The organism is Paenibacillus sp. sgz302115 (assembly GCF_056120445.1).
Genome location: NZ_JBVYOK010000001.1, coordinates 1 through 115,343, shown reverse-complemented (window position 1 = coordinate 115,343; position 115,343 = coordinate 1). Strand labels below are relative to the sequence as shown.

The 115,343-nt window shown below is 52.0% G+C and carries 103 protein-coding genes (1 of these 103 running past the window's edge); 21 read left to right on the top strand and 82 right to left on the bottom strand.

Annotation, left to right across the window (positions count from 1 at the left end):
* From AC0LWN_RS00515 to AC0LWN_RS00475, 9 genes are all read right to left on the bottom strand, one after another.
* Nucleotides 1-670, bottom strand: partial view of a sensor histidine kinase gene (locus tag AC0LWN_RS00515; protein WP_474663538.1) — the 5' portion only. It extends 476 nt beyond the left edge of the window; 670 of the gene's 1,146 nt are visible here — the first part of the coding sequence; the start codon lies at nucleotides 668-670; its stop codon lies beyond the left edge, outside the window.
* Between the two features lie 353 nt (nucleotides 671-1,023).
* Nucleotides 1,024-2,088: a Delta(5) desaturase DesA gene (desA, locus tag AC0LWN_RS00510; RefSeq protein WP_474662711.1), complete on the bottom strand. Its 1,065-nt coding sequence runs from the start codon at nucleotides 2,086-2,088 to the stop codon at nucleotides 1,024-1,026.
* 125 nt (nucleotides 2,089-2,213) lie between these two features.
* Nucleotides 2,214-3,422, bottom strand: a complete 1,209-nt coding sequence (locus AC0LWN_RS00505) for an MFS transporter (protein ID WP_474662710.1) — start codon at nucleotides 3,420-3,422, stop codon at nucleotides 2,214-2,216.
* Nucleotides 3,423-3,643: 221 nt separating this feature from the next.
* Nucleotides 3,644-5,242: a response regulator gene (locus tag AC0LWN_RS00500; RefSeq protein ID WP_474662709.1), complete on the bottom strand. Its 1,599-nt coding sequence runs from the start codon at nucleotides 5,240-5,242 to the stop codon at nucleotides 3,644-3,646.
* Nucleotides 5,243-5,264: 22 nt separating this feature from the next.
* A complete protein-coding gene (locus AC0LWN_RS00495; protein ID WP_474662708.1) occupies nucleotides 5,265-6,632 on the bottom strand; it encodes an ABC transporter substrate-binding protein in 1,368 nt (455 codons plus the stop codon).
* 14 nt (nucleotides 6,633-6,646) lie between these two features.
* Nucleotides 6,647-8,371, bottom strand: a complete 1,725-nt coding sequence (locus AC0LWN_RS00490; RefSeq protein ID WP_474662707.1) for a sensor histidine kinase — start codon at nucleotides 8,369-8,371, stop codon at nucleotides 6,647-6,649.
* A 114-nt stretch (nucleotides 8,372-8,485) separates the two neighbouring features.
* Nucleotides 8,486-9,349 (bottom strand): carbohydrate ABC transporter permease, encoded by an 864-nt coding sequence (locus tag AC0LWN_RS00485; RefSeq protein WP_474662706.1) that lies wholly within the window; start codon nucleotides 9,347-9,349, stop codon nucleotides 8,486-8,488.
* The gene (locus AC0LWN_RS00480) at nucleotides 9,346-10,299 is read right to left on the bottom strand and encodes a carbohydrate ABC transporter permease (protein ID WP_474662705.1); all 954 of its coding nucleotides are present in this window, start codon (nucleotides 10,297-10,299) and stop codon (nucleotides 9,346-9,348) included. The genes AC0LWN_RS00485 and AC0LWN_RS00480 overlap by 4 nt, the downstream gene beginning before the upstream one ends.
* 104 nt (nucleotides 10,300-10,403) lie before the next feature.
* A complete protein-coding gene (locus AC0LWN_RS00475; protein WP_474662704.1) occupies nucleotides 10,404-11,762 on the bottom strand; it encodes an extracellular solute-binding protein in 1,359 nt (452 codons plus the stop codon).
* A 244-nt stretch (nucleotides 11,763-12,006) separates the two neighbouring features.
* Between AC0LWN_RS00475 and AC0LWN_RS00470 the strand changes: the two genes are divergently transcribed.
* Both AC0LWN_RS00470 and AC0LWN_RS00465 read left to right on the top strand, forming a co-directional pair.
* Complete coding sequence (locus AC0LWN_RS00470) at nucleotides 12,007-12,219, top strand: hypothetical protein (RefSeq protein ID WP_458965754.1); 213 nt, start codon at nucleotides 12,007-12,009, stop codon at nucleotides 12,217-12,219.
* 20 nt (nucleotides 12,220-12,239) lie between these two features.
* Nucleotides 12,240-12,644 carry a VOC family protein gene (locus AC0LWN_RS00465; RefSeq protein WP_474662703.1) on the top strand — a complete coding sequence of 135 codons (405 nt, stop codon included), beginning with the start codon at nucleotides 12,240-12,242 and terminating at the stop codon, nucleotides 12,642-12,644.
* Between the two features lie 109 nt (nucleotides 12,645-12,753).
* On the opposite strand, the gene AC0LWN_RS00460 is transcribed toward AC0LWN_RS00465, so the two are convergent.
* A complete protein-coding gene (locus AC0LWN_RS00460; protein ID WP_474662702.1) occupies nucleotides 12,754-12,912 on the bottom strand; it encodes a hypothetical protein in 159 nt (52 codons plus the stop codon).
* 194 nt (nucleotides 12,913-13,106) lie between these two features.
* The gene (locus AC0LWN_RS00455; protein ID WP_474662701.1) at nucleotides 13,107-14,105 is read right to left on the bottom strand and encodes an aldo/keto reductase; all 999 of its coding nucleotides are present in this window, start codon (nucleotides 14,103-14,105) and stop codon (nucleotides 13,107-13,109) included.
* A 195-nt stretch (nucleotides 14,106-14,300) separates the two neighbouring features.
* Between AC0LWN_RS00455 and AC0LWN_RS00450 the strand changes: the two genes are divergently transcribed.
* Nucleotides 14,301-14,972 carry a tetratricopeptide repeat protein gene (locus AC0LWN_RS00450; protein ID WP_474662700.1) on the top strand — a complete coding sequence of 224 codons (672 nt, stop codon included), beginning with the start codon at nucleotides 14,301-14,303 and terminating at the stop codon, nucleotides 14,970-14,972.
* 77 nt (nucleotides 14,973-15,049) lie between these two features.
* Here the strand turns inward: AC0LWN_RS00450 and AC0LWN_RS00445 are convergent, their stop codons facing one another.
* The 7 genes from AC0LWN_RS00445 to rpiA all read right to left on the bottom strand — a co-directional run bounded on the left by AC0LWN_RS00445 (nucleotide 15,050) and on the right by rpiA (nucleotide 22,276).
* Complete coding sequence (locus AC0LWN_RS00445; protein ID WP_474662699.1) at nucleotides 15,050-16,159, bottom strand: DUF4179 domain-containing protein; 1,110 nt, start codon at nucleotides 16,157-16,159, stop codon at nucleotides 15,050-15,052.
* On the bottom strand, nucleotides 16,156-16,689 hold the full coding sequence (locus tag AC0LWN_RS00440) for a sigma-70 family RNA polymerase sigma factor (RefSeq protein WP_474662698.1): 534 nt from the start codon (nucleotides 16,687-16,689) through the stop codon (nucleotides 16,156-16,158). The genes AC0LWN_RS00445 and AC0LWN_RS00440 overlap by 4 nt, the downstream gene beginning before the upstream one ends.
* A 160-nt stretch (nucleotides 16,690-16,849) precedes the next feature.
* Complete coding sequence (locus AC0LWN_RS00435; RefSeq protein WP_474662697.1) at nucleotides 16,850-20,008, bottom strand: MMPL family transporter; 3,159 nt, start codon at nucleotides 20,006-20,008, stop codon at nucleotides 16,850-16,852.
* Nucleotides 20,005-20,457 (bottom strand): MarR family winged helix-turn-helix transcriptional regulator, encoded by a 453-nt coding sequence (locus tag AC0LWN_RS00430; RefSeq protein ID WP_458965760.1) that lies wholly within the window; start codon nucleotides 20,455-20,457, stop codon nucleotides 20,005-20,007. The genes AC0LWN_RS00435 and AC0LWN_RS00430 overlap by 4 nt, the downstream gene beginning before the upstream one ends.
* A gap of 148 nt (nucleotides 20,458-20,605) precedes the next feature.
* Nucleotides 20,606-21,046, bottom strand: coding sequence for a GNAT family N-acetyltransferase (locus AC0LWN_RS00425; protein WP_474662696.1), 441 nt, complete (start codon nucleotides 21,044-21,046; stop codon nucleotides 20,606-20,608).
* A gap of 53 nt (nucleotides 21,047-21,099) precedes the next feature.
* The gene (locus AC0LWN_RS00420) at nucleotides 21,100-21,552 is read right to left on the bottom strand and encodes a VanZ family protein (protein WP_474662695.1); all 453 of its coding nucleotides are present in this window, start codon (nucleotides 21,550-21,552) and stop codon (nucleotides 21,100-21,102) included.
* A gap of 43 nt (nucleotides 21,553-21,595) precedes the next feature.
* Nucleotides 21,596-22,276 carry a ribose-5-phosphate isomerase RpiA gene (rpiA, locus tag AC0LWN_RS00415; protein ID WP_474663537.1) on the bottom strand — a complete coding sequence of 227 codons (681 nt, stop codon included), beginning with the start codon at nucleotides 22,274-22,276 and terminating at the stop codon, nucleotides 21,596-21,598.
* A gap of 85 nt (nucleotides 22,277-22,361) precedes the next feature.
* Between rpiA and AC0LWN_RS00410 the strand changes: the two genes are divergently transcribed.
* Nucleotides 22,362-22,559: a hypothetical protein gene (locus AC0LWN_RS00410; protein ID WP_458965763.1), complete on the top strand. Its 198-nt coding sequence runs from the start codon at nucleotides 22,362-22,364 to the stop codon at nucleotides 22,557-22,559.
* A gap of 6 nt (nucleotides 22,560-22,565) precedes the next feature.
* Here AC0LWN_RS00410 and AC0LWN_RS00405 read toward each other — a convergent pair whose 3' ends face one another.
* Complete coding sequence (locus AC0LWN_RS00405) at nucleotides 22,566-23,042, bottom strand: GNAT family N-acetyltransferase (RefSeq protein WP_474662694.1); 477 nt, start codon at nucleotides 23,040-23,042, stop codon at nucleotides 22,566-22,568.
* 69 nt (nucleotides 23,043-23,111) lie between these two features.
* Nucleotides 23,112-23,579, bottom strand: coding sequence for a hypothetical protein (locus tag AC0LWN_RS00400; RefSeq protein ID WP_474662693.1), 468 nt, complete (start codon nucleotides 23,577-23,579; stop codon nucleotides 23,112-23,114).
* 229 nt (nucleotides 23,580-23,808) lie between these two features.
* Here AC0LWN_RS00400 and fsa point away from each other — a divergent pair, with 229 nt between their 5' ends.
* The 3 genes from fsa to AC0LWN_RS00385 all read left to right on the top strand — a co-directional run bounded on the left by fsa (nucleotide 23,809) and on the right by AC0LWN_RS00385 (nucleotide 26,260).
* On the top strand, nucleotides 23,809-24,456 hold the full coding sequence (fsa, locus tag AC0LWN_RS00395) for a fructose-6-phosphate aldolase (protein ID WP_474662692.1): 648 nt from the start codon (nucleotides 23,809-23,811) through the stop codon (nucleotides 24,454-24,456).
* Nucleotides 24,457-24,583: 127 nt separating this feature from the next.
* Nucleotides 24,584-25,027, top strand: a complete 444-nt coding sequence (locus AC0LWN_RS00390; RefSeq protein ID WP_474662691.1) for a MarR family winged helix-turn-helix transcriptional regulator — start codon at nucleotides 24,584-24,586, stop codon at nucleotides 25,025-25,027.
* A 12-nt stretch (nucleotides 25,028-25,039) separates the two neighbouring features.
* Nucleotides 25,040-26,260 (top strand): MFS transporter, encoded by a 1,221-nt coding sequence (locus AC0LWN_RS00385; RefSeq protein WP_474662690.1) that lies wholly within the window; start codon nucleotides 25,040-25,042, stop codon nucleotides 26,258-26,260.
* Here the strand turns inward: AC0LWN_RS00385 and helD are convergent.
* Both helD and AC0LWN_RS00375 read right to left on the bottom strand, forming a co-directional pair.
* Entirely contained in the window at nucleotides 26,203-28,560 is a 2,358-nt protein-coding gene (helD, locus tag AC0LWN_RS00380; RefSeq protein ID WP_474662689.1) for an RNA polymerase recycling motor HelD, read from the bottom strand. The two genes, AC0LWN_RS00385 and helD, sit on opposite strands and share 58 nt — an antisense overlap.
* Nucleotides 28,561-28,574: 14 nt before the next feature.
* Nucleotides 28,575-29,606, bottom strand: coding sequence for an FUSC family protein (locus tag AC0LWN_RS00375; RefSeq protein WP_474662688.1), 1,032 nt, complete (start codon nucleotides 29,604-29,606; stop codon nucleotides 28,575-28,577).
* 125 nt (nucleotides 29,607-29,731) lie between these two features.
* Between AC0LWN_RS00375 and AC0LWN_RS00370 the strand changes: the two genes are divergently transcribed.
* Nucleotides 29,732-30,223, top strand: coding sequence for a hypothetical protein (locus AC0LWN_RS00370; protein WP_474662687.1), 492 nt, complete (start codon nucleotides 29,732-29,734; stop codon nucleotides 30,221-30,223).
* A 67-nt stretch (nucleotides 30,224-30,290) separates the two neighbouring features.
* Here the strand turns inward: AC0LWN_RS00370 and AC0LWN_RS00365 are convergent, their stop codons facing one another.
* A complete protein-coding gene (locus AC0LWN_RS00365) occupies nucleotides 30,291-30,941 on the bottom strand; it encodes a phosphatase PAP2 family protein (protein ID WP_474662686.1) in 651 nt (216 codons plus the stop codon).
* A 111-nt stretch (nucleotides 30,942-31,052) separates the two neighbouring features.
* Between AC0LWN_RS00365 and hfq the strand changes: the two genes are divergently transcribed.
* Nucleotides 31,053-31,274, top strand: a complete 222-nt coding sequence (gene hfq, locus AC0LWN_RS00360) for an RNA chaperone Hfq (RefSeq protein ID WP_019911399.1) — start codon at nucleotides 31,053-31,055, stop codon at nucleotides 31,272-31,274.
* A 96-nt stretch (nucleotides 31,275-31,370) separates the two neighbouring features.
* On the opposite strand, the gene AC0LWN_RS00355 is transcribed toward hfq, so the two are convergent.
* Nucleotides 31,371-32,486: a lactonase family protein gene (locus AC0LWN_RS00355; RefSeq protein ID WP_474662685.1), complete on the bottom strand. Its 1,116-nt coding sequence runs from the start codon at nucleotides 32,484-32,486 to the stop codon at nucleotides 31,371-31,373.
* A 192-nt stretch (nucleotides 32,487-32,678) separates the two neighbouring features.
* On the opposite strand from AC0LWN_RS00355, the gene AC0LWN_RS00350 reads away from it, so the two are divergent.
* A complete protein-coding gene (locus AC0LWN_RS00350) occupies nucleotides 32,679-33,014 on the top strand; it encodes a LytTR family transcriptional regulator DNA-binding domain-containing protein (RefSeq protein WP_474662684.1) in 336 nt (111 codons plus the stop codon).
* A gap of 269 nt (nucleotides 33,015-33,283) precedes the next feature.
* The gene (locus AC0LWN_RS00345; RefSeq protein ID WP_474662683.1) at nucleotides 33,284-34,498 is read left to right on the top strand and encodes a peptidylprolyl isomerase; all 1,215 of its coding nucleotides are present in this window, start codon (nucleotides 33,284-33,286) and stop codon (nucleotides 34,496-34,498) included.
* A gap of 90 nt (nucleotides 34,499-34,588) precedes the next feature.
* On the opposite strand, the gene AC0LWN_RS00340 is transcribed toward AC0LWN_RS00345, so the two are convergent.
* On the bottom strand, nucleotides 34,589-35,188 hold the full coding sequence (locus tag AC0LWN_RS00340) for a nitroreductase family protein (RefSeq protein WP_474662682.1): 600 nt from the start codon (nucleotides 35,186-35,188) through the stop codon (nucleotides 34,589-34,591).
* 243 nt (nucleotides 35,189-35,431) lie between these two features.
* On the opposite strand from AC0LWN_RS00340, the gene AC0LWN_RS00335 reads away from it, so the two are divergent.
* Nucleotides 35,432-36,844 carry a metallophosphoesterase gene (locus tag AC0LWN_RS00335; RefSeq protein ID WP_474662681.1) on the top strand — a complete coding sequence of 471 codons (1,413 nt, stop codon included), beginning with the start codon at nucleotides 35,432-35,434 and terminating at the stop codon, nucleotides 36,842-36,844.
* Between the two features lie 113 nt (nucleotides 36,845-36,957).
* Here the strand turns inward: AC0LWN_RS00335 and AC0LWN_RS00330 are convergent, their stop codons facing one another.
* From AC0LWN_RS00330 to AC0LWN_RS00305, 6 genes are all read right to left on the bottom strand, one after another.
* Complete coding sequence (locus tag AC0LWN_RS00330; RefSeq protein ID WP_474662680.1) at nucleotides 36,958-38,475, bottom strand: copper amine oxidase N-terminal domain-containing protein; 1,518 nt, start codon at nucleotides 38,473-38,475, stop codon at nucleotides 36,958-36,960.
* A 92-nt stretch (nucleotides 38,476-38,567) separates the two neighbouring features.
* Nucleotides 38,568-39,236, bottom strand: coding sequence for a TraX family protein (locus AC0LWN_RS00325; protein WP_474662679.1), 669 nt, complete (start codon nucleotides 39,234-39,236; stop codon nucleotides 38,568-38,570).
* A 457-nt stretch (nucleotides 39,237-39,693) separates the two neighbouring features.
* Nucleotides 39,694-40,794, bottom strand: a complete 1,101-nt coding sequence (locus AC0LWN_RS00320; protein WP_474662678.1) for a GerAB/ArcD/ProY family transporter — start codon at nucleotides 40,792-40,794, stop codon at nucleotides 39,694-39,696.
* 11 nt (nucleotides 40,795-40,805) lie between these two features.
* Entirely contained in the window at nucleotides 40,806-41,039 is a 234-nt protein-coding gene (locus AC0LWN_RS00315) for a hypothetical protein (protein ID WP_474662677.1), read from the bottom strand.
* 6 nt (nucleotides 41,040-41,045) lie between these two features.
* Nucleotides 41,046-42,260 (bottom strand): Ger(x)C family spore germination protein, encoded by a 1,215-nt coding sequence (locus tag AC0LWN_RS00310; RefSeq protein WP_474662676.1) that lies wholly within the window; start codon nucleotides 42,258-42,260, stop codon nucleotides 41,046-41,048.
* On the bottom strand, nucleotides 42,257-43,864 hold the full coding sequence (locus AC0LWN_RS00305; RefSeq protein ID WP_474662675.1) for a spore germination protein: 1,608 nt from the start codon (nucleotides 43,862-43,864) through the stop codon (nucleotides 42,257-42,259). The genes AC0LWN_RS00310 and AC0LWN_RS00305 overlap by 4 nt, the downstream gene beginning before the upstream one ends.
* Before the next feature lie 144 nt (nucleotides 43,865-44,008).
* On the opposite strand from AC0LWN_RS00305, the gene AC0LWN_RS00300 reads away from it, so the two are divergent.
* On the top strand, nucleotides 44,009-45,115 hold the full coding sequence (locus AC0LWN_RS00300) for a GerAB/ArcD/ProY family transporter (RefSeq protein ID WP_474662674.1): 1,107 nt from the start codon (nucleotides 44,009-44,011) through the stop codon (nucleotides 45,113-45,115).
* 80 nt (nucleotides 45,116-45,195) lie between these two features.
* Here AC0LWN_RS00300 and mmsB read toward each other — a convergent pair whose 3' ends face one another.
* The 19 genes from mmsB to AC0LWN_RS00205 all read right to left on the bottom strand — a co-directional run bounded on the left by mmsB (nucleotide 45,196) and on the right by AC0LWN_RS00205 (nucleotide 70,022).
* Nucleotides 45,196-46,359, bottom strand: a complete 1,164-nt coding sequence (gene mmsB / locus AC0LWN_RS00295; protein ID WP_474662673.1) for a multiple monosaccharide ABC transporter permease — start codon at nucleotides 46,357-46,359, stop codon at nucleotides 45,196-45,198.
* A gap of 5 nt (nucleotides 46,360-46,364) precedes the next feature.
* Nucleotides 46,365-47,894: a multiple monosaccharide ABC transporter ATP-binding protein gene (mmsA, locus tag AC0LWN_RS00290; protein ID WP_474662672.1), complete on the bottom strand. Its 1,530-nt coding sequence runs from the start codon at nucleotides 47,892-47,894 to the stop codon at nucleotides 46,365-46,367.
* A gap of 108 nt (nucleotides 47,895-48,002) precedes the next feature.
* A complete protein-coding gene (gene chvE, locus AC0LWN_RS00285) occupies nucleotides 48,003-49,100 on the bottom strand; it encodes a multiple monosaccharide ABC transporter substrate-binding protein (RefSeq protein WP_474662671.1) in 1,098 nt (365 codons plus the stop codon).
* Nucleotides 49,101-49,326: 226 nt separating this feature from the next.
* Nucleotides 49,327-50,544, bottom strand: coding sequence for a response regulator transcription factor (locus AC0LWN_RS00280; protein WP_474662670.1), 1,218 nt, complete (start codon nucleotides 50,542-50,544; stop codon nucleotides 49,327-49,329).
* 25 nt (nucleotides 50,545-50,569) lie between these two features.
* Complete coding sequence (locus AC0LWN_RS00275; protein WP_474662669.1) at nucleotides 50,570-52,432, bottom strand: cache domain-containing sensor histidine kinase; 1,863 nt, start codon at nucleotides 52,430-52,432, stop codon at nucleotides 50,570-50,572.
* Nucleotides 52,433-52,456: 24 nt separating this feature from the next.
* Entirely contained in the window at nucleotides 52,457-53,470 is a 1,014-nt protein-coding gene (locus tag AC0LWN_RS00270) for a substrate-binding domain-containing protein (RefSeq protein WP_474662668.1), read from the bottom strand.
* Between the two features lie 263 nt (nucleotides 53,471-53,733).
* Nucleotides 53,734-55,539, bottom strand: a complete 1,806-nt coding sequence (locus tag AC0LWN_RS00265) for an LTA synthase family protein (RefSeq protein WP_474662667.1) — start codon at nucleotides 55,537-55,539, stop codon at nucleotides 53,734-53,736.
* Nucleotides 55,540-55,681: 142 nt separating this feature from the next.
* Nucleotides 55,682-56,671 (bottom strand): aldose 1-epimerase, encoded by a 990-nt coding sequence (locus tag AC0LWN_RS00260; protein ID WP_474662666.1) that lies wholly within the window; start codon nucleotides 56,669-56,671, stop codon nucleotides 55,682-55,684.
* A gap of 83 nt (nucleotides 56,672-56,754) precedes the next feature.
* Nucleotides 56,755-57,477: an MgtC/SapB family protein gene (locus tag AC0LWN_RS00255; RefSeq protein WP_474662665.1), complete on the bottom strand. Its 723-nt coding sequence runs from the start codon at nucleotides 57,475-57,477 to the stop codon at nucleotides 56,755-56,757.
* Between the two features lie 389 nt (nucleotides 57,478-57,866).
* Entirely contained in the window at nucleotides 57,867-58,901 is a 1,035-nt protein-coding gene (locus tag AC0LWN_RS00250) for a glycoside hydrolase family 88/105 protein (RefSeq protein WP_474662664.1), read from the bottom strand.
* 256 nt (nucleotides 58,902-59,157) lie between these two features.
* The gene (locus AC0LWN_RS00245) at nucleotides 59,158-60,270 is read right to left on the bottom strand and encodes a rhamnogalacturonan acetylesterase (protein WP_474662663.1); all 1,113 of its coding nucleotides are present in this window, start codon (nucleotides 60,268-60,270) and stop codon (nucleotides 59,158-59,160) included.
* 60 nt (nucleotides 60,271-60,330) lie between these two features.
* Nucleotides 60,331-61,170 (bottom strand): carbohydrate ABC transporter permease, encoded by an 840-nt coding sequence (locus tag AC0LWN_RS00240; RefSeq protein ID WP_474662662.1) that lies wholly within the window; start codon nucleotides 61,168-61,170, stop codon nucleotides 60,331-60,333.
* Between the two features lie 3 nt (nucleotides 61,171-61,173).
* On the bottom strand, nucleotides 61,174-62,058 hold the full coding sequence (locus tag AC0LWN_RS00235) for a carbohydrate ABC transporter permease (protein WP_474663536.1): 885 nt from the start codon (nucleotides 62,056-62,058) through the stop codon (nucleotides 61,174-61,176).
* 118 nt (nucleotides 62,059-62,176) lie between these two features.
* Complete coding sequence (locus AC0LWN_RS00230; RefSeq protein WP_458965798.1) at nucleotides 62,177-63,505, bottom strand: ABC transporter substrate-binding protein; 1,329 nt, start codon at nucleotides 63,503-63,505, stop codon at nucleotides 62,177-62,179.
* 138 nt (nucleotides 63,506-63,643) lie between these two features.
* Nucleotides 63,644-65,221, bottom strand: a complete 1,578-nt coding sequence (locus AC0LWN_RS00225) for a response regulator transcription factor (protein WP_474662661.1) — start codon at nucleotides 65,219-65,221, stop codon at nucleotides 63,644-63,646.
* Nucleotides 65,214-66,989 (bottom strand): sensor histidine kinase, encoded by a 1,776-nt coding sequence (locus AC0LWN_RS00220; RefSeq protein WP_474663535.1) that lies wholly within the window; start codon nucleotides 66,987-66,989, stop codon nucleotides 65,214-65,216. The genes AC0LWN_RS00225 and AC0LWN_RS00220 overlap by 8 nt, the downstream gene beginning before the upstream one ends.
* 185 nt (nucleotides 66,990-67,174) lie before the next feature.
* The gene (locus tag AC0LWN_RS00215; RefSeq protein WP_474662660.1) at nucleotides 67,175-67,969 is read right to left on the bottom strand and encodes an ABC transporter ATP-binding protein; all 795 of its coding nucleotides are present in this window, start codon (nucleotides 67,967-67,969) and stop codon (nucleotides 67,175-67,177) included.
* Nucleotides 67,956-68,885 (bottom strand): ABC transporter permease, encoded by a 930-nt coding sequence (locus AC0LWN_RS00210; protein ID WP_474662659.1) that lies wholly within the window; start codon nucleotides 68,883-68,885, stop codon nucleotides 67,956-67,958. Before AC0LWN_RS00210 ends, AC0LWN_RS00215 begins: the two co-directional genes overlap by 14 nt.
* 72 nt (nucleotides 68,886-68,957) lie before the next feature.
* The gene (locus AC0LWN_RS00205) at nucleotides 68,958-70,022 is read right to left on the bottom strand and encodes an ABC transporter substrate-binding protein (RefSeq protein ID WP_474662658.1); all 1,065 of its coding nucleotides are present in this window, start codon (nucleotides 70,020-70,022) and stop codon (nucleotides 68,958-68,960) included.
* 313 nt (nucleotides 70,023-70,335) lie between these two features.
* On the opposite strand from AC0LWN_RS00205, the gene AC0LWN_RS00200 reads away from it, so the two are divergent.
* From AC0LWN_RS00200 to AC0LWN_RS00180, 5 genes are all read left to right on the top strand, one after another.
* Entirely contained in the window at nucleotides 70,336-71,262 is a 927-nt protein-coding gene (locus AC0LWN_RS00200; protein WP_474662657.1) for a C40 family peptidase, read from the top strand.
* Between the two features lie 316 nt (nucleotides 71,263-71,578).
* Nucleotides 71,579-71,929 (top strand): hypothetical protein, encoded by a 351-nt coding sequence (locus AC0LWN_RS00195; protein ID WP_474662656.1) that lies wholly within the window; start codon nucleotides 71,579-71,581, stop codon nucleotides 71,927-71,929.
* Nucleotides 71,930-71,998: 69 nt separating this feature from the next.
* On the top strand, nucleotides 71,999-72,493 hold the full coding sequence (locus AC0LWN_RS00190) for a cation:proton antiporter regulatory subunit (protein ID WP_474662655.1): 495 nt from the start codon (nucleotides 71,999-72,001) through the stop codon (nucleotides 72,491-72,493).
* Between the two features lie 3 nt (nucleotides 72,494-72,496).
* Nucleotides 72,497-73,744 carry a cation:proton antiporter gene (locus AC0LWN_RS00185; RefSeq protein WP_474662654.1) on the top strand — a complete coding sequence of 416 codons (1,248 nt, stop codon included), beginning with the start codon at nucleotides 72,497-72,499 and terminating at the stop codon, nucleotides 73,742-73,744.
* 33 nt (nucleotides 73,745-73,777) lie between these two features.
* Nucleotides 73,778-74,638 (top strand): YitT family protein, encoded by an 861-nt coding sequence (locus AC0LWN_RS00180; RefSeq protein ID WP_474662653.1) that lies wholly within the window; start codon nucleotides 73,778-73,780, stop codon nucleotides 74,636-74,638.
* 83 nt (nucleotides 74,639-74,721) lie between these two features.
* On the opposite strand, the gene AC0LWN_RS00175 is transcribed toward AC0LWN_RS00180, so the two are convergent.
* From AC0LWN_RS00175 to AC0LWN_RS00160, 4 genes are all read right to left on the bottom strand, one after another.
* Entirely contained in the window at nucleotides 74,722-75,009 is a 288-nt protein-coding gene (locus tag AC0LWN_RS00175) for a stage VI sporulation protein F (protein WP_458965804.1), read from the bottom strand.
* 66 nt (nucleotides 75,010-75,075) lie between these two features.
* Nucleotides 75,076-77,127, bottom strand: a complete 2,052-nt coding sequence (gene recG / locus AC0LWN_RS00170) for an ATP-dependent DNA helicase RecG (protein WP_474662652.1) — start codon at nucleotides 77,125-77,127, stop codon at nucleotides 75,076-75,078.
* A 13-nt stretch (nucleotides 77,128-77,140) separates the two neighbouring features.
* Complete coding sequence (locus AC0LWN_RS00165) at nucleotides 77,141-78,001, bottom strand: DegV family protein (RefSeq protein ID WP_474662651.1); 861 nt, start codon at nucleotides 77,999-78,001, stop codon at nucleotides 77,141-77,143.
* 24 nt (nucleotides 78,002-78,025) lie between these two features.
* Nucleotides 78,026-79,804, bottom strand: coding sequence for a DAK2 domain-containing protein (locus AC0LWN_RS00160; RefSeq protein ID WP_474662650.1), 1,779 nt, complete (start codon nucleotides 79,802-79,804; stop codon nucleotides 78,026-78,028).
* 192 nt (nucleotides 79,805-79,996) lie between these two features.
* Here AC0LWN_RS00160 and rpmB point away from each other — a divergent pair, with 192 nt between their 5' ends.
* Nucleotides 79,997-80,185, top strand: coding sequence for a 50S ribosomal protein L28 (gene rpmB / locus AC0LWN_RS00155; protein ID WP_458965808.1), 189 nt, complete (start codon nucleotides 79,997-79,999; stop codon nucleotides 80,183-80,185).
* 100 nt (nucleotides 80,186-80,285) lie between these two features.
* On the opposite strand, the gene spoVM is transcribed toward rpmB, so the two are convergent.
* The 16 genes from spoVM to AC0LWN_RS00075 form a co-directional block, all read right to left on the bottom strand.
* Complete coding sequence (gene spoVM / locus AC0LWN_RS00150) at nucleotides 80,286-80,366, bottom strand: stage V sporulation protein SpoVM (RefSeq protein WP_019424875.1); 81 nt, start codon at nucleotides 80,364-80,366, stop codon at nucleotides 80,286-80,288.
* Nucleotides 80,367-80,546: 180 nt separating this feature from the next.
* Nucleotides 80,547-81,215 carry a ribulose-phosphate 3-epimerase gene (gene rpe / locus AC0LWN_RS00145; protein ID WP_474662649.1) on the bottom strand — a complete coding sequence of 223 codons (669 nt, stop codon included), beginning with the start codon at nucleotides 81,213-81,215 and terminating at the stop codon, nucleotides 80,547-80,549.
* A 4-nt stretch (nucleotides 81,216-81,219) separates the two neighbouring features.
* Nucleotides 81,220-82,125 carry a ribosome small subunit-dependent GTPase A gene (rsgA, locus tag AC0LWN_RS00140; protein ID WP_458965810.1) on the bottom strand — a complete coding sequence of 302 codons (906 nt, stop codon included), beginning with the start codon at nucleotides 82,123-82,125 and terminating at the stop codon, nucleotides 81,220-81,222.
* 121 nt (nucleotides 82,126-82,246) lie between these two features.
* Complete coding sequence (gene pknB, locus AC0LWN_RS00135; RefSeq protein WP_474662648.1) at nucleotides 82,247-84,424, bottom strand: Stk1 family PASTA domain-containing Ser/Thr kinase; 2,178 nt, start codon at nucleotides 84,422-84,424, stop codon at nucleotides 82,247-82,249.
* Nucleotides 84,421-85,197: a Stp1/IreP family PP2C-type Ser/Thr phosphatase gene (locus AC0LWN_RS00130; RefSeq protein ID WP_474662647.1), complete on the bottom strand. Its 777-nt coding sequence runs from the start codon at nucleotides 85,195-85,197 to the stop codon at nucleotides 84,421-84,423. The genes pknB and AC0LWN_RS00130 overlap by 4 nt, the downstream gene beginning before the upstream one ends.
* A gap of 6 nt (nucleotides 85,198-85,203) precedes the next feature.
* On the bottom strand, nucleotides 85,204-86,244 hold the full coding sequence (gene rlmN, locus AC0LWN_RS00125) for a dual-specificity RNA methyltransferase RlmN (protein WP_474662646.1): 1,041 nt from the start codon (nucleotides 86,242-86,244) through the stop codon (nucleotides 85,204-85,206).
* Nucleotides 86,245-86,440: 196 nt separating this feature from the next.
* The gene (rsmB, locus tag AC0LWN_RS00120; protein ID WP_474662645.1) at nucleotides 86,441-87,916 is read right to left on the bottom strand and encodes a 16S rRNA (cytosine(967)-C(5))-methyltransferase RsmB; all 1,476 of its coding nucleotides are present in this window, start codon (nucleotides 87,914-87,916) and stop codon (nucleotides 86,441-86,443) included.
* Nucleotides 87,913-88,851 (bottom strand): methionyl-tRNA formyltransferase, encoded by a 939-nt coding sequence (gene fmt / locus AC0LWN_RS00115; RefSeq protein WP_474662644.1) that lies wholly within the window; start codon nucleotides 88,849-88,851, stop codon nucleotides 87,913-87,915. The genes rsmB and fmt overlap by 4 nt, the downstream gene beginning before the upstream one ends.
* 5 nt (nucleotides 88,852-88,856) lie before the next feature.
* Complete coding sequence (gene def, locus AC0LWN_RS00110; protein WP_474662643.1) at nucleotides 88,857-89,342, bottom strand: peptide deformylase; 486 nt, start codon at nucleotides 89,340-89,342, stop codon at nucleotides 88,857-88,859.
* 108 nt (nucleotides 89,343-89,450) lie between these two features.
* Nucleotides 89,451-91,982: a primosomal protein N' gene (priA, locus tag AC0LWN_RS00105; protein WP_474662642.1), complete on the bottom strand. Its 2,532-nt coding sequence runs from the start codon at nucleotides 91,980-91,982 to the stop codon at nucleotides 89,451-89,453.
* On the bottom strand, nucleotides 91,982-93,217 hold the full coding sequence (gene coaBC / locus AC0LWN_RS00100; protein ID WP_474662641.1) for a bifunctional phosphopantothenoylcysteine decarboxylase/phosphopantothenate--cysteine ligase CoaBC: 1,236 nt from the start codon (nucleotides 93,215-93,217) through the stop codon (nucleotides 91,982-91,984). The genes priA and coaBC overlap by 1 nt, the downstream gene beginning before the upstream one ends.
* Nucleotides 93,218-93,439: 222 nt before the next feature.
* Entirely contained in the window at nucleotides 93,440-93,640 is a 201-nt protein-coding gene (gene rpoZ, locus AC0LWN_RS00095; protein WP_019911455.1) for a DNA-directed RNA polymerase subunit omega, read from the bottom strand.
* A gap of 55 nt (nucleotides 93,641-93,695) precedes the next feature.
* Nucleotides 93,696-94,265 (bottom strand): guanylate kinase, encoded by a 570-nt coding sequence (gene gmk, locus AC0LWN_RS00090; RefSeq protein ID WP_458965819.1) that lies wholly within the window; start codon nucleotides 94,263-94,265, stop codon nucleotides 93,696-93,698.
* A gap of 18 nt (nucleotides 94,266-94,283) precedes the next feature.
* Nucleotides 94,284-94,544, bottom strand: a complete 261-nt coding sequence (remA, locus tag AC0LWN_RS00085; RefSeq protein ID WP_006209218.1) for an extracellular matrix/biofilm regulator RemA — start codon at nucleotides 94,542-94,544, stop codon at nucleotides 94,284-94,286.
* A gap of 50 nt (nucleotides 94,545-94,594) precedes the next feature.
* On the bottom strand, nucleotides 94,595-95,485 hold the full coding sequence (locus AC0LWN_RS00080) for a YicC/YloC family endoribonuclease (protein ID WP_474662640.1): 891 nt from the start codon (nucleotides 95,483-95,485) through the stop codon (nucleotides 94,595-94,597).
* 38 nt (nucleotides 95,486-95,523) lie between these two features.
* Entirely contained in the window at nucleotides 95,524-97,398 is a 1,875-nt protein-coding gene (locus AC0LWN_RS00075; RefSeq protein ID WP_474662639.1) for a bifunctional homocysteine S-methyltransferase/methylenetetrahydrofolate reductase, read from the bottom strand.
* A 169-nt stretch (nucleotides 97,399-97,567) separates the two neighbouring features.
* Here AC0LWN_RS00075 and AC0LWN_RS00070 point away from each other — a divergent pair, with 169 nt between their 5' ends.
* Nucleotides 97,568-97,825, top strand: coding sequence for a hypothetical protein (locus AC0LWN_RS00070; RefSeq protein ID WP_474662638.1), 258 nt, complete (start codon nucleotides 97,568-97,570; stop codon nucleotides 97,823-97,825).
* Here AC0LWN_RS00070 and AC0LWN_RS00065 read toward each other — a convergent pair.
* The 5 genes from AC0LWN_RS00065 to AC0LWN_RS00045 all read right to left on the bottom strand — a co-directional run bounded on the left by AC0LWN_RS00065 (nucleotide 97,798) and on the right by AC0LWN_RS00045 (nucleotide 105,675).
* A complete protein-coding gene (locus AC0LWN_RS00065; RefSeq protein ID WP_474662637.1) occupies nucleotides 97,798-98,898 on the bottom strand; it encodes a GerAB/ArcD/ProY family transporter in 1,101 nt (366 codons plus the stop codon). The two genes, AC0LWN_RS00070 and AC0LWN_RS00065, sit on opposite strands and share 28 nt — an antisense overlap.
* Before the next feature lie 22 nt (nucleotides 98,899-98,920).
* Nucleotides 98,921-100,126: a Ger(x)C family spore germination protein gene (locus AC0LWN_RS00060; RefSeq protein ID WP_474662636.1), complete on the bottom strand. Its 1,206-nt coding sequence runs from the start codon at nucleotides 100,124-100,126 to the stop codon at nucleotides 98,921-98,923.
* The gene (locus AC0LWN_RS00055; protein WP_474662635.1) at nucleotides 100,116-101,786 is read right to left on the bottom strand and encodes a spore germination protein; all 1,671 of its coding nucleotides are present in this window, start codon (nucleotides 101,784-101,786) and stop codon (nucleotides 100,116-100,118) included. The genes AC0LWN_RS00060 and AC0LWN_RS00055 overlap by 11 nt, the downstream gene beginning before the upstream one ends.
* A gap of 157 nt (nucleotides 101,787-101,943) precedes the next feature.
* Entirely contained in the window at nucleotides 101,944-102,780 is an 837-nt protein-coding gene (gene dapF / locus AC0LWN_RS00050) for a diaminopimelate epimerase (protein WP_474662634.1), read from the bottom strand.
* A 72-nt stretch (nucleotides 102,781-102,852) separates the two neighbouring features.
* The gene (locus AC0LWN_RS00045) at nucleotides 102,853-105,675 is read right to left on the bottom strand and encodes a calcium-translocating P-type ATPase, SERCA-type (RefSeq protein WP_474662633.1); all 2,823 of its coding nucleotides are present in this window, start codon (nucleotides 105,673-105,675) and stop codon (nucleotides 102,853-102,855) included.
* Between the two features lie 192 nt (nucleotides 105,676-105,867).
* Here AC0LWN_RS00045 and AC0LWN_RS00040 point away from each other — a divergent pair, with 192 nt between their 5' ends.
* Nucleotides 105,868-107,784, top strand: coding sequence for an Rqc2 family fibronectin-binding protein (locus AC0LWN_RS00040; protein ID WP_474662632.1), 1,917 nt, complete (start codon nucleotides 105,868-105,870; stop codon nucleotides 107,782-107,784).
* A gap of 222 nt (nucleotides 107,785-108,006) precedes the next feature.
* On the opposite strand, the gene AC0LWN_RS00035 is transcribed toward AC0LWN_RS00040, so the two are convergent.
* The 7 genes from AC0LWN_RS00035 to AC0LWN_RS00005 form a co-directional block, all read right to left on the bottom strand.
* Complete coding sequence (locus AC0LWN_RS00035; protein ID WP_474662631.1) at nucleotides 108,007-108,912, bottom strand: PHP domain-containing protein; 906 nt, start codon at nucleotides 108,910-108,912, stop codon at nucleotides 108,007-108,009.
* Between the two features lie 24 nt (nucleotides 108,913-108,936).
* Nucleotides 108,937-109,506 carry a GNAT family N-acetyltransferase gene (locus tag AC0LWN_RS00030; protein WP_474662630.1) on the bottom strand — a complete coding sequence of 190 codons (570 nt, stop codon included), beginning with the start codon at nucleotides 109,504-109,506 and terminating at the stop codon, nucleotides 108,937-108,939.
* Nucleotides 109,507-109,594: 88 nt separating this feature from the next.
* Nucleotides 109,595-110,494 carry a LysR family transcriptional regulator gene (locus AC0LWN_RS00025; RefSeq protein ID WP_474662629.1) on the bottom strand — a complete coding sequence of 300 codons (900 nt, stop codon included), beginning with the start codon at nucleotides 110,492-110,494 and terminating at the stop codon, nucleotides 109,595-109,597.
* A gap of 78 nt (nucleotides 110,495-110,572) precedes the next feature.
* Nucleotides 110,573-111,016, bottom strand: a complete 444-nt coding sequence (locus AC0LWN_RS00020) for a hypothetical protein (protein WP_474662628.1) — start codon at nucleotides 111,014-111,016, stop codon at nucleotides 110,573-110,575.
* 69 nt (nucleotides 111,017-111,085) lie between these two features.
* On the bottom strand, nucleotides 111,086-112,051 hold the full coding sequence (locus AC0LWN_RS00015) for a GGDEF domain-containing protein (RefSeq protein ID WP_474662627.1): 966 nt from the start codon (nucleotides 112,049-112,051) through the stop codon (nucleotides 111,086-111,088).
* Nucleotides 112,032-112,940 (bottom strand): EAL domain-containing protein, encoded by a 909-nt coding sequence (locus tag AC0LWN_RS00010; RefSeq protein ID WP_474662626.1) that lies wholly within the window; start codon nucleotides 112,938-112,940, stop codon nucleotides 112,032-112,034. Before AC0LWN_RS00010 ends, AC0LWN_RS00015 begins: the two co-directional genes overlap by 20 nt.
* A 160-nt stretch (nucleotides 112,941-113,100) precedes the next feature.
* A complete protein-coding gene (locus tag AC0LWN_RS00005; RefSeq protein WP_474662625.1) occupies nucleotides 113,101-115,089 on the bottom strand; it encodes a Na+/H+ antiporter in 1,989 nt (662 codons plus the stop codon).
* Between the last annotated feature and the right edge of the window lie 254 nt (nucleotides 115,090-115,343).

The window sequence follows — 115,343 nt, the reverse complement described above, 5'->3', positions numbered from 1 at the left end:
CGTTGATTTCAATAACCGCCTGCGCCGGGTTTTTATGGATTAATTTGCCGGCGAGATCGCTTTTGAGTCCGATCAGGGACAGCTTCTGCCCCAGCGTATCGTGAAGATCACGGGCAATCCGGTGGCGTTCCTCCATTTTGACCAGCTCGGAAATCCGTTTATTGGCATCCTCAAGCTGGCCCTGCAGCTTATCCTGGTTGTTGCGGTTATACGTCGTCGCAGGTAGCAGCACCACAGCGATCATACTGACCAGAACGAACGGAAGCTGCGCGATAAATACGGGATTGCCAGTGATCAGCTCATAGTTGATCGCCACAATCGTCGTCAGCAAATGAATGGAATAGAAGGTGAAGAACCCGGCCCGCTTCTGGATATTCCCGATAAAAAAAGCCAGGAACAGCGCAAAATACATATATCCGAACAGCAGAGTCATCGTAATCGAGACGAGAATCTGCACACTGGTCCAGAAATAGACCACCCACCCCTTTGACTTGAACGATAGCACATAACAGGTGAAAAATATCGCTACCATGAACACGCCATATATCCACTGGTTCTGGTCAACAGAGGAGAAGCGGAAGATGAAATAGAACGGCAGAATGTAAAAAACGACCCATACATAAGGGCTGAGGCCAGTGCTTTTATGGAAAATGTGATGCCACTTCTGCATGTCAGCCATCCTTTTTGCCTGCAAGTTTGTACCCCCATTCTAGCATAAACCCGATGGCAACAGGCAATATGCGGCAAAAAAGAGAAAGAGCAGCACCGGCTTTCGCTATTTCCGGTCTTTTCTTCCTCTATCTGCATAAATTGAACTTGAAAAATAACCAAAAAGGGCAAAGTGACGGAGGGGAAGTTTGGATACTTACGGAGCGAACTCGTCCGCCTTTGTCTGCGGATTTCCACCGCGAAGAGCGGTAGAAATCCGCAGACAACAGCGGCCGGAAGTCCAAACATTCCCTGCAGTCACGACCAAAACCCGAAATGGAAATATCTCAAGTTCAGTTTATATGTTTACTCCATCTATTCGCTCTGCAATCCCGGCTTGATCCTCTTCAATCCGTCGGACTGCTGCTTGCTCTGCCGTTTTCTGGCTCTGAGCTCCTTGAAGCTGACAAACGTTTTGTTCTCCTCATCCCACAGACGGAAACGCAGCGCCTTCAGGCTTGAAGCAATCGTAATGGTTGTGGCATGCTGCAGCGGCGGCGAGGCGTTGTGCGCCCGCTCCAGATTGTAGTTCGGCACCTTCGGGCTTAAATGATGCACATGATGGAAGCCGATGTTGCCGGTAATCCACTGCAGCAGCTTCGGCAGCTTGTAGTAAGAGCTTCCTTCCACAGCGGCGGAGACATAACTCCATTCCGCATCATGCTCAAAGTAGGTATCCTCGAATTGATGCTGCACGTAGAACAGCCAGATTCCGAGAAAGCCGGAAAGGAACACAATGGGGAGCTGCACCAGCAGAAAAGCCTGCCAGCCGATGGCCCAAATCAAAAGCCCGTAAAGTGCCGCAATCAAAACATTGGTTAGATATGTGTTCATCCGTTCCTTGCGTTTTGCACCTCTGGCATTAAAGCGGTATATAATCACAAATACAGCAATCGGACCAACCACAAACAGGGTTAGCGGATGGCGGTAGATCCGGTAGTACAAGCGTTTCCAGGGATTCGCAGCCGCATATTCATCGGTGGTCATGATCCAGATATCGCCGATTCCCCTTTTGTCGAGGTTGCTGCTCCCGGCATGGTGAATAGAATGACTGTGTTTCCACTGGCGGTAAGGTACAAGCGTTAATACGCCTGTAATCGTCCCGAGGATATCATTGGCTTTGCGGCTTTTGAAGAATGATCCATGACAGCAATCATGGAAAATAATAAAGGTGCGGATCACAAACCCCGCCGCAGGAACTGCCAACAGGAGAGTCAGCCCATAGTGTACGGAAAGGCTGAAATATGCGGCTGCCCACAAAAACGCCAGCGGCAATAGGGTATTCACGAGTTGTCTGATGCTCGAACCCCGGTCTGTTTGCTCGTAGGGGGCCATACTTTTTTTCAATCTGGATAGCTGTGATGTCTGGCTGGTAGTCATCTTGCCCGTTTCCTCCTCGGATGCATCCATTAAAGATACATTCATCTAGCATCATTATAGAGAAGCAAACGTCACCCCAGTAAGACATAAACATCAAGGATTCAGCATGACATTTGTCACATTGATTAGGAGGACATCGGCCGTATAGACCTCTTCTCCTTCTTTCGGATCATCGGCAGCAGAACCAGCATAGCGATCAGGAACAACACTCCGCTTCCGGCAAATACCGTGAACAGCGAGGAGGCTTCCTTCAAATACCCTGCAATAGACATGCCGATGACCATAAAGCCCATAAACAATGGTCCCATGATACCGCCAACCCGCCCCATATAAGCACTCTCCGTATTTTGCATAAGCAGCGTATTGATACCAATGTGTATGCAGGGATAAAAGAATCCGCTCAGCGTCTGCAGCACAATGGTCAGCGCAACATGGTGTGACCAACCTACACCTATGGTTCCCAAGGCACTGGCGAGCAAGCCAGCAGCCAGCATAATTTGCGGCTTCACCTTGCGTCCGGCCGCCATGATCAGCGCACCTCCGACCAGCATGGAAGCTCCATTCGCCATCATTACCCATTGCAGGAACCCGCTGTCCTTGCCCAGATTCTCGATGATGACAAACACGCCAAGCGGTTGAATCAATCCGGCCGCCAGCCCTGCGAAGGCAAACGCTGCTCCAAGATTCTTCAGCACACTGCTGGAGCGCACATACCGCAGTCCGGCTGCCACTTCTGCAATAATTCCGCTTCGCACCACTTCGCCGTTCTCGATTGCGTCCTTAGGCAGCCGACTGAGAATCAGCGCCGAGCCGGTAAACATTGCCGCCATAATAACCAGAGAGACCTCAATCCCGTAATGCTGATAAATATAAGCGCCCGCCACCGGACCAATCACCATAAAGAATGCTGTCAGCGACTGGAACATCGCCATCACGCGCTGAAGCTGATCTTCCGGCACATGCTGTTTGAAGAGCTTCATCGCCGAAGGCTGCGAGAACTGTGACAGAACAGCAGATGCAAACGTAGCCAGCAGTAGAACTCTCCATGACCCCCCCGCTACCACAAGCAGGACAACCAGGACGGACACCGCCGAGAGCCCATCGCTTAAAATCATCGTTCTTTTCGGCCTCCATCGGTCGGCAAAGGTCCCCCCGATAATCGCAAACAGAAAGATCGGGGCATATTCAACCACCGAAATCAGGGATACATAAAACGGGTCATTATTTGTTATTTCTGTTACATACAGCAGAATGGCAAAATTGCGTACCCAAACACCAAGCTGCAGCAATACTCTGGACAAAACAATCGTCCTCACATACCGGTTCCTTAACACTTCAATACCCCTCCATAAAAATAAACAAATTATCAATATGTTTATTAATATATAGACATTTATTTATTTTGTCTACATTTAATTAAACAAGCATCTAATTTGTTTACTTTTTACGCTCCGATCCGGATGCAAAAAATCCTTTATGCCAAGCGCCGGAAACTTAACTGGGCGCTTCACATAAAGGATAGGTTGTGCTTACTCGTACTTATTGGCAGCAAAGGCTAGTTCGCTTGCTGGGCATGCTCTTCACGGTATTCAGTCGGCGTTTTTCCGGTTGCTTTTTTGAACACCTGGGTAAAGTAGCGCGGGTCCTGATAGCCGACCAGTGGCGCTACCTGATAGACCTTTACATTGCTGCTGCTCAGAATATATTTGGCCTTCTCCATCCGGCAGTGGGTCACGAACTCCAGAAAGGTATAGCCGGAGATTTGCTTGAACAGTGTACAGAAATGGCTGATGCTCAGATCGGCCACCTCCGCGACCTCTTCGATGCTGAGATCCTTGTGGTAGTTGGCCTCGATATACCGTTTGGACTTCTCAACCACACTCCGGCCATCCTCACGGGAGGTTGTCTTGCTGCTCTCCAGCATCCACTCGCGGAATTCGATCTTCAGCGCGGCTATCATGGAGGAGAGCGTACCCAGCCCGTGCAGTCTGCTGAGCAGACCTTCCAGTGACCAGTCCGAGTGCATATTCAAGTGCTCGAATTGTCTGTATAGCACAACGATCATTTCAATAATCAGCCGTTCGGCCAGCTCCTGCGGAAGACTCTGGACTTCAATAAAAGCGGCCATTTCATCGAACAGACCGAGCATCCGCTCCAGATTCAAGGTACGGATACTCTCGATCAGCGCAAGCTCCAGCTCCTTGGGGTACTTCACCTCCCGGCTGCCGGTCACCGTTGTCTCCTCATCAATGAACACTCCCGCCTGACCGGAGTAGAAGCGCTGATACAGGGCCTTGCTGGCGAGCGGGTACACCGTGCTCAATTGGTTAATCCCCCGCGTGCTGCGGCTGATTCCGACCGAACAGTTCAGCTTGGAATATCTTTTGATGCCGGCAATCAGCTGCTCGCCAAGCTCTCTTTTACCGCCGCCAAGACTCCCGGGAAAAAGCAGAATCCACTCTCCATTATAGAAAGGGAATACGGAGAGCACCCCATTCTCAAGCGACCATTCTTCCAGGATATTGCGTACCGCGAACAGCCAGAGCCGTTTCTCCTCCGCACTCCACTGTGCCGTCAGTTCCGAGTAGTCGTCCAGACGGACTACCGCCATGAAATATTCGCCCTCCAGCTCGCTGTTCTCCAGCCATTTCAAGTGCTGCAGCGGCCGCGGATTGCCTTGGGTAAACTCGGCGAGCATCCGCTCCCGGGCCAGCATGGATAAGGTCTGCACTGAAAGCAGCATCTGTTCATTCTCTTTCTGGCGATCGAGCTTCGCTTTGGCCCGGGTCAGCATTTCCGTCAGTTCATCATGATCAATCGGCTTCAGCAGATAATCAAAAGCACCCTGCCGCAGCGCCTCCCGGGCATATTCAAATTCCCCATAACCGCTGATAAAAATAAAAATCAGGCGGCTACTCCGGGGCAGCACCTCCTTCATCAGCGCAATGCCGTCAATAACCGGCATGCGGATGTCGCTGATGATAATCTGCGGCGAAGTCTCTTCAATCAAACGCTGCGCCATTTCCCCGTTTCTCGCCTCACCAACAATCGTCAGGCCCAGTTCCTCCCACGGAATAGCTACCTTCAAACTGCGCAGTATAATCGGCTCATCATCCACCAGCAATACTTTGTATTTCTCATGTTGTGCACACATCAGGGCAACCCCCCCCCCAGACTTATTGAATGGTCGAGCTCTGAATCAAGTTCCAGTACTGCTTCGATGCGGATTGCAGCTGCTTCAGCGCCTGATCCGCCTGCAAACCTCCATCAATCATCTCTTCAATGACACTCAGGAATGTTTTCTTGACTTCCGGCGACATCAGATTGTCATACGGCACGAAGCTCATCTGGTTGTCTTCCATGATCCCCATGACCTGGGCAAATACCGGTCCTGTCTTCTTCGGATCAAAGGTAATCCGCATGGATGGAATTCTTAAGCCTTCATAGACAATCCGCGTCTGTATTTCCTTGGTATAAAATCCCTTGAGCAGCGCAAGCGCCGCTTCCCGCTTAGCTCCGCTCAGACTTGAAGAGAGCCCGATCCCAATCGTATACCCTCCCGCCATTGAGGGCTCTTCTCCGCTCTTTAGGGCGGGGAACGGGATTACGCCCACCTGATTCTGAAAGTCAACAGGAGCTGTGTCTCCTGAGAACAGATTAATGTCCCAGTTCCCGTTCAGATACATGGCGGCTTTTCCGCTAGTGAACAGCATGACTGCATTCTCCGTTGACAGATCATTCGATGAAGGACTGAATGCCCCTTCGGATATCCACTTATTAAGATGCTTAAAGGCCTCCGTATACGCGCTGTTCTGAAAGCTGGCTCCATCCTTTCCGGTAACCAGCTTCTGGATCAGATCGGGCCCGGCATAGCGGTCCATTAAATAATGGGCGAATATTCCGGCAGGCCAGCGGTCCTCATTGCCAAGTGCAAAAGGAATGTAGCCCGCCTGCTTCAATTGCAGAATCGCCTGATCCAGCTCTTTGACCGTTTCAGGAACTTTAATGCCCAGCTTGTTGAAGATGACTTTGTTAAAATACAGCGGCTCTGCATTCCCTTCGATGGGCAGCCCGTAAATATGATTGTTAAACGTCCATAGATGAAGGTCCTTGAACTGATTCTTCAGGCCGTTCTCCTCAGTGAACTCCGTCAAATCCATGAGCCGGTTGGAACGCACATAAGGCTCGATCTCCGCACCCCCGAAGAGCACAAACATATCCGGCGGCGTTCCGGTAACCATTTCGCTTTTGAGCTTTTGCTCACGGTGGATGGTCTGGTCCAGGCCTTCAAAATTCACTTTTACATTGGGATGCGCGTTCTGGTACTCCTTCACAACCTCCTCGAAGATCGCCAGCAGCGGCCGGTCATGCTCCTTGATCCAGAAATGGCGGAAGGTCAGCGTTATTTTCTCCTCCGTGTTGTTCTCAATCGGTTCTCTGCCCCCTTGCAGAATATAAAACACCGCGCCTGACATCAGCATAATGTAGAGGAATATCCAGCCCCATTTGCTTAGCCACCTCATGGCCCTTTGCTTCTTTTTCATCCTGCGTCCTCCTGTCATGGCTGAATTTTCGGTATACGGATGCAGATTGTCGAACCGAAGCCCGGGGATGAACAGACTATAATGCCATAGGGATTGCCGAACCGGATTTTCAGGCGCTCATGCACATTCTTCAGGCCTACGCCGCTGTCGCTGTATTTCTTGGGATTGCTCGGTTCCTTGTCCCACAGACTGGTCAGGGTTACAAGATCAAAGCCCGGCCCGTTATCCTTGACGATAATGATGATATCCTTCCCGGTTTCCTCGGCTTCGATGGTAATCACACCATGCTCTTCCATCTGTTCAATGGCGTGGTATAAAGCGTTCTCTACAATCGGCTGCACGATCAGCTTCTGCGTCCTTAGATTCTTTAGCGTATCGGGAAGCTTCAGCGCATAGGAGAACTTGTCTTCAAAACGGAACTTCTGTATATCGAGATAATGGCGAACATGCTCAAACTCCATTTGCAGCGGAATCAGCTCCTGATTCTGGCTGATGCTGATGCGCAGCAGCCTGCCGAGCGAGACAACCATTTTGCTGATATCCTTATTGCCGGCCAGCACTGCCATAGAGTTGATCGACTCCAGAGAGTTATATATAAAATGCGGATTAATCTGCGCCATGAGCGCCTGCATTTCCGCTTCCTTCTTGCGGCCCTGCTCCGTCTGCACCTGCCCGATCAGCTCGCTGATCTGTGAACTCATCCGGTTGAAGCCGTCAATCAGCGAATCGCTTTCATCATCAGCATGCAGCGGCATCGAAATCGGCGTGAAAATCCCCTGTTTAACCCGCTTCATCCCATTCACCGCGCTGTTAATGCTGCGCACAAGCCTTCGCACGAAATAATGGTCGAAGAAAAAGGCGGACACCAGGGAAATAGTACCCAGGATAAGCGCGATGTTGCGGATCGACACCGACTCCGAGGAAATCAGATTCATCGGTGTAATGGCCGCCAAATACCAGTCCGAATTATGTGAAGGCAGGAAAGTAATCAGAGATTTCTCCCCTTGATAGTAGTCAATGTAATAGTCCTTCTCCTGGGTATAATTTTCTTGTAAAAAAGGAAAATCCGTGCGCTGCCCGATGTGTTCACCCGATTTGTCAAAGACGATATTTCCCTGCTTATTGACAAGCAGTATATCCCCCTTCTTCAGCGTATTGGCTTCCCAGAAAATTTGGTCAAGCAAATCCGGCTTTACGTACACTACCAGATACCCGATATCCTCCAGCGAATAATAGTCCTTAATGATTCTGGCCTGCACCAGCACCGGGTTGCCGGAGGATTCGGAGCCGTTCTCCCCGGGACCGGACCAGACAGGACGCCCTTCGGCGCTCTCCATTGCCCCATACCAGACCTGCTTGCGCATATCCGCAAAGGACATGGGAGCATTGTATTGATACAGCAGACGGTCCTTGCCGTAAAGACTGAACGAGGTAATCATCGGATGATTGATCAGCAGGTTGTTGATCTCCTGCTTGCGGTCATAGGTCAGCACAAAATCCGGCTGCTTCAGAGACTGCTGAATCGCCGGCTGCGTGATGGCCGAATTGGTTATCGATGAAATTTCACTAAGCGCAAACTTCAGCTTGCGGTCTGTTTCGAGAAGTGAGATCCAATAGAAATTACTGGATTTCTTCTCCATCGCATTGGAAAAATTAACATATGTAACGCTGCCCATCACAATGACGGGGATGAACACGAGAAGAATAATAGCGAACAAAATTTTGCGGCGGAGCTTCATACAACCGTCCCTTCCTCCTGCTGTCCTATGTCCTTATTATTCTTCACGGCAATCCCAATTTCCTTTTACAACCATTCAAATTGCAACCATTTAAAGTAATAACTTACGGTAAAATCAGCTCTTAACCGCACCGGAGGTGAGTCCGGCAATAACCCAGCGGCTGAAGAGCAGGAATACAATGAGCAGCGGCAGAGTCGCCGTAAAGGTAGCGGACATGATCATTCCATAATCCAGACCGTCACGGTTGGAGAACAATTGCTGGAGCGCAATCTGAATCGTAAAATGCTCCTTGTTCTTCAGAACGACAAGCGGCCAGAAGAAATCATTCCATACGGTCATGAAATTCAGAATGCCGAGCGTAGCCATCGCCGGGGTAATGACCGGAATCGCAATGTTCCAGAAGATACGGAAGTGTCCCCCGCCGTCGATCCGGCCCGCTTCAATAAGCTCCGTGTGCACCGCTGTGGAGATGTATTGGCGCATCCAGAAGATCCCGAAGGCATTCACCATCGCCGGCACAATCAGCGCCTGGAAGCTATCAATCCAGTGCAGCTTCGCCATAATGACATAGGTCGGCAGTACACCAAGCTGCTGCGGAACGAACAGAGTGGCAATAACGAAATAGAACAGCACATTTTTGAGCGGAAAGTCATATTTGGCAAACGCATACCCAGCCAGCGTGCAGAAGAACACAACCGAGACCGTCACCATTGACGCAACAAACAAGGAGTTGCCCAGTGCCTGGAAGAAATCCGCCTTATCCAGCACACGCTTGAAGTTATTAACGAACTGGTCTCCTATGGTCAGCAGCGGCGGCACATGAAAGACAGCACCCTTATCATTGGTACCTACAACAAACATCCAATAGAACGGGAACACGGACACCAGCGCTCCGATAATCATTAGAACATAGAACCAGAATTTGCCGAAAAGGCCGAGATCGTCCGGTTTCTTTTTCGTCATTCGCAGTGTGCTCACGCTTTTCTCCCTCCTGTATCTCCGCCCATACGGCTTGAGGCCAGCATATTAAGCAAGGAGAAAATAATCGTAACGAGGAACAGCAGAACCGCCGTAGCTGCCGCCGTACCAAAGAATCCATTACGGAACGCTTCGCTGTACAGGTAAGTAACCATCGTAATCCCTTCCTGCCGTGTCGAGCCGGTTCCGGATTGGCCCAGGAATACATATGGCTCGGTGAAGAGCTGCAGGGCACCAATCGTTGAGAGCAGGGTAACAAAAATAATAAAAGGACGCAGCAGCGGCATTGTAATAAAAGTAAACTGCTGTCTTCTGTTCGCTCCGTCGATGCGGGCCGCTTCATACAGATCCGTCGGTATGCTCTGCAGGCCGGAAAGGAAGATAATCGCGTTATAGCCCGTCCAGCGCCACATAACCATCGTGGAAATGGCGATTTTGACACCCCACCAGCCGGAGTTGAAGGCCATACTATCCAGGCCGAGGCCGTTCAGCATCCAGTTGATCATACCGTTGTTGCCGAACAGTGTGCTGAACACGAGGGTAACAGCAACGATAGAGGTGATGTTCGGCATGAAATAGAGAATGCGGAACGTTTTCTTGAACTTGGTCATGCCCGAATGCAGTAGCACCGCGAGCAGCAAGGCCAGAATAAGCTGCGGCACGGTTCCCATGAGGCCCATAATGAGCGTGTTGGAGAAGGAGATCCAGAAGGTTGGATCACTCGTCACCAGATCATAGTTCTTCAAGCCGACGTATTTCATGGGACCCAGCGCATCCCATTTGAAGAAGGATAAATAGATTGTGAAGAAAATCGGGTACAGTCCGAATATCGAGAACAGAATAAAGAACGGAGAAATAAAGGTATAAGCGGTAATGCGGCTCCGTCTTTGTTCAGTTAAAAAGGGGCGTTTGCTCTCGGCATGCGGACTCACGAGTACGGGTTCAGCCATGTCACACCTCCAAGGAAAATTACATTTTTAAATCCGGACTCATAGAGGATACTCCCCTCCATGAATCCGGACGATCATGAAAACCAAAACCTTAATTGAAAGTCTTAGCCGCGTTCTGCCAAAGTCTTCGCCTGTTTAACGGCTTCATCCCACTCTTTGGCCGGATCAGCTTTCTTCTCCAGCACGTTTTTCAGTGCATTTTTGAAGAAAGTATCGGTCTGGTCATGCAGAGGACCGTAGTATACAGGTTTTACGCGGTTTGCCGATTTACCGAATTCAACTGCAGTCTGCTGACCGCCGAAGAAATCATCCTTGAAGTCCTTAAATGCCGGATCTTCATACAGTGCAGGAATGGAAGGCATCAGACCTTTGGTCTTGAACGATTCAAGCTGGTTATCTTTGTTAACCATCCATTGGATGAAGTCATAAGCTTCCTTAGGATGCTTGCCTTCCTTCGGCAGGGTGATGAACGAACCGCCCCAGTTGCCGGCGCCTTCAGGAAGCTGGGCAATTTTCCACTTGCCGGAGGAATCCGGCGCATTGCTCTTAATGTTACCGGCCATCCAGGCAGGTCCCATAACAACAGCGAACAGACCGTCGCTCATGCCTTGACCCCACTCAGGAGACCACAGCATAACATTGCTGATCCAGCCTTCTTGAATTCCTTTTACCGTGAAATCATAAGCTTTCTTGACTTGAGGATTCTTGTCGCCGATAAATGAGCCGTCCGCTTTGCTGAAATAAATTTCATCAGCGGATTGGTCACGCAAGGCGTTATAAGTCAGATCTGTCAGATCGACAAATGGCTTGCCGATTTTGTCCTTGTAAGCTTTGGCTACAGCGGCGAATTTATCCCAGGTATCAATGGCTTTGCCGAAGCCGTCCGGGTCATCCGGCAGTCCGGCAGCTTTGGCCAAATCTGTGCGGTAGTATACAACTGTAGGACCAATATCGGTCGGCAAGCCCAATTGGAAGCTGCCATCCTTCGAAGAAGCCTGCTTCCACTTCCAGTCCAGATAGTTGGCCTGAATATCCTTGGCGCCGTAGTCATTCAGGTTATAGAATTTGTCCTGAGCGCCAATAAACCGTTCCATGAAACCGATTTCAAGTTGGAAAATATCAGGTGCGCCCGAACCTGCCGATAAAGCTGTCGTGAGGTTGTTGTGGTGCGCTGTCTGGTCACCGGTGTTCTGAATCTTAATTGTAATGTTCGGGTGCTGTTTGGTGTACTCCTTCGCCAGATCTTCGTAGTTGACGTTACCGAGCGTCCAGAAGGAGAGCTCAATCTTCTCAGCAGGATCTGCAGCCTTCTCAGTTGCAGCAGCTTCCGTACTTTTTGCGGTGTTACCCGAATTATCTTTTGCTGCGTTGTTCCCGGCGTTGTTGTTGCCTCCGCATCCTGCCAGCGAACCGACGAGCAGAACGGCAGCAAGCGTCACCGCTAGGTTCTTTGCTTTTTTCATTCCTCTGTACCCCTCTCAATAGTTTCTCTTACAAAACTTAGTGTACAGTAGGCAATCTATTTTTTTGAGGAGGCAAACTTCCGATTTATGGTGGAAATACTTACGAAAGGGGATTTTTACAGTTTGACCAGCATATGCTGAGGATTCTCCTCCAGACTCCCCGGCATCTGGATTTCTCTGCTGCACACAGGTATACTATTTTTATTTACAGACTACATTTAATATGCAAAAGGAGATTACATCCATGCCTATCAACCGCCCATTGCTGACCGATAGCGATCTGCAGGAGGCCGTAGACCGCAAGCTGCCGGTACGGGTCTTCCAGGATGATCATCTGGTGAATTCAGGGGCCACCGTTGTCCGCTTCACGGATTCGGAGGTTGTTATCCAGTCACGGGTTAGTGATTTGACCTACTACTCACGCCAGAGCTGCCAGTTCTATGAAGTCAGACCCTAACGAAACGGAGTGAATACTGCTTGGCGAACCCATTCGTAAAGACCATTGCCACACTTGAAATTCCAGTCACCCTGATTGAGCAAGCCACAAAGTGGTATGTGAAGTTTCTGGGCGTCCAGATTCAGCATGAGTCCGACCACGATGCAATGCTTCAGCTCCCGGGCGCTCCCGGTGCTCCGCAACTGTATCTGGTTGCTGCCGGCGATCAGGCTGAGCGGCTGTTCTTCCAGAACAGCAATACCGGCACAATCCACGGAATCATTGATTTCTATGTGCCGGAGCTGGAGAGCTTTCATCATTATCTTATTGAAAACGGGGTAACTGTAACCGACATTCATTATTTTAACGGCAGTGACGGGTTCGGCGGCTTCGGCTTCAGCGATCCCGACGGCAATCATTTCGGAGCAACCAATCTGGACAATTAAGGAGAAATAGCTCCTTATATCCGCACCAAAAAGCCGGACAATGGACCACAAGGTCGAATTGTCCGGCTTCTATCTTTTTATACCATTATAAGCTTCATAGGCTGCTTCGCTATTTCTTCATTTCGCTAAATGCCTTCAGCTTCTCATTCAGCACATCCTGAAAGCTCAGCGTCTTGTCACCGGATATTTGCGGCTTAGCATCGGCCACGGGCTGAGGTCTGAAATAATGATGATTGAAAGCCATAAGATTATGTACCGTCATATTCATATCAATTCAACCTCCTTCGTAGTATCCACAAATTTTGCGTATCTGCGCAGCGTCTTATCTCCTATATACCCCGCTTCAGCCCATCCTAAACAGTTTTTTTGCACATCAATGTAAAAAACCTCCGGCCCGCATAACGGGACGGAGGTTGTGAACATACCATTTGTATTTACACTATGATTAGGGCATGACTTCCTCTATTTCAGTGCTGACCAGGAGGCTCCATTCAGATGCTCCAGCTCATCCTGGGTCAGCCGGAAGCTCATTGCCCCAATGTTCTCCCTGGCATGACGGACCTTGGAAGCGCCCGGGATGGCAACCACCGTATCTCCGTTGTAATGAATCAGCCAGTTCAGGGCAATCTGGCCGGGGGTAACCGCATATTTATCGGCGAGCACCGTCAAGCTGTCAATCAAGGGCTTGCTGCGGGCCATGCTGTTATCGTCAAGACCGGATTGCACCCGCCGCACACGGGAAACGGCCCGGATCTGTGCAGGGTCCTTGTGGAAGCGCCCGGTCAGAATTCCTTGCTGGAGCGGGGAATAGGCAATAATTGAAATGCCCAGCTCTTTTGCCGCCGCCATAGTTCCGTTCCGGTCTATTTTGCGGTCCAGCAGATTGTACTTCACCTGATTGGAGACAAGACTCAGATCATATTGCCGCAGCAGCCTGTGCGCCTCCGTCATCTGCTTCGCCGAATAATTGCTGACGCCTACGTAGCGGATTTTACCCGCTTTCACCAGTCCTGCCATCGCCTTCATCTCACTGGCAATCGAAGATAAGGAGAAGGGCTGATGAATCTGATACAGATCAATATCCCGCCCGCCGAGGTGGCGGATGCGCTCATCAATCGTGGAGGTTATGGAGCTTGCAGTGCGCATGAGCGGCCACCACTTGGTGGCAATCAAAGGAGTCGCATGGGGGCTGCCCTCCTTCTTCAGTTGATCCAGCACATGGGCCAGCGCTTCCTCTGATTTTCCCCCTCCGTAAATCTCTGCCGTATCGACCCAGTTCATACCGCCTTCCAGGCTTGCCCGCACAATCTCCAGAATGTCCGATTCGTCCAGGTTGCTCCAGTACCGGCCAACGATGCCTTTCCCCCGGCTGAATTGCCAGCATCCCAGACCAAGCGGTGAAACGGACAATGAGGAATGTCCCAACGGACGCAAGCTTGCTTTTGTCAATTCAGACTCCATAAATCATCCTTCTCTCCAAGATATAGTAATGCACACAGCTTAATTCCTAACCCGCCGGGTGTCAATTCAGCAGGCTTGGGACTTCTGTACAAAAAATAGCAATCAGAAATAAAGGATGATATGGTATAATTACCCTGCCCCGCTGCTCCAACAAAATTAGTGATTTCGGAAACACAATCATAACGGAGGGAAGTCATGTTAAAATTTTTTGGTTTCTTACTGCTATACCGTCTGGTAGGCAACCCTTTTCTTGCGATCATTATCCTGCTCGTTATCTTGTATTTCCTGGACCGCCGATATGTCGGCCTATTCCCGAGCTTCACCAAGCCGTTCCGCCGGAGCCGGCAAATTTCCAAATTGCGGACTACCATTTCACTGAATCCAAACGATGTGTCGGCCAAATTCGATTTGGCAAGACTGCTTACAGAACGCAAGCGTTATACAGAATCCAAGGAGCTTCTTGTGCAAATCGCTGACCGCTATGAGCAATCCGCTGAATACTGGGTGGAGCTTGGCTATGTAAATCTCAAGCTGGGCCAGCTCGCCGAAGGGGAAGCGCAGATGCTGCAAGGTCTGGATATTAACAGCAAAGCCCAATATGGCCAGCCATATCTGCGTCTTGCAGAAACCTTCCGCAACATTGACCATGATAAAGCCCTCCATTATGTAGGCCAGTTTCAGGAGATCCAATCTTCCTCAAGCGAAGCCTACTACTTGGCCGGTTCCATGTATAAGGCACTGGGTAGAACGGAAGAGGCCAAACGCGCTTTTGCCGAATCGACGGCGGTCTACCGCTCGCTGCCCAAATACAAGAAACGCCAGGAACGCGGCTGGGCGCTGCGCAGCTATTTTGCGAAGCTGCGCTAGATCTGCTGCTACATAGCTCTATATGCCAAAGAACCTCCGGTTCTGCACATACACATGTGCACCGGAGGTTCTTTAGCTTACTCCACGGGTATCGTCATTTCAAGCTCAGGGATATACTTCTTACTGCCATCCGCCCAGATATAAGGCTTAACGACAACCGACTTCGGCATAGCTGTAAAAGGCTCATAGCTGCTGCTGCTCGATAAGGTATTCCCTTCTCCGTTGCCGTTACCTCCAATCATCGCTGCTATCTCTCCCTGTTCATTCATCACTTCAAAAAACAGGTCCAGAAATCCGGTTACCTTATATTTATCCGGAATCGCCTCCTGGAGCTCTTTGATATCCTGGCCGGGTGCGCCTTTAACCTCAGTGAGCAGCCGGATCGTCGTCCCGCTAAGCTCCAGGCGCTTAATATGCAGGTTGATATGATCGAAGGTTTTGACTTCCTCAGGCGTGAGCACAATACTTTGGAGCGACTTCTTTTCTACCGGCAGCTCAAAAGTGAAGGATTGGTCAATATCGGCAAGGTACACCACCATCTTGAAGTCAAACGCCTCCGGCACATGCAGCCCGGGTGACTCCAAGGCCGTAACAATTACGGAATCCGGAGCAGCTTCTCCCCCGGGAGACATTCCCCAGGCCGTATTGGCCAATTCCCCATTGATATAAAAATCAATATTATTCGCTGTTTTCCCTAATTGCCGATCCCGGGCATTCCACCTTTCTGCAAACGACTGATTTCCGCCGTCAGCTTCTTTTCTCGTCAACACCAGAGACAAACGGCTGCCATCATACATCAGCTCCGATACACTCAGTGTCAATCCTCCGTATGTCACACTCTGCACTGTATCTGATGTAACGCCTGCAACACTCGCCTGCTTCAGCCCGGAGTCACCTGCAAGCCGGAACACACTCTCCATAAAAGGCAGCTGCTTCAGTGTTTGTGCCATTGCAGGTGAAATAAAGCCCAGGCCGATCGTCAACATCACTGCGGCTGCCACACTGGCGGCAGCAATCAGTACCCGCCGCAGCCAGCTTCGTCTGCGGAACGCGGAACGGGGTAAGGCCGTTATGCCATTCAGGGACTGGTAAGTTGCATCCATACGGAATCTGACCAGCTCCGGCAGCTCTTCATCCTTCTGATCTTTTAATCCCTCCAGCTCTTGCTCCAATTGTTGCAGGTTCATCCGTTCATCTTCCTTTCCACGGGGTCCGTGAGCCACTCATATAATGTTTTTCTGGCCCGGTGCAGTCTGGTTTTCACTGCGCTCTCCGAAATTTCCAGCAGGTCAGCAATATATTGCAGCGGAAAACCTTGATAATAGTGCAAAATCACAATGTTGCGCGTAATTTCCTCCAGCTGGAGCACGGCGGTACGAAGGTCCATACTCTCCGCCACCGATAGCGGATTATTTATTCCTGATGGCAGATCAGCCATCGCCACCGTCTGCACACGTCTGCGCAAAATCATATTGCATTCGTTAATTAAAATACGAAAGAGCCATGTTTTGAAAAACTCCGGCTGCTTCAGGCTGGAGATAGATTTAAACGCCTTTATTGTTGTTTCCTGCATCGCATCCGCACAGTCTTCATCTTTCTTCACAATAGATTTTGCCACTTGATACATCTGCAGCTCGAGCCCCTGAACAAGCTGGATAAATGCTTCATTGTCTCCTCTCTGCGCGCGCCTTACTTGCTTCTCTAGCCCGGTATCCAAAGGCCAGCCTCCTGTCCTGCAGAATTCTGCAATTCTCCCCTTGCCGTCATGACTGCTAATTAGATGTGTTGACTGGAGAGAAGGTTACATCGAATAAAAGACAAAAAGCAAGCCCCTGACCCGGAGCTTGCTTTTCGGTATGCCCTGCTTGCATTTAGATTTACATATCCAGCGTTTTCGGCTTGTCATCAGAGGCTGATCCGCTGAACGGCCACCAGTTGGCCCGGCCGAACATCCGCACCATAACCGGCACGAAGAACGGCAGGAATACCAGAGCGTACAGCGCAAGACCGGACAGCACCACTGTAGCGATCTGCATCATGGACAGCACCCCGGAAGGAAACATGGAGGCAAAGGTTCCGCCTAGAATGACTACGGCTGACAGAATTACCGTACCCATGTTGCGCATGGCGTGCAGGATGGCCTCACGTACATCCCAGGTTTTGTTCTCATTGAAGCGGTCCATCAGGAAGATGCTGTAATCCACCCCGAGCGCGATCAGCATCACGAAGCTGAAGAATGGCGTGGTCCAGGTGATCCCCGAATAATCCAGCATGTGAACAAAGATTGCCTCAGTGATCCCAAGCGCACTAAAATAAGTAATCAAAAGTGAGATGATCAGATACAGCGGCATAATAATCGAACGCAAGAGCAGTACCAGGATGATGAAAATTCCGCCGAGCATCAGGACAACGGTCCGTGTATAATCCTCGTTGGATATTTTCTTCAAATCGCTGAAGGTGCTGCTCACACCGCTGATAGCCGTTTCGGCATTTTCCAGCTTCGTGCCTTTGACGGCGCGGTCTACCGCCGCCTGGACACCCTCGATGCTGTTAATCGCCTTCTCGCTGTAAGGATTCGCAGCGAATACCACATCCAGCGTCATTACCTTCCGGTCACCGGATAGATAATTATCGAATACCCGCTGCAGGTCAGCCGCTTTCATGGCTTGCTCCGGCACCAGGAAGCCGCTCAGCTCATCGTCCTTGGCGTTCTGAATCTGCTTGAGGTAATCCTGTGCGGAATTAAGGCCGCCCGTGATCTGCTTGAGGCCGCTGGCACTGTCGCTGAGTCCATCGGTCAACTGGCCGAGCTGCCCGGTTAGCTGGCCGAAGCCGTCTGCCAGCTTCTGTTGTCCTCCCTGCAGCTCATTCAGTCCTCCGGAAATGGCCGGAATCTTATCAACAATCTGGCCTTGGCCCGCTGCCGCCTGCTTCAGACCGGATTGCAGCTGGGCGATTCCCGCCACCAGCTTATCAAGACCTTGGGCCAGCGCGGTCTGTCCGGCAGCCGCTTTGGCGTAGCCGGCATTCGCCTCGTTTAGCCCTGCTGCAGCTCCCCCCAGCTGTCCGGAGATTTGGCCGAGGCCTCCGGCAAGCTTCGCGGCTCCCGTGCCGCTCTGCGTTACGGTGCCTTTGATCGTCTGGTAGTTCACATCCTGCAGGAGATCAGGATGCGACGCTTCCAGACCGGTAAAGGAAGCATCCAGGCCTTGCAGTGCGGCTGCAACCCCTTGAAGCTGGGTCTGCAATTGCCCCAGCCCTCCGTCCAGAGCTGTCAGCCCTGCGCCGATTTTCTTGTAGCCTGCCAGCAGCGCCGCATTGGCATCGGCCAGCTTCTTGGCGCTGGCTGCTGCCTGGGCCAGACCGGCTTTTATCTCTCCGGCACCGGCGGAGCCGCTATTGATGCCTTTCTCGATACGCGAGAGGCCGTCGCCAAGGGCGTCGATGCCTTTTTTCAGCTCAGCAGTACCTTCCGTCAGCTTCGCGCTGCCCGATACCGCCTCATTCAGCTTCGGCTCATTTCCCTTAAGCTGCTTGCTTGCCTCTTCAAGACCCGTTTGAATCTTGGTCAGCCCTTCATTACTCTTATTCAGCCCGTCAGTGAGCGTAGCCACTTGAGTCGGGATCAGGAAATCATTGATTTGCTCCCCGGTTGGACGCGACATGCTGCGCACTGCTTTGACGCCATCCACCTTTTCCAGCTCACGGCTGATTTTCTCCGCAAGTCCCATATATTCCGAAGTGTCCATGCGGTCATCGTTTTTAATCACGATTTTGCCGGGCATGGATTCACCTGGGCCGAAGCTTTCGGAGATAATATTAAAGCCTTTAACCGAAGCATAGTTCGAGCCGATTTCATCCATGTTGTTAAAAGACAGCTTGCCGCTGTAGGTAAATAGAAACGGTACAACGATCACCGCAACAATCAGCAGCGCCGCCCAAGGTCTTTTCAGGGAAAAGGAGCCTGCCGCCCCCCAAATCCGGCTCTCGCTGTGCTCCAGCTTGCCGCGTGACGGCCAGAACAGCTTTTTACCCAATAACGCCATAAAGAAAGGCACCACGGTAACAAGTGCGAGCAGCATCACAGCTATTCCTACAGCCACTGCCACCGCCGAACGGTAGAGCATGAATTTGGACAGCCCGATCGCCAGGAAGCCGACAAATACGGCAAGCCCGGAGTAGAACACTGTGCCGCCCGCCTTGCGGTAAGTAGCAACAATGGCGCTCTTGGTGTCTTCAGCGGTAGCCAGCTCTTCCTTGAACCGGCTGATCAGCAGAATGCAGTAATCCGTCCCGATCCCGAACATTACGGCCACCATAAAAATTTGCGTAAACGTCGATAAAGGAAAATCATAGCGGTCCACCAGGAACGCCACCACGGATTGTGACACAATATAGCTCAGTCCCACGGTCAATAGCGGCACAAACGGCGCTACGAACGAACGGAACACGATGAACAGAATCAGCAATATAAAGACAACAGTAATGTATTCCGATTTCTTCAGTCCGGCTTCCGAGCTGACAATCGTATCCTCTGTGATCAGCCCTTCACTGGTCAGATAGTGATCAGCGCTCACACCGCTCAGCAGCTCATTCACCTGATCCGGCAGCTTTTTGACAGCTTCATCCCCGCCTTTGACCATCAGCGCAGCCATTAACGTCTTGCCGTCCTTGGCAATCAGCGTGTCCTTCAATTCCTCCTGGGAAAAAGGATCGGTAATCGAGTCGATCTCCAGCGCATCCTTCTGCGCCGCAAGCTTCTCAATCCCCTGCTTAATGCTCGCTGTATCTTCAGCGGTAAGGCCGCCCGGCTTGTTAAATACAAGCGCAACCTGGTGCAGGGTTTCCCCGCCTTTGGCCTTGGCCACTTCCCTCATAATTTCAGCAGCTCTTGTAGAGCTATAGCCGTCCGGAACACTGATTTGCCCCTTCTCACGCACCAGATCGGACATGGCCGGAGCGTTCAAAAATAATACAACCGCTGCGGCGATCCACACGGCAATAATAGCCCATCTTGCTTTAAGTATGGTCTTCAATTCGCTTTACCTCCCGTTTCCTGCATTAGAAATGCCAGCCTCTCAAACATCGCAATGAACTTCTCGATATCCGGCTTATTGAAATGGGCAAAATATGGGGAGATGATCTCATGGACCTGTTTCTCCGCGGTGTGATATCTGCTTCTGCCCTTGTCTGTCAGTGACAGATACACCTGGCGGCGGTCACTTTCATCACGGGTCCGTTCAATCAGCTCGGCTTCTACCAGCCTGTTGATGATCGCGGTAATCGAGCTTTTTCCTACTGCTACAGCTTCCGCCAGAAAAGTTGAAGTACAAGGCTCCTGGCTGTTAATCAGCCGCAGGATCTGAAACTGGTCGTTGGTCAAGCCCTCAGTCATACTCTCCCTGATCTGTGCCTGAATTTGTCGGGTCACTATCATATAAGCGTCCACATAGCGGTCAATCCAAAGCTGTATCTCCTTGTTCAAAGGGTGCACCTCCTTTTGTGAAAAATAGTTCATGTATAGAATAGTTTCACAGTAAAACTATATGGTTTGCCACTGTAAAAGTCAATTAGTTTTCTGAAAAAAAGCCACTCCGCATCTATATGCGAAATGGCTCATATTACATTCCCTTTTATTCTTCGTCCTCGGCCTCCTCGACCTCATACACGCAGCGGAACATTTCGATTCCAGCAGGATTCTCTCCAAGACTGTATACCATGAATCCCAGATTACGGTAAAAGTCCGCGGCTATCTCGTCCTCCGTCTCTGCCAGCAAATACCGCGGATTTCTCGCCGCCAGCAGCTCCAGAATCATACCGCGAGCGTAGCCTTTTCCTCTATTCTCCGGAAGAACGGCAATGTGGCGGATTTCAAGAGACCCGTCCTCGGTTTCTTCAAAACCCACCAGTCCCACCAGCAGCCCCTCTTCTTCCCAGCCGCAGAGCTGCTGTGCCGCCTTGCTGCCATATTCGGCTGAAGCACGCCACAGCGCATCCGGCTCATCAATTACGGCATAGCTCAGAAGCTCCTTCACTTCATCCGTCTCTATATGTTGCTTCAGATCAACAAGCATATTTATCTGTTCTCCTTCACTATAGCTATACAACATTTGATCACGATGCCAGCCTACCTTTTGAAAATTCGGGTATGTGCAATTATCAAAAGTAAACCGTACCCAATCCACACTCCCAGCAAATTAAGCAGCAAATCGTCGATGTCAAAGCTGCCGACGCGCAGCAGCATCTGCATGGTCTCAAGCACCAGAATACCCGGAATCGCAAGAAGCGCCAGCCGGATAAAGGATTGCAGACGCCGTATCAGCAAGGGCAGCAGCAGGCCGTAAGGAGCAAATACTGCTACGTTGCCCAGCAAATTTATCAGCCTCATGGAAAAGGACACTCCATTACCCAGATCAAAGTACAAGCGCACGGTTCTCAGCGGTACAAGGTTATACTGGAACGGTCCCTCTGTATGTACGGTTCGTCCAAACCCGAGAAACATCCAGTAGACTAGTGTGGCGGTGTAGACAATCAGCAGAACCGCCACAAGTCCCTTCCAGATCCCGCGCAGCTGCATCATTCGCTCCTTAGTCCGGGTCCCTGCGCCTCTTCGCTTCGTTGAACTAGAGATTGCTCTCACGCTTTACAATTTCAATGCTGCCGTCTTGTTTCGCGATAATTGCCAGGTCAGCAATACCGATGAACAGCCCATGCTCTACAACGCCAGTGATGCTCTGCAGGGATAGGGCCAGCTCAGGAGCCGAGGCAATCACTCCAAAACGGCAATCCGCGATGTAATTCCCGTTATCCGTCTTATACAGCTCATCCCCGCTGCGCCGCAGTTCTACCTTGCAGCCCAGCTTGGTCAGCTCAGCAACCGTCCATTCCCAGGCAAAGGGAACGACTTCCACCGGCAACGGAAATTTGCCAAGCGTGCCCACAGCTTTGCTCTCGTCGGCAATCACAATCATCCGCGTGCTGTTGCGGGCAACAATTTTTTCACGCAGCAGGGCGCCGCCACCGCCCTTAATGAGCTGCAGCTCCTGGTCAAGCTCATCCGCTCCGTCAATCGTCAGGTCCAGACCGTCAATATCGCCGAAGGCAACCAGCGGAATGCCCAGCTCACGGGCCTGCTCCTCCGATGCCTGTGAGGTTGCGACAGCCGTGATCTTCAGCCCAGCCTTCACCCGCTCGCCCAGCTTGCGGATTGCATAGTACGCCGTTGAGCCGGTGCCCAGACCGACCTTCATGCCATCCTCTACATACTCCACCGCTTTTTCCGCTGCAAGCTGTTTCACATTGATACTCATTTTATTACCCCCATATTATCCGTTATAATGTTCCAAGTAGAAGAGCTAGATGCCAACAAACCGCCAGGAGGAATCCAAGATGAGAACCGAACACCAGATCCAAGCCAAAATCAATGAACTGACGCTCCAGCGCAGATCCTTGGAGTCCCGTCTGGCTCCGCTGGCTGCAGATAATCCGCAGCGGGAACCGCTGAATGCCCAGCTTACCCGGCTCGAGGATATGATCCTGATGCTGGAATGGGTGCTGAACGCGCCCACCGGCAAATATCACGCTTAGTATGCTTCAAATCAACATTTTACCGTAACAAAGGCTATCGGGATCGCCTATGTAAGGACCGAACAATTCAATCGGCCGGTAGCCGTGCTTCTCATAGAGCGCTATCGCTTCCGGCTGTTTGATGCCTGTCTCCAGTCTAATCTCTCCGCAGCCTGCTGCTATAGCCTTCTGTTCCAGGTTCAGCAGCATTTTGTTCGCAATCCCCCGCTTGCGGGTATCCGGGTCCACGTAGAACCGCTTCAATTCCATTACAGCATGGTCTGGAGCAAGAGGGCGCAACCCTCCGCAGCCTACAGGCTTGTCTTCCGAATAAGCGACCACGAAGATCATTTCCCGTACCTTCGGATCGGAGAAATCAACAACATAAATGGTCTCATGCGGATACCGTGATTTCAGCTCGACATCCAGACGTTCGATTAACGCCCGCAAATCCCGGTTCTCGGGATCAACCACCTCAAAATTCACTTCCGCACCGGTTGCCATACTTTCTCCTCCATATCATCCTTTTATTCTCGCAATCATTATAAATAGGGCTGAAACTCCGGCATGCTGTTAATGAAGACTAGCATGTTCGGTTTCCTCCTTCACCGCAGCTTCAAGCCGGGTGATCAGCTCCTTCTCCCCCTTGCGGACCGCATTGTCCGGGAAAGAAGCAGGCATAATCCGCTCACCGCGCGGTATAGCCTGACGAATGCTGCCCAGCATCCAGCTCTGCGCGCCCGAAAGCGCCATCTCACCGCTGCCTGCCGGAACACGGCACAGCGCAATCGTCTTATCGGCTTCTCCTGCGGAGAGCACCCCATCCGTCTCCGAACGCACAGTGAACTGAAACAAGGGAACGGCTTCCGCCCGGTCTTCATTGTCCGCAAAGGACTGATGGTAGACGGAGTACATTAAACTGCTGATGCGCCCGGCAGATTCCTCGGCCTCTTGCCTGGAGAGCAGCTTGCTGTTCTGGTAGGCCATGACTCCGGCAGCAAATAACAGAAACAGAACAGCCCCCGCGAATAAAATCATCATTCCAATCACCTGTCATTTCAGCATTATAGGCAATACCGCTTCTATATTATCACGTAGAGAACACACCGGGGAATGGGCCAAACTAGCAGATCATAACTTTTTCGGCGCATTCTAAAAAGTTATTTTGAAATATTCATATTAACAGTTGAAACTTCAGGCAGCATGATTCATAATGAAGTCGTGCATACTGTTTGTCAATCCATATGAAACCAAGGGAGGATACCACGAAATGAAGTTTTTCTTGGATACCGGAAATATTGAAGAAATCAAACGTATTACCCGCCTCGGATTAGTGGATGGCGTTACGACGAACCCGTCGCTGATTGCCAAAGAAGGCAGACTGTTCAAAGACGTAATCAAAGAAATCGTTGCAATTGTGCCGGGTCCGGTCAGCGCAGAGGTTATTGGCCTGAAAGCCGAAGAAATGCTCAAGGAAGCTTACGAAATCGCCGAATGGGCACCAAATGTCGTGATCAAGCTCCCGATGACCGAAGATGGTCTGGAAGCCTGCTATGAATTAACCAAAAAAGGCATCAAAACCAACGTTACCCTAATCTTCTCCGCTGCTCAAGGCCTGATGGCCGCCAAAGCTGGCGCTACTTATATTAGCCCATTCGTTGGGCGTCTGGATGATATCGGCGTTGACGGCATGAAGCTGATCTCCGATCTGAAGACGATTCTGAGCAACTACGGCCTGAAATCGGAAATTATCGCCGCCAGCATCCGCAATATTGCCCATGTGGAGCAAGCAGCCATTGCCGGCGCACATATCGCCACAATTCCAGGCTCGCTGCTGCCTTCCCTCTGGAAGCACCCGCTGACAGATAACGGCATCGAGCGTTTCCTGAAGGACTGGGAAAAGGTTCCTCAAGCCTAACAAATTCAGCTTTATCTTCGAAGCTTCTCTCTGCATCTGTGGAGGGAAGCTTTTTTGTTTTGTATTGACCAATTTACTTGTCTTAATTATAATTGTCATGACAAGTATTTTTGAAAGGAGAATGCTTATGCCCCGTCCCTCGCCTCAGCAATTCCTTGGGTTTCTGCTGGGCTCGACCCACCGGAGGATTGCCAATAGTTTTGCCCGGGTGCTGAAGCCCTACGACATTACCCCTGAACAATGGTCCACTCTCCTCATAATCTGTGACCGTGAAGGCATCAATCAGAAGGAGCTTGCAGCCGAGGCTGCCAAGGACCAGCCGACAACCGCCCGAATTGTAGAATTGCTGCAGAAAAAAGGCTTTATCCTAAAAACGATGAGTCCCACGGACCGCCGTGCTTTCCAGCTCTATGCCACAGATGAAGGGAAAGCGCTGATTGACAGCACTTTGTCCCTGGAGCAACAGGCCGTTGCAGCAGCCGTTAAAGGGCTGAATCCGGAACAGCTTGAAGAACTCCGCAGTATGCTGGAACTGATCTACCACAACACCGGAAATTCAACACATGAATAGGAGAAGAACCACTTGAATCAATCATCTGAACGACTATGGACCCAATCATTTATCATTCTAACCCTATGCAATCTGCTGCTGTTCACCGGTCTGCAGATGACCCTCTCTACACTCCCCGCTTATGCTGAAGGGGCGCTCCACGCTTCTTCCGTACAGGTTAGTCTTGTCACCAGTCTCTTCGCGCTAAGCGCCATCGCTTCCCGCCTCTTCTCAGCCAAGGCATTAGAGCACGGCGGGCGCAATTTGCTGATCTTCCTTGGACTGGCAGTAATACTAGTTGCCGTAATCGGCTATTACTGGGCCGGAAGCATGCCTGTGTTCCTGCTGCTGCGCATGCTGTTCGGCATCGGCTTTGGCATGGCCAGCACCGCCTTTCCGACGATGGCCTCCGATATTATCCCTATCCGCCGGATGGGTGAGGGCATGGGCTATTTCGGCTTATCCACCAGCGTGGCGATGTCTGTCGGCCCGCTGATCGGACTCAGCCTGCTGCAAGGTCCGGGCTTTATCTCGCTGCTGCTCTCTACTTCTGTGGTACTTGCGCTGATCTTTCCTCTGGGATACCGCTTAAGCACGAAGCTCCCGGCACATCACAAAGAGCCCGCCGCAGCCAAGCTGCCGGAAACTAAGGGCGGAGCCTTCCGCAGACTGCTGATTCCTAGCCTGCTGAATTTCCTGCTCTCCATTTCCTACGGGGGGCTGCTCGGATTTCTTGCTCTCTACGGGGCCGAGGTTCACCTGGAGCATATCGCCTACTTCTTTATGTTCAATGTGATTGCCATTGTTATTGTGCGGCCGTTATCCGGTAAAATTTTCGACCGCTACGGTCCGGCAGCTCTGCTGATTCCCGGCAGCCTGTTCATCATTGGAGGCTTGCTGCTGCTCTCTTTTGCTACTACGACCTTCGCGCTTTTACCGGCGGCATTATGCTACGGTCTTGGCTTCGGCTCGATGCAGCCTGCACTGCAGACCTGGATGATCCAATCCGTAGAGCCCCGCCAGCGCGGAATGGCCAACGGCATGTTCTTCAATTCTCTGGACCTTGGAGTAGCGATTGGCTCCATGATACTGGGTTCAATCGCCCTGTATACCAGCTACGCTGCCATGTACCGTTACTCAGCGCTGGCTCCGCTGCTTCTGCTCCTGATCTACAGTGCGATTCTGCTCGTTAAGCGTTACAGCGGACGCATTCCCGCAGCCACAGACTCGCGGGCTTCCGCAGGCAGGAAGTGATTGGGCTGTCCCAGACTGTAGATGTGGAGCAAATGCATCGCCCGTGTACAAGCGGTATAGAACAGCTTCCGTTCGCTTTCGCGGCCATATCTTTCTTCTGATCCATCGTAAATAATGACGGCATCGAATTCCACGCCTTTGGCCAGGTACGCAGGAAGCACCAAAGTACCCTTTTGAAAATTAGGAGTATCCTTGGTAACCAGTCTCACCGGCAGGCTGTTCTGCAGCTTGGCATGCACACGTGCGCTCTCCTCCGCTGTTTTGCAGATCACTGCCACATAATGATAGCCTTGGGAATGCAAATCAAGCACATCCTGCTCCACCGAAGCCAGCAGCTTTTCCTCAGTGTCTACCACAGTCAGCAGCGGGGACTCTCCCCGCCGGTTGAACGGCACAATCTTCTCTCCTCCGGGAATCATTGCCCGCGTGAACTCTACGATCTCATAGGTGGAGCGGTAGCTGCGGGTCAATGAGACCACTTCCGTATTCTCCGCACCATAGATGCTGACCAGTCCAGCCAGCTCGCCCAATACCTCCCCTTGCGCGTAGATCGCCTGATTCAGGTCGCCGAGCACGGTCATTTTGGCCCGCGGGAACAAGCGGCGCATGAACTCCAGCTGGAACGGGGAATAATCCTGCACTTCATCAACAATGACATGGCGGATCTGTGTATTAGTGCGGAAGCCTTGGCTTAATTCTTTTAGATATAGAAAAGGCGTGGCATCTTCATAGGCCAGCTCATTCATATTTATGGATTCCACGGTTTGTCTGCAAATATCATCCCAAGCCTCGGGAAGCTCCCTGCCGCTGTCCAGACTCTCCATAAGCTCACGGTCTTGAAAAAGCCGGCAGTACAGCGCTTTGACATCCACGAACCGTCCGCGCTTGGTCCAGCCGCGCAGCGGCTTCAGGCGCTGGCTGACGATATATCTGGCCAGCAGGCTTTTTTCGGTATCGAAATCATCAAAGCTCTCATTATGCCCGCCGCCCTTGCGGCGCATCGTCTGGTAGGCGCGCTGATACTCGCTGGAATCCAGCAGCTCGATTTGATCCTCCACCCAAGCGGCATTTCGTTCTTCCATGCTGAATGCAGCGATTTTTTTGAGCAGCCAGCCTGTCATCAGCTCTATCCGGTTCGCCAGTGTGATGTTGGCATCATAGGAATAGAACTGCCGTTCCATCTCTTCTTTGCCAACAACAGCCTGGCCTTGAAACATAAGGGGCTTAAAGAGCATTCCCTCACGCTCCAGCAAATTGACATAGCGGCGGATGACACTCAGGAACTGCACAGAGGATTTATAAGTAATCCCTTCGCGGCGCGTGGCAGCATCAGACCCTTCAGGCGCATTCAGCAGACTTTCGGTCTGGCTAAAGACATCCTCAAGCTGAAACTCCTGGCCCAGCCGGTGCTCCAGATACATCTGGAAGGTGGTCTGCTGCATATTTTCTTCACCAAGCTCGGGCAGAACAGTGGACACATAGCTGTTGAACAGCGGATTCGGCGAGAAGAGCAGCATCTGATCGGCCTGCAGCACCTCACGGTATTTGTAAAGAAGGTATGCCACACGCTGCAGCGCAGCTGAGGTTTTCCCGCTGCCGGCAGCCCCCTGGACCACCAGCATCCGGCTTTTGTCATTGCGGATGATCGCGTTCTGCTCCTTCTGGATGGTCGCCACGATACTCTTCATCCGGTCATCTGCACTGTGGCTGAGCACCTGCTGGAGCAGCTCATCGCCAATGGTTACTCCCGTATCGAACATAACCTCAATATTGCCGTTGTCAATGACAAACTGGCGTTTCAGTTCCATCGTTCCGGTCACGAGACCACCCGGAGTATCATATGAAGCCGGACCCGGCGCCCCATCGTAATACAGGCTGGAGATCGGCGCCCGCCAGTCGTAAATCAGGAAAGTGCCATCGTCCTCCATCAGCGAACCGATGCCCAGATAGATCTTCTCCGCTTCTCCATCAGGGGCCTCCGAGAAATCAATCCGGCCGAAATAAGGCGATAACACCAGCTTTTTATATTTTTTAAGCGCTTTGCTCGACTGCAGATGATGGCGCTCACGTTCGTTCAGGATTTGGGACTGCTGCCGCAGGCTTGTCGAGGTTTCCCCCAGATCATCCGGGCTGCTGAAGTTCACCGTAACCTCTTCCCAGAAATCCTTGCGCATATCCACGACATCGCTGCGGTGAAGACCAAGCTCCTCGGACAGCCGCCGGATATGGGCCGACAACAGCCTTGTGACCCCTGTTACCCGCTCCTGTTCCTCTATCCATTCACTATCATGTTTCTCCACTGCAATTCATCCCCTTAATCTTTTTCATTCGCCGGCAGCCGGTTGATCTGGTCAGCCAGCTTGTCAAGGCGCTCGAGCTGATACCCGTAGTCATAGATCGCTGCCGCTACTACGGACAACCGCAACTGCCCGGATTTCTCAGCGTCATAGCTCTTGATTGCCTCCTCCAGAAAGCTGTCATTATCATTCCCCAGCGGATTAGTCTCACTCGCTCCCGGCTTCAGCTTGTTCTCGAATTTAAGCAGAATCGTCTCATGATATTTAATGAGCTGCTCCAAATGACGGTCGAACAGCTCATCCGTCCGTTCCGTCCGTTCTGCCTGGAAATAATGCCGGTCCACCGCCTCAAGCACCTCGAAGCCCTTCTGCAGGGAAGTGAGCAGATTCTTGTAGACAACCATTTGCCGGGTCTCGCTGAATTTAGCGCTCCCAAGCTGCTTCTGCTCTTCCTCGAACAAGGCGTATTTATCCGCAAGCGACTTGATGGAATCCTCCAGTGTTTTTTTCTCGTCGCGGAAGACACTTTCCTTCATTTCATGCGACACCGCCGTCCGCAGCAGCAGCGACAGGCTGCCAAACACATTCTCAATCTGCTGGATATACTGCTTGCGCGGCTTTGGCGGAAAAACGGTAATATTAATTATAAATGCGGCTACAATGCCCGTCATTGTAAGCAAAAAGCGGGTCAATGCAAACTGCCACTGCCCTGAGGCATCCATCACTGAAATGACGGTTACGAGCGTCAGGCCGATGGTATCGGCCCGTTTCATTTTCATACTGATCATGATCACGAGGATACATACCAAACCTACCGCAATCGGCTTGTTGGACAGCAGCATTTCCCCCAGCAGAGCCAGAATCGCCCCCATCGTGCTGGTAAGAATCTGGTCCAAAAAATATCTCCACGATCTGTAAATGGAAGGCTGCATGGCAAAAATCGCCGCAATGGCCGCACCTGCCGGAGCAGGGAACTTCAGCAGAATGGATAAATAAAGGGCAAGTGTCACGGCCAATCCTGTTTTGAGTACGCGGGCGCCAAAGGCCAAATTATAACCCTCCTCGAAGTATGGTGAGCATAGGCTTCACTGAATTATGTATAGATTGATGTGATTCAGGTCATTTCTATACAGGTACAGACATATTTACCCATTACAGCAGACGAGGTGAATCTATGAGCAACCATATCACAAAAATAATTGTCGCAGCAATTCTGCTCGGCTTGGCGCAAGCTGCGTCTTTTGCAGAGAGTGCTGCCGGCAGATTACCTTCCGCTGCGCCGGATAAGGCGTTTCACGCTAAGTCGGAACACCGCCACCCTTCCGGCAAAGAGAGAGGCTTCCGGGCGGGAGGATATTTCATCCTTAACGAAACGTCCAAATTGCTCGAAATGGACCGTGCAGAGATTGTCCGCAGCCTGAAGTCGGGAAAAACTCTCTACACACTGGCCCGGGAGAAAAAAGGCTGGAGCGAGGAGCAGTACCTTCAGAAGCTTAGCGAAGCAGCAAGTCCTCGGCTTGAGGAAGCCATAAAGAATGGCCGTCTTACCCAAGCTGAAGCCAATAAGCTGAAGGAAGGGCTGCCCGCTCTGCTGAAGCTCAATATTAGCCATGCCGAGAAATTCCATGAATCCAAGACCTCAGAGAAGTCTGCAAAAACTCCTTGATGGATGCAGGCAAGCGTCTTAAAAACATGCGGACACCCTGCGGGCTACTCGCGGGTATCCGCTTTTCTTATGCCAGCTTTAGCTTTCTGGAATTGCGGTAAGCCTCAAAAATAGCGATGCACAACATAAGCCAGGCTCCGCTGGCTGCATATCCCCCAATGACATCGCTCGGGTAGTGCACCCCCAAATAGATGCGGCTCCAGCCGATGCCCCCCGTCATGAGAACTGTGAATACAATAAGCACGCTTCGTTCCCGTCTGTTCCGCATATGCCGCCAGAGCAAATAAGCAAGCACACCATACAGGGAAAAGGCAGCCATCGAATGGCCGCTTGGAAAGCTGTACCCCGCCTGTTCGATCAGCCGGTGAATACTCGGTCTTTCCCGGTGAAACCATCCTTTCATCATTGTGTTCAGCAGCTGTGAGCCTAACCCGACCGCCAGGAACAACACCAGCTCCATACGGTGCTTCAGTACAAAAAAGAGCAGCGCCATCGCCAGCAGGGAAATCCCGACCGCCAGCTTGGAGGAGCCGACCAGGGACAATCCTTTCGCCAGTGAAGTGAGCGCAGGCGATTCCGCCGATTGTACAGCATGAATAATTGAGTTATCGAAGAACGCGATCCTGTCCAGCTTCACAAATACAGCAATCACCATAAAAGCTAGCATAAACCATAAAAAAAAGCGAAAACCTCTGGACCAGTATTGATTTTGCAACATAACTTCCCCCTTGTCTATGTCTAAGCCGTTTGAGCGTATTTTCAGAGTCGGGCTTCCCCGTGGTATAATGTTACATGAAGTCAATTTATAAAAAGATGGAGTGCTGCCATAGTGGAACCTCTAAAATTGCAGGAGCGCTTGTTGAATCAATGTATCTCAACCAAGGTTCCCGTGACGATCTTTACAACCAACGGAGTCAAAATGCAGGGACTTGTAACCTCTTATGATGCCTATACCATCACTTTGGAGGGCCAGGGCGACGGCAAACAGAATGTGCTTTTTAAATCAGCCGTGTCCACGGTTGTGCCGTTTAAACCCGTTTCACTCAAATGAATATGTCCGCTTAGCAAAAGGAACACCGAAGCATTAGCCTCCGGTGTTCCTTTTGCTTGAAATATAAGGAATTCTACAGAGACGGGTTAGTAATGATTATTGATCGGCAGACACCTTAAAGTATGCGGGCTTTACACATACCGGCTTGGATACCTGTGCCTCATTGCCTGTGAAGCTCAGCCGTCCGCTGTCCCGGTTAACGCTGAAGACCACCAGGTTATTGCCGTCACGGTTGGCTACGATCAAATAGCCGCCGTCCGGGGTTAGAGCGAAATGGCGTGGATGGCCGCCGCGTGTCGATACATGCTCCACAAGTGTAAGCTGAGCGGTCTGCGGATCAACAGCATATACCACAATGCTGTCATGTCCGCGGTTAGAGCCGTACAGGTAACGTCCATCCCCGGACAAGGCAATTTCAGCGCAGCCGTTATTTCCCGAATAACCTTCAGGCAATGTAGATACGGTAGCCACCGTTGTCAGAGTCCCCCCTGCGCTGTCATACAGGAAGGAAGTAACCGTGCTGTCCAATTCATTGATCACATATGCGGACTTGCCGTCCGGGTGAAATACGAAATGGCGCGGGCCTGCTCCCTCATGCAGCAGCGTGTCGCCCAGGGCTTCCAGCGTCTGCTGTTCCCGGTTAATACGGTAGGTGCGGATCAAATCAAGACCAAGGTCGGAGACGAACAGAAATTTTTCATCCGGACTAAAAATAGCGGAATGCGGGTGAGGCTTGTCCTGCCCCGGAAGGTTTCTTTGACCCGTATGTACCGCAGTATCCGTCAAACGGACAGGCAGACCCTCCTGATCAAGCTGCAGCAGGCCCACCAGGCCGCCGTGATAGCTGCATACAACAATATATTCATTGTTCGATTCTCTTGAAATATGGCAAGTCGTTGTTTGCGTCTTCCCCGCAGCAGGCATGGTCGCAATCCGCTTCAGCTCGGTCAGCTTGCCCGCCTGCGGATCAATGGCAAAGGATATAATCTCGCCTTCCTTGCCCCCGTCTGCCCCCGGCTTCTCTCCAATCGCATGCAGCCGCAGGCCTTCAGCATCTACATTCACAAAGGTCGGATTCGTAAGGCCTTGGGCCGTATCCAGCAGTGTCAGCGTGCCTCCAGCCTCTCCATTGAATTCAAACACCTGAACCCCGCTCTCCGCAGCGCTTGCGTAAGAGCCGGTAAATAACAGCAGTCTAGTATTTTCCTTCATCTCAGTAATCCTCCTCCAATGGTCATCAATTATGTCATCTTTATAATTTACATTTTTTCTGCGGCTATGACAAATCTAACGAAAAAATGGTCACAAATCATTTCAAAAATTAGGCTTCTCAAAGCACTGATGTTGTGTTATAATGAAAGCGCTAACATTTTTGATTCAATTCTTTATAAAGGGGGAACATGAATGAGCAGCCTGCTGGAAGCCAGAAATGTATATGAGGACTTCGAGGTGGATACGGACATTCTGTTCTTTAAGGTCGGTGACCATGATCTGGTCATCTTTCACGGCAGAAACTACAACATTAAAAAGAGAATGACTGCCGAGCAATTAAACCGTTTAGTATCGAACGTAAGTTTTTATCATGTGTACGGGAACTGTTATGTTAACCTTAACAAGATCAGCTCCATTGAGGACGATTGCATTTATTTCGGTGAAATGGGCCTCTATGCCAAGTCCGTCCGGGTTCCCAGACGGAAGCAGGAAGGCATACGCCATCTGTTGAGAGGCCTCAGCTCTTAAGCGGATACATATCCGCTTGTACGGGAGCAGCAAGATTTCTCTGCTCTCTTTCAAAGCCGGCAGCGTATGGGCGACCATAAGCTGCCGGCTTTTTCCTTGCAAGACAGCTCATCTGCGTTTCACAGATACAAGCCGCCCGGCTTGTATCTTAAGGGAATCTTAAAAAGTAAATCCGCTTTTTTATACTTTCTTAAGGTTTGGAATCCTGATTTCTGGTAAAGTTGTAGAAAGACAGGCAACACCTATATTGAAGGGAGTCATTAATTATAATGGACAAAAAAGATTTCAATGAAAATGAACACCTGAACAACAATGAAGTACCAGAGGAGAGCAACACTTCCGATATCAATGAAGGAGCCACTTCCGAGCCCGAAGCTGTACCGGCAGCGGAAGAGGTAACTCCGCAGGAAGCTGTCGAGGTTTTCGAGGAAGCCGATGAAACATCCCGCAATGAAAATGTGCCCGTTATGAACAGGATTGGAGACAGCACACCTCCCTCCACCCCATCCGCTAAAGGCGGCAAGGGCTGGATGGTCGCTTCGCTTGTTCTCGCTGCGGCCCTGATCGTTGTTCTAATCGTACGGCCTTTCCAAAAGGACGACAGCAAAATAGCCGTTGCTACCGTGAATGGAACGGATATCACCAAAGAGCAGCTTTATGATAAATTAGTTGAAGCCGGTGGCAAATCTACCCTGCAGAATCTGATCACCACCACACTCGTTGACCAGGAAGCGAAGAAAGCCAACATCAAGGTGACTGATGCTGACATTGCCCAAGAGATTGAAGATCTGAAGGCCCAATTCGGCGGTGAAGAAGGTCTGAACAGCGCCCTTCAGCAAAGCTCCATGACGCTGGATGACCTGAAAAAGCAAATGCCGCTTCAGGTGGAAATCCGCAAGCTGATTGAACCTAAGGTTAAAATAACCGACGAAGATATTTCCAAATACTATAATGATAACAAGGCTTCCTTTAAGCAGGAAGAAGAAGTCCGCGCTTCCCATATTCTTGTAAAGACCAAAGAAGAAGCCGACGCCATTCTCAAGCAATTGAAAGAAGGCGCGGACTTTGCCACACTGGCCAAAGAAAAATCCGCTGATACCGGCTCCAAGGACAAAGGCGGCGATCTTAATTTCTTCAAAAAAGGCGATATGGTTGCCGAATTCTCCGATGCTGCCTTCAAGCTTAAGGTTGGCGAAACAAGCGGTGCAGTCAAAACCGATTACGGCTACCATGTAATCAAAGTAACCGACCGTAAAGAAGCCCATGAATATACGCTTGCCGAGAAGAAAGACGAAATCACCAAAACGCTGAAAGCGCAAAAGGTATCTGAAATGTCCGCCACTTGGCTGCAAGAGCTGACAGCCAAAGCCAAGATCACCAATTCGCTTACCGATGCGAAGACGGATGCATCCGCTTCTCCTGGCGCAAGCGCAGCTCCAGATGCCAGTGCTCCGGCAGCTAGTGAAGCTCCGGCCACCAAGTAAGACAGATCAGCAGGAACTTTATATCACGCACAAAAAAGAGACAGGCCGATAATCGCCTGTCTCTTTTTGCGCTTGGTTTGATGAAGCTGCTTATTTAATAACCTTCACGCGGTCTTCAACCGGCTGGAATTCTTTAGTTCCAGGAGCAGAAGCCGTCTTGCCGAAAGGCATTTGAGCAATCAGCTTCCAGTCAGCTGGAATGCCGAAGGTGGATTTCACTTCGTCGTCGATCAGCGGGTTATAATGCTGCAGCGAAGCTCCGAGACCCTCTTCAGCGAACGCTGTCCATACAACGTGTTGCAGGATGCCGGAGGATTGGTTGGACCAGATCGGGAAGTTCTCGGCGTACAGTGCAAAGCTCTCTTGCAGATGCTTCACAACAGCCTGATCCTCGAAGAACAGTACAGTGCCGTATCCGGCTTTGAAGGAGGCCAGCTTCTGTGCAGTGCCTTCAAATGAATCAGCCGGTACAATTTTGCGCAGGGTTTCTGTTGTAATATCCCATACCTTGTCATGCTTATCTCCGAGAAGCACTACCGCTCTGGAGCTTTGGGAGTTGAATGAAGTCGGGCTATGTAATACTGCCGCCTCTACGATCTCTTGAATCCGGGCATCGGAAATTGTGGACTCTTTGCTTAGTGCGTAGATGGAACGTCTGCCTTGTACGGCTTCCAGGAAACTTTTAGACATAATATAACTACCTCCGTTTAATATAGTAACTTACTTTTTTAAATCTTAACACTTTTATTCCATTAACACAATACCCATTCGCAATTTATTGTCGCTATCTTGAGAAGATTTATTCACTATCCACTATTTTCAATAATCACAATCCCATGTTTTTGAAACAGTTACTAACTTTTCGATATACAATCCTGCTGCAAATAAGCTACAATGATTCAGCAAATGTGCAGAAGAAAGGTGAAGATATCATTGCTGAAGATAAACGGCTTTTTTGAACGCGGAATATCAAGCGCACTGGCACTATCTACGCTGCTGACAACAGCTATAATACTTGGAGGCTGCAAAGACGGCTCCCCTTCCCTATCCCCGAATACTGCAGCCGTAGAAGCGGAAGCAGCCGGATCAGATCCGGTATCGTTCTGGGTGGCTACAGATACCCACTATCTGGACAAAGGCCTGGAGGATGGCGGAGAAGCCTTCCAGACCTATGTAAACGGCGGTGACGGTAAAATCCTGCCCTACAGCGATGAGCTTTTGGAAGCTCTCGTCTATGATGTGCAGCAAAAAAAGCCGAAATTCCTGATTCTCAGCGGGGACCTGACCAATAACGGCGAAGCAAGCAGCCATAAGAAGCTGGCAGAGAAGCTGAAGCGTGTCGAAGAAGCGGGAACCGATGTCTATGTCATTCCAGGCAATCATGACTTGAATAATCCCTGGGCAAGATCGTTCAAGGGTGACAAGCAGGTCGTGACAGAGCACATCACCCCCACTGATTTTGCCGGCTTGTATGCCGATTTCGGCTTGAGTGAAGCCCTCTCCAGGGACAAGGACAGCCTTAGTTATTTCGTCAACGCCGCCCCGGGGCTATATCTCCTGATGATCGACAGCAGCCAATATGCCAACAACGAGAGCTACGGCTTCCCGCAGACGGACGGCCGCATCCTCCCATCTACCCTTTCCTGGATGGATGAGTGCAAGAAGCTGGCGGCAGAGCAGCATGGTTCCATTATTACGGTCATGCACCACAATCTGCTCAGCCATACCTCCATGTCCGTTTCCGGCTTCAAGCTCAACAACAGTCAGGAAACGATGAAGACGCTGCGCAAGGACGGACTCAATCTGGTGTTGTCCGGCCATATCCACATGCAGGATATTGCACATACCGGAGACTCGCGTAATCCGGACAGCCCTGCAGAAGCTCCGGTATATGATATTGCCACCAGCGCGATGGCCGTGAACCCGCACCAGTATGGAGCGATGACCTTTAGCCCCCTATCCCGGGAAGTAACCTACAATTCAACTTCGGTAGATGTGGAGGGCTGGGCCAAGGCAAATGGAATAACCGACCCCAATTTGCTCAACTTTAAAAAGTACGCAGAGGATACATTTGCGAAACAATCTGCGGCCAAGGCCATGAAACGCCTGCAGGACTCCGCCTTCAGCGCCAGTGACAAGAAATCTATGGCCGAAGTGATGGCCAAGCTGAATGTGAAATACTTTGCGGGAACCGCCGCAGAATCTTTGGAGGAGATTACAGCTATGCCCGGCTACAAGCTGTGGGCGAGCATGGACGGCGGATTCATGTCCGGTTACATCCAGAGCATGGCTGCAGATAAAGAGTCCAGCAATGTCTCCCTCAAAATGGTTCTGACCAGGCAGTAGGCTGGCGATTCCTGATTTACATTGAGCAGTTCTATCTGCTTACCGAATATATATGTACGGCAAAAAGCCGAAACCTCTGTTTACGAGGTTTCGGCTTTTTGTTTATTTACTATTTAAGGACGGTCAATGTAAATATAGCCATCCTCATCTTTTTCCACCTTGGCATGAAGCGCCTCAGCAAGCACACGGAGCGGCACATAGGCGTCTCCGTATTCGTCAACGAATACCGGCTGCGGGAGCTTAACCGCTTTACCGTTAATCAGCGCTTGTGCAGAGCCGATTTTGAAGACCAGCTTATCGCCGTATACATCATCTGTAACATTGATGGCACGGTTCGCTCCATCCCACTCGACTACAGCATCCAGATCTTCCGCAAGATAGCGCAGCGGCACATAGGTTGTGCCCCCTTCGACAATCGGATAATAATAATCGTCATCCGGCGCGATCGTCAGGGATTTGCTGGTAATGCCAAAATCATTCTTAAGCAGGTTGTATACAGATGAGCCTTGCTCGAAGCTTCTCAGAGTCTCTCCAGGGGTAAGATTTGCTGTGGAAAGATCGAGCGCTCCAGCCGTGCTGATTGCGTCGGCAGTCACCGGACCGTTAACGTTCCAGGTCTGGGTCTCTACCTTAAAGGAGATGCTCTGAATCGGCAGATCCTCACTAGCAGGAAGCGCGACATTCAGCGCTACATTTTGCTTGCGCACATGGAACCCGCTGTCCACAAACAGATCAACATTCAGCTTCGTATCCTTGCTGAGGACTGTTTTCAGCTCAGGAGTTGATTTATAGAGGTTCTCAAGCTGCTTGTCGTAGACAAGAAGCAGAGCATCTACAGCCAATTTGGCTGCATCATGCGCTACAGTAACGACTCCTTCCTTGTCCTCCAGCGGAATTTCACCAAATCCCAGATCGCTGAGTTCACTGGAATCTATGCCATTCGCCTTCAGAATCGGGTAGAGATAATCATACAGGCCGCCGATAAGTGCGGTAAAACCTTCCGTATCCTTGGAGACAGCCTTCAGGAAGCTTTTCACCAGGGCAGGCATTTCATCACCCGTAATCTCCGTATGTAGCTTAGTCAGATTCAGTTGCTCGCCATATACAGATTCATTTACGGAAGCGACGCTAATAGCACCGGGATTCGGGAGATTCTTCACCACGAACTGTGTAAGGAGCTTGGAAATTTCCTTCGCTTTGTCCGGGTTGAGTCCTTCTACACCCACAGTCTTCTCATAGTCTTGAACCGGGAAGTAAAATGGCTGTTTCGCTCCTTCAGCGGTAAAGACAACAGCCGTCTTGTCGATGAAGAAGTTAAACGGAATGGATACTTGCTTGTAGCCGATAGTACCGCTTGCGGAAATATTGCCGTTATCCTGCAGCTTCATTTTGCTGATGTTCAGGGAGAAAGAATTGATGAGATCTACTACTTTCTGATCATCTGCGCTAATGCCTGCGGCAGGTACAGCTTTCAGCGACAATGTCGTGCTGGACTCAGACGACTTCACATCCAAATCTCCCAGCAGCGCCTTGTTGACGTCAAATCCGGCTACAGTCTGGCACCCTGCCAGAATCAGCAGCAGAGCGAGAATCGGGAGCAACCATTTTGTTCTTGATTTCATTTTCCTCATAGCATGTCTCCTCTAAGCTTATTTTGTAATATATATCCATCAACTCATATAGAGGAAGGATTGTGCTTATGCTGCCTGCTGGACTTGCGGAATTATAATAGAAATAAACTTCGCCAATCTATAGATACCCATTCCTGAAAAAAAAGAATCTTTACCGCGGCCAGCACCGCCAAATGTACCGGATAGAAGGACCACCAAATCCAGCGCGGCAATCTTCTTTTCTCTAAAAGCTTCCAGAAACCAGGAGCCGCTCCAATCAGTATAGTAGGCACTATGCTGAATAGCTGCACGAACCAGCCATAGTAGAAAAGAAAGATGCCATTGAGCACAAAATGCGCGAGAATCAGCCAGTAGGAACGGGCATAGCGGAAGATCAGCACCAGCAGCAGTCCATAGGCGTTATAATCCAGCGGCAGGCGGTCCATGATCAGGAAAGCCACGATTACTACCGGAGCTCCGTACCAGGGATTGGGCAGCTTATCCAGTATAGCAAGCACTATAGCGGACAGCAATAAGGTGAACACCACATTCCAGCCGCCCGGATCAAGCGCCAAATTATAAGGAATCTGGGTGATCAGCGCAATCCACAGCAGCCGCCGCAAATATCTCGGCCTTGATGATGTATGTATATGCCCTTGCACCAGCGCGTAGCAGTAAATTGGAAAAGCAATTCTCCCCACATACCTCCAGGCAAGCTCTCCGGGGAAAAATATGTAGCCGATATGATCAATCAGCATGGTCAGCATTGCGATAATTTGCATTTGTTGCCCTCCTGTTGATGATTATACTGCCGGATATCCTCTGCAATCGTTATCATTTTATTTGATTTAAACACATATATCGGCAAAACGCCCGGGCAAGATGAGACCTCACCCCAATAGCGCAAGGCCGTAGCAGGAATTTCCGTTCCCTGACTCAGCCAATGCCTCCGTAAGCATGATTAAAACATTATAGCAGAGGTGTAAGCTTTTTTCTAAGAAAGTACTACAACAAGGACAATGTCCCCAGGATGAAGTGGACTTTTTCCACTAGCCTACCTCGGGGGAGGTCATTCTGCGGACTGAAGTGGAGAACTTCCACCTCAGTTACGGTATACAATGAGATTTTGGCGGAGGACTATATTGCAAGAGGTGTCTAGCATTGAAAAAGAAATGGAGCAGGCCATGCCTGGTGAACTTTCGTAAGGAATTGATGTTGAAAATAGGGGGCGAATATGAGTTATGGCGTTTTTTTACGTACCAGTTTATTGCGCACCAAAGAGACCAGGAGCAGCAGTACCGGGAACAGCAGCCCGGAGGTTGCCACATAGACCGGCCAAATCTTCCCGTCCCACTCAGCCTGGTAGATCATGTCCGGGTAAACAGAAACGCTCAGGATCACCGCGATGATCGCCAGCGGCACCACCAGCACCCGGTAATCGCTGACGCGCAAGACCCGTGCCAGTCCGGCTGCACCGGCATAGAAATACAGTGTCAGCTTGCAATACAAGGTGATGAACCAGATGGCAGCCATAAATACTTCGAGTCTGGTGATAAAGCCACCGACATTGAATTTTTTGGCCAGCACATAGCTTGGGTACATTTCGCTTGCCGCACTTTCCCCGATGACAAGCACTACTGTGGTTGTGAGGATGAGCAGAAAAACGTTGCCAAGTATTGACCCAGTTATAAAAGCGCGGCCTGCCTTATCCTTGCGGCTAACCCTGGAAGGAAAGATCATCAGCAGAAAAGTCAGGGGAAACGCCGAGTAGGAAGCGTACAGGATGCTTCCATGCATGATCCGTCTCCATGAGGTTGTGAGGACAGGCTGCAAATTCTCAAGCCTCATCTCCGGGGTCAGCATAACAAGCAGAAACAGAAATAGCCCGGCTACAACCGGAAAAAATATTTGTGCGGCCCTGCCCAGAGTCACGATCCCGAGCTGAACTCCGATGGCTGTAATGACTGTAAAGATCAAATTGAAGGCCAGCGCCGGCGTTTCCGGCATAATCTGTGTAACCAGGAATTGCCCCATATAATAGAGCACCTCAGGTAAGGAGGTCAAAGCCGTTAACACCCAGAACAAAGAGTAGGCAGCTCCCAGCCATCTGCCCAGCAGCTTCTCGTTCAGGCCGACCCAGTCCAGATCAGGATATTGCCCCGCAAGCTTGCAGTACAGTGCGATTAGAAGCGCAGCCATGCCCATCCCGACAAGCACAGACATCCAGGCATCCTGCCGGCCGTATTCAACCAGTGTGGATGGAATAACCAGTATCGTCGTTCCGATTGTGAACAGAGTAACCAGCAGCATAAACTGAAACGGTGTGATTTGTTCGGGCATCTCCTTCATGCTCACTGGACCAGGGAGAACACGGCGTCGCTTACCGGCTTGTACATCACTAACAGCAAATCCAGCGGATTGGGTATCGTCATTCGCAGGCTTTTGGCCACTCCCAAGATAAATGCCACAAACATAAGGATGCAAAAGACCCACAGATCCCGCTTCTTGTCCTTCTTCGCAATAACCGGAATCTCAACAACCAGTATAACCGCAAAAATCACTACGATCACTGCCAAGTTCCACATCCTGACTCACTCCTTTTTCTTAAGCTCTGTAATGAACGAATTGCTCTCCGTCCCCGTTCTTCTGATCTTGATATCCACCTTGACCGTTACAGGCAGCTTGGGAAATTCCTCTTCCCAGCGATCCTCCACCTTGGCCCAGTAACGCGGATTCGAGCGGTGGATCGCCGAACCAAAACCCAATATGTCCGTCTTGTACTCCGTCTGCAATTTGCGGATCATCCGCTCCACAAACAGGGTAACCTTCTGCTCTGCTTCACGCTCCAATTTGTAGATGGTTTCCGGTTTGGTCAAATCAATATCACATTGCACCTCACTAATGCTCTCTTCCTGCATAATCCGGATTTCAATCTGTGCTTTTCCATCCCGGACACTGCCCTTCACAGTCCCCTTAGACCGCACAATGTCGAGGCCGATATTTCCGCGTCCTCCATCCGGGCACGGCACCCAGCCGAGTGTGCGTTTTACATTGTTCGTAACCAGGTTGTAGGCCTTGCTCTCATCTTCATTGAGCCATCCGATCAGCTTGTCCTTGTTGAATATCCCGAGCGTAGACACTTTGATTTTGGTTCCGCCCGTAACCTGGTCGATATTGGACAGAAAGTTTCCCTTCTCCGCATCGCCAAGGATCTGGACTCCGGTCAGCACCGCATCCTTCCCTTTGGTTACAATGCTCGCAGCCAATTCATCCAGGAATACACCAGAGGTTGGCGACCACTCCTTCTGGGAGATTTCAAGCGAACGGTATATCCGCTCGGCCGGCTCCTTTTCCAGTCTCGGCAATACGCTGAGCACCTGCTCCGCTTTGACGTCCTTGGAGACAACAACATAGAAATCGGGACGCAGCTGACGGTTTCTTTTGAAAAAATCGAGGATATACTGAATGCCGTCCCGTGCCACCTCCTCGCTGATCACGAGCACCCGCAAATGGGATAAATAAACACTCCGCGAGGCGACAGTGGTCATTCTACGGAATGCCTCGGCCACGGTAATCCCGCTTCCCTTGTAGATAACGGCAGCTGCTCCGCTCCCCGCTTTTTTGGCGGCTACCGCTTCCGGGATGACGAGTTGTGCCGACACTACATATTGCTGATCATCCTTTTTGTCGATACCGACTCCCAGGGTGATGCCCAGATCGTTCAGCTCATGGCGGCTCCAGCAGCCGGTCAGCAGTAGCGATGCGACAAGCATCACCGCCAGAAGCAGTCCTATTCTCCGGTTCATGAATTCCCCTCCTCCGGAGCTTTGGAATTGTCCGCCTTGTTCGCCTTACCCGCGTTGTCCGCCTTACCCGCGTTGTCCGCCTTATCCGTCTTGACTGCCGAATCGTTCTGAGCTGCACTGCTCCGCTGGCGGTAAAGATTGGTCGGGGCGAATAGATAGGGACGGTGAATCATTCTCCACCAAGGTGTGCGGACCAGATTATCTTCCTGGTCGGTCAGATTAAACGGAGCAAACGGGGCCATATAGGGAACGCCAAACGATTGCAGGTGGCACAGGTGAAGGACAATGTAAATCAACAGTACGAAAATGCCGAAGAGGCCAAAGGAGGCAGCCAGCCCCATGAAACAGAACCGCAGCATCCGGGTCGTGATGCTCATCTCGATGCTTGGAAAAATAAAACCGGCGATCGCAGTAATTGAAACGACGATAACCATCGCTGCCGAAACCAGCCCCGCTTCAACCGCAGCCTGTCCCAGCACCAGTGCGCCCACAATCGAAATGGCGGTGCCTACCGCTTTGGGCATCCGAATGCTCGCTTCCCGCAGCAGTTCAAACGTCACTTCCATACTCAGCGCTTCGACAAAGGCAGGAAACGGAATACCCTCGCGCTGCGCGGCCAGGCTGATCAGAAGCGGCGTGGGAATCATCTCCTGATGAAAGGTGGTGATGGCGATATAGAGCGCGGGAGCCAGCATTGAGATAAACAGCCCGATAAACCGCAGCATGCGGAATAAACCAAAGTCCGAGCCATGGTAATAATCTTCCGGGGACTGGAAGAACTGCGTGAACAGTGCGGGAACGATCAGCACAAACGGCGTGCCATCCACCAGAATCGCTACTCTTCCTTCCAGCAGCGCGGACGCCACAACATCCGGCCGCTCGGTATTATAGACAGTAGGAAATGGCGACAAGCTTCTGTCCTTGATCAGCTCCTCGATATAATTGCTTTCCAGAATGCCGTCAATATCAATCTTCTTTATCCTTTCCCTGACCATGGTTACGACCTTGTCCTCCGCGATTCCCTTGATAAACATCAAGGCGACAGTGGTTTTGGTGACACGGCCTACCCGTTTGGTCTCCATCCAGAGGTTAGGGTCCTTGATTTTTCGCCGGATTAAAGCAATGTTGGTGCCAATGGATTCATTAAATCCTTCCTGCGGCCCGCGGATTACACTTTGCGCTGTAGGCGATGATACCTGACGCTGCTCCGCTCCTGCCGTGTCAACAGCGATTCCCTCGGCCTGTCCGTCGATCCCGATAAAGGTATACCCCGACAGGATGGCCATGCTGAGCTCCTCCAGATCGGAGATGGTGATAATATCACCGATCGCAATGGCATATTTGTAGATCCACTCAGTGGTATACTCCATCAGGTTGTCCACCGCGGGTTCCGGCTCATACGTATACTCATGCTGATTCAGCTCGTTGATCAGCTTGGTGATGCGATCCTTCTGTGCCAGACCTTCCATAAAAACAACGGCAATTCGCACTTTTTCTGTACCAAGCCGGAACTGCCGGATGCGTAAGTCGGTGCTCCCACCCAGAGAAGAGCGAATTTGCTTCATATTGTGTACAAGCGAGTCGGTCAATGCAGTCTCGTTCATAAGCTGTGAATCTCTCCTCCGGCCCGTAAATTTATTGAACCTTCTCTGGCCCTACCTACCGTCCGCGCTGGTTCCTGTGAATAATTTTTCCAGCCGCATTCAATAATATACCCGTATCCACTAGAACTCATGGAGTGAGGCGCTATGCAGAATGAAAAGATCACAAACCGGCAATTCACCATTTTGGTCGGTTTTTTTATAGTCGGCGACTCCATTCTGCTCGCTCCGGGATACCTGGTCGCGGAAGCCAAACAGGACGCCTGGATCAGCGGCTTGCTCGGCATGATAGCCGGCTGTCTGTTCGCCATACTTTATACAGCGCTGCACCGGAAGTTTCCCAAGCAAACGCTTGTACAATACAGCGGGAACCTGTTCGGAAAATGGGCCGGTAAGCTGATCTCCCTGATCTATCTCATCACACTGTTCATTTTCCCGTGTTTCATTGTGTGGGATTTAGGTGATTTTCTTATTACCTTCGTGATGGTGGAGACACCGATTGAGGTCATTGGCATTATTTTTTTGCTGCTGGTCATTTCAGCCAGCCGGTTGGGTATCACCACCTTGGGGCGGGTGGCAGAAATCTTTTTCCCGTTTTTCGTGGTGTTGTTTCTGTTGCTCATTGCCTCTGTCAGTCTGGATATTCATCCCTTGAATCTTCAGCCGGTCATGGAAAAAGGAGTCCGTCCGCTAATCCGCTCGCTGATTCCCTTTATGGGTTATCCCTATCTGGAATTAAGCGCCTTTCTAATGCTAATGCACTCGGTGCAGAATCAGGCGGGGGTCAGGAAAAGCTTTATCATCGGAGTGTTGTTCGGAGGAATGGTTCTGGCCGTACTGGCCTTAATGGCCGTACTTGTCCTTGGAGTGGAGACAACCATGTACCGGATGTATCCCAGCTATCTGCTGGCCCAAAAAATCAATATAGCCGGCTTTTTCACACGAATGGAAATCCTAATCGCGTTTCTGTGGTTTGTTACGATTTTTTTCAAGCTGACGCTGATGTTCTATGTGGTTTGCACGGGTTTCGCCGAGCTGCTCGGGTTGAGCAATTACCGCTCTCTCTCCTTCCCGCTGGCCTCTCTGATGGAGTTGTTCTCATTCATCTTTGTCCCCACCACCAGTTATTTGCCTGTATTCGACCGTGCGGCGTGGTGGGTGCAGATGATGGTAGCCGGTCTGCTGGTGCCGCTGCTCCTGCTGGTTGCAGCAGGCTTCCGCAAACAGAGCGGCGGCAAGCCGCGGAAGACTTAAGCAGACTGTATCAAAAGAAAAACTGCGTAGAATGGATTTCTACGCAGTTCTCTATGAACCTATTGTATTTCGAATGCCGCTTACGCTGTCTTCGACTTGTTGTAAATATCAAAGCCTACCGCCAGCAGCAGCACCAGCCCCTTAATGCCCTGCTGCCAATCGACACCGAGGCCGACGAGCGACATGCCGTTGTTCATTACGCCCATAACCAGGCCGCCGATGATGGCTCCGACCACCGTTCCAATCCCGCCGGAGGCGGAGGCGCCGCCGATGAAGCAGGCTGCGATAGCATCCAGCTCGAAGTTGGTTCCGGCTTTTGGAGTTGCGGAGTTCAGACGGGCCGCAAAGACCAGACCGGACAAGGCGGCGAGAACGCCCATGTTGACGAAAACCCAGAAGGTGACGCGTTTGGTTTTGACGCCGGAGAGGCTAGCTGCTTTCTCATTGCCGCCCAGCGCGTAGATATGCCGGCCCATCGTCATGTGATTCATCACAAAGGAGTAAATAACAATCAGCACCATCAGAATGACCAGAATGTTCGGAATCCCGTTATATTGGGCCAGAACGAAGGTGAACAGGTTGATGACAATTACCAGTGCAGCCGCTTTAGTGATGGACAGCCATACCGGTGATTGCTCGAAGCCGTATTTCGCAGAGGTTTTACGGTTTTTGAATTCCTGATAGACAACAAGGGCTGAGAGAATAACGCCCACAACCAGAGTCAGCCCGTTCAGCGAACTGCCGCTGAGGAAATCCGGGATGAAGCCCGAGCTGATTTTCTGAAAGGATTTTGGAAAAGGGGCGATGGACTGGCCGTTCAGCACGATCATGGTCAGACCGCGGAACAGCAGCATGCCCGCCAGGGTTACGATAAATGCGGGAATTTTGATATAAGCGACCCAGAAGCCCTGCCATGCCCCAACGAGTGCCCCCATCAGCAGCGAGAGAATAACGGCCAGCACCGGATTCATGTGCATATCCACCATCATGATTGCCGACAGTGCGCCGATAAAAGCGGCCACCGAACCGACTGAAAGATCAATATGACCGGTAATAATGACCAGCACCATACCGATAGCCAGCACCAGAATGTAGCTGTTCTGCAGGATGAGATTCGTAATATTCAGCGGCTTGAGCAGAATACCGTCCGTAAGAATTTGAAAGAAAATCGAGATGAAGATCAGAGCAATGATCATGCCGTATTGGCGGATGTTCTTTTTAAAAATATCGTTTATGGCTCCCATCGGTGTTACCCCCTGCTTCGTGTCATATATTTCATCAGTAGCTCCTGCGTTGCATCCTCACGCTCCACCTCGCCGCTGATGCGGCCTTCGCACATCGTGTATATCCGGTCGCACATTCCGATAATCTCCGGCAGCTCGGACGAGATGACCAGCACCCCTTTACCTTCTGCCGCAAGTCCGTTAATGATCGAGTAAATTTCATATTTGGCTCCCACGTCAATACCGCGTGTGGGTTCATCCAGAATGAGGATGTCCGGCTGGGCGTAGATCCATTTGCTGAGAACCACCTTTTGCTGATTGCCGCCGCTGAGATTGACCGTTTTCTGCAAAATGCTCGGTGTTTTGATATTCAGCTTTCTGCGGTATTCCTCTGCGACCAGCACTTCCTCATTCTCATTGATCACACCCCGGCGGGACAGCTTCTTCAGGCTGCTGAGCGAGATGTTCCGCTTGATATCGTCAATCAGGATCAATCCGTAATGCTTGCGGTCTTCGGTCACATAGGCGAGTCCGCTGTCAATCGCTTTGTTGATGTCATTCAGGTGAACCTCTTTGCCGTGCATATAGATCTGGCCGCTGATCCGTTTGCCGTACGATTTGCCGAAGACACTCATCGCCAGCTCCGTCCGTCCCGCTCCCATCAGACCGGCGATGCCGACCACTTCCCCGCGGCGGATATTGAGATTGATCTTGTCCAGCATTTTGCGGTCAGTCTGTGTCGGATGATATACTTCCCAGTCACGGATCTCAAAGATGGTCTCTCCAAGGTTCGGTGTCCGCTCCGGGTAACGGTTCGTCAAATCGCGTCCAACCATGCCTTTGATAATGACATCCTCTGTCACCGCATCAAGCTTCATATCCAGAGTGCGGATCGTCTGCCCGTCACGCAGGATCGTCACAGAATCCGCTACCTTCTCGATTTCGTTCAATTTGTGTGAAATGATAATGGAGGCGATTCCGCGTTTCTTCAGCTCTAAAATCAGCGTAAGCAGGTTCTCGCTATCATCCTCGTTCAGCGCCGCTGTCGGTTCGTCAAGGATGAGCAGCTTCACCTCTTTGGACAGCGCCTTGGCGATCTCCACAAGCTGCTGCTTGCCGACGCCTATCGTTGATACCTGGGTAAACGGCGATTCGCTTAGGCCGACGGTCTGCAGCAGCTCCTTGGTTTTCACCGTCGTTTCATTCCAGTTGATTACCCCGCGCTTCGCTTGCTCATTGCCGAGGAAAATATTCTCCGAAATCGACAAATACGGAATCAGCGCCAGCTCCTGATGGATAATGACAATGCCCAGGCCCTCACTGTCCTTAATGTCTTTGAATTGGCATACCCCGCCATTAAACAAAATATCCCCTTCATACGTTCCATGCGGATAAACCCCGCTCAGCACCTTCATCAAAGTGGATTTACCAGCTCCGTTCTCTCCGCAGAGAGCGTGAATCTCGCCAGCTTTGACCTGCAGGTTCACGTTCGAAAGTGCTTTGACTCCGGGGAAGGTCTTCGTTATTCCTTTCATTTCCAAAATAATCTCACTCATTTGCCTCTCACCCAGCTTTCGTTGTGACTGTAGAAGCGGCGGCGGCTTGCAGCCCTGTACAAGAACTGCCGCCGCATTTTCCGCCTCCGCTATAAGGATTACAGCCGGTTATTTGCCGAGCTGATCTTTGGTATAATAGCCGCTGTCCACAAGCACTTTGTCTACATTGCTGGCATCTACGGAGACCGGCTCCAGCAGGTAGGAAGGTACGATTTTAACCCCATTGTCGTAGGTCTTCGTATCGTTGACTTCAGCCTTAGTTCCTTTCAGCACGCTTTCCGTCATTTCTACCGCTTTTTTAGCCAGCTCGCGGGTATCCTTGAATACAGTCTGCGTTTGTTCGCCGGCCAGAATGGATTTGACCGAAGCCAGCTCTGCGTCCTGTCCGGTTACAATCGGAAGCTTCTTGTCTCCCGAACCGTAGCCTACACCTTTAAGAGAGGATAGAATCCCGATGCTGATGCCATCGTAAGGTGAAAGAACGGCATCAAGGTTGTCGCTGGCATAGTTTGCACTCAGCAGGTTATCCATCCGGGCTTGAGCGGCTGCACCGTCCCACCGTAGAGTAGCAACTTGGTCCATCGTTGTCTGTTTGCTGCGTACGACCAGCTTGCCGGAATCAATGTAAGGCTTCAGGATCGACATCGCACCGTCAAAGAAGAAATAAGCGTTGTTATCATCAGGTGAACCGCCGAACAGCTCGATGTTAAACGGCCCTTTGCCTTCCTTCAGGCCCAGCTTTTGTTCAATGTAGGAGCCTTGCAGCACCCCGACCTTGAAATTATCGAAGGTGGCGTAGTAATCGACATATTCACTTTTTTTGATCAGCCGGTCATAAGCGATGACCTTAACGCCTGCATCATGTGCTTTTTGCAGCACATCTGTCAGCGCCTCGCCGTCAATTGAAGCGATTACAATAGCCTTTACGCCTTTGGTGATCATATTCTCAATCTGTGATACCTGATTCTCTACCACGTCTTCCGCATATTGCAGATCCGTACCATAACCCAGCTTCTCGAATTCTTTTACCATGTTGTTGCCGTCGTTCACCCAGCGCTCCGAGGACTTGGTTGGCATGGCGATCCCTACCTTGCCGTTCGTGCCTTCCGAGCTTCCGCCTGCGCTGTTGCCGCCGCTGTTGTTGCCGCAAGCCGATAAAATCAATACAAGTGCCAGTGTCAACATCATCCATGAATATTTTTTCATATGTGCACTACCCCCTGAACTGTTCTGTTGTCCTTAGCGGATACCTTCCGCTTGACAAGTTGAGTATAGCAAGGGGGACAGGGAAGCGTATTTACACTCAGGCTACTGTTTTTATAAAAAAACAACCTTTGTCAGCGTTTTCATTTAGAAAATGAATAAAGCCGCGCTCCTTGGGTTAAGGAACACGGCTCCAGCCGAAACGGTATCTATTGGTTTTATTGGATGTTCAAGTTAAATCCTCTTCGCTCCGCAGTACACCTTTGCGGAATTGCAGGGGAGAGACGCCGGTTTGCTTCTTAAACGCAGTGCTGAAATAATGCTGGGTTTCGTAGCCTGTGCGCTCGGCCACCTCAAGAATACTCAGCTCTGTTGAGTGGAGCAGCTGCGCTGCTTTGCGGATGCGGATTTGCGTCAGGTAGGTTCCGAAGGATTCGCCCAGCTCCTGCTTGAACAACCGGCTGAGATAGACCGGTGAAGCCTGTAGGCTGCCGGCTATGGATTCCAGGGTAAGCCCGTATTCGCCGTAGTGCTCCAACATATACTGCCTGGCTCTGCGGACCAAAGGCGACAGCGGCTGCTCCTGCGAAAGGGCCGTTCTGCATTTGCGGTAGGCTGCAGCCAGCTCGGTAATTTCACCTTGGACTGCTTCTGTTGCCACTTGCGCAGCGATTTTGAGGTTGCTCCGCACCGCCTCTTCAGCCCCGGCCAGCTCCTTCTCGCCAGCAGCATCCCAAAGCAAAATGATAATCTGGCCGGCGGCATCGCGAAAAACAGCCTTGGGATAATCCTGCAGCAGCTCTGAGACAATATTCTCAATCGCGAATAGAAACAACTGCCGCTCCTTCTCCTTCATTCCTGACGGATGGGCTTCCCATCTCCAGCGGATGATGCCGATCAGCTCCGGCCGCTCCTCTGGCAATTGCAGGAAACGCAGCTGCTCTCTGATTTCGCTCTGGCTTAAGCTGCCTTCCAGCCACTCCTGGCAGAAGCGTTCCCGCAGCAGCGGAAAGTTCTTGAGAATCTGCCGGGAGGCTTGCTGCAGATGCTGGCTTTTTTGCTGCTCAAGCTGCAGCTCATCCCTGACACCGCGCAGCACCTGCATGAGCTGCTTCGGCTCTGCGGGCTTGAGAATGTAATCATTCACCTGCAGACGGATCGACTCCTGGGCATACGAGAACTCATCATGTCCGGTGATCACGATGATTTTGCAGTGAGGCAGCTCCTCTCTCAGCTTCTTCATCAGCTCGATGCCATGCATGATCGGCATATTCAGATCGACCAGCGCAATATGCACTTCATTGCGGATAGCCAGCTCCAGCGCCTCTTCGCCGTCCTCCGCTTCCGCCACCACCTGCATGCCCAGCTCTTCCCAATCCACACATTGTCTAATGCCGTCACGGATAATCGCTTCGTCATCGGCAATCAATACCTTCCAGTAATCCATACGCTCAAGGTTCCTCCTATTCTCATTAGTCATCAGGATAGCTGCTGCGGACCACCGGATGGCGGACAGTCACTACAGTTCCTGCGCCCTGTTCACTTTCAATGCTGAGTCCGTAAGGCTCGCCGTAAGTGAGTCTGATCCGGGCCTGCACATTCAGGATGCCATATCCGCTCCCCGCACTGCCCGGCATGGGCTGCTCCGTCTCGGCGGCATCGAAGGCAGTCCCTCCCACTGCCTGCAGACGCTGCTGCAGCATGGCAAGGCGTTCGGGCGGCATACCCGCTCCGTCATCGCGGACGGTTAAGATCAGATCGCCTTCCCGCTGGGTCACCTCGATGGCAAGCTGTCCGGGACCGCGCCGCTCCTTGATTCCGTGATAAATTGCATTTTCCACAATCGGCTGCAGGAGCAGCTTCAGCACATACAGCTCCTGTAGCTGAGGTTCTACATGAATACTGTAATTCAGCTTGCTGCTGTAGCGGACATGCTGGATTTTCAGATAGCTTACGATATGCTCCAGTTCATCGGAGAGCGGAACAAGATCACTGCCCTTGCTGAGACCCAGCCGGAACAGCTTGGAGAGAGATTGTACCACCTCGGCAATATCCTCCGCCCCCTTGCTGCGGGCCATCCAGTGTATAGTATCCAAGGTATTATACAGAAAATGCGGCTTAATATGCGCCTGCAGACTGCGCAGCTCCGCCTCCCGCTTCTGCCGTGCCTGCAGCTCCGTCAAGGCAAGCAGCCGGGAAATCTGGGCGAGCATGGTATTAAAGCTGCGGCCGAGCAGGCCGATTTCGTCGGAGCGGTTGCCCCAGTAGCGGATCGTCAAATCCCCCGACTGCGCCTTGCTCATGAAGGAGGCGAGCTGTCCAATCGGGCGGGAAATGGAATAGGCCAAATAGAACGAAGCCGTCATGCCCAGCAAACAGACAACAAATACAAAGGTGACAACGTTAAAGGTAATCTCCCGCACCCCAAAGGCCGACTCCTCCATCGGGAACACGCCCAGGGTCGTCCAGCCCGTAAAGGATGAGGTTCTGTAGATCAACTGCAAATCACGGCCGTCTACCCTCTCTGAAGTAATGCCTGAGGTTCCGGTGAACAGGCCTGCAGGGATATTTTTCATAAAAGGATGCTGCGGCGCGTAGATCAGTTCTCCCCGGTCATCGAACACTGTCAGGTAGCCGGTTTTGCCCAGTGTAACGTCCTTGGCCGTTTCAGCAATGACACGCAGCTTCAGATCCACGAGCACAACCCCCTGAACGACTTGTGTCTCTGGATCAATAATCGCCCGGACGGCTGACACAACCTCGCTCTCCTTGTATTCCACATGTGACATGACCGCGCGGCCGTAGGGATGGCCTACAATTTTGAAAATCCCTTTATTGGATACGGCTTCCTTGTACCACTTCTCGCTAGTCAGACGCGTACCGGGGCGGGTATACATTTCATTGCTGATGAAATCTCCATCCCGGTTAACGAGCATGATCCCGGCAATCTCGGAGCTGAGTGTAGTAAATCCCTGAAGAAACTTGCGGATGTTATATTCTGCTGACTCCCCTTTGACACCCGTGCCTGCGGCTTGTGCCGGATTTTTCATCGTGCCCTTCAGGAACGCCTGCACCCCCGGGTCAAAGGAGATCAGATAGGTGATTTTCTGCAGATTCTCTGCATCATTCTCCAGCGCCGAGTTGACCTTGCCGATCAGTTGCATCGTATTCTCATTGCTCTGCTGCTCCACAATACGGTCAACGGTCCAGCCAATCAGCAGCCCGAGCCCGATGGACGGCAGAATACTGATCAGCAGAAAATGGATAATCAGCTTATAACGGATCGGCAAATTGTTGAACTTCAGCTTCTCCACGGTCAGGCTGCCTCTTCGCATCCGCATTTCCTCCTCTGCAGCAGCCTATTTGGCATAATAGTTGTCCACATTGGCCCGGGTTACCACGTCGATTCCGGTATCCACCGTATCCGGCACGGGCAGCGGCTTGTTCCCGAGATATGCATTCGGATTCTCAGCCAGATTACGGTGCAATTGGAACAGCTCCATTAAAGACCAATAGCCCATATTCCAGGTTCCCTGCGCCATAGTTGCCGCGATCTTCCCTTCCTTCACCAGATCAAGCGTGCCTTTATCCGTGTCGAAGCTGATAATCTTCAGTGTTGACACGCTGCCCTGCTGCGCTTCCACCGCTTCAGCCACGCCGATCCCGCCATTCGACTCTGTGGCAAAAATCCCCGCAAGCTGCGGATACTGGGTCAAAAGCTGCTCCGCCGCTTTCCGGGAAGCGACCTGGTCACCGCGGCCATCCTTCACCGCCACCAGCTTCATCCCCGGAAATTCGCTGCGGATGGTGTAGCTGAATCCTTCAGTCCGTTCCTGATGATTATGCTGGTCAGGGGTTGTAATAATCGCGACCTCGCCTTTGCCTCCGGTAAGCTCGGCCATCTTCCGCGCCGCCTCGACCCCGGCATTGTAATTATCTGTGCCAAGGAACGAATAGGCTTTGCTGTTCGGCGCCCCCGAGTCAAAGAGCACCACCGGAATGCCGCTCTCCACCGCCTTGTTGATGGTAGCCGTAAGCAGCTTGGAATTTACTGCCGATATCGCGATGCCGGCGGGTTTCTTGGCAATGACCTGCTCCAGCACCGTCATCTGCTCACTTGCATTATGCTGCGTCGAGCCGTGATATTCTACGGAGACGTTCAGCTCCTCTGCCGCATCCTCGAAGCCCTTCAGCACGCTTTTCCAGTAATCAATGCCGATCTGAAACGTAACCATCACGTATTTATCTGCGATATTGCCGCGCAGTCCGGTTGTTTCCCACGGGTCTGCGGGTTTGCTCTGCAGCTTGTAGTTCAGCACATAAATCAGGAAAATGCCAATCAGCAGCACATAGACAAGCCACAGTTTTTTCACAGGTGTAACCCCTTTCAAAATAAACAAGGATGAGATACCGGATTTACAAAAAAGCAGGATCGCTTATAACAAAGGATCACTGCTTTTTTATATTAAATCTTTGGTTCCTGGCCGTCTATATATATTTACGGTTCTTCTATCCTGAAATAACGATGTCCGAACAGAGGACATTGTTATGGAAGCCTCGAATTTGGCGAAGCCAAATTGAGGGTCTTCTATGAAATTTCATCGTCTGGAGTGCCGCGAAAGAGCGGCATGGCTGTCTAATACATCAATTCCGCGGCGTAGCCTTCTCCCTCCAGCAGATCATACTCCACCATACGGTAGTCATCCAGCAGCGCCTGCTGGTCAGCAGTCAGCCCGGAGAGCACACCGGAAGCGCCGATCAGCACGTCTTTGCTCAGGCCGGGAAGCTCTGTCTGAATCTGCTCCAGCATTTTATAGTAAGGGGTCAGCGGTTGGCCCGACAGCTTAAATACGGTAGGTCCAAGATATGCGGGGCTAATCGTACCCAGCGGCTTCTTGCCGATATCAAAATTAGCGAGAATCATCAGCTTGGTCTCATGTTTAAGTCTCGGCTCCTTATCCCAGCCCGCATCCGTATAGATTCCCTCCGACAGCGCCGGGAGATGATCCCCCCAGAACACAGCAATCGTTGGCCGCTTAATCGTCTTCAGCTCCTGCTGCAAAAGGCTAAGCGCCTCATCGGTCAGCTTGGTGTCCTGAACATAGGTTTCAAGCTCATCTTTCCGGTCCTCCGGTCCTCCTTGTACGGTAATGGTATTGGGACCATTCAGACCTTTGGTAAAGGGAAAATGATTCTGCATCGTTACCAAATGCAAAAAGGTCGGGTTATCCGATGCCTTCAGTTCACTGATGGCCTCCTGCACAGCAGCTTTGTCGGAGATGTAACCATTCGGCGTCATCCGCTCGGCATCCGGCAGATCCTTCTCGCTCGTGAACCGGTCAAAGCCAAGCACTGGATAGACCCGGTTGCGGTTGTAGAACGTATCGTCGAACGGATGCAGCGCAAGCGTCTGATAGCCCCGCTCCTTCAGGATGCTGACGATGGATGGCAGCGAGGACATTTTGACAATCCGCTGCTGGTAAGGAATCGAGCCGTCCCCCAGAAAATACATCGACAGCCCTGTCAACGCCTCAAATTCAATATTCGCCGTATTGCCGCCGAACTCGGGCGAGAGCAGGAATCCGGCTGGAGTGACACTCTCTTGCTGGTGAATAAACTTTAGCGGATCTTCGCTGAATTCAAGTCCCGGCAGCCGGGTAGGATCAAAGAACGCCTCATCCATCATGAACATGATATTAGGCTGCTCCGCCGGCGCTTTTGCAGACGCTGCATCCGGCAAGACGCTGTATTTTGCAGCAATGTCTTCTATAGCCTTGCGGCTGTAGCCCTCAGGCTTCTCTAGCAGGTTCTGGCGCAGGTTCCCGGCAAAAGCAAACACAAAGCCATTTTCCGAGTAATTCACCTTCTGGTTCCAGAAAATATTCTGGTAATTCAGCGAGGAGGCGAACGTTGCTTGCCCGCTGACCAATAGAATAAAGCCGGCAATCATACCAGCGGAAACGGCTGTAAACAAGAGTCGCAGCGGCAGTTGAATTTTGACTTTGGGCAGCTTGACGGTTAACCAGATTCCTCCGGCGACCAGCAGAACCGCAAGGCCAATGGCCAGCGGAGAGATCATGCCTTTGGTGATTTTGCTCATTTCAGAGGCATTTTTCAGCAGCATCAAATCCCAGGGGAATAGCGGCTCTCCCGTCGTGTGCTGTTTCTTGTAGTTGGCAATGCCCAGCAAAAGGATCAGCACCGAAGCAAGCGCCGGTCCCGCATAGATATTGGGTAAAACCACCGAAGAGGCCAATAGAATAAAGAAAAACAACAAGCTTCCGCAGGTATACAGCCAATAGGATTGCCCAATCCAGGTAAATACACTCATGAAATCCATTTTAAGTGAAGCCGCCTGCATAAAAAAGTTCAGCACAAAACCTCCCAGCAGCAAGCTGAGAAGGAAAATTCCTAATTTTTTGGAAGGTATAAAATGACGCAATGCAATCCACTCCTATCTGTCTAAACGAATAGTATACACCTCTTTTCTTAAAGGAGGCTTAAAAAGCAGCAGCAAAAAAACAGGGCGCAGAAAAATATCTCTGCACCCCGTTTGCACCTGCTATCTATACGGATAGGATAAACTATTTCACGTACAAGCGGCCGGTTTCTTCCCAATATTCGCCTGGCGCGAGGCTGAACAGACCAATTTCTTCTGCAGGCAGATCCACCTTAGGTGCATTGACCAGATTGATCTGCGGCTCTGGGCAGAAGAAGCCTTCTGTTGCGCCGTTGTTCCAGATCATCCATTGCTTGTAGGAGGTTCCGACATCATATACAAGAGTAACTCCGGCTTTGCTGTCCGTAAGCTCCATGCGGTTGCGTCCATTCTGGGCCACAGCGGTGTAATGGTTGTCCATCGGCGCGTAGAAAGGATATAACCCTTCGTCACGCATTGCAACCTCATCGGCAGTAAGCTCCTGGAATGCGCCTGTCGGCAGCATGCGGTTATTAAGCTCCCAGCGTTTGCCAAGTGTCAGCTTCACGCGGTAATCCTGCGGTGAGCTTCCAGGTGCGAACGGTGCATTAATCGCCGTGTGGAAGGCGAGCAGGCAAGGCATAAGCTCCTCCCCATCATTATGCACCTGCAGGTGCTGGGACAAACCTCCTTCTCCCAGGCTGTAGCGCAGCTTGATCGTGTATTTGAATGGAAGGTACTGGTAAGACGGATGATTTTCATCCACTTTGACCGCCACAGTCACGAAGCTTTCATTCTTGCCGGCGCCGAATTCCTCAACCTGCCAAGCTGCTGTATGTAAGAACCCGTGCAGATGGTTGCCGGTCGCTGCTTCATTGACCGGGAGCTGATAGGTATGTCCATTCCACGGAAATTTCCCATCCTCATAACGGTTCGGCGGAAACAATACCGGGATACCATGAATCCCCGGATTAGCCTTAAACGCTTCCATTTCTTCCGCACCCGGCTCATGCAGGAAACGGTAACCGTTTTCGGTATCGCGGAAGCAGATCAGGTTGCCGCCGATTCCGGGCAGTACCGCTGCCTCATAACGGCCGGCTTTCAGCCAGATTGCCACTTCTCCCTCGTATTGTCCTTCAAATGCTGTAATTGACATTGAATGTTTCTCCCTTCCATAATCTCAAAATGACTCTCTCCTAGATAGATTACCACATCTGCCCAGGAGGTAAAATGTCATTTTTACAGTTGTTCAACCTCCACGCTCATCACATGTTCGATTTTCTTCACATCATAGTAAATTTCTGTAACATATTCCCGGTCTGGGGCAGAGATCAGCATCTCGATCACCTGTCTGCCATCGTCAAGATCCTTAATCGTCGTCCGTCGGATGATTCGTCCGTTTTTTTTCAATTTTCTGGAGTCTGCCGCCTGGCGCTGCTCAATTTTTTGAATCACGTCAGTCAGTCCATAATTCGGCTGCATAATAATTCTGACGGAAATTTCATGCTTGTTCAGCACCTGCGGTCCCATAAGCTTGATCAAGTACGGTACGGCATTCACTGCGAACATCAGCAGTACGACAGCATAACCCGCTTCCACAAAAAAGCCCGCGCCGACCGCGATGCCGATCCCCGATGCTGTCCAGATCAGCGCCGCCGAGGTCAGGCCGGAAATGGCATCCCCTCCCCGGCGCAGGATCACTCCCGCTCCCAGGAACCCGATCCCGCTGACAATCTGCGCCGCCAGACGCATAGGGTCCATACTTGGATGATTCGTTCCTCCAAACTTGTCGTATGCGTGAATGGAGACGAGCGTCACCAGACAGCTCGCAATACTGATGACCATACTGGTCCGAATTCCCAGCGGCTTCTGTTTCAATTGGCGGTCGATGCCGATGAACAGCCCGAACAGCATGGCCACAAGCAGTTTAACAATTGATTCTGTGTGCAGATTAATATCCATAAGTGCCCTCGTTTCTAAGACAGATAGGAATAGTATACCTGAAAAATGCAGCAAATGTGCAGCCCTTTTCACAAACAGAAACGGCATCCCTGGTCTCCGCAGAGGCTTCTGCCACCGGGAGCGGCGCGAAGCATGCAAGAGACGGAATCCGTTTCTTTAGGTGATGTTCAGTTAAACTTTAGATTCCATATTGGGGTCTGGTCGTAACTGCGGGGAATGTTTGGACTTCCGGCCGCTGTTGTTCACAGATTTCCTGATTTGAAGCCGCTGCTGGCGGTTGAAATCTGTGAACAAAGGCGGACGCTACCGCTCCTACAGTTCCAAACTTCCCCTCCGTCACTTCGGCCCTTTTTATGTTTTCTTTAGTTCAAGTGATATAGAATAAGCCATTATCCAAATGGATTACTTGTTGTCCGCAGCACCTGAGAAAGATACGCCAGCGTCAGGCCTTGGCCCCATCCCTGGATCCTTTTCTTCGGTACTTGACGGTATCCGTCGATATCATTCATCACGGCTGTACCTGCAGATACCTCGCTCACCGTGCCATCTTCCTTGATTCTGGACAAAATCCCCTGGAGAGCAAGCTGCGAGTATTTGTTATAGAGCCGGCCCTGCATCAGCACCGCAGTGGCAATCCCCGCCGATGCCGACATCTCCAGATAAGAGTTTGGATCATCAAGCACGGTATGCCACAAGCCCTCAGGCGATTGCAGGCGGACAAGCGCCGCAAGCTGATCGCGCAGCGAGCCTTCAATAATCATAAACGAAGGATGGGTGACCTCCACCAGCCGCAGCGCTTTGGCCATCGTTAACGCCGCCCACGAATTGCCGCGTGCCCAGTAGATGCCCGACATATTATTCTGATTCACATGATCCCAGCCATGATAATACAGGTTGGTATCGGAATTCTGCAGAAACTCTTCATGTCCGTGGTACTGGACCAATCCATCTTCAATATATTCCCGGTTATCGAGCAGATAGCCCATTCGCAGCAGAAAATATCCGGCCATGAACATCGTATCCACCCAGGCCTGCTGCGGGAATACATGGCTTAGGGAATTCACTGTATGCTGGAAAATACCCTGTGCGAAGCGCTCCGCCTTATGCCGCAAAAACTCGGCCATCTCTAAGGCAATGTCCAGATACTTCTGCTCCCCTGTAGCCTGATACAGCGTGATCAGACAGTGTCCGATGGACACACCGTTTACGGACAGCTTGGGCAGACCCTCGGCAATGTTGTCATCGACCCAAGTCTTGAGCGCAAGCAGATATTCTTCCTTGCCCGTCGCCTCATAGGCTTCGCATATCCCGTAAAAAGCGACACCGCCCGGCCAATCCCAGGAGAAGTCCATGCGCAGGGTACGTTCCACCACACGGTCTATGGTAGCTTTGATTTGTTCCTCATCGTAGGTAAAAGCAGGCATTCTTTTCCACACCTTTCTCTTTAAATAAGCTGAACTTTAAGTCCTGTTTGAAGGGCTGGTCGTAACTCCAGGGAATGTTTGGACTTCCGGCCGCTGTTGTCTCCAGATTTCTTGATTTATACTGCTTGCAGCAGTTGAAATCCGGAGACAAAGGCGGACGCTACGCTCCTCCAGTTCCAAACTTCCCCTCCGTTACTTCCGCCCCTTTTACTAGTCGTAGAAGTTCATCTTATTATAGTGTTTGTTACCACCAGGGCTACTCGCCCTGGCGCAAGTGAATAATTAGGTCGTTCAATCCTGCTTCGCGGATGCCCTCGACCACAAGCTGTGCCAGGAGGCGCGCGCCAAGGATCTGAAAGTGCGTGTTGTCCTGGACACCAGCGGGGTGACGGAGATATTCCCCGGGATAACTCCACATGAACAGCGCCTTGCTGCCTTCCGGCCCATAAGCTTCAAAAAGCTTGCGGCTGCGCGGCTCCAGATCAATCAGCGGCACCTGCTCGTCAGCCGCAAGCTCCCACATCGCCGGCAAATAATCGCCATGCGTGTCCACAATGCTGCCCTCACGGTCGAACCGCCGCCGGTGCATCGGGGTAACGAGAACCGGATACGCGCCAGCGTCCCGGGCGGCGGCAATCATCTGCAGCAGATGCTCCTTATAGGTCGTATAAGGTTCGGTATGGCGGGCTTCATCGGGTTTGGAATCATTGTGGCCGAACTGGATGAACAGATAATCGCGCGGCCGCAGCTCGGCGGCGATCCGCTGCAGATGCCCCTCGCTGATGAAGCTTTTTGTGCTGCGTCCCGATAAGGCGCGGTTATCCACGACAACGCCGGGCTTAAAGAACTGAGGAAGCAATTGGCCCCAGCCCGCATAAGGATAACCCTCCTCGCCTTGATCCGTAACGGTTGAATCTCCGGCAAGCACAAGTGCCAGCGCTTCGCCATCCGCTTGAATGTCCAGAGCGTTGATCCGCGGAGCCGGCCCCGAGAAGGAAAGGCTCAATTGCCCTCCGCTGACCCGCACCGCGAAGGCTTCCCGCAGATACTGCCCTGCCGGCACGTTCAGCGGTTCGAGCACACGCTTTCCCGCCCCGGCAGTAATCACTGTGCTCGTATCGGCGAGAGAATCGCCAACCAGCACAGTGACCCTGTAAATCCCGTCCGGCACATCTGCAAGAAATTTCGCTTTCTGCGGGATACAGCAGTCATTATGCAGCGTGTCACTTCCACTGCGAAACCGCCCGAACACCACCGAACCGGGTGTGAAGCCATAGCCCTGCCCGGCGGTATACACTGTATCCGGTTTCACCTTGGTATAGCCGGGAGCCGCAGCCTCCAGTCCAAAATCAAAACAATAGCTTTCCACGTTACCGCGCACCTTTCCCCCAGCGTTTTTTCTACTCCGCCTGCTATCAGCAGCCGATGACTAGCCTTTCAGCCCGCTGGTGCTGATGCCGTCGACGATCTGCTTTTGGAAGATGAAGAAAATCAGCATCACCGGCGTAAGGCTCAGCACGGACATCGCGAACATCGGTCCCCAGTTGGATACGGATTCGCTGTCGAGGAACATTTTGAGTCCCATAGACACCGTATATTTGGCCGGGGAATTGAGGTAGAGCACAGGTCCGAGCAGGTCCTCCCAGCGCCAGTAGAAGGAGAAGATTGCCGCCGTTGCCATCGAAGGCCGGATCAGCGGAAGAATGATCTTATAATAGAGCCGGAATTTGCCGCAGCCGTCAATGGTCGCCGCTTCATCCAGCTCGGCCGGAATCGTGCGTATGAACTGCAGCATCAGGAAGATAAAGAACGGAACGCCGAAGAACTGCGGGATGACAATCGGCCTAATGCTGTCCAGCCAGTTGAGCTTCGTATAAATAATATATTGCGGGACTAGCACAACATCCGAAGGCAGCATGAGCGTCATCATCATGATCCCGAACCACAGGCCGTGGCCGACAAATTTGTTGCGGGCGAAGCCGAAGGCGACCAGCGACGAGGAGAAAACCGCGCCAACCGTAGCCACCACAACGATAACTAAAGAGTTCTTAATGAAGACACCGAAGGAATATCCGGCGACGCCTTCCCAGCCCTTGGCGTAATTGCCCCATTCCCAGGGATGCGGAAGCAGCGTCTGCGCAGTAACGAACACCAGCCGGCTTTCTTTGAAGGAGCTCATGATCATCCAGAAGATCGGGTAGATCATGATGATGGCGAGACCGCCGATAAGTATGTGATAGATCGGCCATTTGATTTTATTCTTCGCCATGGCTCACTTTCCTCCTCCGGATTCGTAGAAGACCCACGATTTCGATGTTTTGAACAGAATGCCTGTCAATATTCCTACCAGCAGCAGCATCACCCAAGCCATAGCCGAAGCGTAGCCCATGTTATTGAACATGAAGGCCTGGCGGAACAAATACAGAGAATAAAGCATCGTTCCGTCCATTGGGCCGCCCTCGCCCTTGGAGATAATGTAGGCTGGCACGAAGGTCATAAATGCGCTGATCGTCTGCATAACCAGGTTGAACAGGATCACGGAGCTGAGCAGCGGCAGGGTAATCTTGAAAAATTTGCGGAAGAAGCTCGCTCCGTCCACGCTTGCAGCCTCATACATTTCACCCGAAATATTTTTCAGTCCGGCCAGAAAGATCAGCATGGAGGAACCGAATTGCCATACGGACAACGTGATCAGCATGAAGAGCGCCGCATTGGGATTTCCGAACCAGCTTACCGGGCCCACCCCGAAAAAGCCAAGCATGCCGTTGATAATTCCCGTATCGCTGAAAATGTTCCGCCACATGATGGATACGGCGACACTGCCGCCGATGATGGAGGGCAGATAGTACACGGTGCGGTAGGCGCCTACCATACGTGATTTCGTATTGAGAATCATCGCTACAAACAAAGCAAAGCCCAGGCGAAGCGGTACACCAACGAAAACATACAGCAGCGTTACCGTTAGAGAATGCACGTATTTCGGATCACCGGTGAACATTTTGATATAATTGTCCAGCCCCACCCAGCGTGGAGGGGCGAACAAATTATATTTGGTGAAGCTCAGGTAGAGCGAGATGATCATCGGCACCAGCGTGAAGCATAGGAAGCCGATCACAAACGGACTGATAAAGGCATAACCCGTTAAATTTTTGCGCAGCCGCTGTCCAAACGGCTTCTTCGCTCTGTAGGCCTGCGGATTAGCGGTAAGAGGATTGCTCACAGCCAAGGTCTCCAACTCCAATCTTGTTAGAATCACAGTATGGTCTTACACTCAGTTAACGGCTGGCGAGAATCTCTGTAGCCTCTTTACGGAACTGGGCAGCAGCGGCATCCGGCTTAATCTGTCCGAAGTTCATTTGCTCAGCAAGGTCAGTCAGCAGGGCTACCACTTCCGGCGAGCCTACTGGCGGGCTCATTGGAGAAGTCTTAGGCTCCATATCTGCGACAAATTGGAATACCTGCTTGCCGGCATCCGTCAGCTCCGTAGCCAGGGATTCTTTGATTTTGCTGGAAATCGGTACGCCGCGCTCACCCTTGATCAGCTTGTTGGCTTCAGCACTGTTGGTCCAGAAATCAATAAATTTAGCAGCTTCTTCTTTGACTTTGGAATTGGCTGTAATCGACCAATACATACTTGGCTGCATGTACAGCCCTTTTTCCATATCCGGTCCCGGCATTTGTGCCAGTGCCATCGGACGGTTAACAGCGATTTGCAAGGCCACATATTGGTTCGACCACTGCCAGACGCCGATGCCTGTTCCCTTAACAATGTCCGACTCTTCGATTACACCTTTGTTCTGGCTCAGTTTGTCTTGTGACGGAACTGCACCTTTCGCAATCAGGTCCGACAGCATCCCGAAGAAGTCGGTGAACAGCGCATCATCTTCATAACCAAGCCCGGAGCCGTCTGTGTTGTAGAGCGACAAGCCTTTGGTGCGCAGATAGTAGTTGAAAAAGACATCCGCTGCCATCGAGCCGTCAATGTAGAGCCCGGCAGATTTGGCTTTCAAGGCGATTTCCTTGTATTGATCCCAAGTCCAATTTTCCGGAATCGAATCCACGCCGGCCTTTTTCAAGAGCGCAGGGTCATAATGAAAACCAAGTACATTGACACCCAGCGGAATCCCGTACTGCTTGTCTCCGATTTTACCGGTAGCCAGGACATTTTCGTTCACGTCGCCGACCTGAATGCTTTTGTTCAGATAGGAGGTCATATCCTCCAATTGGCCGTTCGAGCCGTATTGATTGATATACGACACATCCATTTGCACGATATCGGGGAGACGGTTGGCTGCAGCCTGGGGAGCAAGCTTTTTCCAGTAATCATCAAAGGAAGCATATTCCGGTTCAATCTTTACGTTAGGGTTCTGTTCCTCATACATATCAATGACTTGCTGAGTATAAGAATGACGCGTATCCCCGCCCCACCAGGCAATCCGCAGAGTTACCGGCTCTGACGAGCTGCTTGCTGCTGGTGCTGACGCCTGGTTGCCCGCGGCGTTTGTGGCTGCCGAGTCCTTGGCGTTATTGCTGTTGTTCCCGCCACATCCGGCCAGCAAGGATAACAGCATGGGAACGGCCAATAATGCGAATCTCTTTTTCAAATTCAACTCTCCCCTTTTCGTAAAATGATAGTGAGCAGGAAGACCAGTTCCACTGGTAACGCTTCCATGTGTAAATTTTCGCAAATCCTGGTCCATTCTTGAATACAAAAAACCGTTATCTTTGTTCAATAATCAGGTTCATTCACCCGTCCCATTCACTTGCGGCTTCATAAAATCCGTTGGAGTTCTGCCGGTAACCTTCTTGAACACCTGGCTGAAATACTGGGCATTGCCGCCGAAGCCGTACAGCTCCGCCAATTCGAACACCTTCACATCTCCGCTGCGGATAATGTGCTCGGAGGCTTTGCCAATCCGGTAATGGGTCACATAGTTGGAAAATTTCTCGCCGGTCACTTTTTTGAAGATTTTCCCGAGGTAATCCGGGTTCATGTACAGCATTTCAGCGGCAACCGAGCTAAGAGAAAGCTCCGAATTGCAATAGTCCTCCTCAATAATGCGGAGCATTTTGTCCACGATGGAGGATTGGCGGGTTACGAAATGGCGGTCATACATCTGGGTGAGACGTCCGGCCTCTTTTTTGACAAAAGCTTTCAGACTGCTCAAATTGCCCAGCTCTGCCAGCTCCGCCAGTCCTGAAGTAAAAGTACTCCGCTCCTCAGGTATGCATAGTCTGATCATCGCCGAATAGAGCTGGAGCACATAGGAGCGGGTCACATTGATATCAAAACGCTGCTCTGATAATACGCCAAATAACCGTTCCAATTCAGCTTCGACTGCGTTTTGATCCCCCGCCTTAATTAACAGGCAGATTTGCTCCTCCTCAAGATCAATCTCGTTTTTGCCGCTCAGCTCATCTGCCGGGATATCGCTTCCTGTAATCAGACTGCCCTCCTCCAGATAAAAACGGTGATTCAGGCACTGCAGCGTCTGCCGGTACAGAGAGCGGGAGTGGATCATCCGGCCCTGGTCGCTAACCGCAATTGTGACATGGATTTTATAGAAATTATGAAATATCTCCTTCACTTCAGCAATCCGCTCGAGCAAATCGGCCTGCTGCCCCCCATCTTCCGGCTGCTCCAGCAGAATCAGCACATGAGAACCGATGGTCGTGCTGAGGAGCACCTCAGAGAGCATGTCCTTTGCAATATTTTGCAGCGCGAACAGATGCTCATATTCAAAGGAACCCTCCAAATGCAGCAGAATCAGCCTTACGCTTTTGTCGTCGAGCCGGGTGCCAAACAGCTCCTGATAGTAGTCGAGATCATAACTGCCATAGGTTTTATTGGAGATCCATTCCTTTAGAAACTGCTCTTTGACATGCGGCAGCACCTTGGTCAGCCTATGCTTCATCTCGGTAACGAACAGCTCACGGCTCTTTCGCTCATCAAGTTCCTTCACAAGCTCTATCAATGCTTCATGAATTTGCTGCTCATTGCAGGGCTTCAGCAAATAATGCTTGACCCCGTGCTGCATGGCGGTACAGGCATAATCGAAATCCTTGTAGCCGGTCAGCATAATGAACTTTATGGCGGGGAACTTTTCACTGCAGCGCTCAACCAATCCGAGTCCATCCAGTCCCGGCATCGAAATGTCGGTGATCACAATATCCGGGGCCAGTCCCTCAATTTTCTCCAGCGCCTCAATCCCGTTGCGGGCCGTCCCTGCAAGCTCAGTTCCCGCCTTTTCCCAATCCACCACCTGCGAAATCCCTTCCAGAATCAAGCGTTCATCGTCAACAAGCAGCAATTTATACATGTCTGACCTCTCCTCTCAAATAGGGGATACGCACATGAATCGTTGTTCCTTCTCCCGGCTGGCTTTCAATTTCCATTCCCCATTCCTGTCCAAAAACAAGCTGCACCCGCTCCGTAATATTTGCCAGTCCGATCCCTTCCCCCCGGGTCTGGATCTTGCCCTGCAGCAGCTCCCGAATGAATTCACCGGTCATTCCCGGACCGTTATCGCTGACCTTAAGATCAAGTGCACCCTCCTCGCGGGTAATGGAGATTGAAATCGTACAAGGCTCAATATTCGGTTCAAGCGCATAACGGATAGCGTTCTCGACCAGCGGCTGCAGCGTCAGCTTCGGAATCAGCGCATCCTGCAGCTCCTCCAGGATATCCATATGAAAATCCAGCCGCTCCTCAAACCGCGTGCGCTGAATAGTGATATAGCTTCGGACAATGCTAAGCTCCTTCTCCAGCGTAATCAGCGGATCTTTCAGCCCGATGGAGCTGCGCAGCAGGAATCCCAGCGCCTCCACCATTTCTGAAATTTGCGCCTGCTTGTTCACCTTCGCCAGCCAGTTAATAGACTCCAGCGTATTGTAGAGAAAATGGGGGTTGATTTGCGCCTGCAGCGCCTTCAGCTCCGTCTCCCGGATCACCAGTTGTTTGGCATAATTCTCATCAATCAGCTCTCTGATCCGGCGGATCATCATTTTGAAGGTGCGGTATAGCTGGCTTACCTCATCCTGGGCCGTTTGTGAGACGAATCCAAGCGCCTGCTCTTCCAGATTGTCCAGATCGCCTTTTTCGATCCGCTTCATTTTCTCCGTCAGCTTCGAGATGGGCCTTACCAGACTCCGGGCCAGCCGGTAGCCCAGCAGCAGCCCCAATAGCAAAATGCACGCGAAGACAAATACAACCAGTCTTTTGATAAAAGTAATCTGCTTGAACATTTCATTAAAGGGGGTAGCATTGATGTAGGTCCAGTTCATATAGGAGGAGCCGGTCTTGACTACAAAATACGTCCCTTTGCTGTAGCTGGCGGTACGGTAGGATTCAGGCCGGTGCACCTCTTTTGCCAGCTCCTGGGGTAACAGCAGCGGCTTCCCGGGATAGACGGTCCGGCTGTTCGCCTTATCAATGACAATAAGCTGACCGCCATCCTGCGTCATGCTGGTGCTGTCAGCTATAATCCGGTCTACGCGGATGCGGATGACCAATGTGCCCAGATTGTCCAGCGTAAAGGTCGAGCCGGTGTACGATTTGATCTGGCGCACGGCCAGCAGGGAGTTTTTGCTGCCTTGGGTGTACCAGACATTACTGCCCGCACCCGCTGCCGCAAGCGGTTTCAACTCATCCTGCAGCGATTGGGACACTCCCTCCCGGTTGCCCGCCGTCATTGCTCCACCGTTCGTATCCATCAGCATCATCGAGTAGACATACTTCTCTGCACCCGCAAAGGCTACCAGCCGGTTAATGATTTTGTTATGCAGGAGCTGCCTTTCATATGGCGAAGGATCATCCTGCAGCTGCCGCAGGCATTGCTGAATCTGCTCATCCGAAACTACCGTAAAGGACAACTGCTCCAATTCCTTAAGCTCATTCTCAATGCTGATCGAGGACATTCCCAGCACCTCAGATGATTTTTCATATATTTGATGGTCATAAATGCGGTATACATACTGCAGGAAGATGAGCGAAAACAGGAAGGACAGCAGGAGCAAAAATGAAATCAGCATGATCATTTTGTTAAAGATTCCGGAATTTTTGAAAGCGCTCTTATTTTGGGAGACCATAATCTTACTCACTCTGCTTTCTCTATGAATTTCTTATATTTTAAACGAAAGTTTCTACTTTGGAAATATAAACCAAAAGACCCGGGAACACAGTCCAATCCAACTGTACTCCCAGGTCTTTGGTTTAACTCTTTAGGGCAATCCCAATGCTTCGCCGCAGTATTGAATTAATTACCGGGTTCTCCTCAGCCCAGCATCATCCGGTCATCCGCCAGCTTATGCCCGCTGATGGACTCAAATTCACCCAGCAGGCGCTCGACAGTCAGGTCCTTCTTGCGCTCCTCATCAATATCCAGAATAATGGTCCCCTTATCCATCATGATCAGCCGGTTGCCTAACCGGATCGCCTGATCCATATTATGGGTAACCATCAGTGTCGTCAGCTTCATCTCACGGACAATCGACTCGGTCAGTCTTGTGATCAGCTCGGCACGCGAAGGATCGAGTGCCGCTGTATGCTCATCCAGCAGCAGAATCTGCGGCTGGGTGAAGGTTGCCATAAGCAGGCTGAGCGCCTGGCGTTCTCCGCCGGACAGCAGCCCCACCTTCGCACGCAGCCGGTTCTCTAGGCCTATGCCCAGCCGGCTGAGCTGGTCGCGGAACATCGTCCGCCGTGCAGAGGATACACCAAAAGACAAGCCCCGGCTCTGCCCTCTCTTAAAGGCCATCGCCAGATTTTCTTCAATCGTCATATGCGGCGCCGTGCCGGCCATCGGGTCCTGAAAGACCCGGCCGATCCAGCGGGCACGCTGGAATTCCGGCAGGCTGCTGATGGGGTTACCTTCAATGCGCACTTCGCCGAGGTCGGGCTTCATTACACCGGATATCACATTCATCAGAGTAGACTTGCCTGCGCCATTACTGCCGATAATCGTCACGAAATCTCCGGCACGCAGCTCCAGATCAATCCCCAGCAACGCGATCTTCTCATCCGGGCTGCCGGGATTGAACAGCTTGGACACGTTATCAAGCTTTAGCATTAGCCGTGCCCCCTCTCTTGCTGCGCAAAGCCTGCTCGGCAAGCTCAGCACTCCGTTTGCGGGCCGTGCTCTTCTGCTTCAGGAAACGCCGTACTGACGGGAAGACCAAAGCAATGATGACGATAATTGCCGTAATCAGCTTCAGATCTGAAGACTTCAGCCACGGCACGCGCAGGGCCAGCGCCACTACGATACGGTAGACAATCGAGCCAAGTACAACCGCCAAAGTGGCGCGGAATATAGTTCCGGCTCCGAAGATCGCCTCACCGATAATAACCGAAGCCAGCCCGATCACAATCATGCCAATCCCCATAGACGAGTCTGCAAATGAGGAATATTGGGCAATAAGTGCTCCCGAGAGCGCCACCATCCCGTTCGCCAGGCTGATGCCGAGAATAGTCGTTGAATCTGTATTGACCCCAAAGCTGCGGATCATCCGCGTATTATCGCCGGTAGCCCGCAGGGCAAACCCAAGATCGGTCCGCAGGAACAGATCCATCAGGAGTTTAACCGCAAGCATTACGAAAGGCATAACCAATAAAGGGTTAATAGAGCTGAACAGGGTATCCTCGCCCATAAGCGAAACATTGGGTTTGTTGTCGAGTATCCGCAAGTTAATCGAATAGAGGGCAATCATCATCAGAATACCTGACAGCAGTCCATTGATCCTTCCCTTGGTATGGAGGAGTCCAGTGCACATGCCTGCCGCCATCCCGCCTGCCAGCGCACAGAGCGTTGCCAGCCAAGGCGAATAGCCATGCGTAATCATCATTGCGGCAATCGCTCCGCCGGTGGTGAAGCTTCCATCCACAGTCAAATCAGGAAAATCAAGAATTCGAAAGGTAATATATACTCCCAAAGCCATAAAAGCGTAGATCAAGCCCATTTCTATGGCTCCAAGTATTGAATCATACATAGATGGCGTCCTCCCTGAAACGGATACCGTCCTTTGAAGATCAGCATATCCGTTTCTGCTTGTGTCTATATCTTATTGAATAATATTGTTGGCTTGGTCAACTACTTCAGCCTTCATGGCGTCAGTCACTTTAATTCCCTGCGCAGCCGCCGCTTTCAGGTTAAGGATGAGATCCAGCTTCTCCTGCTTCGTAACCTTCATATCGCCTGGGTTTTTGCCATTCTTCAGCACTTCCACAGCCATCTGCCCCACCTGGTAGCCATGATCATAATATTTGAACCCTACAGTAGCAAATGCACCCTTCTCAACGGTGTCGCGGTCTGCGGAGAAGAATGGAATTTTGTTGTCATTGGCAGTTTGAATAATCGTGTCCACGGCGCTTACCACCGAGTTGTCCAGTGTAATGTAAAAGGCATCGGCCCGGCCCACAAGCGATTCCGCCGCCTGCTTCACCTCTGAGGTATTGGTGATTGTTGCTTTGACCAGCTCAATGCCATGCTTGTCCAGCTCTTTCTTGGCAATGTCAGCCATAACCACAGCATTTGGTTCACCTTCGTTAATGATCAGACCCAGTTTTTTTACATTCGGGAACTGTGTGGCAATAAACGCCATCAGCCGTGTAATGGATTCAGGATTTGTATCGGATGCTCCTGAAACGTTGCCGCCGGGATGATCAAGATCCTTCACAATCTTCGCGTCCAGCGGGTCAGTAACCGCCGCGAAGAGAACCGGTGTATCCTTGCTTACATTCTGTACAACAGCTTGGGCAGAAGGTGTCGCGATACCAAGCACCAGATCATTCTTATCTGCAGCAATCTTCTGGGCGATGGAGAGGTTGTTGGACTGGTCCGCTTGCGCGTTCTCCAGATCGACCTTCAGGTTCTCGCCTTCGACGATTCCGGCATCCTTGAGCGCGGCAAGGAACCCTTCCCGGGTAGCGTCCAGCGACGGATGCTCAACGTATTGAGAAATAGCGATTGTATAAGATTTCTTGTCAGCAGTTCCTCCGTTATCCGCTGCAGCACTTGCACCCGCTGAAGGCGCAGCCGCGCTGTCATTATTTTTGTTTGCTCCGCAGCCGGTAGCGGCCAGCATCAGGCACAGGCTCAAGCTCAACCATATTTTCTTTGTTTTCATAAATTAACCCCTTTTCTTGTTACAGGATCAGCGCGTGCATCAGAGTAAGCGTCTCAGCAGTATCGCTTTCATATATAAAAGCGTTAAAGTAGAAGCCCTCACGAATCCCGCAGCCATGTCGCAATTCTATTAGACCTATATTATATAAAGGATGATTTTCCGTCAATGATTTATCACTGCTAGATTACAATTGTTAGAAGCATAGATTTTTCCATATCATTTGCTGCTGACATTCATTCCCTTCCCCCGATCCACATAAAAATTCACTCCCTGCGCAAACTTAGATTACAGTTCTGAACATGGAGCGTGCCATATGATAACTAATAAACCTATAAAGATTGCTGCCGCCGCCCTCCTCACTGCAGCTCTTGTATCAAGTACCGCCTGCAGCTACACTAAGCAAAAACAGACTCCAAAGGTCAATTCGATAACTCCTGCGGGTTCAAATGCAGGCAGCTACTATGAGAAATCCTCTTTCACTGACAAGAACGGCCTTTATTGGATTCCCTTAAAACCAGCGGCCGCATCCATTGGCTACCGGATGAAAGATGACACCTCGAGCGGAGGGTATGCCAAAATCGGCTATACAGACGTAATGTACATGCTGCGTCCTAATTCCCCCCATGTGTTCTCCCTCGGCCAGAAGGTTAAGCTGCAAGAGGCTCCCATGCGGCGAAACGGTCAAATTTATATCACTCCGACCGCGCTGTCCAAGCTCCTTCAAACCGAGGTAGGCTGGAATCCCAGCACTGGTGAGATCAATATTGCTTCGCCGACTGTGCGTGGAGACCATACAAAGGCCGGGACAACCGCTACACCAAAGCCTTTGCGCATTCAAAGTCTGTCCGCAGCGGACAGCAGCGAGCTGGTGGCATATGCCAAGAAGTTCCTGGGTGTTCCTTATGAATTCGGTGCAGGACCCTATGAAGAAACCAAGCGGTTTGACTGCTCCTCCTTCACCCGGCATGTCTTCAAGAAATTCGGGGTGGATCTGCCCCGTCTGGCCAAAGACCAGGCCAATCTTGGCACACGGGTAAACCGCGGTGAGCTTGCCGTAGGCGACCTGATTTTCTTCACGGTTCCCGGACGCTTTGATAACAATGCGATTCCGGGGCATGTCGGCATTTATATCGGAGACGGCAAATTCATCCACACCTGGGGTGATCCGGGCGTTCAGATCAGCGAGCTGGACAGCGGCTATTGGAGCAAAGTCACGCTGAATATGCAGCGGATACTCTAACTGGGCACAACTGGCATACACAAAAAAATGCAAGGAGATCAGGGCTTCGGACAGCCGAAGCTCATGAGCTCCTTGCATTTTTTAATGCATAAATCATGTTGTCGAACCCGGTAAAAGCATCCATTTGTTCATATTTCCCTTTTCCACAGCAAATTTAATTTGAAAAGTCCGGTTTACTGCGTTTTTCGTAGTTTATCTACTCTAAAGTCACTTTTTCGTGATCTTTTTCAGCAAAAAATTGTGTCTTCGATTTGGTTCACCTGTGGCTCCTATGTTATGCTTGATACACAAGATACAGTAAGGAGGTGATCCCAGAATGACATATATAGCGCGTTCGGCCTTATTCAGACTGCTTCGGATAATTCTTATTCCGCTGCTGCTGTTGTCTTTTACCGGAGTGCATTCACAGCACTTTCAGAGCAGCAGCCAGGAGCATACCCGCTACGAAATCGAACGGATTGAGCATAAAATGGTGCAGCCGGTGCGTACCCATTCATTGCAGCAGAAATCTCTGTCGTTATCGCGCTTGTCACCCCTTGGGATCATCCCGGTGCCTCCGGCGAAGGCTTTCGCTATTGTCCTTAGCGTATCCTTGTATCCTATCATTTACCTTATCCTGAAGCGGCGGCTGCTGTATCCGCTTAAATATACTTCACAATACGTATAACCACTTCCTGATCCGTTGTTAATACCGTGCTGAACAACCAAACACATCTCAACTGGAGGCTTGACTTTCATGAACTATAAAGAATCAGATTTGCCGGGAATCGGCAAGAAATTCGTACTGCAGACCCGTGGCGGCGACAAGCTTGTAGTGATTGTCCACGACGACGGCAGACGCGAGCTGTACCATTTTGATTATGATGATCCGGAACAGAGCATTTCTATGGTTACGCTAGATGATGACGAAGCACGCCATATTTCTGCCCTGATCGGTGGAGTCACCTACAAACCCAAAGCTCTGGAATCTATCGAAGTTGCCCTTGATGATCTGATCATTGAGTGGTACCGGCTGGAAAATGGCTTGGGCTGTGTGGGCTACAGCATCGGAGAATTGGATATCCGCGCCCGCGCGGGGGTAACCATCATTGCTATTATCGAGAAAAATCATCAGAAGCATATCAATCCCGGACCGGAAGTGGTGCTGAGCGCAGAGTGCACCGTCGTTGCCGCCGGGGAGAGACACCAGCATAAGCAATTCAAACACATTCTGCGGAACGGATGTGGTTAATGGATGAATCATTATATCGTTTTTGAAGTTGGATTGGCGATTGCCCTGATTGCCCTTGCCGGATTGATTTCCGCGAAGCTCCGTTTCTCCGTCATTCCTTTCTATATTCTGATCGGCATGGCCGTAGGTCCACACGCCTTCAAAATATGGCACCTCGACTTCCGTTTTATTGAAAGTGCTGCCTTGATTGAGTTCATGGGCAGGATTGGTGTGCTTTTCCTCCTCTTCTATCTCGGTTTGGAATTTTCCGTAGGACGGCTGGTCAAGGCGGGCCGTTCGATCGTAACGGGCGGTACGATTTATATCCTGATTAATTTCTCCCTCGGTCTGATCCTGGGCTGGGCTCTCGGTTTCCCGCTTGAGGAGATTCTGGTTATTGCCGGAATCACTACCATATCTTCAAGTGCGATCGTCGCCAAAGTTCTGGTTGATTTAAAAAGAACGGCCAATCCTGAAACCGAGATGATCCTGGGGATCATCATGTTCGAGGACGTCTTCCTTGCTGTGTATATCTCGATTCTGTCAGGACTCGTGCTCAGCGGCTCCTCTTCACTCGGCGGCGTGCTGCTGTCCGCCTTGATCGCTCTCGGATATATGCTGGCACTGCTTGTGATCGGCCGCAAGCTGGTTCCCTGGCTGAACCGGGTGCTGAATATCCGCTCCAACGAGCTGTTTGCAGTGGTCATCTTCGCCGCACTGTTTCTGATCGCCGGATTCTCCGAGACGATTCATGTAGCTGAAGCCATCGGCGCATTGCTCATCGGGCTGGTGCTTGCCGAAACCGAGCATGTCAAACGGATTGAAAAGCTGGTCATTCCGTTCCGCGATTTCTTCGGGGCCATCTTCTTCTTCAGCTTCGGGCTGACCATTGATCCGCTCACACTGGGCGGAGATGCGCTCTGGTACTCGCTTGCCGCCGTAATTGTTACCCTAATCGGCAATTTCGCAGCAGGGATGCTGGCGGGGCGCAGCGCCGGTCTGAGTCCGCGTGCCTCCTCCAACATTGGACTGACCATTGTCTCCAGAGGCGAGTTCTCCATCATCATGGCGAATCTGGGCAAGGCAGGCGGATTGCTGGCTATTCTTCAGCCCTTTGCGGCCATGTATGTGCTCATGCTGGCTATCCTGGGCCCCTTGTTAACCAAAGAATCCAAGATCATATACAAGCTGCTTGATAAAGTCTTCAGGTTCGAGAAGCGGCATCTTGCCCGCAAAGCCAAACAGTCTGCGGCTGTAATGGAACCCGAATAAAATTCCGGTTCTCTCCGGGAGAGAGGAGAACATGTGAAAAAAAGTCTGAACGGAATACCTCAGCCGCGCCGGCGCAAAGCTCTCCGTATTCTGGCCGTTATTGCCGGAGGCCTGCTTGCCGCTGCCGGACTGGAACTGTTTCTGATGCCTCATAAGCTTGTTCCCGGCGGTCCCGCCGGTCTGTCCGCCTTATTCGCGCATCTTACGGAAATGCGCCTTGGCTTATTTCTGTTCCTGTTCAATCTGCCGTTTATCCTGATTTCCCGAAGACAGATCAATCTGCGTTTCGCGCTGTATGTGATGCTTGGGTTAATCTGCCTGATCATCGGCTCTCTTGCCCTGCATCATGCCCCTGCCGCAGTCGGGGAACCATTAAGCGCGGCTATCGCAGGCGGGTTATGCCTTGGCTTCGGGATCGGTATTTCCATCCGCTTCGGCGGCATGAGCAGAGGAGCTGCGGACATGGGCTATACCCTGCTCAGCGGCAGTCCGCCCAAATCGGCGGAGATTCTTATTATGCTGTTAAACTGCGCCATCCTGTTGTATGGCGGACTGCTGTTCGGCTGGGATCAGGCGATGTATTCGATTATCGCCTACCTGCTGGCCTTCGAGGCTGTGCGCATCTCCTTAAGGGACCTGTCCCGCTCAAGGGCTATCTGGATCACCAGCACCCGTACTGAAGAAATCCGCCAGGCACTGCGTCTCTTGCTGGACCGCGAAGCCAAGCTCATTCAGGCTGCTGATCCGGCAGGCCAGCCGGGCACTCTGTTCTGTATCGCGAGCAAATTGGAGGAAGAAGAGGTGGCTTCCATTGTCCGCGAGTGTGATAAGGACAGCCAAATTGTTGTCCACGCGGCCGGCAAACGAAGACTGACAGCCCTCTTCCGCGACTAGCGTTCTTCTACAGCAAAAAAGCGTTCCTGCGATGATACCGCAGGAACGCTTTTTTGGTTTGTCCGTTTCAGCAGTGGTTCCTTTCAGCGGAACATGCCCCATAACTTGATCAGGTGAAAAGTGTTGCTGGGATCAATTTTTTGCGCGATAACAAATTTTACAATTTGGTCTTCCTGCACCGATGTCAGCCTCTCACCCAGAACTGCCGAAGCATTGCGCACCAGTCTTCGCACAACTGCTGTGTCCTGGAGCTCCTGCTTGGAAATTCCATTAATCATATTCTTAATGCGTTCTTTGACAGCCGGATTCTTCATCTTAAGCTTGATGCGTTCCACAAGCTGCGGACTGATTCCATATTGCTGATAACCCAAGCACAGCACCTCCAATCATATCCAATCATTCACAGTATATGAGGAGCAGCAGCGGCATGTGCCTGTTCAATCAATTAAATCTCCCTGGAAAATCTGCTCGTTCTGCAGATAACCCCGCAGCGGCGCATAATCGGGGGAGGTCCAGAACGCCGCATCCTTGAGCAGCTCTGCTGCATCATCACGGGCCATCTCAAGCACCTCGAAGTCAGCGGTCATATCCGCAAGCCGGAACTCCGGCAGTCCGCTCTGCTTCGTCCCGAAGAAATCCCCCGGTCCGCGCAGCTCCAGGTCCCGCCTCGAGACCTCAAAGCCGTCATCCGTATCGGTCATGGCTGTCATCCGCTCCCGCCCGATCTCCGACTTCGGATCGGCTATAAGCACACAGTAAGAGGCATACTGCCCCCGGCCGACCCGGCCGCGCAGCTGATGCAGCTGGGAGAGGCCGAAGCGGTCCGCATCCATAATAATCATTAGCGTCGCATTCGGAACATCGACACCAACTTCAACAACGGTTGTCGATACGAGCAGTTGCAATTCATTGCTGTAAAAAGCGCGCATGACCTCGTCCTTTTCCCCCGGAGTCATCCTGCCATGCAGCAGACCTACCTTGTAATTCGGAAAAGCCTGCGACATCTGAATATGCAGATCAATCGCGTTCTGCACATCCAGCTTCTCCGATTCCTCGATGAGCGGACAGATCAGATAAGCCTGCCGTCCCTGGTCAATCTCGCGGCTGACCAGCTTCAGGACCCTCTCCAGCAGATCAGGCTTGACCCAATAAGTTGTGATCGGAACCCGCCCTTTGGGGCGTTCTGACAGCGTGGATACATCCATATCACCGAAGACGGTAATGGCCAGTGTACGCGGAATCGGAGTCGCGGTCATCGTCAGCACATCCGGGTTGTAGCCCTTGCGGCGCAGCACGCTGCGCTGGTTGACGCCAAAACGGTGCTGCTCGTCGGTGACCACCAGCCCGAGTCCACGGAAGAATACGTCGTCCTGGATCAAGGCATGGGTGCCGACAACAATATCAAGCATCCCCATTTGCAGCGAGGCCAGCAGATCCTTGCGCTTGCGCCCGCTCACACTTCCCGTCAGCAGGCCTACTGTAATCCCAAACGGTTCGAACATCTTCGTTAGCGAGCGCATATGCTGCTCGGCCAGAATCTCCGTGGGGACCATCAGCGCCCCCTGAAATCCCGATCTTACTGTGGCATACAGCGCGATTGCCGCCAGCACCGTTTTGCCGGAGCCTACATCGCCCTGCAGCAGACGGTTCATGCAATACTGTGCCCGCATATCATGCAGAATTTCCAGTTCAACATGCTTCTGGGCATCTGTCAGCTCAAAAGGCAAACTGCGCACAAACTGGCGAACGGTCGCGTTGTCCACGGTATGCACTACACCGTCCATTCTGCCGCGGCTCAGGACACGGAAAGCCTGCACCTTGAGCTGGAACAGAAACAGCTCCTCGTACACCATTCTGCGCCGGCCCTGCTGGCCTTCACGTGTATCCTCCGGCTGATGAATTGTGGCAATCGCCCGCTTGCGGGACATGAAGTCATATTTCCGCATGATCGTGTGCGGCAGGATTTCCGGAATCATCTCGCCGTACTGCTTAAGTCCCTGATTGATCATTTTACGAATCCAGGATTGAGTGATCTTGCCCCCAACAGAATAGACCGGCTGAAGCGTGCCGATCTTGCCTTCCCCCCGGTCTGTAAATTCATAATCTGTAACCGTGATGGCGCTCCGCTTCTGATCCCATTTGCCGGTAAGCACAATTTCACGGCCGACCGTCAGTTGCTCCCGCACATAATGCTGGTTGAACCACGTAGCCGTGAACATCCACGGTTCCGCCACCATCTTGCAGCTTAGGCGCGACTTGCCTCCGAAACGTTGCAGTACGGGAATGCCAATGACCTTGGCAACCAGGGTCGCCTTGTCGCCATGCTTGACCTCGCTAAGCGAGCGGGGCCGAAAATCCTCATAGCGGAAAGGATAATACTCCAGCAGATCCTTCACTGTAAAGACGCCAAAGGCGTGAAGCTCACTTTGCTTTTGAGCGCTCACGCCATTTATTTGTTTCACTTCTATTGATTCGAGTGATAGCAGCATGTTCATCCCCTATTTACGCGGGCCAAATAAATACGGCTAAGGTTCCGTTGCCGACATGGCTCCCTACTACAGGTCCCACATTAGTCAGCACTTTCTCTTCCAGGGTAAAGTGCCCGGCTAGCTCCCTAAGGAACTCTTCGCCGGAAGCCGGTTCAGCCGTATGACCCACGGCCACATTGATTTTGTCCACACCCGGCAGATCTTTCTTGAACAGCTCGATCATGCGGGCTACTGCCTTCTTGCGGCCTCTCACCTTCTCGACCGCATAGATGATTCCTTCCGAATCAATGGAGAGAATCGGCTTAATATTAAGCAGCGTACCCAAAAAAGCTGAGGCTTTCCCGATTCTGCCGCCCTTTTGCAAATATTCCAGCGTATCTACGAGAAAATACAGCTTGCGCGACTGGCGCAGACTCTCTACTGTCTGTAAAATTTCCTCAGGGCCTTTGCCTTCCGCAGCCAATCTCGCCGCTTGCACCACCATGAATCCGAACCCGTAAGAAGCGGATAGCGAATCTATAACGGTGATTGCCTCCCCCTCCTCTTCCAGCATGGATTTAGCCAGAACAGCAGACTGGTAAGTACCGCTAAGCCCTGAAGAAATATGAAAAGACAGAATAGTGCTATCCGGGTTACGCTCCAGAATGCCACTATAAACGTTCATATATTGATCTGGCGATGGCTGAGATGTGGTCGGCAGTTGAGCTGCGCGGGGTAGACGCTCATAGAATTGCTCCGGTGTCATATCCACATTATCCCGGAAAGTCTCCCCGCCGAACATCAAGTTCAGCGGAACAACCTCTATGCCATACGCTTCCGCCATGGCCGGCGGGATATCAGAAGTGCTGTCGGTGACGATAACGGTACGATTCATGAATTTCTTCCCCTACCTTTCAACTTAAGGCTCAACTGAGAAAAGATAATAATACAGCGGTTGTCCACCCTCATGAATCTCAACTTCAACCTGCGGATAGGTCTCTTCCAGCCAGCTTTCAAGCGATGCCGTAACCTTATCTTCCGAGTCCGCCCCGGTCAACACAGTGACAATCTCATCGCCGTTCTCCAGCATATTAGAGAGCAGCGCCTGGCTTGCCGCCAGCAGATCATCCGCAGCGGTGACAATCTTGGAGTTCGAAATCCCGATATACTGGCCGGATTTGATCTCCAGATCCTCGATAACCGTATCGCGGACCGCATTCGTAATTTGCCCCGATTTGACCTGTGAAATGGCCTCAAGCATGTTGCTTGTATTGGCATCTACCGTATCTTCCTCCTGAAAGGCAAACGCAGCGGCAATTCCCTGCGGAATGCTCTTGCTTGGAATAACGGTGATCTCACGTTCACCCTCAAGCAGCTCCTTGGCCTGCTGGGCGGCAAGTACAATGTTCGAATTGTTAGGCAGAATGTAGACATGCTTCGCGGAAATAGACGATATCGCGTTCACGAAATCCTCCGTACTGGGATTCATCGTCTGTCCGCCGGACAGAATGGCATCTACGCCAAGGCTTCTGAAAATATCCGAGATCCCTTCCCCGGAAGAGACCGCAATGAATCCGTATAGCGCCATATCATCCGCCGGAGGAACCGCCGGTGACTGCACGCTGCTCTCTTCCTTCGGAATATCCGCAAATACATCCGGCATCGGCGCAATATCCATCCCTGCGGTCAGCAGGTCACGATGCTGCTCACGCATGTTCAGAATATGGATCTGGGTAATCTCGCCATACTGCAGCGCCAGATTCAGCACTTCGCCCGGAGTTTTGGAATGGACATGGACCTTGATGGTCTCATCATCCGAAATGACAATAATCGAATCGCCATTTACTGACAACGCTTTCCGAAAAACTTCCTCATCAAATTCCGCTTTCACGGCGCCGCCAAGCAACCGGTTAATGAAAAATTCCATATCATATAAAAATTCAATATCTTCCGTAGACAGTTGGGATTGTGCAGAAGACTGCACGGAGGACAATATATTCTCATGCTTAGTGAGCACCACTGCCGGTGCTGCGGCAGGAGCTGGAGCTTGTCCCTGAACAGACTGCGCTACTACTGCGCCACCACTCGTCAAGTACTGATGAAAGCCCTCATAAATGTACACCAAACCCTGACCGCCGGAGTCAACAACTCCAACCTGCTTAAGCACAGGCAGAAGCTCAGGCGTGTTGGCTAAGGCTTCTTTGGCTTTGGCCAGGACTTCAGTCATAAGCTCAGTTACATCTGTTGTGCGGCGTGCATAATAGACGGCATGTCTGGCCGCTTCTTTGGCAACGGTAAGAATCGTGCCCTCTACCGGCTTCACCACCGCTTTATAGGCCGTATCCACACCGGTCTGCAGCGCTGCTGCGAACTGCTGCGCATTAAGTTCATCGTATTGGGCTGCGTACCGTCCTAGCCCTCTGAACAGTTGTGACAAAATAACACCGGAGTTCCCCCGGGCGCCCATCAGGAGACCCTTGGACAATACTCCTGCACATTGGCCGACAGAGGCCGTATTATTTTTCTTCAATTCGTTCGCGCCTGCGGTCATCGTCAAATTCATGTTTGTTCCCGTATCACCATCCGGAACCGGAAAAACATTAAGGGAATTGACGTGCTCTGCATGCTGCTGCAGCTTTTCCGCTCCGGCGAGTACCATTGCGGTAAAATCTGTCCCGTTTATAGAACGCTTACTCAATGAGAATTCCCCTTCCTAACTTTATGCCTAATCAATTCTCGGATTAACTGGACATAATACACTAATCTATATTGTACTATAAGAGACTAAAGAAATAAATGTTTTTGAAGCGGTTGACGAAGCAATTTTTGCTGTGATATTATATTTAAGTATTGTTTTATGCAGGTGTAAGTAATCAAGGAGGTGTAATCTATGTCCCGCAAATGTTCTGTAACTGGCAAGAAACCAGGCAGCGGTAACCATGTATCCCATGCTAACAACCGCAACCGTCGTTCTTGGGGAGTTAACGTTCAGAAGGTCCGTATCCTCGTGAACGGCAAACCGAAACGCGTATACGTCAGCACCCGTGCTTTGAAAGCCGGTAAAGTTGAACGCGTTTAGTCTTGGATTATCCTAGACCTAGCGATATCTCATATGTAGCAAAAAGCACCCTTTACATTCGTAAGGTGCTTTTTTTCATGTTTTCTGTTCAGATTCAGCCTCAGTTTTTCTGAAAAGTATTCAAAATCGCCTTAACAAAACCTCCCAAAAATTTTGGCAGCTTGAACGTGTAAAATTTCATCCTTAACCCTCCAATCAATTCATGCCGTACGGTAGGAGACTTTCCCGGCTCTCGGCCTTTCGTAACGAACTGCAGACCTCCCTTGTTGAACAAAAAAAGGCTACATGAGATTTCTGCTCATGTAACCATGTTTATGCGCTCATAACTTGGCCTATACCTTAAGTCTAAGCAGGTTAAGGATTAACGGAGCGCCGCCTCTGCCGCTTCCCGAATGCCCTTAATCGCTGCTGCGCGGTCACTGCGTCCAAAGACGGCATTCCCGGCTACCAGCACGTCGGCGCCTGCCGCTGCAACCAATGGAGCCGTATCCTCAGCGATACCGCCGTCAACTTCAATGCGTAAATCCGTATGATTCACTTCCCGGGCCCACTCGCGGATTTGGCGGATTTTCCCCAGAGTATGAGGAATAAAGGACTGGCCGCCGAAGCCCGGGTTAACCGTCATCACCAGCACCAGATCCACATCCTCCAGCACCTCGCGCACAGCCAGCGCCGGAGTGCCCGGATTGATTGCTACACCTGCCATAAGACCCAGCTCCTTGATCTGATGCACCACACGGTGCAAATGGACACAAGCTTCGGCATGTACCGTAATCACGCTGGCTCCTGCGGCTGCAAATTCGGGAATATAACGTTCCGGGTTCTCGATCATCAAATGAACATCCAGCGGCAATGAGGTGTGTCCCTTCACTGCTTTTACAATCGCTGGTCCAAGAGTAATATTCGGCACAAAATGGCCGTCCATGACGTCCACATGGATCCAGTCTCCGCCACTGGCCTGGGCTTCTGCAACCTCTGCGCCAAGTGCGGCAAAATCGGCTGACAATATTGATGGTGCGATTGTAATCATAATGTTAGTACCTCCGCTTTTTATCTTTCATTTCATTGTAAAACAGCTTGTAATGCTCATAACGGCTGCTGGCGATGTCGCCTGCCTGAAAAGCTTCAATAACGCGGCAGCCCGGCTCATGCAGGTGGCTGCACCCGCGGAATTTACATTGTTCAGCATAAGGGGCAAATTCCCGGAAGCAGGTGGACAGCTCCTCCACACCCAGCTCCAGAAAGTCCAACTGGCTGAAGCCTGGAGTATCCGCCACAAATCCGCCTTCGCCAATGTCCATCAGTTCCACGTGGCGGGTGGTATGGCGCCCACGGCCCAGGCGCAGGCTGATCTCTCCTGTCTCCAGCTCAAGGCCGGGGACAAGACGGTTCAGCAGCGTTGACTTGCCGACACCGGATTGGCCCGAGAAGACGCTGATGCCCCCCGCGAGACGTTTACGCAGCTCATCGCTGCCCTCGCCCGTAAGGGAACTCGTCACCAGCACTTCATACCCAATACGCTCATAAAGTGCTTTGACCTGCGCAGTAGCTTCGCCCTCGTCATCGGCCAGGTCCTGCTTCGTGAGCACGATCAGCGTATTCAGGCCGGAATGCTCAATGTGCACCAGAAACTTATCCAGCAGATTCAGGTTCATGTCCGGCTCGCGTACAGAGAAGAGCAGCACAGCCAGCTTAACATTGGCAACCGGCGGACGGATCAACTCGGATTCCCGGGGGAGGATTTCATCGACCATGCCTTCCCCGTTCTCGGTCAGAACATAAATAATCCGGTCGCCAACCAGTGGCGTGATTCCCTTTTTCTTAAGTATTCCCCGTCCCCGGCACTGCACAGCTTCTTCCTCTGCTGCGATTGATCCTTCATGGAGCGGCTTAACGTAGTAATAACCGCTTAATGCTTTGACAATAATACCCTCAGGCATACATAATGAGCCTTCCTCTCCTGATATTGCACAAATGACCCAAGCCTGCAAGGTACCCGGGTCATTCTGCTGCTGCAGCCTTCTCTTGAGTAACTTCAGGATCGGCTGCCGCTTTTATCTTTTATTTGTCTTTCTTTTTTCCCTTGTCCTTAGCATTGGTTGTCACAAAACCTGTCTGGTTCGCCGCCCCTGTATTCCCTCCATTATCCGTGCTTGGAGGCAAAATCTCCGGTTCAATGGTCGGTTCGCTGGTAACCGGAGTATCAGTAGGCGCCTGTGTTGGTACAGGCGTAGGATCGGCCGGGAGCTCAGGTTGCGGCACAGTACCGTTTTTGGCATCCGCATATTTAATCGTATAGGTTGCGATGAATTCCCCATCCTGGTAGACGGAGATGGAACCGTCCTTATTAGGGGCGAGCAGCAAGTTCACCGACAACATCTGGCTCTTGGCAATCGTACGTGTTCCCCATTCCTGGTTCTCGCCATCCTTGCGCGCATCGGCATAGATAATGCGGATTTTGGTCTTCTTGCCCTTGCTTGATGGAGTGACCGGCACATTGAATGTATACTCCAATGCCTCAGGCGGGTAACCTGTGCTTACCGTAATATTAATTTTCTCGCCCGGTGAAGCAGTATCGCCCTTCTCATAAGGCCATTGCTCTATTACCTTGCCTTTATCTACAGTGAAGCTGGATTCTTCTTTGATTTCACCCAGCGCAAGTCCTGCTTCCTCCAGCTTGGCTTGGGCCTCTTTCTGGGTCGAGCCGACGAGATCCGGTATCGGCGTAGTCTCTTTCCCCTGGCTGACAATCAGCTTGATGGTCGCCGTCTCGGGATCATAATCGCTGCCGGCGGCCGGCTCAGAGCTGATTACCTGACCTTCAGGATAATCCTCGCTGAAGCGCTGGTCCTGACTGATCCGGCTTTGCTCCACCCCCGCCGCAATCAGCATCTTCACCGCATCATCATAGCTTTTGGTAGAAAGCTCGGGCATTTTGGGCAGTACTTTGGCGGTGCTTACAGTAAGAGTGATATGTGTGCCTTCTTTGACCATAGTATTAGGATTCTTACTTTGCTTCCATACGATGTTAGGCTCGAAATTCGGATTGTATACTTGCAGCGGAGGCTCCTCCGCGATAAGTCCAACTTCAGTGAGGGCCGCTTTGGCGTCCTCAAAAGATTTGCTCGTCAGGCTTGGTACCGCCACTTCGTCAACAGCAAGCTTGGCGTTCACATACCATACCACACCGCCCATAGCCAGCAGGATAATCAGCGTGAGGCTAATCCACAGCACTGGGCGTCCCCGCTTTGCCTTACCGGAACCCGATGACGCAGCTTCCTCTTCGCGCCAGCCTCTGTCATCTCCCCCGCCGCCGCTGCGGCTGCCGAGTCCGCGCTGCAGCGGCTTGATTGCCGGAATAATCCGCGTTCGATCCTCGTCATCATCATCATTGAACATGGCCTTGGCCTCACTCCGCCGTTCCGGCAGCAGGCAGGTCTCCAGATCATGGAGCATTTCTTTGGCCGACTGGTAACGCTCGTCGGGATTTTTACGCATGGATCTTAATATGACATTCTCAACGCTTTGCGGAATCAGCGGATTCAGCAGGCGCGGCTCCTCAAACTCCTCCTGAAGATGCTTCAAGGCAACACTGATCGGGCTTTCGCCCAGAAAAGGAAGTACTCCAGTCAGCATCTGATAGAGTACGATACCTAGAGAATACAGATCTGACTTTTCCCCTGTAGTAACCCCTTTGGCATGTTCCGGCGAGAAATAATGAACCGACCCCACCACTGAGCCTGTCTGGGTAATGGTTGTAGAGGTGACAGCCCGGGCAATCCCGAAGTCCGTCACTTTCACCCTGCCATTGCGGCCAATCAGAATATTATGCGGCTTGATGTCGCGGTGGATAATCTGATTCTGATGCGCATGATCAAGTGCGTCACAGATTTGGGATGCAATGCGGATGGATTCGTCAACCTGCAGCGGAGCCCGCTCTTTTATAATCTCATTCAAATTCTTGCCTTCGACATATTCCATAACAATATAATGAATTTCATCTTCTTGTCCCACATCGTATATACTGACCACATTCGGATGCGATAATGATGCAGCAGATTGCGCCTCCCGCCGAAAGCGGCGGATGAACTCCTCATCATGCACAAACTGGTTACGCAATACTTTGATAGCGACGTTCCGGTTAAGCAGTATGTCATGTGCCCGATAGACGAGCGCCATGCCACCTCCCCCGATCCGTTCGATGACTTGGTAACGGCCGCCCAATTCGTGACCGATCATCTACCCCACTCCTTTGTTTCGGGCACTGCGGCCTCTCCTTGATGTTCTAACATAGCGACGCTGATATTATCGCCGCCACCGGCAAGCAATGCCAGTTGAAGTAATCGGTCCGCTCTTTCCTCTAACGGTATTTCGAGGATTCCTGCAACCTTGCCCAAATGCTCCAAGCTGACGAAATTGCTCAGTCCATCGCTGCATAGCAGCAAAAGTTCTCCAAGTTCCAGGTTAACAGGAGCCAAATCGGCCACAACCTCGGCATCCGTCCCAAGCGCTCTTGTGAGCACATTGCGGCGCGGATGGTTGTCAAGCTCCTCAAGGCTGATCTGTCCGCTCTTGAACAGCTCATTGACCAGCGTATGGTCCTCGGTTAACTGAATTGCTGCACCGTCCTTAATCAAGTAGGCTCTGCTGTCTCCGATATGGCCGATATATCCCGCCGGACCCTTCAGCAGCGCGGCAACGACAGTTGTTCCCATGTTATGGTACTTCTCGTCACTTGAAGCCTCTTGGTAGACCGTGCTGTTAGCTTCCAAAATAGCGGCAGACAACGCTTCGCGTAAGCTTTCCTCCGGAAGATCAGGCAAGAGCCCGTCCAGGGCATTCTTCATTGTCTCCAGAGCAAGACGGCTCGCGGTGTCGCCAGCCAAATGTCCACCCATTCCATCGGCGATAATGCCGAGGGTATAACCGTGGCGTGTCACGCCGATCCAGACCGAATCCTCATTGACGGTACGTACCCGGCCAATGTCGCTGGCATGAACTGTTCTGATCAAATATCCTCACCCCAACTCCATGTGTTTGGCGCGCAGCTGTCCGCATGCGGCCGCAATATCATGGCCCTGCTCACGGCGGATGGTTACATTCACGCCGTGGTCGGCCAGAACACGCTGAAATTCAAAAATATCATTGCGGGAAGTCCGTACATATTTGCGCTCCGGCACATGATTGACCGGAATCAGGTTGACGTGGCATAGCATGGTCTTAAGCACTCCGGCTAGCTCCTCCGCATGCTCCTTCTGATCATTGACGCCGCCAATAAGCGCATATTCGAAGGTGATGCGCCGGCCGGTCTTGGCCTGATAATAACGCAGAGACTCGATAACATCATCAAAAGGATAACGCCGGTTGACCGGCATCAGCTTGGAGCGCAGCGCATCATTGGGCGCATGAATGGAGATCGCCAGATTGATCTGGGTATCTTCATCGGCAAATTTATAGATGCTTGGCACAATCCCGCTGGTGGAGACTGTAATATGCCGCTGGCCGATATTCAGGCCCTTCTCATGGATCATCAGACGCAGAAATCTCATCGTCGCATCATAGTTCTCAAAAGGCTCGCCTGTCCCCATGATGACAATGCTGCTGACGCGTTCGCCGCGCGCATCGAGGATCTGCTGGGAGCGGACAACCTGAGCTACAATCTCGCCGGCTGTCAAGTCACGCTTAAGTCCTCCAAGCGTAGAGGCACAGAAGGTGCAGCCAATCCGGCAGCCCACCTGCGTCGTTACGCAGACGCTGTTGCCATAATTGTGCTTCATGATAACTGTCTCAATCGCATGATCATCATGCAGACCGAACAGGAATTTCACAGTGCCATCCTTGGACTCCAGCTTGGTAATCTCGGTCAATGCCGTAATTCTGAACTGCTCATTCAGCTTGGCGCGCAGCGCTTTGGACAAGTTGCTCATGGACTCAAAATCATTAACGCGTTTTACATACAGCCAGTCGAAAATCTGCCCGCCGCGAAAAGCTGGCTCTCCGTTGTCCTTGGCCCACTGCTGCAACTCTTCCAGCGAAAAATCATATATTAAAGGTTTCATCAAAATCAGCACCTGTTCTTTCTTAAAGTATAAAATTTCTTGGCTATACGCTATGTCATTTCTTCTTAAAGATATGCGTATTATTTCTCATTCTTCCTATTTTAACACAAATATTAGAGACGGTAAAAGAAAAGCCCGCCGCGCAAGTAAAACCCTGCGGGCGGGATACCTGTAAATGCCTTGCCGTTTTACTATATTACAAGAGCCGTTCCAGCCGGGCGATGTAGAACCCGTCACTGCCGTAATGCTGCGGGAGAAGCTGTATTCCCTCCCCTTCAGCCAGCGCGGTGCCTTCGAGACGCTCCCATACGGGAGAGCTGAACGTGACAGATGCAAAACCGGGATTGTTCTTCAAAAATTCAGCAACAATCCTGCTGTTCTCCGCCTGCTCCGTGGTGCAGGTACTGTAGACCAGCACGCCTCCGGGCTTCAGTAGTCCGGAGACCGATTGCAGCAGCTCGCCCTGCAGATCAGCCACACTGGCTATATCCTCAGGCTGCTTGCGCCATTTGAGGTCCGGCTTGCGGCGGATAACGCCGAGGCCGGAGCAGGGAGCATCCAGCAGAATCCGGTCAAAGGATTCCGGTTCAAGAGCCTCCGCAAGCAGGAGCGCGTCACGGCTGCCTGTACTAATGCAGTCCAGTCCAAGCCGCTGCGCCTGGTCCGCGATCAGCTTCGCTTTGTGCGGATGCAGATCGTTAGCATAAATGTAGCCTTCGTCCTTCATCAGCTCGCCCATATGGGCGCTTTTGCCTCCGGGGGCGGCGCAGCAGTCAAGCACACGCATGCCCGGCTCCGGCGCTACTGCTTCCGCAACCAGCATCGAGCTCTCATCCTGTACGGACAGAAGGCCGTCCTGGTACCAAGAAGTAAGCGCCAGATTGCCGCCGCCTTTTACGACGATGCCAAACGGGCTTACCTGCGAGGCGGAAGCATCCAATCCCGCCTCAAGCATTTGCGCAAGCAGCGCGTCGCGGCTGATCATAGTAGTGTTCACACGAACGCTGACCGCAGGCGGTTCATTGTTGGCTGCGCATATGGCTTCAGCCGTATCCGCTCCATATTCGGCTGTCCAGCGCTGAACCAGCCACAGCGGGTGTGAATGCAGAATGGAGATGCGTTCCTCGCGGCTGAGATTCTCAGGAATCACCGGCAAATCACCGGCACGCAGCACGCTTCGCAGCACACCGTTCACCATTCCGGATATTCCCTGATGTCCTCGTTTCTTGGCTATATTCACAGCCTCGTTGACAGCCGCATGCGATGGAATGCGATCCAGATACATGATCTGATACAGGCTTAATCGCAGCAGATTGCGCACCCAGGGCTGCAGCTTGGCTATTCCCTTGCTGACGAACCCTTCCAGCACATAATCAAGCGTGATCATCCGCGAGATGCTTCCGTACACAAGCTCTGTAGCCAGCCCCGAGTCCTCACGGCTGAGTCCCGACTTCTGCAGACTGCTGTTCAGCAGAAGATTGCTGTACGCGCCCTCCTGCTCGACACGGACAAGAATATCAAGCGCCACCTCACGGGCAGTCGCAATTCCCGGTGTGCGTGTGCCGCCGGGGCGGCTATTCTTCCCTGCAGCACCTGTAGTCTTGCGCGCATTCCCGCCGGACGGCTGAACGCGCCGCCCGTGCCCGCCTGCGCCGCTATTGCCCGCGCTCAACCTAGCACCGTCCCGGGCTTCAGCGTCCCGCCGCGGCTGAAATCAGCGGCGGTCATGGCTTTTTTGCCCGCAGGCTGCACCGAGGTAAGCAGCAGGCTGCCATCCCCTGTCTTCACTTCAACGCCACGTTCACTTACCGCCAGCACCGTACCGGATGCAGCAGCACCGCCGCCGCCATTCCCGTCAGGCTTAAGCGCAGCCCACACCTTGAACGTCTCGCCATTCCAGAGCGTAAACGCACCGGAGAAGGGCACCAGCCCGCGTATACGATTGTAGATACTGCGCGAGCCTGCGCTCCAATCAATCCGTTCATCTTCTCTGCTGAGATTGGGCGCATAAGTGGCTTCACTGTCGTTCTGCGGCGTAGCCTGCACAAGACCGCCAGCGAGGCGCGGCATTTCCGCCTTAAGAAGCTCGCGTCCGGCAAGGCTCAGCTTCTCAAACAACGTTCCCGAGGTGTCTTCATCCTCAATCGGCACCTGAACGCGCGAGATCATGTCGCCTGTGTCCAGACCTTCCGCCATGTACATCAGCGTGACTCCGGTGACCTTCTCGCCGTTGATAATGCAGCGCTGGATCGGAGCGCCGCCGCGATATTTCGGCAGCAGCGAGCCATGCACGTTCACACAGCCATTCTGCGGGAGTTCCAGCACCGATTTGGGCAAAATCTGCCCGTAAGCCGCCGTAACAATCAGATCCGGCTCATAGGCGGCCAGCTCGGCCACCGCTTCCGGCCGCCGCAGCCGCTCGGGCTGCAGCACCAGCAGCCCCAGAGACAGAGCCGCCTCCTTCACCGGAGAAGGCGTTAACGTCTTCTTCCGCCCCTGCGGACGGTCAGGCTGAGTGACAACAGCTACAACCTCGTAGCCTTCATCCACCAGCATCTGCAGGGAAGGCACCGCAAAAGCCGGAGTACCCATGAACACTATCTTCATATCAATCACTCCTCAGTTTCGCTGCGCTCAGCCGTATACTCATAGACCTTCTCGGCTATATCCGTGAACAGCACTCCGTTAAGATGATCAATCTCATGCTGAAAAGCCCGGGCCAGCAGTCCGCTTCCGGTGATTGTAATTTCCTGGCCTTCACGGTCAAGACCGCGTACAGTTACCGTCTCCGCGCGGCGCACATCGCCATTCAGGCCGGGAATACTCAGGCAGCCTTCCGGGCCGAACTGTTCGCCTTCCTTGCTGATGATCTCCGGATTAATCATCTTGATCAGACCATGCTCCTCATCGGCATCGACTACGATCAGCCGTTTCAATATACCAACCTGCGGCGCAGCGAGGCCAACGCCTTCAGCGTCATACATAGTATCTGCCATATCATCAAGCAGCTTTTGGACATTAGGGGTAACCTTGGTTACTGTTTTCGCTGTCTTATGCAGCACTTCATCCGGTTCTTTCACGATCAGCCTGATTGCCATTACATAAACACCATCCTTGAAAATTTCTATAGTAAAACAAAGCTGTATATCAGCATAAGCCCGATAATTCAGACCTCAATTCCCAACTTATTGTAACACGTACGCCATTTACATCAACATTTGCGGGTCTACATCCAGACTGATCTGCAGCCCAGTGTCGCGGACCGAATCCTCAAGCTCCTCCGCGACCTGCCGGGCCAGTCCGATGGCATCAATGGAACCCCGCCATTTGATGATGCATTGGAATCTGTATCTGCCCTTAAGCCGGGGCAACGGGGAAGCCACCGGACCCAGCAGATCCAGCGCATCGGCGGACAGCTTATCCAGACTGCCGTACCAGCGGAGCTGTCTTGCCTTGCCTTGAATATTGAGCGCATAATTCTCAGCCATCCGCAGCAGCACAGGAAGTTGCTCATGGGACAGTGTCACCAGGATCAGCCTGCAATATGGGGGATAGTGCAGCTCCCTGCGATGCTTCAGCTCTTCACGCACAAAGGAATGATAATCATGCCCGCTGGCATGAATGATGGAATAATGCTCCGGCGTATAGGATTGTACTACAACCTCCCCCGGAAGCTGATGGCGTCCCGCTCTCCCCGCAACCTGGGTGAGCAATTGGAACGTCTTCTCGGCTGCGCGGAAATCCGGCAGATTGAGCGCAGAATCCGCAGTAATGACACCGACAAGGGTAACGTCGGGAAAGTCGAGTCCTTTGGCCACCATTTGCGTGCCCAGCAGCACATCGGCCTTCTTGTCCCTGAACTGGCCCAGCAGCTTCTCATGCGAGCCCTTCTCCGTTGTTGTGTCCACATCCATCCGGATTACCCGGATGCCGGGAAACAGCTTGCCCAGCTCTTCTTCAACCCGCTGCGTTCCTGTGCCGAAGAAGCGGATATGCTCGCTTCCGCATTCCGGACACAGCTTGGGCGAAGGCTCGGCATGACCGCAGTAATGACAGCGCAAATTATCGCTGCGGCTGTGATAGGTTAGCGAAATATCGCAATCCGGGCAACCGGCGACATAACCGCAGCTGCGGCACATCACAAAGGTCGAGAAGCCTCTGCGGTTCAGCAGCAGCACGGTCTGTTCACCGCGCTCCAGCCTGCTCTCCAGAGCAGCATGCAGCCTGCGGCTGAACATGGAACGGTTGCCTTCCTTCAGCTCATTGCGCATATCGGTCACATGCACCTTAGGCAATTCATTGCCCAGCGCCCGGCTGGGCATTTCCAGAAGGACAGGCGAGAAATGAATGTCGCTCTGCGCCCTGGCGGCATGATAGCTCTCCAGGGACGGCGTGGCGGAGCCAAGAATCACCGCAGCCCCGCATTGCTCAGCCCTGCGTACAGCAACATCACGCGCATGGTATTTAGGATTCTCCTCCTGCTTATAGGAGGACTCATGTTCTTCATCCATAATGATCAGGCCCAGATTGACAAACGGGGCAAACACCGCCGAACGGGCCCCCACAGCTACATTCGCCTTGCCTTCGCGGATTTTGCGCCATTCGTCATAACGTTCGCCGACTGACAGGCGGCTGTGCATCACCGCTACCCCGCTGCCGAACCGGCCCTTGAACCGCTCCACCATCTGCGGAGTAAGGGCAATTTCAGGAACAAGCACTACCGCCTGTCGTCCCTGATCCACACAGCGCTGAATGCACTGCAGGTAAATTTCTGTTTTCCCGCTCCCTGTAACCCCATGCAGCAGAAAAACCTCATGCCGCTGCTCTTCAACGGTAGAAGCGATTCGCGTATATACAGCTTCCTGCTCTGCTGTAAGCGGCAAAGGCGTGCTAGGCTTGAAATCACGGCCCTGGTAAGGATCGCGGTACACCTCAATTTCACTAATTTCAATGAAGCCCTTGTCCTCCAGCGCCTTCACGGTTCCCGCAGTAACCTGCAGTACCGACAGCACATCCTTGAGCGGCATCGGCAGTGTTCTTTCCATGTCGATCAGGAAAGAGAGCACTTCCTTCTGCCGTGCAGAGCGTGCCGGGAAGCTGGCAAGCGATTCACGGGCAGCGGCGAGGCCGATTGCCAAATCAACCGCCTTCAGCTTTTTTTTGCCCATCTTATCCTTGATCGACTGGCTCTCGGCAAGCACGCCCCGCCGGAGCATGAACTTCACCGTCTCAGCCGCTTGCGGAAAGGCCCGGGTCAACTGCTTCATTGAAACCTCGCCGTTTCGCCCGACAAATTCGGTAATCCTGCGTTCCTCCTGGTCTGTCTCCAGGAACATTGGAAACAGCTCATCCATCGGGCCGCCATCCTCTTCCGCCGCATCGCCGAGTATAATCAACCGCTCGGCTTTGCCCTTCAGGGCTGTTGGAAGCATGGCCTGGAGGGCAGATATCCGCCTGCAGGCATATCTTTGACTCATCCAGTCTCCCAGCTCCACAAGCTCGGGAGAGAGGGGCGGAAGCAGATCCAGCACCTCTTGAATCGGCTTCAAGCCGGAATTTGCACCGCTTACCCCCGATTCTACCGAAACAACAAATCCCTGCACCGTCCGATGTCCAAACGGCACGGCTACCCTGCTCCCCACTTCAACCCACAGCAGGAGAGCGTCAGGAATCAAATAATCAAACGGCCGGTCGGTGCTGCGAACAGGAACATCGACAATGACCTTGGCTATTTCCATTATAATGCGGCTCCCGCAATGCGCTCAGCCGCAAGCAGCAGCAACTGGCGCGCCACTTCATCTTTGGATACGAGCGGCAGATCCAGCACTAATCCGCCCGCATCATAGATGGACACGATATTGGTATCCGTCCCGAACCCGGCGCCTTCCGTGGAGACATCGTTGGCTACAATCAGATCCAGATTTTTGCGGACCAGCTTGTCCTTGGCATAAAATTCGGCATTTCCCGTTTCGGCGGCAAAACCGATCAGGTACTGCTTATCCTTGATTTTCCCCAGGCTTTCGAGAATGTCAGTCGTCTTCACCAGTTCAAGCGTCAGCGTATCGCCACTCTTCTTAATCTTGGATTCCGCACTTTCTCTAGGCCGGTAGTCCGCCACAGCGGCAGCCTTAACCAGAATGTCACAGTCATCCCAGCGGCTTATTACCGCCTCATACATATCCTGTGCTGATTCTACCCGGACAACGTGAATTCCCGGTTCCTGCGGCGGCGCTTCATCTGTACGCGCTGCGATCAAGGTAACATCGGCTCCCATTGCGCGTGCTGCGCGGGACAGGGCAAAGCCCATTTTGCCGGAGGAGTCGTTAGATATGTACCGTACCGGATCAATGCGCTCGATTGTTCCCCCTGCGGTGATAATGACTTTTTTACCGGCAAGAGCTCCTGCGGCGGCGTTAGCCTGAGCTGCAAAATAATTTTCCACCACGCTAACAATCGCTTCCGGTTCCTCCAGGCGTCCTTTTCCGACATACCCGCAGGCGAGCAGGCCTTCGCCCGGCTCAATGAACTTCACTCCACGGCTGTGCAAAGTGTTAATATTGGCGAGCACCGCCGGATGCTGATACATATGGACATTCATTGCCGGCGCCACCATCACAGGAGCGGTTGTCGCAAGCAGAGTGGTAGATAACATGTCATCAGCCAGACCATGCGCCATTTTAGCGATAATGTTGGCTGTAGCCGGTGCAACAAGCACAAGGTCGGCAGCATCGGCCAGATCAATATGTGAAATTGAGGACGGATCGCGCTCCTGAAAGGTATCGCTATAGACGCGCTGCTTGGACAAAGACTGCAGTGTCAGCTCGGTAATGAACTGCTTGGCCGATGCCGTCATAATGACATGAACCTCGGCCCCTTTTTGCGTCAGCTTGCTGGTCAAAGCCGCTCCCTTGTAAGCAGCGATTCCCCCGGTAATTCCCAGTATAATCGTTTTGCCCTGTAAGCTCTTCAACATGGTTCCCCCCTGTTCCTCACCCTATATTTTGAGAAAAAAATAACAACCTTCCGGTTGTCAGGTACAGCCCGGTTCGGGCTATTCTCGAGCTGAATTTGTACGATTTGATCTACTAAGCCAAGCAGAAACGATATCAGCCTCTCTGAGGACGACATCGTTTCTGCAAGCGACCCTGTTCAAAGGCGATGTCCGCTTGTACAGGGCTTAGCAGGAAATTCGGAACTACTCTTCGCCGCGTGTTACAACAATACGGTCTTCATAGATTTCTTCCAGAGCAACACCCACGTATTTGTGCGATTTCGGCGCTTTGATCTCAGTCTTGCCGCCTTCACGGAGCGATCTTGCCCGGCGGGCGGAAGCGACAACCAGCGAATACTTGCTGTCTACTTTGTTTACCATTTCATCAATAGAAGGATATAGCATGTAAGACACCTCTTCATCTTTTACTGTAACTATGATCTTATAACTGTTGCGCCTGTCATCTCACCTTACAATGTTCGGCGATAATGATGCTTTCTATTCGCTTGCAGGCCAGATCAATCTCATCGTTCACTACTGCATAGTCGTAATGCCGGATCAGGCCGATCTCATCCTCTGCCACGGACATACGGTGGCTAATGACATCAGGATGCTCCGTGCCGCGCCCGCGGATGCGGTCCTTCAATTCATCCATGGAAGGCGGAAGAAGGAACACAAAGATGCCCTCAGGGAATTTCTCCTTGACCTTGAGTGCTCCCTGAACCTCGATCTCTAAGATAATATCTTTTCCACTCTCGAGTGTTCTCTCTACAAAGTCACGCGGAGTCCCGTAATAATTGCCTACGTACTCCGCAAATTCAAGCAGCTGGTCAGCTTCAATCATCGCCTCGAACTGCTCTTTCGTTTTGAAAAAATAGTTAACTCCGTTCTCCTCGCCTTCGCGCGGCAAGCGTGTAGTTGCGGATACGGAATAGACAAGCTCGGGCATCTTCGGCCGCAGCGCGGTACACACGGTACCCTTACCGACACCGGAAGGGCCGGACAAAATGATCAGCAATCCTTTTGACATAGTACACTCCATTTGTTGTTATTCGTCATTATCGTCATCTTTGCTGGACAAGCGGTGCGCCACGGTCTCCGGCTGAACCGCCGAGAGAATAACATGATCGCTGTCTGTAATGATAACAGCCCGCGTCCGGCGGCCATACGTGGCGTCGATCAGCATATGCCGGTCTCTGGCTTCCTGGATGATGCGTTTGATTGGTGCAGATTCCGGGCTGACAATGGAAATAATGCGGTTCGCCGATACGATATTTCCAAAGCCGATGTTGATTAATTTAATTGCCATGTTCCGGTTGTTCCCCCCATAGGTTACATCTTTGCTTACTCAGATACCTGTCATTCAATATTCGCTGCTTGTTCACGTATCTTCTCCAGCTCGGCCTTCATCTCAAGCGTAAGGTTCACCAGAGTCAGATGATTGCACTTCGACCCGATTGTATTCGTCTCCCTGTTCATCTCCTGAATGAGAAAGTCCAGCTTGCGTCCTGCGGGCTCGCTCCCCTTGAGCAGAGCCTTGCATTGTTCAAAATGACTGTTCAGCCGGGTAAGCTCTTCATCAATATTACAGCGGTCGGCAAAGATAGCAATCTCCATTCCAAATTTATGCTCTTCAAAAGGGAACGTCCCGTCATTCAGCACGCTCAGCCGCTGCCGCAGCTTCTCGCGGTACTCGCTTACCACAGCCGGAGCAAGTCCGGCCATTTCGGTATGCAACGCCTCCAAATGGGTCAGCCGCAGCGCAAGATCAGCGGCAAGATAACCGCCTTCCCGTGCGCGCATCTCCATCAGAGAATGCAAGCTCTGGTTCAGCCCAAGCTCAAGGACTTCCGCAAAATCTTCAAACGAGGCCTGCGTGTGGGCATCCTCCTTGAATTCCATTACACCGGGCATAGAGAGCAGGTCGCGAAGGCTCAGCTCACCCTTAAGTCCAAAATCATCTTTCAGCTGCTCCGCTGACTTCAAATAGGAACGCACCGCTGAACGGTTCAGCACCTGTGCAGGAGCCGTTTCTTCGGTATGTTCCCTACTAATGATGACATCTACCCGTCCCCGTTTGATATGAGCTTGAACCTGTCTTCGCAGCATATCCTCATAAACCGTCCAATCCCGGGGCATCCGCAGCACAACTTCGCAGTAACGGTTATTCACCGATTTGACTTCGAACGTAATCTTGTAACCGCCGAATTGCAGGGATGATTGACCGTATCCGGTCATGCTAAATGACAACGGAATCACATCCATTACACTATTGTAATTGATAATTACTAGCGAAACAAGGGGGACAATTTGCGCCCCTGTTTCTCCCACACGTACTCCAGAAGCTGCACACTCATATCATAAAACATAAATGGCGTCATCAGATAGATGCCGTTAAAATGCGCCATAGCCGCATCCAGCAACTCTTTGGCAATCCGTACGCCCTCTGCGCGGCCCTCTTCTCCTTCCAGTCCCTCCATACGGCTGCGTACCTCAGGGGAGAGCTGGATGCCGGGGACCTCATTGTGAAGATATTCGGCGTTGCGCCCGCTCGCCAGCGGCATGATGCCGATAAAAATCGGGATATCGAGATGCCCGGTAGCCTTCGCGATACGTTCAATCAACTCGGAATCATATACCGGCTGAGTCATAATATAATCCGCGCCGGAGGCAATCTTTTTCTCCAGCCGTTCTACCGCCTTGTCCAAATGTTTGACATTAGGGTTAAATGCCGCGCCGATGACGAAGTTCGCTTTCTGCTTCAGCGGCTTGCCGGAGAAGGCAATGCCGTCGTTAAGCTGTTTGATCATCCGGATAATTTCGAATGAGGTCAGATCGTAAATCGAGCTTGAGCCCGGCAAATCCCCGAAGCGGGCCGGGTCGCCGGTCACTGCCAGCACATGATCAATGCCGAGGGCATCGAAGCCCATCAGATGAGACTGTGTTCCGATCAGATTGCGGTCGCGGCAGGCGATATGCACCAGCGGTCTCAGCCCCGTGCGGGCCTGAACCAAATGCCCAAGCGCCATGTTGCTCATCCGGGTCACCGCGAGCGAGTTGTCCGCCAGCGTCAGGGCATCCGCCCCCGCTCTGCGCAGCGCATCCGCGCCTCTCATGAATTTGGCAATGTCCAGGTCACGCGGCGGATCAAGCTCTACGATTACCGTATGCCGCTCCTTGACCAGATCCACCAAATTCGGCTCACTGCCGTCACGTCCCTCATCTTCACCGAGATGCTCCTGTACGGCGATCCGCTCCACCTTGGTGTGTAGAGTTGGCTCTGGCAGAGGCTGCGGCGCATAATCCTTCAGCGCTGCAGAGATTTCTGCAATATGCTGTGGCGTTGTGCCGCAGCAGCCCCCGATAATCCGGCAGCCCATATCCGCAAAGACCGGAGCCATCTGGCCGAAATATTCCGGCGATGCTCCATAGCGGTACTGTCCATCTACATAATCGGCAATGCCGGCGTTCGGATATACCGAGGCAGGAAGCTTAAGGCTTCCCTGCAGCGATTTGAGCGCCCGTTTGATCCCATTCGGTCCGGTGCGGCAGTTGAAGCCGATAATATCCGCCCCGTCCTGCTCCAGAATATGAAAAGCCTCCTGCAGCGTCAATCCGTCAAGAGTACGAGCAGTCTCGTCCACCGCCAACTGGCAAATCACGGGAACCTCGCTGAGCTTGCGGACCGCCCTTAGCGCCAGATGCAGCTCTTCCACATCGTAGAAGGTTTCCAGCAGGATGCCGTCCGGCTGCTCTTCAAGCAGCGCGGAAAATTGCTGGGCATAGAACCGCTTCAGCTCCGAGCTGGACAGATTAGCCCTTTTGCCGGCCCGGATCGAGCCTACCGCACCTACGACATATCCTGCATCACCGGCAGCCTGCCGTGCAATCCGCATACCGGCACGGTTAATTTCATTTACCTTGGCCTCCAGGCCAAACTTGGACAGCTTATCATAATTGGCCGAATACGTATTGCTCTCCAGCAGCACCGCCCCGGCCTCAATATAGCTTCGGTGTACATCCTCAATGACCCCCGGAGAGGTCAAATTCAATTCTTCATAGGAGATGCCGACAGGGAAGCCTTTCTGATACAAGAAAGTTCCCATCGCTCCGTCTCCGACCAATACGTTATTATTCCATGCAGAGCGCAAATCCGGCTTCACCGCAAGAACCTCCCCTATCAGACCATAGTTTCATACTAATGTAACATAAAACGGGATGGATGATAAGCTTTCACAGGTAAAAGCGAAGCATTGATAAAGCGGAAATTGCATGACGGCGGGGGAAATGATTCATACTAGCTGAAAGTGATTCAATAGGGGGAAGTATTCCATGAAGAAAAAAACCAGAAGGCAACTGCTGAAAAAATACACAATAATTCTGCTGCTGGCCGCGCTCTCTCTACTCTATTTATATTTTGGCGACTGGCTCTTCGGCTATGGTATGGGGAATATCAGGTACATTTTGAACTATTTATTGTATACCGCTTCCGAAAAGCTGGCCGCCGTGATCATGCTGCTGTGTCTCATCATCCCGGATGCCGTCTGCTTCATTCGGGGAAGTCAGCCCGGGCGGCGGGCCGAGAAATAACTTCTCAGCAAAGAGATCAGAATCAGAACAACCGGAACGGCCAGCATGAAAAAAGGGAACACCGTGTACAGCAGCCTTCCGCCCTCATCCAAATGCTCGGTAAAGCTGCGGGCGTCGAGCATGGAGGTGAACAGAATGATCAGCGCACAGGGATAAATCATTCTGCGGTAGGCGATTCCGAACAAATCGGAAATCCCGATCAGCGCTGCGGCAAAAAATACAGCCATTTTGAAAAATACTCCGATAATGAGCACCATGACCACAAAGATATCCACGCGCTGAATGAAGTCCGAGATGGAAATCTTGCTGATCGTCGGCATGAGCGGCAGCGGAGAACGTTCCACAATATCTGCCCCCAGCACCGAAATGTTTAGAGCCATCGTATAGCTGAGCATCAGGGCTGCAGACAGCATCGCCGCCGCGATGACCCAGGGCCCTTTTTTGGAATTGGAGAGCAAGGGCATCAGCATGGTAAAAGCAATCATTTCGCCAAAAGGGAACATGTAGTTTTGTTGCAGCACGGAACGAATCACAGGCTCTGCCCCATCCTCCAGCATCGGAAAGAGGCGGTTCAAATCAACAGACCCTGAGAGCACCAGCATAATTGTGCTGAATATGCCAATCAACAACACTAGAATCAGAAAAACCATGGATGTCCGCGTAAGAACTTCAACACCTTTATGCAGCACATAAGCGCTTGAAAGAATCATCAGCGTACTTAGAATGAACAACGGGGTATTATGCATCGTAGCCATCGCCAGCATAGTGCTGCCATCGCGCAAATCCCGGCCTGCCAGACTGATGTACAAAATAATATACATTAACGCAACCGGAGCTCCGATGTATTTGCCCAGCAGCTTTCTGGCATAACCTGTTAAGGGCATTTCAGGATACTTCCGGTACAGATAGGCATAACCTGCAAAAACAATTACACCCGCCACGCTGCCGAATAAAATGGAGAGCCAGGCATCCCTGCCCGCTGCCATGCCCAAATTAACGACAAGCGCCGTCCCTAACTCGAACAGCAGGGTAATGCTGAAGAACTGGACAAGCCCGACTTTTACGGTTCCCATAATCTCTCCCCTTCCACTCTCATTAGTAAACCTGGAATGAATTCTCGCGCATATCTGTATGTCTGATTACGGTGTCCGCATCAATGTTGACGTTACAGGCCGCAAAGATTTTCTCCCAATGATTTTTCACCTTCTTCCATCCGCGCGGATTTTCCCGCTCCACCACCTCACCGAAGCCAAGGTAATCACTTCCCAGCTTTCGGGCAGAGGCAATCGCGGTTTGAATTTGACTGCGGGTTTCTTCTGTCAGTTGATCCGACAGCCTTTCCAGTACTTTCGGCGAGGTAAGGTCAAATGAATTGGGAGACTCCTTAAGAGCCGCCTGCTGGGTAATTTTGATGTTAATAACGGGATGCTCCGGGTCCTTTGCTGATGCGGTAACCGATACCTGGGATTGATAGACATTAAAAGCCAGATATCCTTTCTCATTTTTTATCACTACCGGAAACTCTTTGGTTTTGTTGAGCAAAAGAACTGTGCCGAGCGCGGATTTCCCCTCAAGCCAGCCTCTCAGCTTATCATCCTTGAAAGCCGCCAGTTTGGAAACTCTCAGAATTGTTTGCGGTGCGATGGTTTTCAAATTGTCGTTGGTGTCCGCGCTCTCTCTGTTCCCGCTTGTAAAAACACCGTTAATGACCGGTCCGCCGCCCCTGATTTGAATCCCCCTGATCACATCATCGACCTCCATCTTGAAATTGTAGCCAAACTGCTTCGAGGTGGTAGCCAGCTTTTCAACCAGATCACTCGAAGGAATCTTGCTGAACACGGTCATCGTTGACATCACTTCGCGGGCCGGCTGATCCTTGGAGACAAAAACCAGGCTGGTCATCCGCATATCGCTCTCCCGTTCCATCACATCCAGCATGTCCTTGATGCCCTCCCGGGCAAATTTCTCGGAAATCACTATAACCCTGATATGCCCGAGGGATAAGAAACGCGCCGTCTGCCGCGAAGCATTCGCGAGCGCTTCATACATTGTGCGTCCGCTGCCGGTATATAAGGCCACCGGTGAAGTATTCCTGGTTTTTTCCCCGGAAATTTCTTCTGACACAATGACCTGAAAGGAAAGCATATATTTCTCGTCATCCGAAGGCCCCCTGTCGATGGCAACTCCGGATACGATCGCCCGGCGGTTAAGCTCGACACTGTCCCAGCAGCCGGTGAGCACGAGCGGCAGCAGAACCTGCATAGCTGCAAGCAGTGTGAAAGCGAGGCTTCTAATCTTCATCAAGCTGATCTCCTGTTCCAGATTTCCCTGCGGTCTTGTTCTCACGAATCGGCGGCGCCAGCGCTTCCTCATTTCCCGTTGTCACCCGCATAAACTTCGGCAGCTCGGCACGCATCTGCTGCGGTGATTTACGGGGAGACATGAGCCAGAGCGGCATTCTTAAGATCGTATCCTTTTGGCCTTTGACAGACAGCGGCACAAACGGGGACAAATACGGGATACCGAAGGAGCGCAGGCTGTTCATATGAGCTACCATCACAATCAGCCCCAGGGTCACGCCATAGAAGCCGAACATCGCGGCAAGCAGCAGAAAAGCAAAGCGGATCAGTCGCCCGGCAATGGCCATGTTGTACGCCGGAATCGCGAAGCTGGCAATCCCGGTCAAGGCGACTACAATCACCATAATCGGGGCGATAATACCGGCCTCGACGACAGCCTGCCCCAGAATCAGCGCCCCGACGACCGAAACGGTCTGTCCAATGACACGCGGCATCCTAACTCCGGCTTCACGGAGGATTTCAAAAGCGCTCTCCATCAGAAGAGCCTCGACAAACGCCGGGAACGGCACATTTTCCCGTTGAGCCAGTAGACTAACGAGCAGCGTCGTCGGAATCATTTCATAGTGATAGGTCGTCAGCGCAATGTAAACCGCAGGCCCAAGAATCAGGACAATAAAACTTAAGTACCGTACAATCCGCATCAGAATGGCAATATCGAACCTTTGCGAGTAATCCTCTGCCGACTGGAAGAACTGGGTGAATACAGCCGGTAAAATGAGCACAAACGGAGTCCCATCGACAATGATCACTACCCGCCCTTCCAGCAAATTGCCGGCGGCAACATCCGGACGCTCCGAATTATAGATCGTCGGGAACGGAGTAAAGGTCTTGTCCTGAATAAGCTCTTCGATAAAACCGGACTCCAGCACTTCATCCATAGCAATCTTGTTCAGGCGCTCCCGGACCTCGCGGAGCAAATCCTCTCCTGCGAAACCCTCTACATACATTAGCGCCACAAGCGTCTGTGTTTCGCTCCCGATCTTCATATACTCCAGGCGAAGCTTGGGGGACTTGATTCTCCGGCGGATCAGGGAGATGTTGGTGGCGACTGATTCGACAAAACCATCCTTCGGGCCTCTGACGACCATTTGCGAGGAGGACTCGCTGACCGATCGCCATTCACCGCCCTTCGTTGCGCACAGGATTGCCGCACTATAGCCATCAAGCAGAATTGCCGTATCCCCTGAGAGAACCGCCAGCATAATCTCTTTCCAATCATCCATGATTTCCGCCTCACCGATCTCCAGGGCCCTGCTCAGAATCATGCCTGGGAGCTTGCCGCTCCCGTCGTCACTCTCTGCACAGTCCATGATCAGGCCGTCCGTACTCACAGCAAGGAGTGAGCCGACCACAAATTCGTTCACAGCGGTGGAGTCAACCAGCCCGCTCAGGTGGACAGCTGCGGCGCGGATGCGGTGAGGCCCGCCAAGCTGGACCTCCCGGATTTTGAGATCAGGGCTGTTTCCAAGCTCTGACTGAATACCTGCAAGGCTCACGGACAGCTCCGTAGATAATCTTGAAGGTCCGCTTATCTGCGATGAACCGGATTGTTCACTCTGCGCCGTTTTGCCTCTGCTTGCAGCATTCCTCTTTGTGTCCATGTTAGCCCCCCCATCCATACTGGGTGCTATTATTTGCATTAAGCTCTTCCATTATTCGGGTGTTCTTCCACAGCGGCACAACAAAGATGCCCCGCAGGCGTCACGCTGCGGGGCATCTTTGTACCGTTCCTATTCGAAGATACATTAAGTTACAGATTTAGATTTCAACTGAACCCGTATATACAACCTTCGCCGGGCCGGTCATGTACACATGATTGTCTTGTTCGTTCCATTCAATAAACAGATCGCCGCCCTTCAGGCTGATTGTAGCCGAGCGGTCGGTCAGACCGTTCAGCACGGAGGAGACCAGCGTAGCGCAGGCACCGGTGCCGCAGGCGAGTGTAGGGCCGGCGCCGCGTTCCCAGACACGCATATCCACATGGCTGCGGCTGGTTACGGTAGCGAACTCTACATTAACTTTTCTCGGGAACAGAGGATGCACCTCCAGCTTAGGCCCCCAGGTGTTCAAATCAAAACCTACGGCATCGTCCACGTAGATTACACAGTGCGGGTTGCCCATGGATACGGCGGTGAACTTGAACTCAGTTCCGTCCGTTTCAATCGGCTGATCCAGCACAGGCTCGGCATCAATGGCAACCGGAATTTGCAAGCCGGACAATACAGGCTCGCCCATATCGACTGTAACGGTCTCCACTATGCCATCCTTCACCTGCAGGGATACTTTTTGCTCACCGGCGCCAATCGTTTCAATAACAATCTGCTCTGAGCTGACAAGACCGTGCTCATAGACGTATTTGGATACGCAGCGGATCGCATTGCCGCACTGCTCCGCTTCCGAGCCGTCCGAGTTCATTATGCGCATCATATAATCTCCGCGCTCTGAAGGGAGAATGTATACCAGGCCGTCGGCGCCGATGCCGAAGAACCGGTTGCATAAGGTAACCGCAAGCTCCGAAGCATTGCCGGGCAGCTCCTGCTCGCCGAATACGATGATAAAGTCATTGCCTAAGCCATGCATTTTGGTAAATTCCATTGAAATTCCACTCCTAATAACAAAGTATCGTGAACCAAGCATACCTCAAGGAGTGGGTTTAAGCTATTGATTTTATGCCGAAATTTTTGTACTTTTTATCATTGCCCGTCCGCCGCTGCGGCTGCGGTTCTTCTTGCCTCCCCACACGCTGCCCGCCCCCATTACAAATGTAGGGATTCCGGCGGCGACCAGCACCAGGCTCCAGTCGCGTAAGCCGAGCGGCACAGTCTTGAAGACCGGCTGAAGCGGCGGCAGATACATCACAGCCAGCATTAGCAGAACGGATGACAGCACAGCAAGCACCAGAAATTTGTTCTGGAACGGATTGCGGTGGAACACCGAGCGCGAGCTGCGGCAGTCAAAGACATGGATCAATTGTGCCATAACGAGTGTTGCAAAAGCGACCGACTGCGCCCGGATTAGCTGCGCCGGACTGCCCGGGTCAATCCGCAGCGTCAGCCAGAAGGCGGCCAGCGTGCACAGACCGATCAGCAGCCCGCGGCTGATGATTTTCCAGCCGAGGCGACGGGCGAAAATGTTCTCCTTCGCCCCGCGCGGCTTATGCTCCATCAGGTCCTTCTCGGGCTGGTCCACACCAAGCGCCATAGCCGGCAGTCCGTCGGTCACCAGATTGACCCAGAGAATCTGAATCGGAACGAGCGGCAGCGGCAGCCCCAGCATCATGGCGAAGAACATCGTCAGGATCTCTCCGACATTGGAGGCGAGCAGATAGCGGATAAATTTACGGATATTCTCGTAAATATTCCGCCCCTCCTCAATAGCAGCGACAATTGTGGAGAAGTTGTCGTCGCCCAGTACCAGCGCGGAAGCTTCTTTCGTTACATCCGTACCGGTGATGCCCATGGCTATGCCGATGTCCGCCGCTTTGATGGCCGGCGCGTCGTTGACACCGTCTCCGGTCATCGCCACCACATGGCCGTGGCGCTGCAGCGACTTGACGATGCGCAGCTTGTGCTCCGGGGATACCCGCGCGTATACATACACATTATCCGAGACTTTATCCAGAGCATCGTCATCCATCCGGGAGAGCTGGCTGCCGGTCAGCACGGTTCCGCCGCGCTGCAGGATGCCGAGCTGATGGGCAATCGCCTCGGCTGTTGTGCCATGGTCGCCGGTGATCATCACCGTCTTGATTCCGGCACGGCGGGTAACACTGATCGCATCGCGGACCTCACGCCGCGGCGGGTCGATCATGCCGGCCAGCCCAACGAACACAAGCTGGGCTTCCGCTTCCTTTTCGCTCCCCGCCACTTCTCCTGTGCGCATATCGCGGTAGGCCATCCCCAGCACACGCAGCGCGCCGGAGGCCATCTCCTCGTTCGCTTCCAGCACCTTCTGGCGCAGGGTTGGCGTGCAAGGTACAACACCGCCCTCCCACAGCATATAGGAGCAGCAATTCAGCAGCACGTCCGGCGCCCCTTTGGTGCAGATCATCCGTCCGCCGGGATGGCTCACAACGACAGACATCAGCTTGCGTTCCGAATCAAACGGAAATTCCTTCTCCCTTGTATACGTTACCGCCAAGGTCTGTGCGGTCAGCCCCATCTTCGCGGACAAGGCGACCAGCGCGCCTTCAGTCGGATCGCCCTTCAGCTCCCATACCGACGACTGGCCCGCAGGGCTTTTATCCGCTTCGCCGCCCTTTTCCTTACCCTTGCGTTTCCCGCGTGCTTCCCCGGAAAAGGTCTCTACGATCTCCGCATTGCTGCACAAGGCGCCAATCTGAAGCATGCGCCGCAGATTTTGATCATTTTTCAGATCAATGGGCTTGCCCTTTTGCAGCACATGCCCGCTCGGAGCATAACCTTCACCGGTGACCTCCAGCTTGCGTCCGGCGTTCCATAGCTGCGTCACTGTCATTTTGTTCTGGGTCAGGGTACCTGTCTTATCAGAGCAGATCACCGAGGCGCAGCCGAGCGTTTCCACCGAAGGCAGCTTGCGGACAATGGCTTTGCGCTTGATCATCCGCTGCACGCCCAGCGCCAGTGCAATCGTCACAATGGCCGGCAGCCCTTCCGGTATAGCAGCGACGGCAAGGCTGACTCCGGCCAGGAACATGCCCGCCGCCGGCTGGCCGTGCAGAATGCCCGCAACGACAACGACAATCGTTAATCCTAGGGAGACATAGATCAGAATTTTGCCGAGCTGCTCCAGCCGGTGCTGCAGCGGCGTCTCCTGAGATTCGGTATTCTGAATCAAATCGGCGATTTTGCCCATTTCGGTATCCATCCCGGTACGGACAACAATCGCCTTACCGGTCCCCCTGGTGACCATCGTGCCCAGGAAGCCGATATTTTTCTGGTCGCCAAGCGGAATCTCCTCGGCATGAATCGCTTCCGAATGCTTGGAGACCGGTACGGATTCACCGGTTAATGCCGACTCCTCGGCGTACAGCGCGCTGCACTGCAGCCAGCGGACATCGGCGGGAATCCGGTCGCCGCTCTCCAGCAGCACAATATCTCCGGGGACCAGCATTTTTGCCGGAATATGCATAAGCTTGCCATCCCGCAGCACCTTCGCGGACGGTGCGGAGAGCTGCTTCAGTGCCCGCAGCGAACGCTCGGCACGGAATTCCTGCACAAAGCCCAGCACCCCGTTCAGCATAATAATGGCGACAATCGTTATTGCATCCAGGTATTCACCCAGCAGGCCGGACACCAGCGTTGCTCCCATCAGCACCAGCACCATGAAATCCTTGAACTGGTTCAGGAGCAACGTCAGCGGGGATACGGCCTTCCCTTCCGACAGCTCATTGTGCCCGTTCTCCTTCAGCTTCTCTGCGGCATCCTCTCCGCTTAGGCCCGACTCCGGATGAACGCTGAACATCTTCTGCAGTTCCTCTGCACCGAGCCGGTGCCAACTTTTTTGTTCCATAATCCTTCTTTCCCCTCCCGGTCGTTTCTTGACTTCCGGCGGCGCACAGCTTTTCCACCTGTTCATGTCCAAGTGTATTCATGGTCGTCCCAAAATATCACTGAAGACAGGCTTCTCCTTTTGCGCAAAAGTGTCAAAGTATGGCATCATAGAGAAGAGAACATTATTATCAGGCGACAGGAGAACATTATCATGGCATTAGACGGCATTGTAACCAGAGCGATCGTGCACGAGCTTGAACCCTTTATTGGTGCACGCATCGGCAAAATATATCAACCCAGCACCCACGACCTGATCTTTATCCTTCGGGGCTCCGGCGGCGGCGGCAAGCTGCTGCTGTCGGCCAATCCGACATACCCGCGCCTTCATCTTACCGACAGGAACAGCATCAATCCGGCGGAAGCCCCGATGTTCTGCATGCTGATGCGCAAGCACTGCGAAGGCGGAACCATCGAGAGCATCAGCCAGGTCGGCATGGAGCGCATCATTCATATTAATGTCCGGACCCGGGATGAGCTGGGGGATGTATCCGCCAAAAAAATCATCATCGAGCTGATGGGCCGGCACAGCAATATCATTCTCACGGAGCTGGCTACCGGCACCATTATCGACGGGATTCATCACGTCACGCCATCCATCAGCAGCTACCGCAATGTAATGCCGGGTATCGCCTACATCGAACCGCCGCAGCAGCATAAGCTGAACCCGCTTGATGTTGGCCGCGAGGCATTTCTTAATCTTGCGGCTGCCGCCGAGGAGGAGGCGCTGCTGGCTGGCAGCAAGGAAGAGCAGGAACCCGAGGAAATGATCGAGGGCGAGCTGGCCGACCTCTTGAAATCGCTGGAGGAGCCGAAAGCCTCAGGCTCCGGGGGACCAGCGCCATCCGCCGATCCTATAGGCTGGATGGTCCATGCCTTCAGCGGCATGAGTCCGCTGATTGCCGGGGAGATTGTACTGCAGCGCAAGGCTGCAGCTTCGAAGAGGGACGCCGCTGGCGCCGCGCATAGCGGTTCATCAGCGGAGGGCAGCGCCCGGGCAGATGCGGCTGCATTGTGGGAAGCCTTCGATGCGGTTCTTGCGCCGGTGCGGGAAGCCAGATTCTCCCCGATGTCCGGCTTGAACGCCAAAGGCAAACCGGTCTTCTCGGCGATTCCGCTCTCGCTTTCGGATGAGCATGTGAAGCACTACAGCACCATCAGCGCCTGTCTAGAGGATTATTACGGGGATAAAGCCGAACGCGATACAGTAAAACAGCGGGTCAGCGACCTGATCCGGTTCCTCGGGAATGAACGGAGCAAAAATGTCAAAAAGCTGGCGAATTTGCAAAAGGATCTCGACGAAGCCCAGGATGCCGATCAATTCCGCATCTGGGGTGAGCTGCTGTTCGCTTCACTGCATGCGGTGTCCAAAGGCGACAAGCAAGCTACGCTTGTGAATTATTACGACGAAGACCAGGCGGAAATCACCATCCCGCTCGATCCGCTGCTGAATCCTTCGGACAATGCGCAGCGTTATTTCAAGAAATACAACAAATACAAGAACAGCCTGCTGGTGATCAACGAGCAGCTGCTCAAGACCCATGAAGAGATTACCTACATGGAGACGCTGCTGCAGCAGCTTGCCCACGCTTCACTGAACGATATCGAGGAAATCCGCGACGAGCTGGTGAGCCAGGGCTACCTGCGCGACCGCAGCAAAAAAGGCAAAAAGAAAAAGAAAACCGCCCGCCCTACGCTGCAGGTGTTCACCTCTTCTGAAGGCGTGGATATCTATGTAGGCAAAAACAATCTGCAGAACGAGTACGTCACCAACCGTCTGGCTTCTGCGAATGACACCTGGCTGCACACTAAAGATATTCCCGGCTCCCATGTCGTGATCCGCAGCGAATCCTTCGGGGACGCCACACTTGAAGAGGCCGCACAATTAGCCGCCTATTTCAGCCAGGCCAAGCAGTCCAGCAGCGTTCCGGTAGATTGCACCCTGATCCGTCATGTCCGCAAGCCAAGCGGGGCCAAACCCGGATTCGTGATCTACGATCACCAGAAGACCCTATTCGTTACCCCGGATGAAGAGCGGATCAAAAGCCTGCCGAACACGCTTAGAAGCTAACAGCAGCCACTGAATGTAATGGCGATCACGGATGGCCGTCTGCCATCCTAACAAGTAGAAACGGCTACGCCGTCCATGTATTTTCAAAAAGAACCTCCAGCCATGTGCGGGTCATTCTCATGCCCGCCATTCGGCTGGAGGTTCTTTATATTCCAGTGAGCGGAGTAAGCTGCCGCTTCCCGCGTATGCAATTCTATCGTCCCAAGCACCGCTGCAAGCTGCTCAGAGCTGCTCCGGCTTCTGTTCAAGCTGTCTGAGCTGGGACAGCACAGCGGCCGGAACCGACACGCTGCCGATCTCACCGTGGAACACAACACCCTGGCGTGCTCCGTGGAAATCCGAGCCTCCTGTGACCAGCAGGCCAAATTCATTCGCCAGCGCCAGATAACGCTCCTCGTCCTCACAGCTGTGATCCGAATGATACACTTCAATTCCGCGCAGAGCGCTACGCTCTATGATACCGCGCACCAGTTCGTCATCCCCGTAGATGCCGGGATGGGCAAGCACTGGTGCGCCTCCTGCTTCCACGATCCACTCACAGGCCAGCTCCGGCGTAATCCGCGGCGGCGATACGTAGGCTGCAGCACCTTCAGCCAAATACTTGTCAAAGGCGTCCCGCATATTCTCCGCCGCACCCAGCCGCACCAGTTCATCGGCAATATGCGGACGGCCGACACTTTCGTCCGGCTTCAGTTCACGGCCTATGCCTGCTATTACCTGATCCAGCGTGATCCCTATACCCAGCCCCTGCAGCTTGGCAATAATGGCATCATTGCGCCGGGCCCGCGTATCCCTCTGCTCGGCAAGCCGGGAGAGGAACAGCTCCTGCTCCGTGTCGATGTAATATCCAAGCACATGAATCTCTTTGCCGCCCGCACGTGTGCTGATCTCGACACCCGGAACAACGGTAATTCCGTATTTCCGGCCTGCTTCCAGCGCTTCCGCCACTCCGGCTACCGTGTCATGGTCGGTGATCGCCACCGCTGCGAGCCCTTTTTCATGGGCCAGCCGCACATTTTCCGCCGGAGGCTGCATGCCGTCCGAAGACAATGTATGAGTATGCAGATCGCAGCGGCCTGCCAATCCGCCGCTATCTTTTAAATGATCATTATGGTTCGCTTGTTTCACCTGTCCGTCACCTCACTGTTCAAGTTAATGCCCCATTCCGGCTTCCCATTCCTCACGAAGAATTCCCATCTTGATTGCATCATAATACCCGCCGCGCACAATCCGCGCTTTACGGACCCGCGCTTCTTCGATCATGCCGCATTTGGCGGCCAGCCCCATCATTCTCACATTGCCGGACCACGTGCCAATCCCGAGGCGGACCGTATCCATCGCTTGAAACAGATAACTCATCCACATCCGAAACGCTTCAGTCCCATATCCGCCAGACCAATAACGCGAATCATAGATTGAGATGCCGATCTCGAACCAATTCGTTTCCTCAGACACCCAATACCTGCTTACCATTCCCTTAAGTTCACCATTGATCTCGATGATCAGGCGGCTGCGGGGCGTATCTGTACCCACCAGTTCGAGTGTATTAGCGAATTTCGGTTCGAAAGCTTCATAGCTTTCCCATTCCCGCTGGTAATACGGGCCGTCCCATTCCAAATGCTCACGATCATCCGCTTCAAAATTGTAATAATAGATGGTGCGGATATCCTCTTGCGTCAAGTCCCTCAGTGTGACTTTGTCTCCCTGCAGCAAAATCGCCATACGTATCCTCCGCTCGTTTTTTTCGCATTCGAGTACCATAATACTCCAAAAAAACGATTTTTCGTATGTACAAAATTTTTATACTCCTTTATTTATCCCCCGCATGCTGGCGCAAAAAGGTGAGAAACGTAACCGCTGAGATCGGCAGCAGGGTTGATTTGAGATGGATCGCATAGAATTGTCTTTTAAAAGATGCGTCCGTGATGTTCACGACCTTCAGCAGACCCAGCGCCACCTCATGCTTGACCGAAGAGGTCGAGATAATGGTAATCCCCAGCCCCGCTTCCACCGCCGATTTCACAGCTCCCGTGCTTCCCAGCTCCATGACCACGCGCATCGCGCCCGGATCAAGTCCTTTGGCGAGCAATTGCTCCACCATCACCCGGCGGGTTCCCGAGCCCTGCTCACGCAGCACAAACGGATGGCGCAGCGCCTCCTCCAGCGTTACCTCGTTCCTTCCTGCAAGCGGATGCTCCCGGGGCACAATCAGCTTCAGCTCGTCACCCATAACCGGCTCAATAACCATGTCGGGATGGGATACCGGGGCTTCAATCAGTCCGAAGTTCAATTGGTGCTTGTGAATCTCCTCCATGAGCTGCGAGGTATTCATCACCTTCATCATAATCGAGATGTGCGGATACTCTTTGCCAAAAGGCCCCAGCAGGCGCGGCAGCACATATTCGCCGATCGTCAGACTTGCTCCGAGCTGCAGACGCCCTTCCAGCATGTGGGTAAAAGCAGACATCGCCTGGTCCGTCTCTCGCATGAGTTGAATGCTGCGCAGTGCGAACGGCAGCAGGGTGCGGCCGGCTTCGGAGAGCATGATCTTTTTGCTGGAACGGTCAAAGAGCTTGGTTCCGAAATAATCCTCAAGCGCCTGCACCTGCATCGTCACCGCCGGCTGTGTCATATGCAGCGTCTGGGCTGCCGCAGAGAAGCTCCCCCGCTCGGAAACTGTATAAAAAATATGAAGCTGATGAAAATTCATGCGTTCATAACTCCTTCTTCTAGTTCAAAAAAAACATGCAGCCGTCAGCCGCATGCCTTCTTGTTAAATTTGTATGCGTCATCTGCGTCTGCGGCGTTTCTTCATCAGCTTCATCCGGCGGGAGTAGCGCAGAAAGGAATAGTAATTCCTCAAATCCCGCAGCTGGGGAGTAGCTGATATTTTGCCAAGAAACGATACAATCACCATAACATACAGCGGATGGCCGGAAAGCGATGTTACCCCTTCCAGCTCCGTAAACTCAACGATAACCGCCATATCATTGTCAATCAGATACGCATTATACTCTCTGTGCGAATACGGTCTTAACCGGTTCATCTTCACACATTGCCAGATCCATGCACCAAGGTCCTCGTCCTTGCCGTCTTCCTGATTGATTCTGTCCGCAAAACGGCTCCTCGCATGAGGGGTTATGAAGATATCAGCAACCCTGTATTCATTTAGCATGATGTGGAAGGGCTCATATACCCCCCATTCATCCATCCCCTTGCTCTGCATCTTCATCACACTCCACCGTGGCATGCTCTTATTGTTGTCAATCTTACCCTATTGACGTTTGTTGAGCAAGCTTAGTCAGCCTGATTTCGTTGCCGGGACGCTTCTGTCATCCACATAGCTGCTGCCATTGATCATTTTGCATTTTTTCTTAAGCCGTGCCGCTTCACCTGAAATATCCTGGGTGGAATCGAAGCGCCGGAAGCGGTTGGTGACGACAGCAATGGAGATTGAGACCAGCGGAATTTCTTCCATCATTCCTGAACGGCTTTCGGACAGCACATACTGCTGCGCCAGGTGAGTCTGAGTATAGAAGCCTTTTACCGCCCTGTCGAACTCAGCGATAATTGTCCGGCAGTAATCCTCATAATAATAATTATCGATAAAAATAATAAAATCATCCCCGCCGATATGTCCGAGAAAGCCATCCAGCCGCAGCGTGCAATGCTTCAGAATTTCTGCCGTAGCCTGAATCATCCGGTCGCCTTCCTTAAATCCGTATGTATCATTGTATGCTTTGAAATGGTCCAGATCAATATAGAGCACACTGAACTGCTCCTGCAGCAGTGATTTTACCATCCATTCATTGATGCTGAGATTGCCCGGCAGACCGGTCAACGGATTCAGGAAGCTGGCAGCAACCGCCTGAATCTCGGCAAAGTTAAGCAATAAATCCCTTACGCTCACCGCTCCAAACAACGAATCCTCATGGACGACAAGCACATAATCATAAAGATTCTCTTCACTTCTGTCCATTGCCAGTCTGCTCACTTCGGTGATAGGCGTCTTATACTCCACAACCAGCGGATGCTTGTCCATGATCAGCCCGATGGACCTGCCCATATAGAGCGTGAAGCCATACAAGGTGCCGATCTGCTGATAAAAGCGAATTCTCATGATCAGCGCCACAGGATGCCCATTATCCGTTACTGCCACCCCCTGAAGCTGGGGATTGCATTTGAAAATCTGGTCCACATATTCACATTTATGATGAAGCGAAATCTCCGGGATTTGCTCTGCGATTTCACCGATCTGAAGAAACATGCTTATAGCCTCCTCTAACTGGAACTTTTGGCGAAGACGGCGGAAATTCTCCCTGAACAGGCCAGTGGCCCGGCCTGCCCAGCGCATACCCTTGTCCAAAATCAATGCCCGCCAGCTGCAGATACAGCAGCTCCTCCGGCGTTTCAATCCCCTCGGCAATCACCCGGGTTGCGGAACGTTCGGCATATTCTCGGATCAGCTCCAGCAGCTCTTGCTGCTCCCGGTTGTCATGAATTCCGCGGATCAGTGACTTGTCCAGCTTGATGAATTCCGGCTTCAAGTATACCAGAGTTTTGAGACTGTTATACCCGGAGCCGGCGTCGTCCACTGCGATGCGAAAACCCTGCTCACGGTAATGGGAGAGCACCTTTTCAAAGCCTACATAGTCCTGCACCGCCTGCCTCTCCGTCAGCTCGAATACGACACGCTCCGGAGAAAGTTCCAGCTCTTGCAGCAGACCGAGCGTCTCCCCGCTTTTATGCCGGACATCATTCAGCACCCCCGGATGCACATTGATAAAAACAAGCCTCTCCGCCCCGCACTCCGGCTCAGGCAATCTTTCCACATACCGCGAGAGCGAAATCCGCCGGCAATACTGCTCGAACCTGAACATCTGCTCCGTTCGTCCGGCAAATTCATAAAAATGCTCCGTGGTCGGAAAATGCGGGGAGGCCGGCGGCCGGTTCAGCACCTCATGTCCGATGGTTCGCCCGCTTCCCAGCTCCAATATAGGCTGAAAAAAGGTATCCAGCCTTCCGTTATCCATAATTTCGAGAAGCGCGGACAATCTTCCCAGCTCCTTGACCTCATTCCGCAGCCTCCCGTTGACATGCTGGAAATACTGGGGGATCGCAAGCAGCTTTTGGGTTAACGCCTTACGTTTCGTCATTCAATCACCTGTATGCCTATCCTCGTGAATTTTGTCACTCTCTTATAAGCATATAACGGAAGTATTAACCAGCGATAAAGTATGAGGCTATCTCCTTCTATTCGTCAATTTTCTTCCTTCATGGCCACAGGACTCGGGCAGTCTGAACCGGCTCGCACAATTACAGCGCTTCTTCCCTCAGATCATGCTCCATGATTGATAAATTGTTCTTCAGTTCCTTCATAACGGCTCTTCGAATCCGCCCGGCCTCGAACATGTCCCGAATCTGATCGCGTTCCAATTGAATCCCGATTCTGGACAGCTCATAGAGCGCCGAGTCGACCTCCTCCTTTTTGGAGAACTTCGCCCCTGCTTCCTTTAGTACCGCCAGTTCTCTTTCATAACGTACAACCATCGAGCTGACAATCTCAATATCCCATTCGTCTCCAGCCAGCAGTTCATTCAACTGCTTGAGGACATAAGTACAATTAAGAATCCGCAAAGCCTTCAATTCTGCGCGTTTTTCAGAAAAACTCATCGCGGCCTGTTGCAGCAGCTCCATAGATCGCGGCCAGCTCCTTAAGGAGCTCAGTTCCTTTTTATATTCAGCTTCATGGGTGTACATTAACAGCAGTCTATTTATTTTTCTCAAATAACGATGTGCTGTATAAGAGTTGATTTCTTTAGAGCTGATTGCAAGCAGCGTCCGTTCTTTTTCCCATTTCAGCATACTAATGCCAAGGGCCCGCTCCTTTGATTGCGTTTGCGCGTTGTTCTGCAGCTTTTGAATTCTGGATTTATAAGTATCAATAGTCAGGCCCACGGCCAGTTTATTCTTGTCGGTAATTTGCTCATTCAACCCGGCAACGACATTGCGCAGAATATCAATTTTTGCCTGAGCCTCATCCTCACTTTGCTCCTCAGCAGTTTCTGTTCCCACCAACAGAGGCAGGAGGTAGTTCGCTCCAAGCAGCGTCCAGATGATGACACCGGCTGCCAAAAAAATGATCAGATCTCTTGCCGGAAACGGCAGCCCATTATCTAAAAAGAACGGCAGCGACAAAGCACTTACCAGTGTTATAGTGCCCCGTACACCGGACAAGGTGACAATGAGGGCATGCTGCATCCTGACGCGCCAAGGCTCACCTGTTGCCCTGCTGCGGCGAGTATCCATCACAAGAACCCAGAGCAGCCGCAGTCCGAGCACAAACACAGTGATCACTAAGGAGTAGAATATAACTTGACAATTCCCGATTTCCGAGCTTTCCCATATTGTCTGAATAATGTCCGGCAGTTGTGTGCCCAGCAGCAGAAACACCGCTCCGTTCAAGACAAAGATGATGACGGACCAGGTGCTTTTGGATACAACTCTAAGCATTGCCAGCTCGGGATGCAATTGCTTGAACCCGAAAGAATGGGCGATTCCGGCACTGACTACAGCAAGGATTCCGTTGACCCCCAGCTTCTCAGCCGCAATAAAAATGGCAAACGGCGTTATGATTTCAATCAGCATGTGCAGCGTGACATTTTCCATTCCCAGGCTCCGCAGCCATCTCACAAGCAAATATTTGATGAAGGTCAGCAGCAGCCCCAGAACGATTCCGCCGAGCGAAATGCCAATAAAGCTGAGACCGGCGAGCTTGAACGAGAACGCCCCCGTTGCCATAGCAGCTACAGCAAATTGAAAGGAGACTAGTCCTGAAGCGTCGTTGATCAAGGACTCGCCTTCCAGTATTTTCATCGTTTGATGGGGAATTTTGATTTTTTCTTCGAGCGCACCGACAGCTATAGCATCCGTAGGCGCCAGCGCAGCAGCCAAAGCAAAAGACGCCGCTAATGGAATAACGGGCAGCAGCCAATTCAAGAAATAACCTAGAGCTGCAACCGTCATAAATACCAGGCCCAAGGCCAGCCATAAAATAGGCTTCCGGAGTTCCCACAACGCTTCTTTATTTGCGAGCTTCCCGTCATTAAATAGCAAGGGAGCGATGAATAACAATAAAAACAATTCCGGGTTTAAGGTTAGCTCATAATGCAGGGGCAACAATGTAATTGCCATTCCCAGCACAATTTGAATGATAGGAATAGAGACGGAGGGAATAAACCGATGCACCAGATTGGACAGGGAGACAGCGGTCAGCATCAATAAAATAAATTCAAACAATTGCAAAGGATTCAGCCACCTTCTAAGTATTAATTCTACTATGAAGCAGCTTTTTAAACTGAATATAAACTTGAATTTAAAAGTGTACAGACAACAAAAAAACAAGCGCCAAAGGCGCCTCAGAGTGTCGAGAAACCCAGGTCTTTTAATGGCCTTGGGTTTCTTTTGTGTTTCAATGTCGGCGTGCGCGCGGGAAAACGAGGGGGTTACCCCCGTTTTTCCCGGCGATCCAGGTGGATCGCCATCTTCTTCATGTTCTG

Coding starts and splice junctions, on each gene's coding strand:
- rpoZ (WP_019911455.1), bottom strand. CDS start 93,640: ATGCTATATCCTTCTATTGATGAAATGGTAAACAAAGTAGACAGCAAG.
- AC0LWN_RS00445 (WP_474662699.1), bottom strand. CDS start 16,159: ATGAACCTGCAACAATTGGAGCAAGAGCTGGAGGGATTAAAAGATCAG.
- AC0LWN_RS00455 (WP_474662701.1), bottom strand. CDS start 14,105: ATGGAGTCTGAATTGACAAAAGCAAGCTTGCGTCCGTTGGGACATTCC.
- AC0LWN_RS00365 (WP_474662686.1), bottom strand. CDS start 30,941: ATGTTGCAAAATCAATACTGGTCCAGAGGTTTTCGCTTTTTTTTATGG.
- AC0LWN_RS00205 (WP_474662658.1), bottom strand. CDS start 70,022: ATGAAAACAAAGAAAATATGGTTGAGCTTGAGCCTGTGCCTGATGCTG.
- AC0LWN_RS00310 (WP_474662676.1), bottom strand. CDS start 42,260: ATGAACCGGAGAATAGGACTGCTTCTGGCGGTGATGCTTGTCGCATCG.
- gmk (WP_458965819.1), bottom strand. CDS start 94,265: ATGTCAAAAGGATTGCTGATCATTTTGTCCGGCCCTTCCGGTGTCGGT.
- AC0LWN_RS00060 (WP_474662636.1), bottom strand. CDS start 100,126: ATGAAGATTAGAAGCCTCGCTTTCACACTGCTTGCAGCTATGCAGGTT.
- AC0LWN_RS00410 (WP_458965763.1), top strand. CDS start 22,362: ATGAGAACCGAACACCAGATCCAAGCCAAAATCAATGAACTGACGCTC.
- AC0LWN_RS00450 (WP_474662700.1), top strand. CDS start 14,301: ATGTTAAAATTTTTTGGTTTCTTACTGCTATACCGTCTGGTAGGCAAC.
- AC0LWN_RS00355 (WP_474662685.1), bottom strand. CDS start 32,486: ATGAAGGAAAATACTAGACTGCTGTTATTTACCGGCTCTTACGCAAGC.
- mmsB (WP_474662673.1), bottom strand. CDS start 46,359: ATGGGAGCCATAAACGATATTTTTAAAAAGAACATCCGCCAATACGGC.
- AC0LWN_RS00165 (WP_474662651.1), bottom strand. CDS start 78,001: ATGAATCGTACCGTTATCGTCACCGACAGCACTTCTGATATCCCGCCG.
- AC0LWN_RS00315 (WP_474662677.1), bottom strand. CDS start 41,039: ATGTGGAACTTGGCAGTGATCGTAGTGATTTTTGCGGTTATACTGGTT.
- AC0LWN_RS00420 (WP_474662695.1), bottom strand. CDS start 21,552: ATGATGCAGCTGCGCGGGATCTGGAAGGGACTTGTGGCGGTTCTGCTG.
- AC0LWN_RS00015 (WP_474662627.1), bottom strand. CDS start 112,051: ATGTTTCTTCAGATCGGTGAAATCGCAGAGCAAATCCCGGAGATTTCG.
- AC0LWN_RS00390 (WP_474662691.1), top strand. CDS start 24,584: ATGCCCCGTCCCTCGCCTCAGCAATTCCTTGGGTTTCTGCTGGGCTCG.
- AC0LWN_RS00500 (WP_474662709.1), bottom strand. CDS start 5,242: ATGTGTGCACAACATGAGAAATACAAAGTATTGCTGGTGGATGATGAG.
- rlmN (WP_474662646.1), bottom strand. CDS start 86,244: ATGAAACCTTTAATATATGATTTTTCGCTGGAAGAGTTGCAGCAGTGG.
- AC0LWN_RS00460 (WP_474662702.1), bottom strand. CDS start 12,912: ATGAATATGACGGTACATAATCTTATGGCTTTCAATCATCATTATTTC.
- AC0LWN_RS00490 (WP_474662707.1), bottom strand. CDS start 8,371: ATGAAGCTCCGCCGCAAAATTTTGTTCGCTATTATTCTTCTCGTGTTC.
- rpmB (WP_458965808.1), top strand. CDS start 79,997: ATGTCCCGCAAATGTTCTGTAACTGGCAAGAAACCAGGCAGCGGTAAC.
- AC0LWN_RS00370 (WP_474662687.1), top strand. CDS start 29,732: ATGAGCAACCATATCACAAAAATAATTGTCGCAGCAATTCTGCTCGGC.
- AC0LWN_RS00325 (WP_474662679.1), bottom strand. CDS start 39,236: ATGCAAATTATCGCAATGCTGACCATGCTGATTGATCATATCGGCTAC.
- AC0LWN_RS00330 (WP_474662680.1), bottom strand. CDS start 38,475: ATGAGGAAAATGAAATCAAGAACAAAATGGTTGCTCCCGATTCTCGCT.
- desA (WP_474662711.1), bottom strand. CDS start 2,088: ATGACTACCAGCCAGACATCACAGCTATCCAGATTGAAAAAAAGTATG.
- def (WP_474662643.1), bottom strand. CDS start 89,342: ATGGCAATCAGGCTGATCGTGAAAGAACCGGATGAAGTGCTGCATAAG.
- AC0LWN_RS00350 (WP_474662684.1), top strand. CDS start 32,679: ATGAGCAGCCTGCTGGAAGCCAGAAATGTATATGAGGACTTCGAGGTG.
- coaBC (WP_474662641.1), bottom strand. CDS start 93,217: ATGTTGAAGAGCTTACAGGGCAAAACGATTATACTGGGAATTACCGGG.
- AC0LWN_RS00280 (WP_474662670.1), bottom strand. CDS start 50,544: ATGGATTACTGGAAGGTATTGATTGCCGATGACGAAGCGATTATCCGT.
- AC0LWN_RS00400 (WP_474662693.1), bottom strand. CDS start 23,579: ATGATGATTTTATTCGCGGGGGCTGTTCTGTTTCTGTTATTTGCTGCC.
- AC0LWN_RS00215 (WP_474662660.1), bottom strand. CDS start 67,969: ATGCTAAAGCTTGATAACGTGTCCAAGCTGTTCAATCCCGGCAGCCCG.
- AC0LWN_RS00030 (WP_474662630.1), bottom strand. CDS start 109,506: ATGGCGATTTTGCTGCAGGGAGACAAAGTCACACTGAGGGACTTGACG.
- AC0LWN_RS00190 (WP_474662655.1), top strand. CDS start 71,999: ATGAACTATAAAGAATCAGATTTGCCGGGAATCGGCAAGAAATTCGTA.
- AC0LWN_RS00480 (WP_474662705.1), bottom strand. CDS start 10,299: ATGGCTGAACCCGTACTCGTGAGTCCGCATGCCGAGAGCAAACGCCCC.
- AC0LWN_RS00495 (WP_474662708.1), bottom strand. CDS start 6,632: ATGAAAAAGAAGCAAAGGGCCATGAGGTGGCTAAGCAAATGGGGCTGG.
- AC0LWN_RS00425 (WP_474662696.1), bottom strand. CDS start 21,046: ATGCTTGTTGATCTGAAGCAACATATAGAGACGGATGAAGTGAAGGAG.
- AC0LWN_RS00195 (WP_474662656.1), top strand. CDS start 71,579: ATGACATATATAGCGCGTTCGGCCTTATTCAGACTGCTTCGGATAATT.
- AC0LWN_RS00405 (WP_474662694.1), bottom strand. CDS start 23,042: ATGGCAACCGGTGCGGAAGTGAATTTTGAGGTGGTTGATCCCGAGAAC.
- rpe (WP_474662649.1), bottom strand. CDS start 81,215: ATGATTACAATCGCACCATCAATATTGTCAGCCGATTTTGCCGCACTT.
- AC0LWN_RS00320 (WP_474662678.1), bottom strand. CDS start 40,794: ATGCCCGAACAAATCACACCGTTTCAGTTTATGCTGCTGGTTACTCTG.
- AC0LWN_RS00210 (WP_474662659.1), bottom strand. CDS start 68,885: ATGTATGATTCAATACTTGGAGCCATAGAAATGGGCTTGATCTACGCT.
- AC0LWN_RS00040 (WP_474662632.1), top strand. CDS start 105,868: ATGGCATTAGACGGCATTGTAACCAGAGCGATCGTGCACGAGCTTGAA.
- AC0LWN_RS00275 (WP_474662669.1), bottom strand. CDS start 52,432: ATGCGAAGAGGCAGCCTGACCGTGGAGAAGCTGAAGTTCAACAATTTG.
- AC0LWN_RS00240 (WP_474662662.1), bottom strand. CDS start 61,170: ATGGCGAAGAATAAAATCAAATGGCCGATCTATCACATACTTATCGGC.
- AC0LWN_RS00045 (WP_474662633.1), bottom strand. CDS start 105,675: ATGGAACAAAAAAGTTGGCACCGGCTCGGTGCAGAGGAACTGCAGAAG.
- rsgA (WP_458965810.1), bottom strand. CDS start 82,125: ATGCCTGAGGGTATTATTGTCAAAGCATTAAGCGGTTATTACTACGTT.
- AC0LWN_RS00475 (WP_474662704.1), bottom strand. CDS start 11,762: ATGAAAAAAGCAAAGAACCTAGCGGTGACGCTTGCTGCCGTTCTGCTC.
- AC0LWN_RS00305 (WP_474662675.1), bottom strand. CDS start 43,864: ATGAACGAGACTGCATTGACCGACTCGCTTGTACACAATATGAAGCAA.
- dapF (WP_474662634.1), bottom strand. CDS start 102,780: ATGGAATTTACCAAAATGCATGGCTTAGGCAATGACTTTATCATCGTA.
- recG (WP_474662652.1), bottom strand. CDS start 77,127: ATGCTGCTATCACTCGAATCAATAGAAGTGAAACAAATAAATGGCGTG.
- AC0LWN_RS00255 (WP_474662665.1), bottom strand. CDS start 57,477: ATGGATATTAATCTGCACACAGAATCAATTGTTAAACTGCTTGTGGCC.
- AC0LWN_RS00185 (WP_474662654.1), top strand. CDS start 72,497: ATGAATCATTATATCGTTTTTGAAGTTGGATTGGCGATTGCCCTGATT.
- AC0LWN_RS00070 (WP_474662638.1), top strand. CDS start 97,568: ATGAAGAAAAAAACCAGAAGGCAACTGCTGAAAAAATACACAATAATT.
- AC0LWN_RS00055 (WP_474662635.1), bottom strand. CDS start 101,786: ATGGACACAAAGAGGAATGCTGCAAGCAGAGGCAAAACGGCGCAGAGT.
- AC0LWN_RS00250 (WP_474662664.1), bottom strand. CDS start 58,901: ATGCCTGCTTTTACCTACGATGAGGAACAAATCAAAGCTACCATAGAC.
- AC0LWN_RS00010 (WP_474662626.1), bottom strand. CDS start 112,940: ATGACGAAACGTAAGGCGTTAACCCAAAAGCTGCTTGCGATCCCCCAG.
- fsa (WP_474662692.1), top strand. CDS start 23,809: ATGAAGTTTTTCTTGGATACCGGAAATATTGAAGAAATCAAACGTATT.
- AC0LWN_RS00470 (WP_458965754.1), top strand. CDS start 12,007: ATGCCTATCAACCGCCCATTGCTGACCGATAGCGATCTGCAGGAGGCC.
- mmsA (WP_474662672.1), bottom strand. CDS start 47,894: ATGAGTGAGATTATTTTGGAAATGAAAGGAATAACGAAGACCTTCCCC.
- chvE (WP_474662671.1), bottom strand. CDS start 49,100: ATGAAAAAATATTCATGGATGATGTTGACACTGGCACTTGTATTGATT.
- priA (WP_474662642.1), bottom strand. CDS start 91,982: ATGGAAATAGCCAAGGTCATTGTCGATGTTCCTGTTCGCAGCACCGAC.
- AC0LWN_RS00065 (WP_474662637.1), bottom strand. CDS start 98,898: ATGGGAACCGTAAAAGTCGGGCTTGTCCAGTTCTTCAGCATTACCCTG.
- AC0LWN_RS00345 (WP_474662683.1), top strand. CDS start 33,284: ATGGACAAAAAAGATTTCAATGAAAATGAACACCTGAACAACAATGAA.
- AC0LWN_RS00020 (WP_474662628.1), bottom strand. CDS start 111,016: ATGAAGATGCAGAGCAAGGGGATGGATGAATGGGGGGTATATGAGCCC.
- AC0LWN_RS00220 (WP_474663535.1), bottom strand. CDS start 66,989: ATGGTCTCCCAAAATAAGAGCGCTTTCAAAAATTCCGGAATCTTTAAC.
- fmt (WP_474662644.1), bottom strand. CDS start 88,851: ATGAAGATAGTGTTCATGGGTACTCCGGCTTTTGCGGTGCCTTCCCTG.
- AC0LWN_RS00340 (WP_474662682.1), bottom strand. CDS start 35,188: ATGTCTAAAAGTTTCCTGGAAGCCGTACAAGGCAGACGTTCCATCTAC.
- spoVM (WP_019424875.1), bottom strand. CDS start 80,366: ATGAAATTTTACACGTTCAAGCTGCCAAAATTTTTGGGAGGTTTTGTT.
- AC0LWN_RS00200 (WP_474662657.1), top strand. CDS start 70,336: ATGATAACTAATAAACCTATAAAGATTGCTGCCGCCGCCCTCCTCACT.
- AC0LWN_RS00025 (WP_474662629.1), bottom strand. CDS start 110,494: ATGAATTTTCATCAGCTTCATATTTTTTATACAGTTTCCGAGCGGGGG.
- pknB (WP_474662648.1), bottom strand. CDS start 84,424: ATGATCGGTCACGAATTGGGCGGCCGTTACCAAGTCATCGAACGGATC.
- AC0LWN_RS00225 (WP_474662661.1), bottom strand. CDS start 65,221: ATGTATAAATTGCTGCTTGTTGACGATGAACGCTTGATTCTGGAAGGG.
- remA (WP_006209218.1), bottom strand. CDS start 94,544: ATGGCAATTAAATTAATCAACATCGGCTTTGGAAATATCGTATCGGCG.
- AC0LWN_RS00260 (WP_474662666.1), bottom strand. CDS start 56,671: ATGTCAATTACAGCATTTGAAGGACAATACGAGGGAGAAGTGGCAATC.
- AC0LWN_RS00300 (WP_474662674.1), top strand. CDS start 44,009: ATGCAGAATGAAAAGATCACAAACCGGCAATTCACCATTTTGGTCGGT.